The sequence below is a fragment of the Streptomyces sp. NPDC051183 genome (assembly GCF_040682455.1).
Lineage (GTDB): Bacteria > Actinomycetota > Actinomycetes > Streptomycetales > Streptomycetaceae > Streptomyces.
Genome location: NZ_JBFBBA010000033.1, coordinates 1 through 99,756, shown reverse-complemented (window position 1 = coordinate 99,756; position 99,756 = coordinate 1). Strand labels below are relative to the sequence as shown.

At 71.4% G+C, this 99,756-nt stretch carries 83 protein-coding genes, 3 tRNA genes and 3 pseudogenes; 40 read left to right on the top strand and 49 right to left on the bottom strand.

Features of this window, described 5'->3' with window-relative positions; all coding sequences use genetic code 11:
- Positions 1–395: 395 nt before the first annotated feature.
- Both AB0M99_RS26890 and AB0M99_RS26885 read right to left on the bottom strand, forming a co-directional pair.
- Positions 396–836: a DUF4240 domain-containing protein gene (locus AB0M99_RS26890; RefSeq protein ID WP_365924703.1), complete on the bottom strand. Its 441-nt coding sequence runs from the start codon at positions 834–836 to the stop codon at positions 396–398.
- Positions 837–871: 35 nt separating this feature from the next.
- The gene (locus AB0M99_RS26885; RefSeq protein WP_365924701.1) at positions 872–8,701 is read right to left on the bottom strand and encodes a ricin-type beta-trefoil lectin domain protein; all 7,830 of its coding nucleotides are present in this window, start codon (positions 8,699–8,701) and stop codon (positions 872–874) included.
- 280 nt (positions 8,702–8,981) lie between these two features.
- Between AB0M99_RS26885 and AB0M99_RS26880 the strand changes: the two genes are divergently transcribed.
- The 4 genes from AB0M99_RS26880 (at position 8,982) to AB0M99_RS26865 (ending at position 12,562) form a co-directional block, all read left to right on the top strand.
- Positions 8,982–9,335 (top strand): hypothetical protein, encoded by a 354-nt coding sequence (locus AB0M99_RS26880; protein ID WP_365924699.1) that lies wholly within the window; start codon positions 8,982–8,984, stop codon positions 9,333–9,335.
- Positions 9,336–9,804: 469 nt separating this feature from the next.
- On the top strand, positions 9,805–10,116 hold the full coding sequence (locus tag AB0M99_RS26875) for a winged helix-turn-helix domain-containing protein (protein ID WP_365924697.1): 312 nt from the start codon (positions 9,805–9,807) through the stop codon (positions 10,114–10,116).
- Positions 10,117–10,182: 66 nt separating this feature from the next.
- Positions 10,183–10,731 (top strand): transposase, encoded by a 549-nt coding sequence (locus tag AB0M99_RS26870; RefSeq protein WP_365924713.1) that lies wholly within the window; start codon positions 10,183–10,185, stop codon positions 10,729–10,731.
- A 778-nt stretch (positions 10,732–11,509) separates the two neighbouring features.
- On the top strand, positions 11,510–12,562 hold the full coding sequence (locus tag AB0M99_RS26865; protein WP_365924695.1) for a hypothetical protein: 1,053 nt from the start codon (positions 11,510–11,512) through the stop codon (positions 12,560–12,562).
- Positions 12,563–12,836: 274 nt separating this feature from the next.
- Here AB0M99_RS26865 and AB0M99_RS26860 read toward each other — a convergent pair whose 3' ends face one another.
- Positions 12,837–13,958 (bottom strand): endonuclease domain-containing protein, encoded by a 1,122-nt coding sequence (locus AB0M99_RS26860; protein WP_365924693.1) that lies wholly within the window; start codon positions 13,956–13,958, stop codon positions 12,837–12,839.
- Positions 13,959–14,485: 527 nt separating this feature from the next.
- Between AB0M99_RS26860 and AB0M99_RS26855 the strand changes: the two genes are divergently transcribed.
- Complete coding sequence (locus AB0M99_RS26855) at positions 14,486–14,767, top strand: DUF6233 domain-containing protein (RefSeq protein ID WP_365924691.1); 282 nt, start codon at positions 14,486–14,488, stop codon at positions 14,765–14,767.
- A 473-nt stretch (positions 14,768–15,240) separates the two neighbouring features.
- Here AB0M99_RS26855 and AB0M99_RS26850 read toward each other — a convergent pair whose 3' ends face one another.
- The 6 genes from AB0M99_RS26850 to AB0M99_RS26825 all read right to left on the bottom strand — a co-directional run bounded on the left by AB0M99_RS26850 (position 15,241) and on the right by AB0M99_RS26825 (position 17,693).
- Entirely contained in the window at positions 15,241–15,990 is a 750-nt protein-coding gene (locus tag AB0M99_RS26850; RefSeq protein ID WP_365924689.1) for a hypothetical protein, read from the bottom strand.
- A 307-nt stretch (positions 15,991–16,297) separates the two neighbouring features.
- Positions 16,298–16,705, bottom strand: coding sequence for a PIN domain nuclease (locus AB0M99_RS26845; protein ID WP_365924687.1), 408 nt, complete (start codon positions 16,703–16,705; stop codon positions 16,298–16,300).
- Positions 16,702–16,935: a type II toxin-antitoxin system VapB family antitoxin gene (locus AB0M99_RS26840; protein WP_185301024.1), complete on the bottom strand. Its 234-nt coding sequence runs from the start codon at positions 16,933–16,935 to the stop codon at positions 16,702–16,704. Before AB0M99_RS26840 ends, AB0M99_RS26845 begins: the two co-directional genes overlap by 4 nt.
- A gap of 348 nt (positions 16,936–17,283) precedes the next feature.
- Positions 17,284–17,357 (bottom strand) — tRNA-Ile (locus AB0M99_RS26835).
- A 185-nt stretch (positions 17,358–17,542) separates the two neighbouring features.
- Positions 17,543–17,615: transfer RNA gene (locus AB0M99_RS26830), tRNA-Asn, on the bottom strand.
- 5 nt (positions 17,616–17,620) lie between these two features.
- A tRNA-Asn gene (locus AB0M99_RS26825) sits at positions 17,621–17,693 on the bottom strand.
- Positions 17,694–17,839: 146 nt separating this feature from the next.
- Here AB0M99_RS26825 and AB0M99_RS26820 point away from each other — a divergent pair.
- From AB0M99_RS26820 to AB0M99_RS26805, 4 genes are all read left to right on the top strand, one after another.
- Entirely contained in the window at positions 17,840–18,145 is a 306-nt protein-coding gene (locus AB0M99_RS26820) for a YtxH domain-containing protein (RefSeq protein ID WP_365924685.1), read from the top strand.
- A gap of 61 nt (positions 18,146–18,206) precedes the next feature.
- Positions 18,207–19,646 carry an FGGY family carbohydrate kinase gene (locus tag AB0M99_RS26815; protein ID WP_365924683.1) on the top strand — a complete coding sequence of 480 codons (1,440 nt, stop codon included), beginning with the start codon at positions 18,207–18,209 and terminating at the stop codon, positions 19,644–19,646.
- 186 nt (positions 19,647–19,832) lie between these two features.
- Positions 19,833–21,566: an ABC transporter ATP-binding protein gene (locus AB0M99_RS26810; protein ID WP_365924681.1), complete on the top strand. Its 1,734-nt coding sequence runs from the start codon at positions 19,833–19,835 to the stop codon at positions 21,564–21,566.
- Positions 21,563–23,485 (top strand): ABC transporter ATP-binding protein, encoded by a 1,923-nt coding sequence (locus tag AB0M99_RS26805; RefSeq protein ID WP_365924679.1) that lies wholly within the window; start codon positions 21,563–21,565, stop codon positions 23,483–23,485. The genes AB0M99_RS26810 and AB0M99_RS26805 overlap by 4 nt, the downstream gene beginning before the upstream one ends.
- Before the next feature lie 82 nt (positions 23,486–23,567).
- On the opposite strand, the gene AB0M99_RS26800 is transcribed toward AB0M99_RS26805, so the two are convergent.
- A complete protein-coding gene (locus tag AB0M99_RS26800; RefSeq protein WP_365924677.1) occupies positions 23,568–24,710 on the bottom strand; it encodes an RNA polymerase sigma factor in 1,143 nt (380 codons plus the stop codon).
- Positions 24,711–24,803: 93 nt separating this feature from the next.
- Between AB0M99_RS26800 and AB0M99_RS26795 the strand changes: the two genes are divergently transcribed.
- A complete protein-coding gene (locus AB0M99_RS26795; protein ID WP_365924675.1) occupies positions 24,804–25,406 on the top strand; it encodes a hypothetical protein in 603 nt (200 codons plus the stop codon).
- A complete protein-coding gene (locus tag AB0M99_RS26790; protein ID WP_365924673.1) occupies positions 25,403–26,401 on the top strand; it encodes a nucleotidyl transferase AbiEii/AbiGii toxin family protein in 999 nt (332 codons plus the stop codon). The genes AB0M99_RS26795 and AB0M99_RS26790 overlap by 4 nt, the downstream gene beginning before the upstream one ends.
- On the opposite strand, the gene AB0M99_RS26785 is transcribed toward AB0M99_RS26790, so the two are convergent.
- The 3 genes from AB0M99_RS26785 to AB0M99_RS26775 all read right to left on the bottom strand — a co-directional run bounded on the left by AB0M99_RS26785 (position 26,398) and on the right by AB0M99_RS26775 (position 30,022).
- Positions 26,398–28,473 (bottom strand): molybdopterin oxidoreductase family protein, encoded by a 2,076-nt coding sequence (locus AB0M99_RS26785; RefSeq protein WP_365924671.1) that lies wholly within the window; start codon positions 28,471–28,473, stop codon positions 26,398–26,400. The two genes, AB0M99_RS26790 and AB0M99_RS26785, sit on opposite strands and share 4 nt — an antisense overlap.
- A gap of 113 nt (positions 28,474–28,586) precedes the next feature.
- The gene (locus AB0M99_RS26780) at positions 28,587–29,357 is read right to left on the bottom strand and encodes a glucose 1-dehydrogenase (RefSeq protein ID WP_365924669.1); all 771 of its coding nucleotides are present in this window, start codon (positions 29,355–29,357) and stop codon (positions 28,587–28,589) included.
- 50 nt (positions 29,358–29,407) lie between these two features.
- Positions 29,408–30,022 carry an ElyC/SanA/YdcF family protein gene (locus tag AB0M99_RS26775; RefSeq protein ID WP_365924711.1) on the bottom strand — a complete coding sequence of 205 codons (615 nt, stop codon included), beginning with the start codon at positions 30,020–30,022 and terminating at the stop codon, positions 29,408–29,410.
- 371 nt (positions 30,023–30,393) lie between these two features.
- Here AB0M99_RS26775 and AB0M99_RS26770 point away from each other — a divergent pair.
- The 4 genes and pseudogenes from AB0M99_RS26770 (at position 30,394) to dnaG (ending at position 35,969) form a co-directional block, all read left to right on the top strand.
- Positions 30,394–31,268, top strand: a pseudogene (locus tag AB0M99_RS26770) (sirohydrochlorin chelatase).
- Between the two features lie 56 nt (positions 31,269–31,324).
- The gene (locus AB0M99_RS26765) at positions 31,325–32,653 is read left to right on the top strand and encodes a deoxyguanosinetriphosphate triphosphohydrolase (protein WP_365924667.1); all 1,329 of its coding nucleotides are present in this window, start codon (positions 31,325–31,327) and stop codon (positions 32,651–32,653) included.
- A 93-nt stretch (positions 32,654–32,746) separates the two neighbouring features.
- Positions 32,747–34,021: an FAD-dependent oxidoreductase gene (locus tag AB0M99_RS26760; RefSeq protein ID WP_365924664.1), complete on the top strand. Its 1,275-nt coding sequence runs from the start codon at positions 32,747–32,749 to the stop codon at positions 34,019–34,021.
- Between the two features lie 34 nt (positions 34,022–34,055).
- Positions 34,056–35,969, top strand: a complete 1,914-nt coding sequence (gene dnaG, locus AB0M99_RS26755; RefSeq protein ID WP_365924662.1) for a DNA primase — start codon at positions 34,056–34,058, stop codon at positions 35,967–35,969.
- Here dnaG and AB0M99_RS26750 read toward each other — a convergent pair.
- Positions 35,966–36,439: a gamma-glutamylcyclotransferase family protein gene (locus AB0M99_RS26750; RefSeq protein ID WP_365924660.1), complete on the bottom strand. Its 474-nt coding sequence runs from the start codon at positions 36,437–36,439 to the stop codon at positions 35,966–35,968. The two genes, dnaG and AB0M99_RS26750, sit on opposite strands and share 4 nt — an antisense overlap.
- A gap of 167 nt (positions 36,440–36,606) precedes the next feature.
- Between AB0M99_RS26750 and AB0M99_RS26745 the strand changes: the two genes are divergently transcribed.
- From AB0M99_RS26745 to AB0M99_RS26730, 4 genes are all read left to right on the top strand, one after another.
- Positions 36,607–37,296: a hypothetical protein gene (locus AB0M99_RS26745; RefSeq protein ID WP_365924658.1), complete on the top strand. Its 690-nt coding sequence runs from the start codon at positions 36,607–36,609 to the stop codon at positions 37,294–37,296.
- A complete protein-coding gene (locus AB0M99_RS26740) occupies positions 37,293–38,567 on the top strand; it encodes a HAMP domain-containing sensor histidine kinase (protein ID WP_365924656.1) in 1,275 nt (424 codons plus the stop codon). The genes AB0M99_RS26745 and AB0M99_RS26740 overlap by 4 nt, the downstream gene beginning before the upstream one ends.
- A gap of 176 nt (positions 38,568–38,743) precedes the next feature.
- The gene (locus AB0M99_RS26735) at positions 38,744–39,286 is read left to right on the top strand and encodes a hypothetical protein (protein WP_365924654.1); all 543 of its coding nucleotides are present in this window, start codon (positions 38,744–38,746) and stop codon (positions 39,284–39,286) included.
- A gap of 132 nt (positions 39,287–39,418) precedes the next feature.
- Positions 39,419–40,066, top strand: a complete 648-nt coding sequence (locus tag AB0M99_RS26730) for a class F sortase (RefSeq protein ID WP_365924652.1) — start codon at positions 39,419–39,421, stop codon at positions 40,064–40,066.
- A 22-nt stretch (positions 40,067–40,088) separates the two neighbouring features.
- Here the strand turns inward: AB0M99_RS26730 and AB0M99_RS26725 are convergent, their stop codons facing one another.
- From AB0M99_RS26725 to AB0M99_RS26715, 3 genes are all read right to left on the bottom strand, one after another.
- Positions 40,089–40,865, bottom strand: coding sequence for a TSUP family transporter (locus AB0M99_RS26725; protein ID WP_365924650.1), 777 nt, complete (start codon positions 40,863–40,865; stop codon positions 40,089–40,091).
- 37 nt (positions 40,866–40,902) lie between these two features.
- Entirely contained in the window at positions 40,903–41,169 is a 267-nt protein-coding gene (locus tag AB0M99_RS26720; RefSeq protein ID WP_365924648.1) for a hypothetical protein, read from the bottom strand.
- 84 nt (positions 41,170–41,253) lie between these two features.
- The gene (locus tag AB0M99_RS26715) at positions 41,254–42,576 is read right to left on the bottom strand and encodes a ferredoxin reductase family protein (RefSeq protein ID WP_365924646.1); all 1,323 of its coding nucleotides are present in this window, start codon (positions 42,574–42,576) and stop codon (positions 41,254–41,256) included.
- 157 nt (positions 42,577–42,733) lie between these two features.
- Between AB0M99_RS26715 and AB0M99_RS26710 the strand changes: the two genes are divergently transcribed.
- From AB0M99_RS26710 to nirD, 3 genes are read left to right on the top strand one after another with little or no spacing between them, the layout of a single operon-like run.
- Positions 42,734–43,981 (top strand): FAD-dependent oxidoreductase, encoded by a 1,248-nt coding sequence (locus AB0M99_RS26710; RefSeq protein ID WP_365924644.1) that lies wholly within the window; start codon positions 42,734–42,736, stop codon positions 43,979–43,981.
- Between the two features lie 2 nt (positions 43,982–43,983).
- On the top strand, positions 43,984–46,521 hold the full coding sequence (gene nirB / locus AB0M99_RS26705) for a nitrite reductase large subunit NirB (RefSeq protein ID WP_365924642.1): 2,538 nt from the start codon (positions 43,984–43,986) through the stop codon (positions 46,519–46,521).
- Positions 46,518–46,853 carry a nitrite reductase small subunit NirD gene (gene nirD / locus AB0M99_RS26700; protein ID WP_365924640.1) on the top strand — a complete coding sequence of 112 codons (336 nt, stop codon included), beginning with the start codon at positions 46,518–46,520 and terminating at the stop codon, positions 46,851–46,853. Before nirB ends, nirD begins: the two co-directional genes overlap by 4 nt.
- Here the strand turns inward: nirD and AB0M99_RS26695 are convergent, their stop codons facing one another.
- Both AB0M99_RS26695 and AB0M99_RS26690 read right to left on the bottom strand, forming a co-directional pair.
- Positions 46,854–47,261, bottom strand: coding sequence for a VOC family protein (locus AB0M99_RS26695; RefSeq protein ID WP_365924638.1), 408 nt, complete (start codon positions 47,259–47,261; stop codon positions 46,854–46,856).
- Positions 47,262–47,371: 110 nt separating this feature from the next.
- Complete coding sequence (locus AB0M99_RS26690; protein ID WP_365924636.1) at positions 47,372–47,833, bottom strand: group III truncated hemoglobin; 462 nt, start codon at positions 47,831–47,833, stop codon at positions 47,372–47,374.
- Between the two features lie 208 nt (positions 47,834–48,041).
- Between AB0M99_RS26690 and AB0M99_RS26685 the strand changes: the two genes are divergently transcribed.
- Positions 48,042–49,202, top strand: coding sequence for an alkaline phosphatase PhoX (locus AB0M99_RS26685; protein WP_365924634.1), 1,161 nt, complete (start codon positions 48,042–48,044; stop codon positions 49,200–49,202).
- Positions 49,203–49,266: 64 nt separating this feature from the next.
- On the opposite strand, the gene AB0M99_RS26680 is transcribed toward AB0M99_RS26685, so the two are convergent.
- The 3 genes from AB0M99_RS26680 to dusB form a co-directional block, all read right to left on the bottom strand.
- Positions 49,267–50,313, bottom strand: a complete 1,047-nt coding sequence (locus AB0M99_RS26680; RefSeq protein ID WP_365924632.1) for a helix-turn-helix domain-containing protein — start codon at positions 50,311–50,313, stop codon at positions 49,267–49,269.
- A 396-nt stretch (positions 50,314–50,709) separates the two neighbouring features.
- Positions 50,710–53,430, bottom strand: coding sequence for a pyruvate, phosphate dikinase (ppdK, locus tag AB0M99_RS26675; protein ID WP_365924630.1), 2,721 nt, complete (start codon positions 53,428–53,430; stop codon positions 50,710–50,712).
- A 375-nt stretch (positions 53,431–53,805) separates the two neighbouring features.
- Positions 53,806–54,948: a tRNA dihydrouridine synthase DusB gene (dusB, locus tag AB0M99_RS26670; RefSeq protein WP_365924628.1), complete on the bottom strand. Its 1,143-nt coding sequence runs from the start codon at positions 54,946–54,948 to the stop codon at positions 53,806–53,808.
- A 64-nt stretch (positions 54,949–55,012) separates the two neighbouring features.
- Here dusB and AB0M99_RS26665 point away from each other — a divergent pair, with 64 nt between their 5' ends.
- Positions 55,013–56,467, top strand: coding sequence for an MFS transporter (locus tag AB0M99_RS26665; RefSeq protein ID WP_365924626.1), 1,455 nt, complete (start codon positions 55,013–55,015; stop codon positions 56,465–56,467).
- Here the strand turns inward: AB0M99_RS26665 and AB0M99_RS26660 are convergent.
- Positions 56,430–56,720 carry a hypothetical protein gene (locus AB0M99_RS26660; RefSeq protein ID WP_365924624.1) on the bottom strand — a complete coding sequence of 97 codons (291 nt, stop codon included), beginning with the start codon at positions 56,718–56,720 and terminating at the stop codon, positions 56,430–56,432. The two genes, AB0M99_RS26665 and AB0M99_RS26660, sit on opposite strands and share 38 nt — an antisense overlap.
- A 99-nt stretch (positions 56,721–56,819) precedes the next feature.
- On the bottom strand, positions 56,820–57,176 hold the full coding sequence (locus AB0M99_RS26655; protein WP_365924709.1) for a MarR family winged helix-turn-helix transcriptional regulator: 357 nt from the start codon (positions 57,174–57,176) through the stop codon (positions 56,820–56,822).
- A 34-nt stretch (positions 57,177–57,210) separates the two neighbouring features.
- Here AB0M99_RS26655 and AB0M99_RS26650 point away from each other — a divergent pair, with 34 nt between their 5' ends.
- The 3 genes from AB0M99_RS26650 (at position 57,211) to AB0M99_RS26640 (ending at position 59,082) form a co-directional block, all read left to right on the top strand.
- Positions 57,211–58,239 carry an aldo/keto reductase gene (locus tag AB0M99_RS26650; RefSeq protein WP_365924622.1) on the top strand — a complete coding sequence of 343 codons (1,029 nt, stop codon included), beginning with the start codon at positions 57,211–57,213 and terminating at the stop codon, positions 58,237–58,239.
- Between the two features lie 21 nt (positions 58,240–58,260).
- Positions 58,261–58,854 carry a TetR family transcriptional regulator gene (locus AB0M99_RS26645; RefSeq protein WP_365924620.1) on the top strand — a complete coding sequence of 198 codons (594 nt, stop codon included), beginning with the start codon at positions 58,261–58,263 and terminating at the stop codon, positions 58,852–58,854.
- A gap of 99 nt (positions 58,855–58,953) precedes the next feature.
- Positions 58,954–59,082, top strand: coding sequence for a hypothetical protein (locus AB0M99_RS26640; protein WP_365924618.1), 129 nt, complete (start codon positions 58,954–58,956; stop codon positions 59,080–59,082).
- Positions 59,083–59,286: 204 nt separating this feature from the next.
- Here AB0M99_RS26640 and AB0M99_RS26635 read toward each other — a convergent pair whose 3' ends face one another.
- On the bottom strand, positions 59,287–60,669 hold the full coding sequence (locus AB0M99_RS26635) for a glycine--tRNA ligase (RefSeq protein WP_365924616.1): 1,383 nt from the start codon (positions 60,667–60,669) through the stop codon (positions 59,287–59,289).
- Between the two features lie 166 nt (positions 60,670–60,835).
- Here AB0M99_RS26635 and AB0M99_RS26630 point away from each other — a divergent pair, with 166 nt between their 5' ends.
- The 4 genes from AB0M99_RS26630 to AB0M99_RS26615 are packed head-to-tail and all read left to right on the top strand — an operon-like array spanning position 60,836 to position 63,971.
- Entirely contained in the window at positions 60,836–61,813 is a 978-nt protein-coding gene (locus AB0M99_RS26630; protein ID WP_365924614.1) for a metal ABC transporter substrate-binding protein, read from the top strand.
- A 29-nt stretch (positions 61,814–61,842) separates the two neighbouring features.
- Positions 61,843–62,634, top strand: coding sequence for a metal ABC transporter ATP-binding protein (locus AB0M99_RS26625; RefSeq protein ID WP_365924612.1), 792 nt, complete (start codon positions 61,843–61,845; stop codon positions 62,632–62,634).
- Positions 62,634–63,500, top strand: coding sequence for a metal ABC transporter permease (locus tag AB0M99_RS26620; RefSeq protein WP_365924610.1), 867 nt, complete (start codon positions 62,634–62,636; stop codon positions 63,498–63,500). Before AB0M99_RS26625 ends, AB0M99_RS26620 begins: the two co-directional genes overlap by 1 nt.
- A gap of 42 nt (positions 63,501–63,542) precedes the next feature.
- Complete coding sequence (locus tag AB0M99_RS26615; protein ID WP_150519707.1) at positions 63,543–63,971, top strand: transcriptional repressor; 429 nt, start codon at positions 63,543–63,545, stop codon at positions 63,969–63,971.
- Here the strand turns inward: AB0M99_RS26615 and AB0M99_RS26610 are convergent.
- From AB0M99_RS26610 to leuA, 6 genes are all read right to left on the bottom strand, one after another.
- A complete protein-coding gene (locus AB0M99_RS26610; RefSeq protein ID WP_365924608.1) occupies positions 63,968–64,495 on the bottom strand; it encodes a YcxB family protein in 528 nt (175 codons plus the stop codon). The genes AB0M99_RS26615 and AB0M99_RS26610 overlap by 4 nt on opposite strands.
- Positions 64,496–64,518: 23 nt before the next feature.
- Positions 64,519–65,340, bottom strand: coding sequence for an isoprenyl transferase (locus tag AB0M99_RS26605; RefSeq protein WP_365924606.1), 822 nt, complete (start codon positions 65,338–65,340; stop codon positions 64,519–64,521).
- An 11-nt stretch (positions 65,341–65,351) separates the two neighbouring features.
- Positions 65,352–66,098, bottom strand: a complete 747-nt coding sequence (gene recO / locus AB0M99_RS26600) for a DNA repair protein RecO (RefSeq protein ID WP_365924604.1) — start codon at positions 66,096–66,098, stop codon at positions 65,352–65,354.
- Positions 66,099–66,183: 85 nt separating this feature from the next.
- The gene (locus AB0M99_RS26595; RefSeq protein WP_365924602.1) at positions 66,184–67,704 is read right to left on the bottom strand and encodes a nucleobase:cation symporter-2 family protein; all 1,521 of its coding nucleotides are present in this window, start codon (positions 67,702–67,704) and stop codon (positions 66,184–66,186) included.
- Positions 67,705–68,247: 543 nt separating this feature from the next.
- A complete protein-coding gene (locus AB0M99_RS26590) occupies positions 68,248–68,943 on the bottom strand; it encodes a TerB family tellurite resistance protein (RefSeq protein WP_365924600.1) in 696 nt (231 codons plus the stop codon).
- 235 nt (positions 68,944–69,178) lie between these two features.
- Positions 69,179–70,942, bottom strand: coding sequence for a 2-isopropylmalate synthase (gene leuA, locus AB0M99_RS26585; protein WP_365924598.1), 1,764 nt, complete (start codon positions 70,940–70,942; stop codon positions 69,179–69,181).
- Between the two features lie 377 nt (positions 70,943–71,319).
- Between leuA and AB0M99_RS26580 the strand changes: the two genes are divergently transcribed.
- From AB0M99_RS26580 to AB0M99_RS26565, 4 genes are all read left to right on the top strand, one after another.
- A complete protein-coding gene (locus AB0M99_RS26580; protein WP_365924596.1) occupies positions 71,320–72,381 on the top strand; it encodes a M4 family metallopeptidase in 1,062 nt (353 codons plus the stop codon).
- A gap of 10 nt (positions 72,382–72,391) precedes the next feature.
- Positions 72,392–72,661 (top strand): protealysin inhibitor emfourin, encoded by a 270-nt coding sequence (locus AB0M99_RS26575; protein WP_365924594.1) that lies wholly within the window; start codon positions 72,392–72,394, stop codon positions 72,659–72,661.
- A gap of 54 nt (positions 72,662–72,715) precedes the next feature.
- Complete coding sequence (locus AB0M99_RS26570) at positions 72,716–73,543, top strand: GNAT family N-acetyltransferase (protein WP_365924592.1); 828 nt, start codon at positions 72,716–72,718, stop codon at positions 73,541–73,543.
- A 108-nt stretch (positions 73,544–73,651) separates the two neighbouring features.
- The gene (locus tag AB0M99_RS26565; protein WP_365924590.1) at positions 73,652–74,311 is read left to right on the top strand and encodes a class I SAM-dependent methyltransferase; all 660 of its coding nucleotides are present in this window, start codon (positions 73,652–73,654) and stop codon (positions 74,309–74,311) included.
- Here the strand turns inward: AB0M99_RS26565 and era are convergent.
- The 3 genes and pseudogenes from era to AB0M99_RS26550 all read right to left on the bottom strand — a co-directional run.
- The gene (era, locus tag AB0M99_RS26560) at positions 74,308–75,258 is read right to left on the bottom strand and encodes a GTPase Era (protein WP_365924707.1); all 951 of its coding nucleotides are present in this window, start codon (positions 75,256–75,258) and stop codon (positions 74,308–74,310) included. The genes AB0M99_RS26565 and era overlap by 4 nt on opposite strands.
- 941 nt (positions 75,259–76,199) lie before the next feature.
- The gene (locus tag AB0M99_RS26555; RefSeq protein ID WP_365924588.1) at positions 76,200–77,501 is read right to left on the bottom strand and encodes a beta-xylosidase; all 1,302 of its coding nucleotides are present in this window, start codon (positions 77,499–77,501) and stop codon (positions 76,200–76,202) included.
- A gap of 141 nt (positions 77,502–77,642) precedes the next feature.
- Positions 77,643–78,314: pseudogene (locus AB0M99_RS26550) on the bottom strand (helix-turn-helix domain-containing protein); the annotation flags it as partial.
- Here AB0M99_RS26550 and AB0M99_RS26545 point away from each other — a divergent pair.
- Positions 78,312–78,506: pseudogene (locus AB0M99_RS26545) on the top strand (MFS transporter); the annotation flags it as partial. The pseudogenes AB0M99_RS26550 and AB0M99_RS26545 overlap by 3 nt on opposite strands.
- A 16-nt stretch (positions 78,507–78,522) precedes the next feature.
- Here AB0M99_RS26545 and AB0M99_RS26540 read toward each other — a convergent pair.
- The 6 genes from AB0M99_RS26540 to AB0M99_RS26515 all read right to left on the bottom strand — a co-directional run bounded on the left by AB0M99_RS26540 (position 78,523) and on the right by AB0M99_RS26515 (position 84,544).
- Entirely contained in the window at positions 78,523–78,876 is a 354-nt protein-coding gene (locus AB0M99_RS26540; RefSeq protein WP_365924586.1) for a cytidine deaminase, read from the bottom strand.
- Positions 78,877–79,058: 182 nt separating this feature from the next.
- Entirely contained in the window at positions 79,059–79,421 is a 363-nt protein-coding gene (locus tag AB0M99_RS26535) for an MmcQ/YjbR family DNA-binding protein (RefSeq protein WP_365924584.1), read from the bottom strand.
- Positions 79,418–80,722: a hemolysin family protein gene (locus AB0M99_RS26530; protein ID WP_365924582.1), complete on the bottom strand. Its 1,305-nt coding sequence runs from the start codon at positions 80,720–80,722 to the stop codon at positions 79,418–79,420. Before AB0M99_RS26530 ends, AB0M99_RS26535 begins: the two co-directional genes overlap by 4 nt.
- Positions 80,719–81,216, bottom strand: a complete 498-nt coding sequence (ybeY, locus tag AB0M99_RS26525) for an rRNA maturation RNase YbeY (protein ID WP_365924580.1) — start codon at positions 81,214–81,216, stop codon at positions 80,719–80,721. Before ybeY ends, AB0M99_RS26530 begins: the two co-directional genes overlap by 4 nt.
- A gap of 13 nt (positions 81,217–81,229) precedes the next feature.
- Complete coding sequence (locus tag AB0M99_RS26520; RefSeq protein WP_365924577.1) at positions 81,230–83,344, bottom strand: PhoH family protein; 2,115 nt, start codon at positions 83,342–83,344, stop codon at positions 81,230–81,232.
- A 129-nt stretch (positions 83,345–83,473) separates the two neighbouring features.
- Positions 83,474–84,544 (bottom strand): PfkB family carbohydrate kinase, encoded by a 1,071-nt coding sequence (locus AB0M99_RS26515; RefSeq protein ID WP_365924705.1) that lies wholly within the window; start codon positions 84,542–84,544, stop codon positions 83,474–83,476.
- A 293-nt stretch (positions 84,545–84,837) separates the two neighbouring features.
- On the opposite strand from AB0M99_RS26515, the gene AB0M99_RS26510 reads away from it, so the two are divergent.
- A complete protein-coding gene (locus AB0M99_RS26510; protein ID WP_365924575.1) occupies positions 84,838–86,325 on the top strand; it encodes an MFS transporter in 1,488 nt (495 codons plus the stop codon).
- A 53-nt stretch (positions 86,326–86,378) separates the two neighbouring features.
- Here the strand turns inward: AB0M99_RS26510 and AB0M99_RS26505 are convergent, their stop codons facing one another.
- The 6 genes from AB0M99_RS26505 to hrcA all read right to left on the bottom strand — a co-directional run bounded on the left by AB0M99_RS26505 (position 86,379) and on the right by hrcA (position 91,925).
- Positions 86,379–87,284 carry a ribonuclease Z gene (locus AB0M99_RS26505; protein ID WP_365924573.1) on the bottom strand — a complete coding sequence of 302 codons (906 nt, stop codon included), beginning with the start codon at positions 87,282–87,284 and terminating at the stop codon, positions 86,379–86,381.
- Between the two features lie 3 nt (positions 87,285–87,287).
- Positions 87,288–87,647 carry a histidine triad nucleotide-binding protein gene (locus tag AB0M99_RS26500; RefSeq protein ID WP_365924570.1) on the bottom strand — a complete coding sequence of 120 codons (360 nt, stop codon included), beginning with the start codon at positions 87,645–87,647 and terminating at the stop codon, positions 87,288–87,290.
- A gap of 126 nt (positions 87,648–87,773) precedes the next feature.
- Positions 87,774–88,517 (bottom strand): 16S rRNA (uracil(1498)-N(3))-methyltransferase, encoded by a 744-nt coding sequence (locus AB0M99_RS26495; RefSeq protein WP_365924568.1) that lies wholly within the window; start codon positions 88,515–88,517, stop codon positions 87,774–87,776.
- Positions 88,514–89,605, bottom strand: a complete 1,092-nt coding sequence (locus AB0M99_RS26490) for a nitronate monooxygenase (protein WP_365924566.1) — start codon at positions 89,603–89,605, stop codon at positions 88,514–88,516. The genes AB0M99_RS26495 and AB0M99_RS26490 overlap by 4 nt, the downstream gene beginning before the upstream one ends.
- A gap of 166 nt (positions 89,606–89,771) precedes the next feature.
- Positions 89,772–90,908, bottom strand: coding sequence for a molecular chaperone DnaJ (gene dnaJ, locus AB0M99_RS26485; RefSeq protein ID WP_365924564.1), 1,137 nt, complete (start codon positions 90,906–90,908; stop codon positions 89,772–89,774).
- On the bottom strand, positions 90,909–91,925 hold the full coding sequence (gene hrcA / locus AB0M99_RS26480) for a heat-inducible transcriptional repressor HrcA (RefSeq protein WP_365924562.1): 1,017 nt from the start codon (positions 91,923–91,925) through the stop codon (positions 90,909–90,911).
- Between the two features lie 147 nt (positions 91,926–92,072).
- On the opposite strand from hrcA, the gene AB0M99_RS26475 reads away from it, so the two are divergent.
- Both AB0M99_RS26475 and AB0M99_RS26470 read left to right on the top strand, forming a co-directional pair.
- Positions 92,073–92,804: an MBL fold metallo-hydrolase gene (locus AB0M99_RS26475; protein WP_365924560.1), complete on the top strand. Its 732-nt coding sequence runs from the start codon at positions 92,073–92,075 to the stop codon at positions 92,802–92,804.
- A 28-nt stretch (positions 92,805–92,832) separates the two neighbouring features.
- Positions 92,833–93,642, top strand: a complete 810-nt coding sequence (locus AB0M99_RS26470; RefSeq protein WP_365924558.1) for a DUF3097 domain-containing protein — start codon at positions 92,833–92,835, stop codon at positions 93,640–93,642.
- Between the two features lie 46 nt (positions 93,643–93,688).
- Here the strand turns inward: AB0M99_RS26470 and hemW are convergent, their stop codons facing one another.
- From hemW to lepA, 3 genes are all read right to left on the bottom strand, one after another.
- Positions 93,689–94,921: a radical SAM family heme chaperone HemW gene (hemW, locus tag AB0M99_RS26465; protein ID WP_365924556.1), complete on the bottom strand. Its 1,233-nt coding sequence runs from the start codon at positions 94,919–94,921 to the stop codon at positions 93,689–93,691.
- Positions 94,922–95,027: 106 nt separating this feature from the next.
- Entirely contained in the window at positions 95,028–96,917 is a 1,890-nt protein-coding gene (locus AB0M99_RS26460) for an AMP-binding protein (protein ID WP_365924553.1), read from the bottom strand.
- A 221-nt stretch (positions 96,918–97,138) separates the two neighbouring features.
- The gene (gene lepA / locus AB0M99_RS26455; protein ID WP_365924551.1) at positions 97,139–99,004 is read right to left on the bottom strand and encodes a translation elongation factor 4; all 1,866 of its coding nucleotides are present in this window, start codon (positions 99,002–99,004) and stop codon (positions 97,139–97,141) included.
- Positions 99,005–99,200: 196 nt separating this feature from the next.
- On the opposite strand from lepA, the gene rpsT reads away from it, so the two are divergent.
- A complete protein-coding gene (rpsT, locus tag AB0M99_RS26450) occupies positions 99,201–99,467 on the top strand; it encodes a 30S ribosomal protein S20 (protein ID WP_266788134.1) in 267 nt (88 codons plus the stop codon).
- Positions 99,468–99,756: the final 289 nt, after the last annotated feature.

Genomic DNA, 99,756 nt, shown 5'->3' with positions numbered 1-99,756 from the left:
CGCCGGACTCCGAGAAGTCTCCTACACGCCCTTCACCCGCCCGCTCGACCTCCTCGGACTATCCCTGACCTGCGACGCAGCATGATCAACACGACCATGAATCAGCCCTGGTTGAGATACGGCTTCTCACGAACCAGATCCGTCACGCACGGATCAATGACAGTGGCTCCCACCTCGATCCCGGGGTGGGAGCCACTGTTGTTACCTGGCGGTTCTGCGGCAGAAGCCGCCAAGGACCGCCTGTGATAGCTCAGTCGGACGCAGTCATGCTGGACGAGATTTCCGTCGCAGCGACCTAGCGGATGGCGCCAAACCGTCCCGTTTTGCTTGACGACTTCCGGCCGCAGCGGGCGCTGCGGGAGGACCCACCCTAGACTCCGGAGAATAGCTTCTGACTACCAGGCTTTGGCGTTGGAGCCTGTCTCGTAGTTCACAGGGGACTCGTACTCCCACACCTCGTCCGTCACTTCTTCGTATGCCTCCTCGATGACATTCAGAAGGTCCTGGCCGCACCAGTCCCAAGCCTTGGCGAACGCGCTGGGGTCAGCCATGACTCCGTTGTACTCGGCGGACCCGGAGGCGACGACAGCGCAGCGGGCGAAGAGAAAGTCATCGGGGGACTCGCCCGCCGCCTCGTACGCTCCGAAGAAGCGGTACTCGACGTCGTTGAGGTCCTTCCGATCCAACGCGAACAGAACCTCGCTGAGCCGGTCGTGGAATGACGTGATCTCTGCGCCCGAGAGCGACTCTAGTGCCTCCTCGATCGCGGTGATCGTCTCGTGCATCTCAGGATTGAGCGACGAGTCGATGATCTTCCAGAATTCGTTACGATCCATGATGTTCCTTCTTTGCCGTAATGCTGGACGCGCCGCTAGTGGTCCACCGGATTCCCCGGCGCCCGTCGACCGAAACGCCGGGTATGCTTCTTGATCTTCGCCGCTTCAATCTTCTTTGCGGCGCGAACAGTATTGGTTCGCCGAATCACCTTCGACTCGTACTTCTCATAACCCGCAGCCCTGTTGAGCTTTCGGACCTGGCTCTCAGCTCGCCGGGACTTACCATCCAGCCGAAGACCGTTTCGGACCCTTCCGGTGCCTGTCCCGTACTTGTGGAGGTTTTTGGTTCCCTTCTCGTAGATCTTGTAGACGTGGCTGCCGCATGAGCAGTTCAGGTTGTTGGCGTTGAGCCCACATGCGGAATTGTGGACGAGGACATCCTCGCCAGAGGGTTCCCGAACGATGTAGGTGTGAGTGTTGCCGACGGTCAGGTTGAAGACGAGCTGCTCCGGTAGGTCACCCTCGTCCCACATGCTCGTGACGATGGGCATGCTGCCGTCCGTCGCGAGCAGCCTGTCTCCCAGATGAAGGTCCGCCGCGTCGGTCCAGCCGCGATCCTCCACCCAGAACGGATGGTAGGCGGTGGCCCGTATACCGGGCGTGCTCGGATCGAGATCGGTTTCCACCTCAACCATGTGCTTGGTGGTGTAGGCCACCAGCACGGCCAATACCGGTTCCGCGGTGCTCTCGCCAGTTTCGGGGTCCATGGCGGTGACGTAGTCGCCCATGGCGATCTCGCTAATCGGCAAGTAGCTGCCGTCGGCCATGAGGACCAGGGTGTCCGGATCAAAGGAGTTGCAGGCACGGCGGAAGACTGCCCTTGCCCGCGACGCGACGCGCTGTACGCGGCCGGCCGACCGAACTGTCTTCACCGTGGTGATGGCCGCCTTGACGGCAGTGTTGGCGCCGACGAGGCTGGCGGCTGCGGTAACAGCCATCTCGGCGGCCTTGCCCCAGTTGCCAGTCGCCGCATACGACACCGAGGACACCGCGGCCGCGATACCGCCGATCGGGCCCGGGATGTAGGAGGCGACTTCTGCGACCTTGGCGACGACGTTGAGGACCTTCTTGAAGGAGAAGCCCCAGTTGCCGTCGAGGTCGGTGCAGTTGATCGGGTCGCCGGTGCAGTAGTCGTACGGGCTGGCGTTGCCGCCCGGGACCGGGTCGACTTGCAGGAAGCGGCCGAGTGCCGGGCTGTAGAGGCGGGCGCCCATGAGGATGTCGCCGTCGAGTGCTTCGGCGGAGCGTTGCTTGCCGCCGAGCCAGCCGTAGCGGACCGTGGCCTGGCCGTCCTGGGGGATGCCGAACTCGTCGAAGTCCAGCACCACCGGCGTGGTCAGCGCGGTGTCGGTGGTGACGACCACGGTGCCCTGCAGGTTGGTCAGCTGGAGCTGGATGTCACCGGTCTTGCTGGTCGTCGCCGACAGGTCGGCGTCCGGGCCGGACACGTTGCGGGTCAGGGTGCCCTGGGTGGTGTCCTCGATGGTCCACCGGACCTCGTCGCTGTCGTCACCGTAGTGGTTGAGCTTGGAGGTGGCGTTGGCCCAGGTGCCGTCCGCCTGCTTCTTCGACGTGGTGAAGGCGGTCAGGCGGTGGGCTGCGTCAACGGCCCACTGCTGCTTGTCGTCTCCCTTCTCCTGGGCGGCGACCTTGTCGTTCGCCCAGTAGGTGTTGGTTGAACCCGATCCGGTTTTGGTGGTGCGGCCGAACGCGTCGTAGGCGTAGCCCGTGTCGATCAGCCGGTCGGCGCTGTCGTAGGAGTGGTTCTCTGCGACCGCGTTGTCCGTTGAGCACCCGCCGGTGCCGGCCTGTGAGGTGAGCTTGGCCAGCCGGTTGGAGTGTGCGTCGAAGGAGTACTGGCGGGTCACGCAGCCGACCGCGACGGTGGTCTGCTCCGCCTTGGTCAGGCGGCCCAGCCGGTCGTAGGTGTATGCGCGGGTAGCCGTGGACGAGGTGTCCTTGGCAATGGCGCCCTGGGTGGAGACGTCGATGGTCTGCGACCAGACCGTCGACGAGTCCGACGTGCGGGTGTAGGTACGGCCCGTGGCTGCCCCGACGGCGTTGAAGGAGTCCTTGCGGACGATCCCGCCCGGGTAGGTCTGCTCGACGAGCTGGCCGTCCGGGCCGTACTTCGCGGTGAAGGCTCCCGCCACGCTGTCGGTGATGGAGGTGACCATGCCGCGCGGCTCTGTCGCGCGGTCGTAGGCGTAGGTGGTGGAACCGGTCGGGTCGGTGACCTTGGTGGGCTTGCCGTAGCCGTCGAACTCCGTGGTGGTGGTGCCGCCGTCGGCGTCCGTGTACGAGATCAGCCTGCCCAGCGCATCCATCACGCGCGTCAGGGACTTCTCGCCGGCCGTGCCCGCACCGGAGGTCGTCTTGACGCTGTCACCGGTCGCCGGGTCGTACTCGGTGGTGATCTTCGGCAGTGCCAGGCCCTCGTCCGAGGTGATCTCGGTGGAGACGATCCGGTCCGCCCCGTCGTACACGGTGACGTTCTTACGGGACTTGCCCGCGTTGGTCTCCGTGACCTCCTCTGTGTCACCGAACCGCGAGTAGCGGGTGACCCGCTTGACCGGCAGCGTCGTCGGCATCCGCGCCGCATCGGCACCGGTGATCGTCCCGCCGGGGCCGGTCGTGCACGGGCTGCCCGCCCATTCCGGACGGTTGCCGCACGCCGCGTCGTCCGCGTTCGCACCGGCGGTGTAGAACACGGTCTTCACCGTGGTCGCATCCGTACCGGTGGCACCGGGCTTGCGGGACTCCAGCGCCCGCCCCGACGAGTCGTACTTGATCGTCGCGGTCAGTGCCTGACCCGCCGCGTCGGTGGTCACCGACGTCGGTGTCTTGAGCACCCAGCCGGACGTGCCGCCGATCGGTGTGCCGTAGCCGTTCTTCGTGACCCGAAGCTCGACGTCGGTCGCGTACCCGTCGATCCGGGCGCCGTCCGTGGCGGTGGTGACCAGGTGGTAGGCCTGGCCGTCCGGCTTGCCCTCGTCGTAGGTGTTGGCGTTGTGGTCCCGCACCAGCACCGAAGTGCCGGCCGGCAGGGTTGGGTTGACCGTCGTCTTGGTCAACGTGACGGTGTCGATTCCGGCCAGGAAGTACGGCGACACCGCGGCGGGGTTGGTGCCGGTGACGACCAGGTCGAGCTGGTGGTCACCGCGGGCCAGGGTGACCGGCTGTCCGGCGGACCACGGCGAGGTGGTGACGCCGTTGTTGAAGCCGTCGAAGCTGCCCGTGACGTCGGTGCCGTCGATGACGAACTTGACGGTGCCGTAGTCGATCGCCTTGGTCATCTTGGCGGAGAGCAGGTACGGGCCCTCCTCCGGCACGGTGATGCGGAAGGAGGCGCTGTCACCGACCTTCTTGCCGCCCAGGATCACCTGGGCGTTGCCGGACCAGCCGCCACCGCCGACCCACTCGGGGCCGCCGTTCTGGGTGGAGACCTCTGCGGTCGACCCCAGGCGGGGAAGCGTCTCGCCTTCCGCGGTGACCTGGACCGGAGCCGTGCCGCCCGTGACCGTCTCGGAGAGCGTGGCCCGGTAGACCGGGCCGAGCGTCTCGGTGACGTCGAGACCGTCGGCCGTGTACGTGGTCCGCGAGTCGAGCAGCCGCGCCCGGTCCGCGGAGGCGGCCGGCAGGCCGAGTTCGGCCACGAACCGAGCCGTGTCGGGGTGGGATCCCAATGCGATCGCACGGTTGGTCGCCTCAAGCGTGCGCACCACGTGACCGAAGCGGTCGTACTCGCTGGTGTCGATGTCGCCCTTGTCCGTCACAGACGGCGTGGCGGTGTTCACCTCGTTGCCCGACGCGTTCAGGTAGTGCACCGTCGCCGGCTTGTACCCGTCCTTGCCCGGGGCGGTGGACGTGGCCGTGTGTGTGCCCGGCTCGTCCTCCGGCCCGAAGACGGCCGTCGCGTCCGTCGGCGCATCGATCTGCGCCCACTGCGCGACGTCCGCACCCGACATGTCGTACGGACCGCCGGCGCCGCGGGTCAGCGGAACGCCGTAGACCACCTTGGTCGCGATCTCGCCGTTGACCTGGTCCTTGCTGCCCGCCACCAGCGTCCCGCGGCGGACCTTCAGCAGCCGGCCCGCATCCGGGTCACCGACCGTCTGACCGTAGTCGAAGTCCCACGGCAGCTCGCCCGCAGGGGCGATCCGAGTGACCCGGCCCGCCGCGTCGTACGTGTAGGTGGTCTTCAGCGGAGCCGCCAGGCGCGGATCCCACACCTGGACCAGTCGGCCCTGCTCGTCATACAGGTACCGCGTGACCTCCACGGCCTCCTGCTTGGACGCCGCCGGGTTCCACGACCACGCCTTCACCGACCGCACCCGGTCCACGAAGTCACCGGGCGTACCGGCCACCGCTGTCGTGGCCGTGGCGTAGTCGTAGTCCATGACCTCGCAGCCGCGCGGCAGCGGGTCCACCGAACATCCGTTGGCATCGTCCACGCCAGGCTCGACCGGTGCCACAACACGCTTGGCCAGCGAACGCCCGTCGGTGACGTCGAAGACGTACCGCGTGGTGGAAGCGGCCTCCGGGCCGGTCTCGCTCTGCACCAGGAAGACGTCCGAGCCCAGGCCCCGGGCGAAGAGGGTGGAGGAGCCGTCCAGGTCGGTCAGCTTGTAGGCGGTGCCGGAGTTGGCCGGGGTCCACTTCTGGTTCAGACCGCCGTGGCACCAGTGCAGAGTGACCTGGGTGCCCAGCTGGCCGGAGTCCGGGGCGTCGAGGCACTTGCCGGAATTGGCGTTCAGCAGGCTGCCGTCCGGTCGGACCTCCCACTGCTGGGCGCCGGTGCCGTTGCAGTCCCAGATCTGCAGCTTGGTGTAGTCCGCCGTGGACGCGTTCGGCACGTCCAGGCACTTGCCGAGCGCCGAGACAGAGCCGTTTTCACCGAGCACCCACTGCTGCGGGCCGGAACCGTTGCAGTCCCAGGTCTGCACGGCAGTGCCGCTGGCATTGTTGCCGTTGCTGATGTCCAGGCAGCGGCCGGTGGTCGGTGTGGTGATCTTTCCTGCCGCACCGGGCTGTGCGGTCAGCGTCAGCGACTCCGCGCCCGGCTCCGGGAAGAACGCGCCGTTGCTGCCCTTGGCGAAGGTCAGGACCGAGTCGTCGGTGTGCTTGATCTCCACCAGGTCGGACTCGGGGAAGGACAGCGACCGGTACTCCGATCCCGTCCCCGCGTCCGGACCGCCGGCCCACTGCGGGCCGAACGGCGCGACGATCTCCTTCATCGACAGGTCGTCGAAGAAGACCTCCTTGCCGCTCGCGGAGAAGCCGTTGTACAGGCGGAAGAACGCCTCGGTGGCTCCCTGCGGGACGGTCATGTCGACCGACAGCTGCTGCCAGCCGTCGGTGAACCCCGCCTTGGCCGAGGTCACCTTGGAGTAGCCGGCCGCCGTCTTGACGAAGCCGGCCAGGCGCAGGCCGCGGTCGGTGTAATCCGGGCTGAGGCCCGTCGCGGACGGAACGTAGATCCAGCCGGTGAGCCGGTAGGTCTTGCCGGGCTTCATGCCCAGCGCCATGGTGTTGTCACCGCCGACGGCCGCGTACGAGTCGGTGCCGGTCGGCACGATCCGCAGGGAATCGGTCGAGGCGTCGTGACCGCGGGCCGTCGAGCGCTCGATCGTCGCCGGCTGGCCGGCGGTGAAGCCGGTGGTACCGAAGCCCACCTGGCGCTGGTTGGCCGTCAGACGCTCGCCCTGCGGCTCCCAGCCACGGCCCAGGCCGCGCGAGGAGAAAGTGCGCTTGACGGACATGCCGTACTCGTGGGCATCGGTGACGTCGGTCGAGTAGTCACCGGTGAGCAGGTTGACCGAGCCCGGACCGATGTCCGTAGCGGCCGCACCGTCCGCGTTGCGGTCCACCGTCATGGTGTTCCAGGCGGTCGCGTAACCGCTGCCCGAGCCGTCCTCGGGGAACAGCAGCGCCCGGACCTGCACCACGCCGCCGACATCGCCGAGCGTGTCGACCACCGTCCAGTTGGCGTGCGTGCCCAGGTCCGCGAGCCGCGGCTTCGGATCGGTGACCAGGGTGTTGTCTGCCTTGGCCAGGTTCACCGTCGGCACGTTGTACTCGGCGGCACCCGGCCCGCGGCGGTACTGGTACACGACCCGCTTGTACTGGGTCTGGGCATCCACCGACAGCTTCACGCGCTTGGCGCTCTGGGTGCCGTCGACCGGGGAGCTCAGCCCGGCCGTGCCCACCGAGAACGCGTACGAGGTCGGGTCGGAGAGGTTGCCCGCACGGTCCTTGGACTGCACCTTCAGCACGCGGTGGCCATCAGCGCTCGGGGTGATGTTCGCGTTGGTCGGACCTGTGCCGTCCACATTCACCGAGGCTCCGCCGTCGATGCTGTAGACGTATCCGACCTGGTCGGTGACGCCGGTGGCCGGGGTGAAGCTGAACGTACCCGCCTGCCCCGCGCCGCCGTGCCACAGGCCGTCGGACGGGTAGGAGGACGAGGTCACGAACGGCGCGCCGGGCTTGGCCGTGTCGGCGATCACCGTGACGCTGGGCGTCCAGCCGGAGTTGACCCGGCCGTCCCACAGCCGCGAGCCGATCGAGTACGACACGCCCTCGTCCAGCCGGGCGAGCCCGAAGTCGGACGGGCGGGCCTGCAGGTAGGCGCCGTTCGGTCCCTGCTTGTAGACCCGCCTGACGAACGTGCCGTCGCGGTACAGGTCAAAGTCCGCACCGACGTCACCGCCGTCGGGGTCATTCGCCAACACCTGGAAGACCGGGGTGGCGGACGAGGTGTAGCGCGGGTTGCCCTGCTGGGACGGGAGCACATCGACCGTCGACGGCGTCGGCGGAACGGTGTTGTACGTGATCGACAGGAACGGCGAGTGGGCGCCCTCGGACGACTCGAACCGCTTCCACGAGTAGGAGTCGCTCTCGCTCGCGGCCTTGAGACCGAGCGCGTAGGTGCCCGCCCCCATCGTGGACCAGTCCCGCACCAGGTTGCCGACGTCCGCCTTCACCCAGTAGGTGCCGCCCTCGCCGAGACAGTCATGGCTGTCGTTGTCGCCCGGAACGTCCCGCGTCTCGTTCGAGACCGCATATCGGGAGATCAGGCCGGGCTGGTTGCCCCACCGGCTGCCGGTGTTCGCGTACTGAGCCGACCAGACCTCCCAGTCCCGCGCCGTGCAGGAGTAGGAGTGGAAGTTGGCCAGGTACAGCTTCGCGTCGAGGATCTGCTTCCCGTTGAACCCCCCACCGGGGAAGTGCAGGAAGGAGCGGGCCTTGACCGCCCCACCGTTGTACGTACCCAGCTTCAGCTCGGTGGACGAGGACTGGTCCGTCGAGTAGTCACTCTGTACGAAGGTGTCGAAGCTGGTGCCGACGTCGACCACCGGGTCGATCGTCACCGGGAACTGCGTCTTCGCGTCCGCCAGGAACGCGGCGTCCGCAGTGAACACCAGCTCCGCGTCCGCACCCTCACCGCGCAGCTCCATCGCGACCGGAGCCCGGTGCAGGTGCTCACCCGAGCGCTCGTCGACCGCAGCGTCCCACATCACGGGAGCGGGGATCCGGACGGTCGGCTTGCCACCGGCGGCATCCGTCAGGTGGATCGAACCGTCCGCCTGCCGCTCGACCTTGTAGCCGGTCGTGTCCACCGGCAGGGTCATCGTGCCGGCCTGGGAGACGGCAGTACGGTCCTTGACCACCAGGTACTGCTCAAAACCCGTACGGGTGGCCTCCAGCACCAGGTCCACGCCCGGGCGGGCATCCACGTAGGTCGCGGTCGAGCCGGACAGCTTCGGCTTGGGCAGCCTGCCCAGCCAGCCAAGCTCGACCTGCCGGTCCCCGGAACCGACCTTCACCAGGTCACGCTCGGCGGGCACACCCGGAGCAGCCATCGGCAGCGACGTCCGACCAACGGACCTGGCAGCCCGCGCGGACTCCGAAGCCGACACAGACGGCGAGGCAGAAGGCGAGGCGGACGGCGCAGGAGCGGCACCGGGCGTCGACTTCGGCGAAGTCGAGGCAGACGTCGAAGGAGACGGAGACGCCGAGCCGGCCGGTGCGGCACCAGTAAGCGCATCACCAACCTTCACCGCCGCGTCGCCGCCGGCGAACACCAGACCCTCAGGGTGGGCCTTCGGGGCGACCTTCCCGTCAGCGGTCTCCACGAGGGTCGTGTCCACCGGAACCCAGGCCTCGCCGACCCTCATCCGGATCGGACCGGAGGACATGTCCTGGGTCAGCGACCCGTCCGGATTCGCCCACAGCGTCGTGTGCTCGCTCCGCGCGCCGGTCACCTCGATCCGCCGCTTGTTCAGGCGGGCGGCCAGCAGCGCCGACGCCTCGTCAGAAGCCTCCGTCACCGGAGCAGCCGCCGCCGGAGCCTGCGGGGCCGCCGCGGCCGGAGCCGCGGTCAGCACATCGAGCGCCACCCCCGTCTCCACCAGCAGCCCGAGCGCAGCAAGCACGGCTATTCGCCGCACCCTGCGCATAGTGAAGGCCCCACCCGCAAACGCGGGCGAGGCCTAGGACTTTCGTGGCAAAGCTACCCCTAAGCACTCATAAAAGCTTGACCATGAACCGGATCACCGGTCCCCGGCCAACCTCTCACGCGATGGGGGCCGAGAAGCTTGTGGGCATATCAATCGAGCAACGAACCCGTCCTGGTAAGTGTGCATTTGGCAACTAACCGGAGTCTTTCGTGCTCAGATATCACGCACTGTATATATTGGAACTATTAACCCGTACTGCTTTCGGCTCGAGCTCGTTGACGGTGTGTGAGCGATCTGGTGAGGGATCCGCGGCCTGGTCGCCGGATGCATAGGAGGCCGCGCGGTTGCTGGCGGTGTCCGCGCCGGGGGAGGGTCGGGACCGGGCGAAGGTTGCCGCCCTTTTCAAGGTGTCGGGTGAAGGCCGTGTGCAACTGTCAGCTGTGGACACGCGGGCAGATAGGCGAGCTGATCCTCAAGCTGTATGGGGTCCGCTTCACCGAGCCCGGGTGGGCAAGTATCTCAAGCGTTGGGGGCTGACCTTCCAGCATCCGGACAAGCGGGCGGTCGAGCAGGACACGGAAGCGGTCCGGATCTGGCACGGGGAGACCTGGCCGACGATCCGGGCCAGAGCGAAGGTGGAGAACGGCGAAGCCCTCTTCGCTGATCAGGTCGGGATCCTCTCGGACCAGGTCACCGGCCGAACCTGCGGCGCCACGGGTACGACTCCCATCGTCCGCCGGACCGGGACCCGGTTCTCCGTGAACGCGATGTCCGCGATCGGATGCACTTCACGGTCTTCACCGAGCCGTTCGACGTGAAGGTCATGTGCCGCTTCCGCGCCCGGCTCTTCGGGCACTTCGGGCACTTCGACCGGAAGGTCCACCCTGATCATCGACCGGCACTCGGCCCACCGCTCGAAGACTGTCCAGGCCTGGCTCGCCGGCCGCCAGGACGAGATCGAGCTGCACTTCCTGCCCTCGTGCTCACCCGAGCCGAACCCCGACGAGCTGGTCAACGCCGACCTCAAACGCAGCCTGCCCTACACGCACCGGGCCAGGAACCAGGCCGAACTCCGCGTACTCCTAACACCGCCATCAGCGACGTACGCATCTACAACGACCGCACTGCCCCTTGGGGTATCCGAAGGACCCGCCCCGGTACCCAGCCGGGGAAGGCCCACCCCAAAAGGTTCACTCGATGCCCACGGGGTCGAAACATTCCCGAGGAATGGGGGTGCCTGCGGATGTAACGTCGTCCGGGCGACGGGCGTGGGACCAACCAGCACCCATCCCACCGATGAGCAGGCAAAACCCCAGGTCAAAGGCTTCCGGGGCTCACGCGATGCAGCCTTCGCCTCACATTCGCCACACCGGCGCAGGGCTCCCACGGCCACAAAAAAACTGCGTTTCCGCAGGTCAGAAGGTTTCTTCTGACCTGCGGCGGTGGGGCGGGTGGGACTCGAACCCAATCCAGTGACGCGTCTCACCTGCGAAGATGCCGGAGGAACGGACATATCCACCTGTTTCCATTCGGCTGCATCCTCCTCGATCCGGCTCAAGCAGGGACCGTTAGGCGTTCGCCACACCACTCCCCCCTACACCCCGTGTCCCGCCGCACCTGCTGAGCTCAGGAAGAACCCGCCCGCCAGCATCCCCGAATCACCGCATAGGTCGTTTTGGGGCGGCTCCCCACGCCCGGACCACGTTCACCCGCTACGCGCGGTAACGTTGCAGGATCTGGAGGTCGGCTGGTTGGCGCCAGTCGGCGCGACCCACCAGCCATGTATCCGCAGGCGGAAGTCCGCCTTGCTCCGCTTGTCCGAGAGGCACCCGCCGCGCGGCGATGACAGCGGCTCGTCCAGGATTGCCGAGCCCTACCCGGAGCCGCCGAGCAGGGTGTCGGAGGTGGGAGACCGAAATTGGAGTGGGCCTACCGTGGCTCACTTTTGATCCGCCGCCCGTGGCCCTCATTTCACCCGTCGCCGAGAGACGGTCCTGGCCCGTGCTGGCACCGCGGGGAGCACTACGAGGCCGTTGACACGTGCGGCGGCTGTCACTGCGGCGCTGTTGTCCGTCGCGTCGCGCGGGATCGAAACGCGCTGTCTCCTGCCGGGCTCCGGCAGCGTCGTCGGCACGCGTGCTGCCGGGATCTCTTCTCGCACCTTCCCGCGTGACGGGGGACGCTGGCATGCCACTGGGGGAGGGGGACGGGATGAGGCATGTGCCGCTTTTCCGTTGGGTGTTGACCTTGGGTTTCGTGTTCTTCACGTGTTCGGTGGGGTTGTACGCCGCCGGGTCGGAGATGTCCGCATCGCGTCAGATCGATCTGACGGTGCTGGAAGAGGAGCCCGACGGGTCGTGCAGGGTCCGATGGATCGATCCGTACCAGAAGCGGGCGCGGGAAGCTGCCTATGACTGTGACGCCGACCGGGCGGACAGCCTCAAAGCGCCCCAGTATCCCGATAGCCGTGGCTACGGCTGGGCGACCGGATTCATGTTCACCGAGGGGCCTGACCGGGGGGAACTGGAGGATCTCGGCGGCGAGTCGGATCTTGGGGCCTCCGATGTCTTCCTGCTGCTGGGGGCGCCGCTCATCACCCTTGGGCTGATCGGCGGGAACCTTCGCGCCCTCCCCCGGGTTCTCGGAGCCGAGCCGCGGCTCGTTCGTCGTGCGGCTCGGCTCTCCGGGGCGGCGCGGTGCGTGGTCGAGGACTATGAGCGGGCTGTCGAGGCGGTACGTGAAGCGGGGCATCGCGGTGCCTTGGCCGAGACTTCCGGAGGTGGCTCCGATGCTCGGCTGGTGACGGCGCTCTGGCTACTGCGGGAGGCGGGTCCGCAGGCGCGGGAGACTGCGGCTCTCGGACGAGGGCTCGTGGAGCGGATGGCCGGGCCGTTGCGCGATGCGGCGCCCGCCTCCGGAGTACGGAGCATGCTGCGGGCCGGCCCGGGGGCGCGGCGGAGTGCTGTCCGGGCGACTGGTGAGCTACGACTCCTGCTGGCCGACGCGGAGCGGGAGGGGCTGCCCGAGCGGTTCGCGCAGGCCTCGGTCGACCTGCTCCGTGGGCAGGACGCCGACCTGGCCGCCCTCGCGGCCGGCACGGACTTCGAGCGGGAACCCGCCGCCTACCGGGAACTGCTGGCGCAGCTGACCGGGGCCGAGATCCTGCTCCCTGCACAGGCCAGGTCTTCGCGGCGGGGGCGCCGCCGACACGGAGGCCGCCGGCACCGTCGACCGTTCCGCCTCCCATTCGGGATCTTCCGTTGAGGGAGCTGGCTGGGGCTGGTGGTTCTGTCCGGCGGGACTTCCCGGCTGCTGCGGCGTTGTGCCGTGGCTCGTGGGCGGCTTGGAACTGCCGAGCCGGGAGTCGGGGACGCTGCCGACCAGGGCGGTGGGAAACGATCCACCTCAGCGTGGGAAGCGACCGCTGTCGGTGCTCGGGTACGCGCTGAACAGCGCGGTTTCGTCGGTGCGCCTGCCGGGGACTGCCGCAAGGCGAATCTCCAGGTCACCAGCTCCCTCAAGTCGAACCACACGCAACTCAGAAGAGCAGCAGGCCCTCACTGCTGGTGTCCGCGATGACTGGCCGGGACCGGGCGGGGAGGCCGTCAAGGGAGTCGGGGCCGGCCGCGGCGGCCACGGCAGGGGCGGTCTCGGCCAGCCAGGTGCGAAACCGCTCGGTGGCTTCGCGGTAGGGGACTCGTGCCAGGACACGGTGCTCGCCAAAGGGGCAGAAGTCGACGGAGACAGTGAGCAGGCAGGAACGGGGCGCGTTCTGGCTGCCCGTCCAGGACGCGCGCAGCACACCGCAAGGTGTGCGCCCTCGGGGGGCGCGGTGGGTCGGGCGCAGTGAACGGCAGGCTGTGTGGGCGGTCCATGCGGCGAGGTGGGGCAGCGGCAGGGTGGTGCGGGTGCGGCAGCCGGGGCAGCGGTGCCAGTGCTGGAGCCAGTCGGCGGTGTGGGTGTCGAAGAGGTGTGTGTAGTGGCCGGCTACGCGGATGTCGTTGCTGTACAGGTGGTCGGGGCGTTCTTGTGTGTTGCAGGATTGGCAGACGGGGGCGCGGACGTAGCCGTGTTCGTGGCAGTGGTCGAGTACGGCGGCGGGGGCGGTGCGGCAGACTGCGCACGTCCACCCGGCCACTTTGCGGGAGATCCCGGGTTTCCTGCTGAGTGCCGAGTACAGGTGGCCTGCCAGTTCCCCGTTGTACGGGCGCAGTGGCGCGGTTGGGAGGTCGGGGTTCGTCGGTTGCCGGCCGTCGGCGGCTGAGATCTTGCGGGGGCGGGAGGGCGGCTCGGTGACGGTCTTACTTGTCTGGCGGGTCTGTTCTGCTTGCAGCCACCGGGTTTCGGCGTGCCCGGCCGCGTCCAGCAGCCTCACCACGGCACGTGGCAGCCACCATGTCCGCGCCGTCCCGTCGCGGGTTTGCTCTACGAGTGTCCGCCGCCAGTCAATTCCCGCCAGATGGAACGGCCGGCCGTCTTCACGTCGTGCTGCCTGCCCGGGGTCGCCCGGCTCCTGCAGTTCCCGGGTGATGCGCCGGCGCCAATGCAGCGGCGCGTTCTCGTTGTGTTTCTGCTGCGGCGTGCCGCGGAACGGACCGATGCGGACCAGGTCCCGGTGGTCCATCTCGACCGCGTTCAGTTCCGCTGCCGCCTGGCGCACCTCACACTCCGGAACACTCCACTCGCCGCCTCCGGTGTTCACCGTCGTCACCACACGGCCGCCGAGAAGGACGTACCCCGCCCGGGCATGGGCAGGAGAGCAGGTGAACGCCGCAGAAGCCGTCGGTACAGCGCTGCCGGCCGTCAAGCCGACCCACAGCGCGTCCGCAGGACCAAGAGCGATCAGGCTGCCCGTGCGGCCCGGGATGACATGCTCTGGCATCCCAGCAGGCTAACGAACAACACCGACATACTGATAACCGGTACACCCGGCCCGGAACTCACCTGGCGGGTATTGAGCGGGGCCGCGCTTCGGGGCGCTCCGCTTCCTGAGGACGTGTGAGGAACGGGGAGACCGCAGGTGTCGGAAGCCGCAGCTCGGGTGGTGGTAGTCCTGCCTGACGGGCAGGAACTTCGAGGCGCACTGTACGAGCGCCGGAACGCCACCGCGGGCTGGCAGTACCGGGTCGGAATATCGGTCTGGGGAACCGGCGCCAACGGCAGGCTGGAGCCCGTGGAGCAGCGCGTATGGCTGGACGCCGGCCAGGTCCGCCCGATCCCGGGCGGCGACTACAGCACAGTGCCGACCCGGACGGTCGCACCCGCTGGTCTCCCCGCCGGCCAGGAGGCGTGGCCGTGCAACAGCTCCCCCACCGCCCCGGCTATCCAGGGGCAAGCCTGCTCCACGTCATCGGATGCCAGCCCGGCACACCACTCGACCTCGACCAGGCCCTCGACGCACTCCGTCAACCCCGCACCGCCGCCTGCCGGGAATGCGACGCGGCCTCCTCACTCCCAGCAACCAACTAACCTCGGGGCCACCTTCCGCAGGCAGTGTGAGGGACGGACACGGATTTACCTGGATGGTGTCCCGCCGAGTCGCGTAGCCGATCAACGGACCGGGATCCGCACGTCTGGACGGGTACGGTCACGGTCGACAACGCGCTCGCCATCCCCACCGTGTGCCTTCGTGGGCCGAGCCGACCATGAAGATCACCGGCGCCGTCGAACCGGATCCCAAACCGCTTGATCGCCTACACCACATGGCGGGACGTGACCGGGGCCTTGGACAGCATCGCTGCGGCGACCCTGGTCTTCACGGGGCTCCTGGCAGATTTCTGCCCCAAGCGCGGCTCGCGGCACCGCAAACGCCCGCACCCCAGCCACGTCATTCCCAGTCCCGGACGGCTGCGGGACAGCCGACCGCCCACGATACGGGGCGCGGTCTCAAGCCCGTCACCCGCCCGGGTGGAGAACACTGTTCGGCCCCAGTGCGCCGACCGCTACCAGCGCGGCCCGAACAAGCCACGTCGCCGCGACGGCTGCTCGGGGAAGGCGACCTCGAAGTGGAAACCGTCGTCACCAACCGCGCGCCGCAGCGTCCGCAGCACTGTCTCAGGATCATCGTAAGGGCCGTTGACGAAGAAGGGCTTGCCCTCCCGGCCAAAGCCGATCTGGCTGGGGCCGGCAGGCTCTCCGAGCACCACGGCGGCCTCCGTGAACTCCCCCGCGAGCTCCCCCTCGGGTTCGAACCCCAAGCCGCGCGCGTAGGCGGCAGCCCCGAACACCAGGCCACGGGCAAGGTCGGCCGGAACCTGCACATGCCCATCGAAGGCACTGAAGTAGAGCCCCCTATGCCCGGCCAGCCGACTCTCACTCATCGACTCCGGGGCGAGTGCGTTCTTCACCCCCAGACACCACACGTCCAGCAGGAACCCCGCGACCTGCGCCTTCGTGGAGCGCGTACTGTCCGCGGCGACGAGCACCGCGACCAGACCGCGTACCTCTTCCGCATCGGAAGCCCCGGGATCAAGGCCCGCCCACTGCGGCGCACCCTCAAGATCCACACTGCGGCTCCAGCCGGCGTTCACCCAGCAACGCGGCTCGCCGCGACCCAATCCCGAGACCGCCGCCGCGTCATTCAGCACCCCGACAACGTCTCCGGCGCTCATCCCCGTCGCCCTGGCGATCGTCTTCACCGACCGACCCTGCTGATCAAGCAAGCGCACCCGCGCAACAAGAAGCTCATCCACAGCCGCAGCCTACGGCCAACACCAAGCACCCAGACACCGAACGCCGGCAGTCACACCCACCCGAGCGACCCTGCGAGAACCGCGAAAGTCGAGGGCAGAATGGGACGTTCCGATTGCGAGCCTGCACCTCTGCGGTAGCTGCCACATGGCAGACTGCGACATCAGGGCGGGCGTGCAGCACTCCTCTTCCCGCAGCGCCCGGCGAATGCGGCCCCGGCCGTACTGCCTCCCGCTATGGACACCTACGCCCTGCTTGGTCGAGTCGGCCACCTGAGTTGATCGAGTACCGCTCGAACTCAACAAAGAGTCAGGCGCGTACGTCTCGCTGCTGCACTTCCTTGAGGACCGCCGCCACCGTGGCGAAGTCGTTGTCCACGTGAAGCACCGTGTGCCCGTGATGGACCGCTGTCGCACATACCAAGAGGTCAATGGCTCCGGCGGCGCGGTGCTGTGCTCGCTGGGTGAGCTTGTACTGCGCGGTTTCGACCCAGCGCCATGCGCTCTTGGGAACCGGCGAGAGATGGCAGAGATCATCCAGCTCTTCGGCCAACTCGTCCCGGTGGACCGGGCTTGTAGCCGAGTAGAGGAACTCCGCCCTCGTGGGCTCGCAGATATGGAACACGCCGGCAGCGATGTGCCCTTCCCACGACCGCAACGCACCCGGCGTACGGAAGAGATGCCACAGGGCGGACGTGTCGAGGAGGTACGTGATCACTCGAAGGCTGCCCGCCGGGCGCGCTTGGCAGCTGCATGCGCCGCAGCCGCGGCCTCGAACTCGCCCCGCTCGCCCCGCGCGGCCAGTTTCTCGGCAGCCTCCAGCCGCTTGATGCGCGCCACGTAGTCCCGCAGAGCCCCGTTGACCGTCTCTTTCTTCGTCGACGCGCCCATGAGCCGCATCGCCTCGGCCAGCGCCTCGTCATCGAGATCGACCTGGGTCACAGACATACCAGCCAGCCCCTCACCACAAGTCCATGATGTACATAACCATGATACGTCACCAACATTCGCGGTGCCAGCTCATGGCTCGATGCGGACCAGGTGCGGAGGGGGCGATGTCGCGCCGATGTGGCGAGTCGGGTGGAGTGCGACGTCCCCCTCAACGGCCGTGGGGCCGTCCCACGACGCCCTTACGGAGGCTTCGCCACAAAACCCCAGGTCAAAGCCATTCAGGGTTCGTCTTCGATATGCAAAGGCCGGCGTGCGCCACACCTCCACGAGGCGTCCGCCACACGCAAAACGCCCCCACAAAACGCGTTTCCCCAGGTCAGAACGATTCTGCCTGGGGACGCTCGGTGGGGCGGGTGGGACTCGAACCCACGGCCGACGGATTATGAGTCCGCTGCTCTAACCGGCTGAGCTACCGCCCCTTCACGGCGTGGCGCGTACATGTGTGCGCGCCGTCTGCCGCAGCATAGCCGCTCATACGATCTCCTGCTCCGGATGCCTCGCATGATCGGCTTCGCCTGCTCAGAGAGACCGCGCTGAGTGCTGCCCGGTTCCCGGAGCAGGGCAAAAAAGAAAAGGACCCACCTGGGGTCCTCGTTCTTTCTTGCTCCCCCGACTGGACTCGAACCAGTAACCTGCCGATTAACAGTCGGCTGCTCTGCCAATTGAGCTACAGGGGACCGAGCTCCCCCGACTGGACTCGAACCAGTAACCTGCCGATTAACAGTCGGCTGCTCTGCCAATTGAGCTACAGGGGATTGCTGCGGTGCGCCGAACAGCCCACCTCCGGCCTGTGCCGGGGGGCGAGTGCCCGTTGCGAGTCATAGATTAGCGCAAGCAGGGGGGTGCTCCGCCAATCGGTATCGACAGCAGGCCGGGCACCACACGACGAGAGGTGACAGGCATGCGGTACAAGGTCACGTTCGCGGTCGGACTGGCCCTCGGGTACGTGCTCGGGACCCGGGCCGGGCGTGAGCGGTACGAGCAGCTGAAGAAGTCCGCCCGGGAGCTCGCGCAGAACCCCGCGGTGCGCAACGCCGCCGAGACGGCCGGGCAGAGCGGGCGCGAGTTCGCGGGCAAGGCCTTCGCCGCCGTGAGCGACCGGGTCGGCGACGCGGTGCCGGCCTCCCTCGCCGGGCGCGTACGGGGACTGCGCGAGCGGGTCGGCGGCGGCGCGGGCGAGGACGACTGGGGTACGAGCAACACCTGACGGGCGCTTCCGCCGCCTCTGGGCGGCGGAAGTCCGCCGGGCGTGCGGCAGAATTCTCCGCATGGGGATAGTCGCCGGGCTGGACAGCTCTTCCGCCTTCACTCGCATAGTCGTCTGTGACGCCGACACGGGCGCCGTGCTGCGCCAGGGGTACGCACCCCATCCGCAGCCCACCGGCGAGGCCGTCCCCCACGAAACCGATCCACAGGCGTGGCTGCTCTCGCTCGGCGAGGCCGCCGGCGGCGGGCTCCTCGAAGGGGTCCAGGCCATCGGGGTCTCCGCGCAGCAGCACGGCGTGATCCCGCTGGACGCGCAGGGCGGGCTGGTCCGCCCGGCCCTGGTCGGCAACGACAAGCGCGGGCAGGTCGCCGCCGCCGACCTCATCGAGCGGCTCGGCGGCCGCCAGGCCTGGGCCGAGGCCGTGGGCTCCGTCCCGCACTCCGCGCAGCCCGTCGCGAAGCTGGCCTGGCTGGCCCGCGCCGAGCCGGAGTCGGCCCGGCGGGTGGCCGTGGTGATGTCCCCGCACGACTGGCTGGTGTGGCAGCTGCTGGGACGCCCGGCCCGGCGCACCACCGACCGGGGCGGCGCCTCCGGGACGGGGTACTGGTCGACCGCCACCGGCACCTGGCGCCCCGACCTGGTCGAGCTGGCGCTCGGGCACCAGGCGCTGCTGCCCGAGGTGCTCGGCCCGGCCGACGCCGCCGGGACCACGCCCGAGGGGCTGCTGATCTCCGCGGGCACCGGCGAGACCATGGCCGCCGCCCTCGGGCTCGGGCTGGGCCGCGGCGACGCGGTGGTCTCGCTGGGGGCCTCCGGGTCGGTGATGGCCGTGCACCACGAGGCGCTGTCGGAGCCGGGCGGTCTGATCACCTCCCTCGCCGACGCCGGTGGCATGCACCTGCCGGTGGTGAACACCTCCAACGCGGTACGGGCCCTGCGCGGCACCGCCGAGCTGCTGGGGACCGACCTGGAGGGGCTGAGCGCGCTCGCGCTGAAGTCGACGCCGGGCGCGCACGGACTCGTACTCCTGCCGTACCTGGAGGGCGAGCGGACGCCGAACCTGCCGCACACCGCCGGGACCCTGTCCGGGCTGCGGCGGGACTCGATGAAGCCGGAGCACCTGGCCCGGGCGTCCTTCGAGGGCATGCTGTGCGGGCTGGTGGACGCGCTCGACGTGCTGCGCAGCCGCGGGGTGGAGATCCGGCGGGTGTTCCTGCTGGGCGCGGCGGCCGAACTGCCCGCCGTACAGGCCTTCGCGCCGGGGCTGTTCGGCACGCAGGTCGTCGTACCGGCGCCGGCCGACTACGCGGCGCTGGGCGCGGCGCGCCAGGCGGCGTGGGCGCTGGGCGTGGCCCGGGGCACGCTCGCCCCGCACACCCCGCCGGTGTGGCCTGCCCCGGCGGCGCAGGTCTTCGAGCCGGACGAGGAGTTCCCGGCGTGGCAGGGCGTGCGCCAGCAGTACGTCGCGACGCGGGAGCAGATCCACCCGGGCGCGTTCTAGTACCGCGTCGGGCCCCGGCGCCGGGGCGCGTTCTCGGCCCCGGCACCAGGGTCGGCGGAGGCGCCCTAGGGACCGGGCGGGGCGACTACTCCTTTTGACCGGCCTTTGCGAAAAGCGCTGGGGTTCGGGGCTCCTGTTGGCTGAAGATGGGTTGAACCCCTCGATCTTGCCGACCGGAGCCTACGCGTGCTCATACGACTTCTGCGGACCCATCTGGGCCCGTACCGGAAACCCATCGCCGTGCTGGTCCTGCTTCAGCTGCTGCAGACCAGCGCGAGCCTCTACCTGCCCACGCTGAACGCGGACATCATTGACAACGGTGTCGTCAACGGCGACACCGGCTACATCCTGCGCTTCGGCACCCTGATGCTCGGCGTCTCGCTCGTCCAGCTCGTCTGCAACGTCGGCGCCGTCTACTTCGGCGCCCGCACCTCGGCCGCCGTCGGCCGGGACGTCCGGGCCGCCGTCTTCGACCGCGTGCAGAGCTTCTCGGCGCGCGAGCTCGGCCACTTCGGCGCCCCGTCGCTGATCACCCGTACGACGAACGACGTCCAGCAGATCCAGATGCTGGTGCTGATGACCTTCACGCTGATGGTCTCGGCGCCGATCATGTGCGTCGGCGGCATCTTCATGGCGCTCTCGCTCGACGTGAAGCTGTCGAGCGTGCTCCTCGCCGTCGTCCCCGTCCTCGGTGTGTCGGTCGGCGCGATCGTCTTCCGTACGCGGCCGCTGTTCCGGCAGATGCAGGAGCGCCTGGACACCGTGAACCGGGTGCTGCGCGAGCAGATCACCGGCAACCGCGTGATCCGCGCCTTCATCCGCGACGGATACGAGAAGGATCGGTTCCGCGACGCGAACGCCGACCTCACCGGCGTCTCGCTGGCGGCCGGCAAGCTCCTCGCCCTGATGTTCCCCACGGTCATCGTGGTCGTGAACATCTCCAGCGTCGCCGTCATCTGGTTCGGCGCGATGCGCGTCGACAGCGGCGGCATGGAGATCGGCCAGCTGACGGCCTTCCTCGCCTACCTGCTGCAGATCGTCATGTCCGTGATGATGGCCACCTTCATGTTCATGATGGTGCCGCGCGCCGAGGTCTGCGCCGAGCGCGTCCAGGAGGTCCTGGACACCGAGTCGAGCGTGGTCCCGCCCGCCGATCCGGTGCGCGAGCTCTCCCGGCGCGGGCAGCTGGAGCTGCGCGGCGCCGACTTCCGCTATCCGGGCGCCGAGGCCCCGGTGCTGCGCGGGGTGGACCTGGTGGCCCGCCCCGGCGAGACGACCGCGGTGATCGGCTCCACCGGCAGCGGCAAGTCCACGCTGCTGGGCCTGGTCCCCCGGCTGTTCGACGCGACCGGCGGCGAAGTCCTGGTCGACGGGGTCGACGTACGCGGCCTCGACCCGGAGCTGCTCGCGCGGACGGTCGGCATGGTCCCGCAGAAGCCGTACCTCTTCTCCGGGACCGTCGCCTCGAACCTGCGCTACGGGCGCCCCGAGGCCACCGACGAGGAGCTGTGGCACGCCCTGGAGGTGGCCCAGGCCAAGGGCTTCGTCTCCGAGCTGGAGGGCGGGCTCGACGCGCCCGTCTCCCAGGGCGGAACCAATGTCTCCGGCGGACAGCGCCAGCGTCTGGCCATCGCCCGCACGCTCGTGCAGCGCCCGGAGATCTACCTCTTCGACGACTCCTTCTCGGCCCTGGACTACGCGACGGACGCGGCGCTGCGCTCGGCGCTGGCCCGCGAGACCGAGGACGCGACGGTGGTCATCGTGGCCCAGCGGGTGTCGACCATCCGCGACGCCGACCGGATCATCGTCCTCGACGAGGGCCAGGTCGTGGGCGAGGGACGCCACCACGAGCTGATGGCCGGCAATGAGACCTACCGGGAGATCGTGCTCTCCCAGCTGACGGAGGCGGAGGCCGCATGAGCGGGCCCGGAGGACGGATGATGATGGGGCCGGGCCAGCGGTCGCTGGACTTCAAGGGCTCGGGGAAGCGGCTGCTGGGCCAGATCGCCCAGGACCGGGTCAAGATCTGGGGCATGGTCGCCGCCGTCGTCGGCAGCGTCGCCTTCACGGTGATCGGGCCGAAGATCCTCGGCAAGGCCACCGACCTCGTCTTCGCGGGGATCGTGGGCCGCCAGATGCAGGCGGGGACCACGAAGGAGCAGGCGCTCCAGGGGCTGCGTGACCGGGGCGAGGGCGGGATGGCGGACATGCTGTCCGGCACCGACTTCACCCCCGGCAAGGGCATCGACTTCGGTGCCGTCGGGATCGTGGCGATCTGGGCGCTCGTCGTCTTCACCCTGGCGGGCCTGCTGATGCTGGTCGCGACGCGGCTGTCGAACCACGTCATGAACGGCACCGTGTACCGGATGCGCGAGGAGCTGCAGGCGAAGCTTTCGCGGCTGCCGCTGTCCTACTTCGACGGGCAGAAGCGCGGCGAGGTGCTCAGCCGGGCCACGAACGACATCGACAACATCGGGCAGACGCTCCAGCAGACGATGGGCCAGCTGCTCAACTCGCTGCTGACGATCGTCGGCGTGCTGGCGATGATGTTCTGGATCTCGCCGCTGCTGGCGCTGGTCGCGCTGGTGTCCGTACCGGTCTCGATCTACGTCGCGGCGAAGATCGGCAAGAAGTCGCAGCCGCAGTTCGTGGCGCAGTGGAAGTCCACGGGCGCGCTCAACGCGCACGTGGAGGAGATGTACTCGGGCCACACGCTGGTCAAGGTCTTCGGGCGGCAGAAGGAGTCCGCGGCCCTCTTCGCCGAGCAGAACGAGGCGCTGTTCCGGGCCTCGTTCAAGGCGCAGCTGGTCAGCGGCATCATGCAGCCGGTGATGCTGTTCATCTCGAACATCAACTACGTGCTGATCGCGGTCGTCGGCGGGCTCCGGGTCGCCTCGGGCACCCTGTCGATCGGTGACGTGCAGGCCTTCATCCAGTACTCGCGCCAGTTCTCGATGCCGCTGACGCAGGTCGCGTCGATGGCGAACCTGGTGCAGTCGGGCGTCGCCTCGGCCGAGCGGGTCTACGAGCTGCTGGACGCGGAGGAGCAGCAGCCGGACGCCGAGGTTCCGGAGCGTCCGCAGGAGCTGCTCGGGCAGGTCACCTTCGAGAAGGTCGCGTTCCGCTACGAGCCGGACAAGCGGCTGATCGAGGACCTCTCGCTCACCGTCAAGCCCGGCAACACGGTCGCGATCGTCGGCCCCACGGGCGCCGGCAAGACCACGCTGGTCAACCTCCTCATGCGGTTCTACGAGGTCACGGGCGGCCGCATCGCCCTCGACGGGGTGGACATCGCGAAGATGACCCGCGAGGAGCTGCGCGGCAGCATCGGCATGGTCCTCCAGGACACCTGGCTGTTCGGCGGCACGATCGCCGAGAACATCGCCTACGGTGCCTCGCGGGAGGTCACGCGCGCCGAGATCGAGGGGGCGGCGCGGGCCGCGCACGCGGACCGCTTCATCCGCACCCTGCCGGACGGCTACGACACCGTGCTGGACGACGAGGGCGCGGGCGTCAGCGCCGGCGAGAAGCAGCTGATCACCATCGCCCGGGCGTTCCTGTCGGACCCGGTGATCCTGGTGCTCGACGAGGCGACGAGCTCGGTGGACACCCGTACCGAGGTGCTGATCCAGAAGGCGATGGCGCGCCTCGCGCACGGCCGTACGTCCTTCGTGATCGCGCACCGGCTGTCCACGATCCGCGACGCGGACCTGATCCTGGTGATGGAGAACGGTTCGATCGTGGAGCAGGGCACGCACGAGGGGCTGCTGGACTCGGACGGCGCGTACGCGCGGCTGTACGCGGCGCAGTTCGCGCAGGCGGTCGCCGAGGTCGACTGACCGGTCGGGTCGCGTCGGGTCGCGTCAGGTCGCGTCAATGCGGGGGTGCCCTCAGGCGGGGGCACCCCTTCCCGTTTCCGTCTCAGTCGAGATAGCCCCGCAGCTGGTCGGCGAAGGCGTGGTCGCGCAGCTTGTTGAGGGTCTTGGACTCGATCTGGCGGATCCGTTCGCGGGTCACGCCGAAGATCCGCCCGATCTCCTCCAGGGTGCGCGGCCGCCCGTCTGCGAGCCCGTACCGCAGCTGGACGACCTTGCGCTCGCGCTCGCCGAGGGTGGACAGGACGGCTTCCAGGTGCTCGCGCAGCAGGAAGAACGCGGCCGACTCCACGGGTGAGGCGGCGTCCCCGTCCTCGATCAGGTCCCCGAGCGCCACGTCGTCCTCCTCGCCGACCGGCGCGTGGAGCGAGACCGGTTCCTGGGCGAGGCGCAGCACTTCGAGGACCCGCTCGGGGGTCAGTTCCAGGTGGACCGCGACTTCCTCGGCGGTGGGCTCGTACCCGCGCTCCTGGAGCATGCGGCGCTGGACGCGGACGACGCGGTTGATCAGTTCGACGACATGGACCGGCACGCGGATGGTCCGGGCCTGGTCGGCGAGGGCCCGGGACATGGCCTGGCGGATCCACCAGGTGGCGTAGGTGGAGAACTTGTAGCCGCGGGCGTAGTCGAACTTCTCAACGGCCCGGATGAGGCCGAGGTTCCCCTCCTGGACGAGGTCCAGCATGGTGAGTCCGCGGCCGACGTAGCGCTTCGCGACGGAGACGACGAGCCTCAGGTTCGACTCGATGAGGCGGCGCTTGGCCATCCGGCCCATGACGACGAGCTTGTCGAGGTCGAGGGTGAGCTGGAGGTCGAGGGCGGCGCCGCTGCCGAGCTTCTCCTCGGCGAACAGGCCGGCTTCCACGCGCCGCGCGAGCTCGACCTCCTCGACGGCGGTGAGGAGCGGGATCCTGCCTATCTCGCGCAGGTACTGCCGGAACAGGTCGGCGGAGGGTCCCGCGCCGCCCGTCCCCTCGGTACCGCGTTTTCGCTGCGGCGGCACCTGCTGCTCGATCAACTCCAGGACCTCGGGCTCCTCGTCCACGGCATCGGCCTCTGCCTCGGGCTCTTCGGCCGTGGCGGCGTCGGCGGGCGGGCTCGCGTTGACGGTCAGGATCTGGGTCTGCACGGGGGCGACCTCCAGGGCTCCGAGGACGGGGGCACCGCACCTCAGTGTGGGGTACGACACATCGCTGCCACGAGGGGCGTGCGAGCACTTTCTGAGTCCGCAGTGTGACCGGATGGTTACCCCCCGGCGAGAACCCCGATGCGGATCGGACGCATGTCCGAGAAGATCAATGCCATGTCCGACTACGAAACCCACGTCACGGTGCGCTGCCCCGACCCCGCTGAGCTGGCGCGGCTCGAAGCGTGGGCCGGCGGGCGGGAGTTGAAGGTCACGCACATCGTGCTGGCCCGGGGCCGGATGGTGTCGCAGCCGATGCTGACCCTGCCGGACCGCACGGGGCACGAGGCACTGGTGCCGTCGCTGCGGGCGGCGGGCTTCGACCCGGTCCGGGTCAAGGTGGAGACCGTGCCCTGGACGACGGTGCCGCCGGGCCCGGGCGGCGGCTACTTCGAGCACCACCTCAAGCTGCGGCTCCCGGCCGCCTGGGACCGCCCGGCGCTGGAGTCCCTGGTCGCCCCGCACGGGGCGCACCTGTCGTGGAACGCCCGCCGCGTCCTGCCCGGGGCCCGGCACGAGCGCTTCGTCACCCAGCGCTGCCGCGGCACGGCCGCGCGGGCGGCGGCCGCGTGCGACGCGCTGGTCGCGGCGCTGGCGGGAGACGGGTACGAAATCCGCTCGGAGGAGCGGGAGTTCGTGCTGTACGACAGTGACCTGTCGGTGGACGACGGGTGGATCGAGGAGGAGAGGGGCGGATGAGCAACGCCAACGAGCCGTGGAAGCCGTCGATCCCGGGCGGACCGGACGACATCGGCGAGCCGTCGGATGAGCGGCGCCGCCGGGAGACGGGGCTGCCGTACACGCTCACGGCGGGGGTGGGTGAAGCGGCCGTCCGGCACCGGGTGTTCGATCCCGCCCTCAAACACTTCAACGATGCCTACCGGCCCACGGACGGCGTCGTCGCCGACCCGGCGGTGCGCGCCCGCTGGCAGGCGATGCGGCGTACCGCCCTGGAGCTGGCCCTGGCGGGGGTGGCTTCTTCCGGCTGGGCCGAGTCGCTGGTGCTGCGCGGCAGCATGCTGATGGCGAGCTGGTACGGGGCGGTGGCCCGCGAGCCGCACGACCTGGACTTCGTTGTCGTGCCGCAGGACTGGCGGATCGAGGAGCCCAGGACCCGCAGCATGCTGGACGCGGTCGCGGTCGCCGCGGAACGGGCCGCCGCGGAGCATGGCGGGCTGGTGATGCCGGCCTCGGAGGTGGTCTCGGAGTACATCTGGACCTACGAGCGGGTTCCGGGCCACCGGCTGGTGATCCCGTGGTCCGCACCGGGGCTGCCCGGTGGCCAGGTGCAGATGGACTTCGTCTTCCACGAAGGTCTGCCGGCCGCGCCGGAAAGGACCCGGGTCGCCGGGGCAGAACTGCACGGCGCGACGAAGGAGCTCTCCCTGGCGTGGAAGCTGCTGTGGCTGGCGACCGATTTGTACCCCCAGGGCAAGGACCTGTACGACGCCGTGCTGCTCGCCGAGGACTGTGTCCTGCCGTACCCGCTACTGGAGACGGTGTTCCGCCTCTCCGGCGAATGGGACGGCGGCGGGGGTCTCGACCCGATCACCCTGGACACCTTCGGATCGATCGAGAGGGTGGACTGGGCGAACTTCGCGAAGGAGTACCCGGCCGTCGACCCCGACGGCGCCTACACGCGGCGCCTGGTCGCGGCGCTGGGGCCCACCTTCGCCGGGCCGGGGCAGGCCTAGGCCGGTTCCACTCGGACCGCGCAGACCTTGAACTCCGGCATCCGCGAGACGGGGTCCAGGGCCGGGTTGGTGAGGGAGTTGGCGCGGCCCTCGCCCGGCCAGTGGAACGGCATGAAGACCGTGTCCGCGCGGATCGTGTCCGTGATGCGGGCCGGGGCGACGGCGCGGCCGCGGCGGGAGGTCACCGCGAGCGGCTCGCCCTCGACCGCGCCGATACGGGCCGCGAGGCGCGGGTGGAGCTCCACGAACGGGCCGGGCGCGGCCTCGTTGAGCTCCTCGACGCGCCTGGTCTGCGCGCCCGACTGGTACTGGGCGACGACCCGGCCGGTGGTGAGCAGGAGCGGGTACTGCGCGTCCGGGACCTCGGCGGCGTCGCGGTGGCAGGCGGCGCTGAAACGGGCCCGGCCGTCCTCCGTGGCGAAGGCTTCGAGGAAGAGCCGCCGGGTGCCCGAGGAGCCCTCCGGGCAGGGCCAGAAGACGCCCTGCTCGGCCTCGATGCGGGCGTAGGAGATCCCGGAGTAGTCCGCCGGGCCGCCGGCCGAGGCGCGCCGCAGTTCCTCGAAGACCTCCTCGGGGGCGGTCGGGAAGCCCTTCTCGACGCCCAGCCGCGCCGCGAGGCCGTGCAGGACGTCCAGGTCGCTGCGCACCCCCGGCGGCGGGGACAGGGCCCGGCGGCGCAGCAGGACGCGTCCCTCCAGGTTGGTGGTGGTGCCGGTCTCCTCCGCCCACTGGGTGACCGGCAGGACCACGTCGGCGAGGGCCGCCGTCTCCGAGAGGACCACGTCGGCGACCGCGAGGAAGTCCAGCGAGCGGATGCGGTCCTCGATGTGCCCGGCGCGCGGGGCGGAGACCACCGGGTTGGAGCCCATCAGGAGCAGGGCCTTCACGTCGGTGCCGAGCGCGTCGAGGAGTTCGTACGCGCTGCGGCCCGGGCCGGGGAGGGTGTCGGGGTCGACGCCCCAGACCCCGGCGACGTGGGCCCGCGCCGCCGGGTCGGTGAGTTTGCGGTAGCCGGGGAGCTGGTCGGCCTTCTGGCCGTGTTCGCGTCCGCCCTGGCCGTTGCCCTGGCCGGTGAGGCACCCGTATCCGGAGAACGGCCGGCCGGCGCGGCCGGTGGCGAGGCAGAGGTTGATCCAGGCTCCGACGGTGTCGGTGCCTTTGGACTGCTGCTCGGGGCCGCGGGCGGTGAGGACCATCGCGGAGGAGGGCGCGCAGAACATCTCCACCGCCTCGCGGAGCTTGGGCACGGGGATTCCGGTGATCCGCTCCACCAGCTCCGGCCAGTGCGTCATGGCGGCCGCCCGGGCCTCCTCCCAGCCGGTGGTGCGCTCGGCGATGAACTCCTCGTCCGTGTGCCCCTGGGCCACCACCAGGTGCAGCAGGCCCAGGGCAAGCGCGAGGTCGGTGCCCGGGCGGGGGGCGAGGTGCAGGTCAGCCTGCTCGGCGGTCCGCGTGCGGCGCGGGTCCACCACGATCAACGTTCCGCCGTTCTCGCGGAGTTCCCGGAAGAAGCGCAGGGCGGGAGGCATGGTCTCGGCGAGGTTGGAGCCGACGAGGATCACGCAGCCGGTCCGGGGGATGTCCTCCAGCGGGAAGGGGAGCCCCCGGTCGAGCCCGAAGGCCCGCTGGTGCGCGGCGGCCGCCGATGACATGCAGAAGCGGCCGTTGTAGTCGATCTGCGAGGTCCGCAGGGCGACCCGGGCGAACTTTCCGAGGGCGTACGCCTTCTCGTTGGTCAGCCCTCCCCCGCCGAACACCCCGACCGCGTCCGGTCCGTGCGACCGCCGCGTACGGGTGAGCCCCTCGGCGACGGCGTCGAGCGCCTCCTCCCAGGTGGCCGGCTCCAGCCGCCCTGCGTGGGTGCGGACGAGCGGCTCGGTCAGGCGTACCCGGGAGGAGAGCACGGCGGGGGCGGTGCGGCCCTTACCGCACAGCGCGCCCCGGTTCACGGGGAAGTCCCGCTCCTCCACCGTCACTCCCCGGCCGCCCGGCTCTGGGCGGAGGTTCATGCCGCACTGCAGCGCGCAGTACGGGCAGTGCGTGGCGGTGGTGGCAGATTCCGGGGTGTGCATGACGCCAGCGTGCGTCGCCGGTGTTACGACGGCCGCCGCCCCGCGTTACGACTCGGGGTTCTCGACCTCAGCGCGCCCCGCCGCCCCCGGTGAGGCGGCCGGGCGGGCACGGGCTACTGGCCTGTGAGGTGCGCGGCCGTCAGGCCGGCGGTCCAGCCGCCGTCCACCGCGAGCTCGGCGCCCGTCATGTATGCGGCGGCGTCGGAGAGGAGGAAGGCGACCGCCGCCGCGACCTCCTCGGGCAGGCCCACGCGGCCCATCGGGGCGCCGGGGTAGTTGCCCTCGCCGGCCCGGATGCCGATCGGGGCGGTCATCGGGGTGAGCGTCATGCCGGGGTGGACGGAATTGACGCGGATCCGGGCCTCGGCGAGTTCGACCGCGCCGATCTTGGACAGGCCGCGCACGCCCCACTTGGAGGCGCCGTATCCGGCGGTGAGCGCGAAGCCGGTCAGCCCGGCGGCGGAGGAGATGTTGACGATGGAGCCGCCGCCGTTCGCGCGCAGCAGCGGGATCGCGGTCTTGATGCCGATGAACACGCCGACGAGGTTCGTCTCGACGACCCGGCGGAAGTACTCGACGCTCTCGTGCTCCAGGAGCTGACCGGTGGCGATGCCGGCGTTGTTGACCAGGCCGTCGATCCGGCCGAACTCGGCGACGGCGTGGTCGAGGGCGGCCTGCCAGTCGGCCTCGCTGGTCACGTCGTGCCGCAGGAAGCGGGCCGCGCCGCCCAGCTTCGCGGCGGTCTCGGCGCCCTCCGCCTCCAGCACGTCGGTGATCAGCACCCGGCCGCCGCCGTCGACCACGGCCCGCGCGGCCGCGGCGCCCAGGCCGCGGGCGCCGCCGGTGATGACGACGGTCTTGCCGCTCAGGTCCACAACGGCCACGGTTCACACCCCATCGGTATATGACTGATCGGCATAGGCTGAACGCGGCGTCAGTCTGCCAGAGCGGCCAGCGCCCGCGACACCCCTTCCTCCTTGGGCCCGAGGAACCGCGGCTGCGGCTTGAAGGCCGCGTCCAGCGCCGCCTTGCCGGACGCGAAGACCTCGCGGGCGCCGCCGTAGTACCAGGTCGCGTCGTGTACGTCGGCCACCCCGACCCCGTAGGAGTCCAGGCCCGCGGACTGGCACAGGGCGACGGCCCGGCGGATGTGGAAGCCCTGGCTGATCAGCACCGCGCGCCGCACCCCGAAGATCTCCCGGGCCCGGACGCAGGAGTCCCAGGTGTCGAAGCCGGCGAAGTCGCTGACGATCCGCCCGTCCGGCACCCCGTGCTCCGTCAGGTACGCGCGCATCGCGTCGGGCTCGTCGTACTCGGTACGGCTGTTGTCACCGGTGACCAGCACCACCTTGACCTTGCCGGCGCGGTACAGCTCGACGGCGGCGTCGAGCCGGTCGGCCAGGTAGGGCGTGGGCCGGCCGTTCCACAGGCCCGCGCCGAAGACCACGGCCACCTCGGCGGCGGGCGCGTCGGCCGTGGTGCGCAGTCGCGGGGCGGCCGCCGCGTGCGTCCACGCCGAGGGGAGCAGCGCCAGCACGCAGCACGCCATCACGGCCTGCACGGCGCGGCGCCGGGCCCGGACGGTGCCCGGGAACGAGAGCCGTAGCGGCACCGGCAGTCGCAGTCGCAGCAGGGCCCGTGCCCCGCTCGCGGTCCCGTTCGGGCGCGCTCCGAAGCTCGGTCTGCGCATGGCGGTTCCCCCTGGTCGTACGTGCGGTGCCGGGCGCCGCGTCCCGGCCAGCGCCCCGCAGGTCAGGACGCCGACCGGGCGCACGCGGTTTCAGCCGCCGGTCGCGCGCCGGTCGCGCGCCCGTCACCGCGGCCGCGCGCACCCCCGGCGCCCCGCTCCGGTGAGGAGGTGGAAAACACCCGTCACCCCGGCGCAACGCCCACGCAACCTGCGCCCCGCAGGATCGGTTCATGACGGAGCCGGTGCACCCTCCCGAGTCCCTGCCCCTCCCGCTTCCCCCCGCCACCACCGCGGAGCTGCTGTCGCGGATCACCGCCCAACTCGGCACGCAGCTCAGCGGTCTGCGCCCGCCCCGGTCACGGCCCCGAGAGCACGGAGTCCCCGCATGCAGCCCACCCTCGTCGCCGTGGCCCACGGCAGCCGCGACCCCCGCGCACTCGACACCGCCCTCGCGCTCCTGGAGAGGGTCCGCGAGCTCCGCCCGCGCCTCGACGTCCGGCTCGGGCACATAGAGCTGAACCGGCCGCTGCTCGGCGACACCCTGCGGGAAACCACCGGCTCGGCCGTCCTCGTACCGCTGCTCCTGGGGCGCGGCACCCACGTCAAGCGCGACCTCCCGGCCGCCGCCGCCCGCGCACGGCACCTGCGCACCCGCATCGCCGCCCCGCTCGGGCCGCACCCGCTGCTCGTCGAGGCCCTGTACGAGCGGCTCCTGGCGGCCGGCTGGACCCCGGGCACGGCTGTCGTACTGGCCGCCGCCGGGTCCCGCGACCCCGACTCCGCCGCCGACACCGGCCGCACCGCCGCCCAGCTCGGCGAGCGCCTCGGCGGGGTGCCCGTCGTACCGGCCTACGCCTCCGCGGCCCCCGCCGTGCCCGAGGCCCTGCGCGCGCTCGCCGCCCGGGGCCACCACCGGATCGCGGTCGCCTCGTACTTCACCGCGCCGGGCCGGTTCGCCGCCCAGTGCGCGGCCGCCGCGCCCGGCCCGGCCGCCGCGCCGCTGGGCGCCCACCCGGCGCTGGCCCGGCTGCTCGTACAGCGCTACGAAGAGGCGCTCGCCCACCCGGGCCACCCGCTGGAACTGGCCACCGCCTCCCTCGCGTAAAGACCGCGTTGGTTCGGATTGCTCGGATTGTCGGTGTCTCCGGTTAACGTCTGAGCATGGAAGGCACAGCGCACGCCCCCGCATCCGACCACGCACCCGAGGCCTACGCCCCGGCCGACACCGAGCGCTGGGCCGCGGAGCCCGACAAACGGCCCGGCCGCACCGCCTTCCAGCGCGACCGCGCCCGCGTGCTGCACTCCGCCTCGCTGCGCAGGCTCGCCGGGAAGACCCAGGTCGTCACCCCCGGCACCCGGTCGTACGACTGGGACGCGAGCCCGCGTACGCGGCTCACGCACTCCCTGGAGTGCGCGCAGGTCGGCCGCGAGCTCGGCGCCGCCCTCGGCTGCGACCCCGACCTGGTCGAGGCCGCCTGCCTCTCGCACGACATGGGCCACCCACCGTTCGGGCACAACGGCGAGGAAGCGCTCAACGAATTCGCCAAGGACTGCGGGGGCTTCGAGGGCAACGCCCAGTCGCTGCGGCTGCTGACCCGGCTGGAGCCCAAGCGGTTCGTGCCGGACCCGGCGAGCGGCACCCTCGTCAGCGTCGGCCTGAACCTGACCCGGGCCAGTCTGGACGCGGCCACCAAGTACCCCTGGGCCCGCGGCGACCACCCCACCGACCCCGGTTCGGTGAAGTTCGGCGCGTACGACGACGACCTGCCGGTCTTCGAGTGGCTGCGCCGCGGCGCACCGGCGGACCGCAAGTGCTTCGAGGCCCAGGTCATGGACTGGGCCGACGACGTCGCGTACTCCGTCCACGACTTCGAGGACGGCCTGCACGCGGGCCACCTCGACCCGAACCTGCTCTTCGCCGAGCCCGAGCGCACCGCCATCTGGCAGGTCGCCATCGGCCGCTACGTGCCCGCCGACACCGAGCCCGAGGAGCTCCGCGAGGCACTGGACCGGCTGATGGAGCAGGAGTGGTGGCCGCACGGGTACGACGGTTCGGCCGTGGCCCAGGCCCGGCTGAAGGACGCCACGAGCCAGCTGATCGGCCACTTCTGCCTGGCCGCCGAGGGCGCCACCCGCGAGGCGTACGGCTCCGGCCGCCTCACCCGGTACGCGGCCGAGCTGGTGGTCCCGCGCGAGGCGCGCAACGAGTGCGCGGTCCTCAAGGCGGTCGCCGACCTGTACGTCATGCAGCGCGACGAGCAGGAGCGGCTGCGCGCCGACCAGCGCATCGTCCTGGCCGAACTCGCGGAGGCGCTCCTGGCCCGCGCCCCCGAGGGCCTGGACCCGCAGTTCCGGGCGATCTTCGATGCCGCGCCGGACGACAAGGCCCGCAAACGCGCGGTCATCGACCAGATCGCGGCCCTCACCGACGCCTCCGCGCGCTCCTTGCACGCACGCCTCATGCTGCGCACGCGACGCGCCGAAGGGTGAGCTGATCGGGCCACTCCCCCTTCACGCGGCAGGCTCAGTGCGGGACGCTCGCATGTGGTCGCATGTGGCGGAGAGGTTATGAGGAGGCATCAGGTGGTCGACGCACACCGGACATTCGTCATCGTCGGCGCAGGGCTCGCCGGGGCAAAGGCGGCCGAAACGCTGAGGTCGGAGGGGTTCACGGGGCGGGTGATCCTGATCGGCGACGAGCGCGACCATCCCTACGAGCGGCCCCCGCTGTCCAAGGGCTACCTGACGGGGAAGGAGGAGCGCGACAGCGTCTTCGTGCACGAGGCGTCCTGGTACGCGCGCTCCGACATCGAGCTGCACCTCGGCCAGCCTGCGGTCCAGCTGGACCGGGAGGCCAAGAAGGTGGTCCTCGGCGACGGCACGGCGCTGCACTACGACAAGCTGCTGCTGGCCACCGGCGCCGAGCCGCGGCGTCTCGACATCCCCGGCACGGACCTGGTCGGGGTGCACCACCTGCGCCGCCTCGCGCACGCCGAGCGGCTGCGCAAGGCGCTGGCGGGCCTGGGCCGGGACAACGGCCACCTGCTGATCGCGGGCGCCGGCTGGATCGGCCTGGAGGTCGCCGCGGCGGCCCGCGGGTACGGGGCCGAGGTCACCGTGGTCGAGCCGGAGGCCACTCCGCTGCACGCGGTGCTGGGTCCGGAGGTCGGCCGGCTGTTCGGGGACCTGCACACCGAGCACGGGGTGCGCTTCCACTTCGGGTCCCGGCTCACCGAGATCGTCGGGCACGACGGCATGGTGCTGGCCGCCCGTACCGACGACGGCGAGGAGCACCCGGCGCACGCCGTCCTCGCGGCGATCGGCGCCGCGCCGCGGACCGCGCTCGCCGAGACCTCCGGGCTCGCCCTGGTGGACCGGCAGCACGGCGGCGGCATCGCCGTGGACGAGTCGCTGCGCACCTCCGACCCGGACGTGTTCGCCGTCGGGGACGTGGCCGCCGCCCACCACCCGATGCTCGGGACGCGGCTGCGGGTCGAGCACTGGGCCAACGCGCTCAACGGCGGCCCGGCCGCGGCGCGGGCGATGCTGGGCCAGGGGGTCAGCTACGACCGGGTGCCGTACTTCTTCTCCGACCAGTACGACGTGGGCCTGGAGTACTCGGGGTACGCCCCGCCGGGCGGCTACGACCAGGTCCTGATCCGCGGCGACGTGGCCAAGCGGGAGTTCATCGCCTTCTGGCTCTCGGACGGGAGGGTGCTGGCCGGGATGAACGTCAATGTGTGGGACGTCACCGAACACATCCAGGCCTTGATCAGGTCGAAGGCGGCGGTCAACCGCGAGGCGCTGGCGGACCCGTCGGTTCCGCTGGCCTCGCTGGTTCCGGCGGAGGGGGCCTGACAGGTTTGTCGGTGTCCGGCCGTAGACTTCACGGGTGGCAGGACGGATCAACGAAGACGACGTGAAGGCGGTACGGGACGCGGTCCCGATCGACGCCGTGGTCTCCGACTACCTCCAGCTGCGCAATGCGGGCGGCGGCAACCTCAAGGGCCTGTGCCCCTTCCATGACGAGAAGTCCCCGTCCTTCCAGGTCAGCCCCAGCAAGGGTCTCTACCACTGCTTCGGCTGCCAGGCGGGCGGGGACACCCTCGACTTCATCATGAAGATCGACCACCTCTCCTTCTCGGAGGCGGTGGAGCGCCTGGCGGGCCAGGCCGGCATCACCCTGCGGTACGAGGAGGGCGGCTACACCGCCGGCACCAGCGGCCGCGGCGAGCGCATCCGGCTGGTCGAGGCGCACAAGGCCGCCGCCCAGTTCTACGTGGACCAGCTCGACGGCCCCGAGGCCGAGATCGGCCGCAAGTTCCTGGCCGAGCGCGGCTTCGACCAGGCCGCGGCCGCCCACTTCAGCGTCGGTTACAGCCCGGCCGGCTGGGACCACCTGACCCGCTTCCTGCGCGGCAAGGGCTTCAGCGACAAGGAGCTGATCACCTCCGGGCTCGCCCAGGACAGCCGCAGCGGCAAGCCCATCGACCGCTTCCGCGGCCGGCTGATGTGGCCGATCCGCGACATCAGCGGCGAGGTGGTCGGCTTCGGCGCGCGCAAGCTGCGCGACGACGACAACGGCCCCAAGTACCTGAACACGCCCGAGACGGCGATCTACAAGAAGTCCCAGGTGCTGTACGGCATCGACCTGGCGAAGAAGGAGATCGCGAAGACCTCGCGGGCGGTCGTGGTCGAGGGCTACACCGACGTGATGGCCTGCCACATGGCCGGGGTCACCACCGCGATCGCCACCTGTGGCACCGCCTTCGGCGGGGACCACATCAAGATCCTGCGCCGGCTGCTGATGGACAACGCCACCGCCGAGGTGATCTTCACCTTCGACGGGGACGCCGCCGGGCAGAAGGCGGCGCTGCGCGCCTTCGAGGACGACCAGAAGTTCGCCGCCGAGACCTCCATCACCATCGCGCCCGGCGGCATGGACCCGTGCGATCTGCGCCTGGCGCAGGGGGACGCGGCCGTCGCCGGACTGGTGGAGGCCCGCACCCCGCTGTTCGAGTTCGCCCTGCGGCACATCGTGGCCCGGCACAACCTGGAGAACCCGGCGGGGCGGGCGGCCGCGCTCGACGAGGCGGCCCCGGTCGTCGCCAACATCAAGAACATCGCGATCCAGCACGAGTCGGCGGTCCAGCTGGCGGGCATGCTCGGCATCCGCGACGAGCAGTTCGTCGTCAAGCGGGTGGCGCAGCTGGCGCGCTGGGCCCGCGAGCGCGGCGGCCAGCCGCAGCAGCAGGGCAGGGGCGGCGGGGCCGGCGGCCGGTCCTACGAGGCCGCCGCCGCGCCCGCCGCGCAGCCCGCCGGCGGCCCCGCGCTGAATCTGCGCAGCCCGGCCCACCGCACGGAGCGCGAGCTGCTGAAGCTGGCCCTCCAGCGCCCGGCCCTGGTCTCCCCCGCCTTCGACGCGTACGGGGCGGACGAGTTCACCGCCCCGCCGTACGCCGCCGTGCGCCAGGCCGTCCAGGACGCGGGCGGCGCCTCGCTCGGCACCGAGGACTATCTGGCGCGCGTCCGTGAGGCCGCCCCGAACGACACCGTCCGCGCGCTCGTCACGGAGCTGGCGGTCGAGGCCATCCACGCGAAGACGGTGGACGAGATCTATGCGGGGGTCCAGCTGGTCCAGGTCCGCCTGCGCGCCGTCGACCGCCGGGTCCACGAGATCCAGGGCACCATGTCCCGGCTGGGCCCGCAGGCCCCTCCGGAGCAGCTGGCCGCGGTCCAGGAGGAGCTGTGGGTCCTCCAGCAGTACGGGCAGCGCCTGCGCAACCGCGGGGCCGAGGGGCTCTAGAGCCGGTCGGACCGGTCGACCCGGCCGAGCCGCTTGTGCCAGTCGCCGCCCGGTATCTCGGTGCCCGACTCCGCCAGCCGGCGGGCCAGCGGCGCCGCCGCCAGGTAGACCCAGGCCCGCACGGCCGTGCCGTCGGGCCGCAGCGCCTCGCGGGCGGTCCGGTCGTAGACGTTGCCCGGGCGGCCCGGGCCCCGGTACTCCTCCAGCAGGTCGAGCGCGGCCAGCAGCTCCCCGTAGGCCTCCGGCGCCGCGGTGATCAGCTCCCCGACGACGGCCGAGCCGGGCCGGTCCACCGCGTACGGGTATCCGGGTCCGTCGTAGAGCACCGCGTCAGGGAGGCGGGCGGGCTCCTCCGAGGCGGTACGGCCGCGCAGGAACAGGTCGTGGTTGACCTCGCCCGGGCGCAGCGTCCCGTAGACGAAGAACGGCAGCGGCGCGGACGGATCGTACGGCCGGACGACCGATGTCATGGGGCCCTCCCTCGGATAGGGCGAAGCAGTCGGCGGACCCGGCCGAAAGTACCGAATCCGCCTTCGATCTCCACCGTACGCACCCCTGTTACACAACCTCCCGGTACCCGTGACCCGGGGCGTCTACCGTCGGTCGTCTCTGCTCCCGGCCCCTCGGTTCTGTCTCCATGACGCATTCGTCCCGCCGTTTCACCGCCGCCCTGCTGTGCGCCTGCGCGCTCGCCGCCGGCGGCTGCGCCGCACCCGGCGGGCTGGTCAAGGGCACCCGGGTCGCCCCGGTGTCGGTCCAGCCGCACCCCGAGTCGCTGTGGCCCGCCTGGACCGATACGCCCGGCGCCGCGGTGGGGGGCCGGGCGGCTCCGCCCAAGCCCCTCAAGGGCGCACCCGAGGTGGGGCCGGACGGTCTCAAGGTGGTCGACGCGATGGAGGTGCTGCGGGCCGACCCGCAGATGGCGCAGCTCGCGAAGAAGGGCCCGATCACCGGTCCGGGGCGGGCCGGCATCCGGCCGTTCGTCTACCGGGACCTGACCGGGGACGGGAAGCCGGAGCTGATCGTCGCCGTCGACGCGGCGACCGGCCGCACCGCGCTGAGCGTCTACTCCGTGGTCAACGGCAAGATCGTCGCCATCCTCTTCACGATCGGCCGGCAGATGGCCATCGAGGCCGTCGGCACGGACCTGCTGGTGCGCACCGCCTCCGACGACGGCGCCGAGCAGGCCGTGCGCTACCACTGGGGCGGCGACCGCATGACGGTGGTCAACGACGAGAAGCGGTTCCTCGCCTCCGGTCCCGGCTGCGACGCCAAGGGGAGCCCGGCTCACCGCTGCTCTCCCGGGGAAGGGCCGAACTCGCCGTGAGGTCCGTCCTGATCCGCTGCCGGGACCTCCTGCGGACCCTCGGCCTGCGCTGGAAGATCTCCATCCTGCTCGCCCTCGGCTGCTCGCTCGTCGCGGTCGCCATCGGCCTGCTGATCCACGAGGCACGCGCCCGTCAGATCGGGGAGGCCGCGCGCGAGAGCGCCACGAGCCAGCTGACCCGGGTGCGCCAGGTGTACGAGCTGACCGGCCGGCTCGACCCCGACAAGGTCGGTGAGGCTGACGCCCGGATCGACTCCAAGGAACTGCCCGACTCGCTACGGGCGGCGGCCCTCGACGGGAGGCGCACGACCTTTCTGGACATGAACGGCCCGGAGCCGATGGTCTGGGCCGCCCGGCCGCTCGGCGGCGACCACGTGTTGTCCGTACGGCATTCCCTGGCGGCCCAGCGTGACGAGCTCGCCGAGCTGGACCGGCAGCTGGTGGCGTACGGGGCCCTGATCGTGGCGCTCGCGGCGGCGGGCGGGGCGGTGCTGGCCAGCCGGCTGAGCAGGGAACTGCGCACGGCGGCCGAGACGGCCCGCCGGATCAGCGCGGGCGAACTGGACGCACGGATCGGGCCGTCGGGGGTGGCGGGGACCCGGGACGAGGTCGCCGAGCTGTCCTCGGCCGTCGACACCATGGCGGCCAGCCTCCAGCGGCGGCTGGAGGCGGAGCAGCGGTTCACCGCGGACGTGGCGCACGAGCTGCGCACGCCGCTGACGGGGCTGCACACGGCCGCCGAGCTGCTGCCTCCGGGACGGCCGACGGAGCTGGTACGGGACCGGGTCTCGGCGCTGCGGGCGCTGACCGAGGACCTGCTGGAGGTGGCCCGGCTGGACGCGAACCGGGAGCAGCCGCAGCTGGAGGCGCACGCGCTGGGGCCGCTGGTGGAGTCGATCACGCGGCGCTCCGGGGTGGCGGCCGAGGTCGCGGGCGCGCAGGAGTCGGCGCAGGTCAGCACCGATGCGCGGCGGTTCGAGCGGATCCTGACGAACCTGCTGGTCAACGCCCGGCGGCACGGCCGGGGCCCGGTCACGGTGACGGTGTCGGGCACGACCGTGGCGGTCCGGGACCAGGGGCCCGGCTTCCCGGAGGAGCTGTTGCGCGAGGGCCCGCAGCGGTTCCTGACGGGCACCCCCGAACGCGGCCAGGGCACGGGGCTGGGCCTGACCATCGCACTCGGCCAGGCCCAGGTCATCGGCGCCCGGGTGGCCCTGGCCAACCCCCGCCCCACCGGCGCGTGCGCGACGGTGGTCCTGCCGCCGGCCTGACCCCGTCACCCGGACGGGGCGGGGGTACCCGGATGGCCGTACCACCCCTGCTGACCTGCGGGAACGGCTCCCTCACTGCGGGGGCGCAGGGGGACCTGACGGGGCATCAGCAGGCGCGTGCCCGGCGGTCCGGGTTACCTCGGAGACACGACCCCGTGTCCCCAGGAGAGCCCCCCATGCGCCGAAGCACCGCTCACGCGCTCACCGCCACCGCGCTGACCGCCGCCGCGTTCGCCGGCCCGGTCGCCGGTGCGGTCGCCGCCGTGGATCTCGGCATGGTGAGCTTCGCGCCCGGCGACTTCGCCCGGCTGGAGGTGTGGCCCAAGTCGGCCGCCCCCGGCGCGACCGTCACCGTGAACACCACGGCCTGCGGCCGCGCGAGCCACGCCGAGGGCGATGCCACGACGGTCGGCGCAGGCCGCTTCAAGCTGGTTCCGGGCACCCACAAGGAGGTGGTCGTGGGGCAGTTCCAGGTCGCCCGCGACACCCGCCCCGGCACCTACGGCATCGGCGCGACCTGCGCGAACGGCAAGTTCGCCACCGGCGACCTGGTCGTCACCGAGCGCGGCCCGCAGGGCCACGTCCGGACCGGGGTGGGCGGTGGCACGACCACCACCACCGACCCCGCCAAGATCGCGGCGGGAGCGGCAGTGCTGGCCGCCACCGCCGTCGGCGGTACCTGGCTCCTGCGTCGCCGGGCGAGCGGCACGCGGAGCTGACGGACGCCCACCGCGGCTCCGGCCCCGGTCCGACCGGTACCGTCCCCCGTCGCCCGCCCCGCGAGGTCCCCCCCGTTCGCGGGGCCGGGCGACGGCCAGTTCACCCCGCACCGAGGAGCCGAGGGGGTACCCATGGGTCGCGCATTCCGGGGCGGCCGGAGCCCCACCGCCCGTCACGCGGGACTCGTCGCACTCGCCGCCTGCGTCGGCATCTGGCTCGTGAGCAGCGGTTCCCGGGAGCCCGTAGGGCCGCCGCTGCCCTCCCCCGCCGAGGCGCTGAGCGCCCTGGCCCCCCGGGCCGCCGGCCCCGGCCCGGCCCCGCTCCCCGGCTCACCGCCGACCCGGATCCGGATCCCGTCCATCAGGGTCGACGCGCCGCTGACCGGGCTCGGGCTGGAGCGCGACGGCAGCCTCCAGGTGCCGCCGCCCGCCCGCGGCGACCTGGCCGGCTGGTACCGCGAGGGCACCACCCCCGGCTCCGCCGGCACCGCCGTCATCGCCGGGCACGTGGACAGCGCCACCGGCCCGGCGGTCTTCTACCACCTGGGCGCGCTGCGCCGCGGGGCGGCCATCGAGGTCCCGCGCGCGGACGGCCGTACCGCCGTGTTCACCGTGCACGCGGTCGAGGTGTACGACGCCAAGGCCTTCCCCGACTCCCGGGTGTACGGCCCGTCGGCGGGCGCCGAGCTGCGGGTGATCACCTGCGGGGGCGGCTTCTCGCCGCGCAGCGGCTACAAGGGGAACGTCGTCGTCTTCGCGCACCTGACGGGCACCCACTAGCGCCGACGGCGCGTCGCGGCCGTCATCCCCACTGCTCGATCCCCAGCTTGATCACCAGCGCACCCACGACCGTCAGCAGCACCCCGCGGACGAAGCCGCTTCCCTTCTTGAGTGCCATCCGGGCCCCGACCATGCCTCCGGCCAGGTTGAACACCGCCATCAGCGCGGCCAGCTGCCACAGCACCATGCCCTGGTAGGCGAACATCGCGAGCGCCCCGCCGTTGGTGCAGCAGTTGACGATCTTGGCTGTGGCGGAGGCGGTGACCAGGTCGAGGTGGAGCACGGCCGTGAGCGCCAGTACCAGGAAGGTGCCGGTGCCGGGTCCGATGAGGCCGTCGTAGAAGCCGATGCCGAGACCGGCCAGGCCGATGGCGAGAAGCACCCGCTGACGGCCGGCGGGCGCGGCGGAGGGGGCGGTGCCGAACCCCGGCTTGAAGATCACGACACCCGCCACGATCACGAGCACGACCATGATCAGCGGGCGCAGCGCGTCCTTGCTGATGCCGCCCGCCAGCGCGGCCCCGCCCATCGACCCGGCGAGTGCGGCCAGGCCGATGCGGACGGCGGTCTTCACGTCCACCGGGGCCTTGCGCGCGTACGTCACCGCCGCGCCCGCGGTGCCGACGATGGCCACCGCCTTGTTGGTGCCGAGCACGGTGGCGGGGTGGGCGTGGGGCAGGCCGAGCAGCAGGGCGGGCAGGAGCAGGAGGCCGCCGCCGCCCACCACCGCGTCGATCCAGCCGGCCGCCGCGGCGGCCACGCACAGCACGATGACCATGGTCGTTGATATGTCAGGCACGGCCACGACCCTATGGAGCAGTTGGGTGCAGTGGCCATCAATCGCCGGAAACTTGCGCAAAGGTTGAGCTTCGCCCGGCCGGAGCCCGGTCCGGGGCGGCCGGAGCCGCCGGGTCCACGGCCGCCGTCAGCGCGCTCGCGGCCAGCACGCTGGCCAGCCCCAGCCCGGCCGCGAGCCGCCACGCGGGCGGTACGCGGGCCGGCGCGGCCCGCCAGGAGGGCGGCTTGCGGTGCCGGGCGGGTGCGGGGGCCGCGGCCGCCACTGCGTCCGGAGCGGACAGGGCGATGTGCAGCGGGTGGCGCATGGCGGGAAGGCCTCTCGGACGGAACGGGGCGCAGAAGCGGGGGCTCAGAAGCGGGGGCGCAGCAGCGGGGCACAGCAGCGGGACTCAGAAGCTGAAGGACTCGGAATGGATGCGTCCGGCCGGCACCCCGGCCCGAAGCAGCGAGGTCTGCGCCGCCTCGGCCATCCCCGGCGGCCCGCACAGGTACACGTCGTGCTCGGCCAGGTCCGGCACCAGCGCGGCCAGCGCCTGCGGAGCCAGCGGATCTCCCCCAGCTACCGCTGGGAGGTGCCCCCGGGCAGCCCCGGACGGCCCGAGCAGGTAGTGCAGCCCGGCCTGCCGCTCGGCGGCGATCGCCTCCAGCTCGGAGCGCAGGACCAGGTGCTCCTCGGCCCCGGCCCGGTAGAGCAGGGTGATCTCCCCCGGCCCGCCGGGCAGCGTCTCGAACAGGGCCCGCATCGGGGTGATCCCGACACCGCCGGCGATCAGCAGCACCTTCGCGCGGGTGCGCCGGGCCGCGGTGAGCGCCCCGAACGGCCCGGTGGCCAGCACCCGCGTCCCGGGGCGCAGCCGGCGGATCCGGCGGGAGTGGCCGCCGAGCCCCTTCACGGTGATCCGGAGGGTGTTCCCGCGGACCGGCGCGGACAGCGAGAACGGCAGGGCCGTGTGCCACAGCCGCCGCTGCAGGAACCGCCAGCGCAGGAACTGCCCCGGTTCCGCGCGCAGCTCCGCGAGGTGCCGCCCGTACATGACGACGGAGACCACCCCGGGCCCCTCGGACCGGACCTCCAGGACCCGCAGCGCGTGCCGCAGGGCCTGCCGTACGGGGACCACGGCCCGGTACCAGACCAGCAGGACGGCGACGGCGGTGTGCGCGAGCGCCCAGAACCAGGCGACCGGGGCGAGATCCGGCCCGGCGAGCTGGTGGCCGAAGGCGAGCGCGGCGGCGAGGTATACGAGGAGGTGCACCCCGCGCCAGGTTTCGTGGGAGACGCGGCGGCGTACGGACCCGGCCGAGGTGACGCCGACGGCGACGAGCAGCAGGGTCCCGGCGAAGGCGGCCGCCAGCGCCGGGTACCGGAGCAGCGCGCGGACGGCGGAGACGACGTCGACCCCCTCGTGCACGGCGTACCCGCACAGGGCGAAGAGCCCGTGCCCGAAGCAGAGCAGCAGCACGTGGCGGCCGCCCAGGGCGTGCCAGCGGGCGAGGCGGTCCGCGCCGACCCCGTGCTCGACGGCGGGCACCCGCGCCATCAGGAACAGCAGCACCAGCACCCCGTACCCGGCGAGCAGCCCGGTGAGGTGGGCGGCGGTGGCGAACAGCGCGTCGAGCCGGGCCGAGGGCCGTACCTGCGCCGCCCACAGCAGGGTGACCACCCCCGCCCCGCCGAGCATCCCGCCCTTGACCCGCACCACCGCATCTCGCATGCGGCCCACGCTAGGCGGCCCCCGGGGCCCCCGGATGATCCTTAAGGCGGCCTTGAGGAACGCCTCACTGACGCTTAACCCCGGCACTGAGGTCCGTGTTCCGTCCGGGTAACAAGGCGGATGCTGCGGGGAAACAGCGGCCGCGCACTCTCGTGCCATGACCTCGAAACAGCGTGTGGTGGTGATCGGCGGCGGCCTCGCGGGCCTTCGGCTCGCACAGCGGCTCGCCGGAGCCGCGGCGGTGACCGTGCTGGGCGAGGAGACGCACGCCCCGTACAACCGCGTCCTGCTCGCCGAGGTCCTGGCGGGCCGGTACGCGCCGGAGGTGAACGCTCTCCCCGACCCGGGCCCGGCGCTGCGCCGGGGAGTGCGGGCGGTCCGCATCGACCGGGCCGACCGCACGGTCCACTGCGACGACGGCAGCACGGAGCAGTACGACGTGCTGGTGCTGGCCACCGGCTCCAACCCGGTCCTGCCTCCGCTGCGGGGACTCTTCGAACCCGAGGGGCGGGAGCTCCCGGACGGCGTGCACGCGTTCCGCACGATGGACGACTGCCTGGCCCTGTCGGCTGCGGTCGTACGGCCCGGCGTGCGCGCGGTGGTGATCGGCGGCGGGCTCCTCGGCGTGTCCGCGTCCCGCGCGCTGGCGGAGCGGGGCGCACAGGTGGTCCTGGCCCAGCAGGGCGAGCGCCTGATGGAACGCCAGCTGGACGCGGACGCCTCCGCCCTGCTGCGCGAGCACCTGACCACCCTCGGCGTGGAGATCCACACCGAGTGCCGCGCCCGCGGCCTGACCACCTCGCCCGCGGCCCCGCAGCCGGGCCGGCGCCCCGGACCCCGCACGGTCACCGGGGTCGAGCTCGCCGACGGCTACCGGCTCGACGCCGACGTCGTCGTGCTCGCCTGCGGGGTGCGGCCGCGCACCGGCCTGGCGCAGGCCGCCGGCCTCGACGTGCGCACGGGGATCGTGGTCGACGACCAGCTGCGCACCAGCGACCCCCGCATCCACGCCATCGGCGACTGCGCCGAGCACGGGGGCCGGGTGTACGGCCTGGCCGGCCCGGCCCTGGAGCAGGCCGACGCCCTCGCCGCGGTCCTCGGCGGACCCGCCCCCGGCTACACCGGGACCCGCGCCCTGACCCGGCTCACCCTCGGCGGGGCCGACCAGCCCCCCCTCGACCTCGCCGCATTCGGTGAGACCACCCCGCTCCCGGGCGACGACGTGGTGCGCCTCGCGGACGCCACCCGCCGCACCTACCGCAAGGTCGTCGTCCGCGGCGACCGGCTCGTCGGCGGGGTCCTGCTCGGCGAACTCTCCAGCGTGGGCGCCCTCGCCCGCAGCTGGGAGGACGGCGAGCCCCTGACCGACCTGTTCCACCTGCTCACCGACGACGGAGGCTCCTGATCATGGCCGCATCCACGCCCTCTCCCGCCATCGTGCTCATCGGCCACGGCATGGTCGGCCAGCGCTACTTGGAAGCACTCGCCGAGCGCGGCGCCACCGCCACGCACCGGATCACCGTGCTCTGCGAGGAGCCCCGGCCCGCCTACGACCGCGTGCACCTGACCTCCTACTTCTCCGGCAGCACCCCCGAGGACCTCTCGCTCACCCCGGCCGGGTTCATGGCCGAGCACGGGATCCGGCTGCACCTCGACGACCCCGCCGAGAGCGTCGACCGCCAGGCCCGTACCGTCACCTCCCGCTCGGGGCAGGTGTTCCCGTACGACGTCCTGGTGCTGGCGACCGGCAGCTACCCCTTCGTGCCGCCCGTCCCCGGCAAGGACGCCCCGGGCTGCTTCGTCTACCGCACCATCGAGGACCTCCTCGCGATCGAGGAGTACGCCAAGACCCGGACCCGCGGCGCCGTCGTCGGCGGCGGGCTCCTCGGCCTGGAGGCGGCCGGCGCCCTGCAGGGGCTGGGCCTGAGCACCCGCATCGTGGAGTTCGCGCCGCGCCTGATGCCGGTCCAGGTCGACGAGGGCGGCGGCGCGGCCCTGCTGCGCACGATCGAGTCCATGGGCCTGACCGTCCACACCGGCGTCGGCACCCAGGAGGTGCTGACGGGCGACGACGGCTCGGTCAGCGGGATGCGGCTCTCCGACGGCTCCACCGTCGAGAGCGACCTCGTCGTCTTCTCCGCCGGCGTCCGCCCCCGCGACCAGCTCGCCCGCGACAGCGGCCTGACCGTCGGGGAGCGCGGCGGCATCACGGTCGACTCCCGCTGCCGCACCTCCGACCCGCAGATCTACGCCATCGGCGAGTGCGCACTCGCCTCCGACGGCCGCGTCTACGGCCTGGTCGCCCCCGGCTACGAGATGGCCGAGACGGCCGCCGACGACCTGCTGGGCCGGGAGAAGGAGTTCACCGGCGCCGACCTGTCGACCAAGCTGAAGCTGCTCGGCGTGGACGTGGCCTCCTTCGGCGACGCGCACGGAGCCGCCGCCGACAGCCTCGACGTCGTCTACTCCGACTCCCGCTCCGGGGTCTACAAGAAGGTCGTCGTCTCCGCCGACGGTGTCCTCCTCGGCGGGGTCCTGGTCGGCGACGCGGACTCGTACGGACTGCTGCGCCCGCTCACCGGCTCCGTCCCGCCCGTCGCCCCCGAGCAGCTGGTCCTGCCCGCGGGGATCGGCGCGCCCGCGGCCCTCGGGCCGGCCTCGCTGCCCGACACCGCGGTCATCTGCTCCTGCCACAACGTCACCAAGAAGGCCATCACCGCCTACGGGACGCTGCCCGAGGTCAAGAAGTGCACCAAGGCGGGCACCGGCTGCGGCAGCTGCCTGAAGGTGATCGGCCAGCTGCTGCCGGCCGCCGCCGACAAAGGGCTGTGCGGCTGCTTCCCGTACACCCGCGCCGAGCTCTACGAGATCGTCCGTACCCGTCGGCTGACCTCCTACCGGCAGATCCTCGACGGCCACGGCCGCCCGGAGGCCCGCGGCGGCGACGGCTGCGAGGTCTGCAAGCCCACCGTCGGCTCGATCATCGCTTCGCTCGCCCCCACCCTGGGCGCGAGCGGCTACGTCCTGGACGGCGAGCAGGCCGCCCTCCAGGACACCAACGACCACTTCCTCGCGAACCTCCAGCGCAACGGCTCCTATTCGGTCGTCCCGCGCATCCCCGGCGGTGAGATCACCCCGGACAAGCTCATCGTGATCGGCGAGGTGGCCCGCGACTTCGGCCTCTACACGAAGATCACCGGCGGGCAGCGCATCGACCTCTTCGGCGCGAGCGTCGACCAGCTCCCGCGGATCTGGGCCCGGCTGGTCGAGGCCGGCTTCGAGTCCGGGCACGCGTACGGGAAGGCCCTGCGGACGGTGAAGTCCTGCGTCGGCCAGACCTGGTGCCGCTACGGGGTCCAGGACAGCGTGCGGATGGCCATCGACCTGGAGCTGCGCTACCGGGGGCTGCGCGCCCCGCACAAGCTCAAGTCGGCGGTCTCCGGCTGCGCCCGCGAGTGCGCCGAGGCCCAGAGCAAGGACTTCGGCGTGATCGCCACGGCGAGCGGCTGGAACCTCTACGTCGGCGGCAACGGCGGGGCCACCCCGCGCCACGCCGACCTGCTCGCCCAGGACCTGTCGGACGCGGAGCTGATCCGGCTCATCGACCGGTTCCTGATGTTCTACATCCGCACGGCCGACCGGCTGGAGCGCACCTCGGCCTGGCTGGAGCGGCTGGAGGGGGGCCTGGCCCACCTGCGGGACGTGGTCGTCCACGATTCGCTCGGGCTGTGCGCGGAGCTGGAGTCGCTGATGTCCGACCACGTGTCGCACTACCGCGACGAATGGGCCGAGACCCTCCAGGACCCGGAGCGGCTGCGCCGGTTCGTGTCCTTCGTCAACGCGCCCGGCGCCCCCGACCCGACCGTCAAGTTCGTCCCCGAGCGCGACCAGGTCAAGCCCGACCTGGCCGTCCTCACCCTGGAGCCCGTGGGAGGCACCCGATGACCGTGGAACTTCAGGTGGACGAGGGATGGCTCACCGTGTGCGAGCTGTCCGCGCTGATCCCCGGGCGCGGGGTGGCCGCGCTGCTGCCCGACGGGAGTCAGGCCGCGGTGTTCGTGGACCGCGCGGGGCGTCCGTACGCCATCGGCAACCGGGACCCCTTCACCGGGGCGCAGGTGCTCTCGCGCGGGCTGGTCGGCTCGGCCGGCGGGCGGCCGTTCGTGGCCTCGCCGCTGCTCAAGCAGCGCTTCGACCTGGAGTCGGGGAGCTGCCTGGACGACGAGGAGGTGGCGGTCCGGACGTATCCGGTGCGGACCGCCGCGACCTCGTCCTGATCAGCCCTGGACCATCGCCGGGTCCATCCACATGATCTCCCAGGTGTGGCCGTCGAGGTCGTCGAAGGCCCGGCCGTACATGACGCCGTGGTCCTGGGCGGGGCGGGGCTCGGTGGCTCCGGCCGCCAGGGCCCCGTCGACGAGCTCGTCGACCGCGGCGCGGCTCTCGGCGCTCAGACAGAGCAGCACCTCGGAGGTCGTCCTCGCGTCCGCGATGGCCTTGTGGGTGAAGTCCTTGTAGCGGGCCTCGGTGAGGAACATGGCGACGATGGCGTCGCTGATGGGCATGGAGGCGCAGTTCTCGTCGGTGAACTGGGCGTTGAAGGAGTAGCCCAGCTTCGCCCAGAAGGCCTTGGTGGCGTCCAGGTCCTTGACGGGCAGGTTCACGAAGATCATGGTGGCGGACATCCCGGTCCCTCTTCTCTCGGCGCGTTGTCGCTTTCGAGAGATAGACCGGGGAGTCGCGGGAAACTCATCGCTCCCGGTGCACTTTTTTTGAGGTTCCTCGAAACCGCAGGTCAGGCCACTGTACGGAGTTCCAGTGCGGCCAGCGGGACGAAGCCGAGGTTGTCCTCGCCCTCCAGCGGGGCGTCCGGGCCGGCGAGGCGCTTGTGCAGGGTCAGGGCGATCCGCTCGCCCTGCGCCTTGGCCCGCTCGGCGTTCGGCCCCCGGTGCAGGCCGTCGATCGTGGCGCGCCACAGCTGCACCCAGCGCCCGAAGTCCTCGGCGGTCATCGCCCGCGCGGAGTTCACCGCGGCGTGCGGGGCGAAGGCGTTGCGGCGGTAGTCGGCGCTGCGGAAGAGGGCCCGCTCCCAGAAGTCGGTGATCCGCGGGAGGTGCACCTCCAGGTCGGTACCGGCGATCTCGGTGAAGAAGGGCCCGATCCGCGGGTCCGCGAAGGCGGCCGTGTAGAAGCGGCGCAGCACGACGTCGAGGTCGGCGCGGCCGGAGATATCGGCTTCGGCGGCGAAGTGGTTCATCGATCCACCATCCTTCCCCACCCGGGGCCTCCCCAGGGGAGAAAGTCCCGCAGTAGGTCACATGTGCGGCTCGGCCCATTGACCCCGAGCCGGTCGCTCCCGCGTCATGAGGAGTTGGAGTCACGTCAACTCAAGCCTCCTAGGTTCCTCGACGCGTGCGACTCCGCGTCCGACCGGACGCGGAGCCCTCCCCTCCCCAGGAGTGACCGTGGAACGTCGTACCTTCCTGCGCGGCGCAGTGATCGGTTCGTCGGCCGCCGCCTTCGGCGGAACCCTGATGCACGGGGCCGCCTACGCCGCCCCCGCCCAGCCCGGAGCCGGACCCTACGGGGCGCTCGGCGCCGCGGACGCGAACGGCATCATGCTGCCCTCCGGCTTCACCAGCCGGGTGATCGCCCGGTCGAGCCAGACCGTCAGCGGCACCTCCTACACCTGGCACAGCGCTCCCGACGGCGGTGCGTGTTTCGCCGACGGCACCGGCTGGATCTACGTGTCGAACTCCGAGATAAACCCCTCCGGCGGCGCGAGCGCGGTGAAATTCAATTCCTCGGGCACCATCACCGGCGCGTACCGGATCCTCTCCAACACCCGCCAGAACTGCGCCGGCGGCAAGACCCCCTGGAACACCTGGCTGTCCTGCGAGGAGGTCAGCCTGGGCTACGTCTACGAGACCGACCCGTACGGCGTGAACGCGGCCGTGCAGCGCCCGGCGATGGGCCGCTTCAAGCACGAGGCGGCTGCCGCCGACCCGGTGCGCCAGGTGGTCTACCTCACCGAGGACGAGACCAACGGCTGCTTCTACCGGTTCATCCCCACCACCTGGGGCAACCTCTCCTCCGGCACCCTCCAGGTCCTGAAGGCCGGAACGGGCACCTCCGGCTCCTTCACCTGGCAGAACGTCCCGGACCCGGACGGCTCCCCGACCGCGACCCGCAGCCAGGTCTCCGGCTCGAAGAAGTTCAACGGCGGCGAGGGCTGCCACTACGCCAACGACACGGTCTGGTTCACCACCAAGGGCGACAACCGGGTCTGGCAGCTGAACCTCGCGAACGGCACGTACGAGCTGGCCTACGACGACTCGCTCGTGCCCGGCGGCGGAGCCCCGCTGACCGGCGTGGACAACGTCACCGGGTCCTCGTACGGGGACCTGTACGTCGCCGAGGACGGCGGCAACATGGAGATCTGCGTGATCACCCCGGACGACGTGGTCGCCCCGTTTCTGCGGATCACCGGCCAGTCCTCCTCCGAGATCACCGGCCCGGCCTTCTCGCCGGCCGGCAACCGGCTCTACTTCTCCAGCCAGCGCGGTACGAGCGGCAGCTCGTCGGCGGGCATCACCTACGAGGTGACGGGCCCGTTCCGCACCTGACGGGCGCCCCCGAGCAGCCCCCGACCCGACCAGGGCCGGGGGCTGCTCGCGTCCTGCCCGCCTCCTACGAAGCCACGGCGCCGCCCTTGAGCAGCGCGGCCCCCAGCGGGGTCACCGTGTGCAGCACGGCGTTGCCCCGGCGCAGGGTGGTGACCAGGCCCGCCTCGCGCATCACGCAGGCGTGCTGGCTCGCGGAGGCCAGCGAGACCCCCGCGCGGCGGGCCAGTTCGCTGGTGGTGGCGCCGTCGCCGATGGCCCGCAGCACCACCGAGCGGGTGTGCCCGACGAGTTTGCCCAGGGTGCGCTGGCGCTGTTCCTCCGCGGGCCGGGCCGCCTCGCCGCCGGCGGAGCCCGGCGCCGAGGCCAGCTGGGCGGCGGCCGGGTAGACCAGTACCGGCGGCAGGTCCGGGTCGTGCAGGGTCACCGCGGTGCGCCGGCAGAAGAACGACGGCTGGAGGAGCAGCCCGCGCCCCCGCAGCCGTACGTCACGGTCCACGGGGTAGTCGCACTCCAGCACCGGGGCCCGCCAGCGCAGCATCGGCGGCAGCGAGGCCAGCAGCTCGTCCGCTCCCCCGTCGAGCAGGGCGCGGCCGCGCGCGGCGCGCTCGGCCTCGATCTGGGCCTGGATGTGGGTCCAGTACGGCTCCACGGCCGCCCGGTGGTAGCCGCGCAGCTCGCTCAGCAGCCGGGGCAGGTGTTTGGTGCCGCCGTCCATGAACTCGCGCAGCCTGCTCGGCGGCGGGGTCCCGAAGGCCGCCTCGAAGCCGACTCCGGTGCCGGGCCCGGCGCCCGCGCCGACGAGCGCGAGCTCGCGGCGCATCCGCTCGGGACGGATCCCGCGCAGCGCGTCGAGGCCCACGTCCCATCCGTACTGACCCTCCACGGGGGTCAGGAAATCGGGGAAATAGCCGCGACTCGGTATGAGCGTACCGAGCAGACGTGTTTCACCATTCAACCTGCTCCGGGTTTCCGTACGCCATTCACCGAACAGCCGGGCATCACGCCGGTCTCTTAAACGGTGAAAACTAAGAATCGTTTCCCACAACGCATCGGGACGCCCTGCCATCCGTACGCGTGCCAGGTCCACTCCAGTGAAATGGATACGCAGCACCGAACCCCCACCTGTGCAACCGCAATCCCCCCGCCCCATGAGTATGCATGCCGTCACACGACGTCACCACGCCCTTTCGGCCACAGTTGAAACCCCTTTCGGCGAGGGCGTGACAACCGAAATCCTGTACTCCGCCGGGCACACTCCGGTGCGACCGAAACGCTCCGTGAAGGCCGTGGGGGGCTTTGCGGGGCCTGGCGGTCGGTCGCACCGGGAAGCGCCGACGTGCCCGGTGGATTGGCGGCAGGCGGTGGACGGGTGGGGATCCGTCCACCGCCTGCCGCCGTAAAGGTTTCGTTGAACGAAAAAGAAATAGGCGCGGCTGCCCTCGGGGGTCAGGGAACCCGGGGGCAGCCGCGGTCTACTGGGCCCGTCGAACGGGGCCGGGGATCGGGGTCAGCGGCTGTCGCTGCCCTTCGCATCGGCGGCCGCGCGGCCCGCCTCCAGGCGCGCTACCGGAATCCGGAAGGGCGAGCAGGAGACGTAGTCGAGGCCCACTTCGTGGAAGAAGTGGACGGACTCGGGGTCGCCACCGTGCTCGCCGCAGACGCCGAGCTTGAGGTCGGGGCGGGTGGCCCGGCCGGCCTGGACCGCGGAGCGGACCAGGGAGCCGACGCCGTCCCTGTCGATGGTCTCGAAGGGCGAGACCCCGAAGATGCCCTTCTCCAGGTACGCGGTGAAGAAGCTGGCCTCGACGTCGTCGCGGGAGAAGCCCCACACCGTCTGGGTCAGGTCGTTCGTGCCGAAGGAGAAGAACTGCGCGGCCTCGGCGATCTGGCCGGCGGTCAGCGCGGCGCGCGGCAGCTCGATCATCGTGCCGATCGTCAGCTTGAGGCTGGTGGCCGTGGCGGCCTCGACCTCGGCGATGATCGCGTCGGCCTCCTCGCGGACGATCTCCAGCTCCTGGACGGTGCCCACGAGCGGGACCATGATCTCGACGCGCGGGTCGCCCTTGGCGTTCTTGCGCTCGGCCGCGGCCTCGGCGATCGCCCGTACCTGCATGGCGAACAGGCCGGGGATGACCAGACCGAGGCGGACACCGCGCAGACCCAGCATCGGGTTCTGCTCGTGCAGCTTGTGCACGGCCTGGAGCAGGCGCAGGTCGTTCTCGTTGGCGTCCTTGCGGGACTCGGCGAGGGCGACGCGCACCGACAGCTCGGTGATGTCGGGCAGGAACTCGTGCAGCGGCGGGTCGAGCAGGCGGACGGTGACGGGCAGGCCGTCCATCGCCTCGAACAGCTCGACGAAGTCCTTCTTCTGGAGCGGCAGCAGGGCACTCAGTGCCTCCTGGCGCTCGCCGTCGGTGTCCGCGAGGATCAGGCGCTCGACCATCTCGCGGCGCTCACCGAGGAACATGTGCTCGGTGCGGCACAGGCCGATGCCCTGGGCGCCGAAGCGGCGGGCGCGCAGCGCGTCCTCGGCGTTGTCGGCGTTGGCGCGCACCCGCAGGCGGCGGACCCGGTCCGCGTACGCCATGATCCGGTGCACGGCGGCGACGAGCTCGTCGGCGTCGTCGGCGCCGGCGTGCATGCGGCCCTCGAAGTACTCGACGACCGGGGACGGTACGACGGGTACCTCACCGAGGTAGACCTTGCCGGTGGAGCCGTCGATGGAGACGACGTCGCCCTCTTCGATGACCGTCCCGCCGACCGTCATCCGGCGGCGCTTGGTGTCGACGTCGAGCTCCTCGGCGCCGCAGACACAGGTCTTGCCCATGCCGCGGGCGACGACGGCGGCGTGCGAGGTCTTGCCGCCGCGCGAGGTCAGGATGCCCTCGGAGGCGATCATGCCGTCCAGGTCGTCCGGGTTGGTCTCACGGCGGATCAGGATGACCTTCTCGCCGGAGCGGGACCACTTGACGGCCGTGTAGGAGTCGAAGACGGCCTTGCCGACCGCCGCACCCGGGGAGGCGGCGATGCCGCGGCCCAGCAGCTCGGTCCCCTTCTTGCCGGCGGCACCCTCGTCGAAGCGCGGGAACATCAGCTGCGCCAGCTGGTGGCCGCTGACGCGCTGGAGCGCCTCGGCCTCGTCGATCAGGCCCTGGTCCACGAGCTGGGTGGCGATGCGGAAGGCGGCGCCGGCGGTGCGCTTGCCGACGCGGGTCTGGAGCATCCACAGCTGGCCGCGCTCGATCGTGAACTCGATGTCGCAGAGATCCTTGTAGTGGGTCTCCAGCGTCGTCATGATCGTCATGAGCTGGTCGTACGAGGCCTTGTCGATGGCCTCCAGGTCCGCGAGCGGGACGGTGTTGCGGATGCCCGCGACGACGTCCTCGCCCTGGGCGTTCTGGAGGTAGTCGCCGTAGACGCCCGCGTGGCCGCTGGCGGGGTCGCGGGTGAAGGCGACACCGGTGCCGGAGTCGGGGCCGAGGTTGCCGAAGACCATGGAGCAGATGTTGACGGCGGTGCCCAGGTCGCTCGGGATGCGCTCCTGGCGGCGGTAGAGCTTGGCGCGGTCGGTGTTCCACGAGTTGAAGACCGCCTCGACGGCGAGGTCCATCTGCTCGCGGGCGTCCTGCGGGAACTCGCGGCCGGCTTCCTTCGCCACGATCTTCTTGAAGTGCTTGACCAGCTTCTTCAGGTCCGCGGCGTCGAGGTCGGTGTCGACGGTGACCTTCTTGGCGGCCTTGGCCTCGTCGAGGGCTTCCTCGAAGAGCTCGCCCTCGACGCCGAGGACGGTCTTGCCGAACATCTGGATGAGGCGGCGGTAGGAGTCCCACGCGAAGCGCTCGTCACCGGCCTGGGAGGCGAGGCCGGTCACGGACTCGTCGGAGAGGCCGATGTTGAGGACGGTGTCCATCATGCCGGGCATCGAGAACTTGGCGCCGGAACGGACCGAGACCAGCAGCGGGTCGTCCGACTGGCCGAGCTTCTTGCCCATCTTGGCCTCGAGGGCGGCAAGGTGCGCGCTGACCTCTTCGCGGAGCTCGGCGGGGGCCGTGCCGCTCTCGAGGTAGACCTTGCAGGCCTCGGTGGTGATGGTGAAGCCGGGAGGGACCGGCAGACCCAGGTTGGTCATCTCGGCGAGGTTGGCTCCCTTGCCGCCGAGAAGGTCCTTGAGGTCGCGGTTGCCCTCGGTGAAGTCGTAGACGAACTTCTGATCTTTGTTTTCCGACACGGGTCTCGACTCCTCGAGGCTCGGTGGCTGCCCTGACGGCCAGGAACATACCCAGATCAAAGGCTTATGGGTACGTCCACTTGGTCGTCATGCGGCTGTAACCACTCGTGCGCCACCAGATCGAAAGTAACCGATGAGTAGCCAGAACATACGAAGAGCCTTCAGGTTCCGAAGGATGAGGGGGCTCCTGAGGCTTGAATCCGCTCGGATGAGCGATCATCGATACATTTGCGTTCAAGTCTTGAACACAGAAAGGGTGGCACTGGGTGCCACCCTTTGAAAGTCTTACCCGTGATTTTCGCGCTCATCTGAGCGCAACCCCACCCATGCGTGGCGTATGTCACGCCGCCGATGGCACGTTTTGCCGCCGAATTCTCAGCCGCCCGACGTGTCGAGTTCGGCATCCTCACTCACGCCCGCACAGTCGTAGGGGTCCTTCAACCAGCCCTCAGGCAGGACGACCCGGTTGTTTCCGGACGTCCGGCCGCGCGGGCCGTCCGCGCTCTCGGGCCACGGCTGGTCCAGGTCGAGCTCGCTCAAATGAGCGTCCAACTCGGCCAGGGAGGAGGTGACGGCCAGCTTCTGGCGCATCTCCGAACCCACCGCGAAACCCTTGAGGTACCAGGCCACGTGCTTACGGAAGTCGATCACCCCGCGCGCCTCGTCGCCGATCCACTGGCCCAGCAGCTCGGCGTGCCGGTGCATGGACGCCGCGACCTCGCGCAGCGTCGGCTTGTGGAAGTCCTCGGGGCGCCCCTCGAAGGCCGCCACCAGGTCGTTGAACAGCCACGGACGCCCCAGGCAGCCGCGCCCCACGACCACGCCGTCGCAGCCGGTCTCGCGGACCATGCGCAGCGCGTCCTCCGCGCACCAGATGTCGCCGTTGCCGAGCACCGGGATCTCCGGCACGTGCTCCTTGAGCCGCGCGATGGCGTCCCAGTCGGCCGTGCCGCCGTAGTGCTGGGCGGTGGTGCGCCCGTGCAGGGCTATGGCAGTGACACCCTCCTCGACGGCGATCCGGCCGGCGTCGAGGTAGGTGAGGTGATCGTCGTTGATGCCCTTGCGCATCTTCATCGTCACCGGCAGGTCGCCGGCCCCGGCGACGGCCTCGCGCAGGATCGCGCGCAGCAGGTTGCGCTTGTAAGGGAGCGCGGAGCCGCCGCCCTTGCGCGTGACCTTGGGGACCGGGCAGCCGAAGTTGAGGTCGATGTGGTCGGCGCGGTCCTCGTCGACGATCATGCGGACCGCCTTGCCGACCGTCGCGGGGTCGACTCCGTACAGCTGGATCGAGCGGGGCTTCTCGGTCTCGTCGAAGTGGATCAGCTGCATGGTCTTCTCGTTGCGCTCGACCAGGGCGCGGGTCGTGATCATCTCGCTCACGAACAGCCCCTTGCCGCCCGAGAACTCGCGGCACAGGGTACGGAACGGGGCATTGGTGATGCCGGCCATGGGCGCGAGCACCACCGGGGGCTGCACGGTGTGCGGCCCGATCGCGAGAGGCGGGGGGAGCGTGGTCATTCCACCATTGTGGCTCAGCCGCACCCCTCCACGTATTTCTTTAGTTAGGCGTACTATCGGCATCATGCACGACTTGATCCATCGGCGGCGCATGCTCGTACTGGCGATCTGCTGCATGAGCCTGCTCATCGTCAGCCTCGACAACACCGTCCTGAACGTCGCCCTCCCCTCGATGCGCCGCGAGCTGAACGCCTCCGTCGCCGGGATGCAGTGGACGATCGACGCGTACACGCTGGTCCTGGCCTCGCTGCTGATGCTGGCGGGTTCCACGGCGGACCGGATCGGGCGCCGCAAGGTCTTCGGCGTGGGCCTCGTGCTCTTCACCGCCGGCTCGCTGCTCTGCTCGCTCGCCCCGAGCCTGGAGTGGCTGATCGCCTTCCGGATGCTCCAGGCGGTGGGCGGCTCGATGCTCAACCCCGTCGCCATGTCGATCATCACCAACACCTTCACCGACCCCCGCGAGCGCGCCCGCGCCATCGGGGTGTGGGGTGCGGTGGTCGGCATCTCCATGGCCGCCGGCCCGCTGATCGGCGGGCTGCTGGTGGACTCGGTGGGCTGGCGGTCGATCTTCTGGGTCAACCTCCCCGTCGGCCTCGCCGCCCTCGTGCTGACCCTGCGCTACGTCCCCGAGTCCCGGGCCGACCGCCCCCGCCGGCCGGATCCGGTGGGACAGCTGCTGGTCATGGTGCTGCTCGGCTCGGTGACGTACGGGATCATCGAGGCCCCGGCGGCCGGCTGGACCTCCCCGCTGATCCTGGGGTGCGCCGTGGCCGCCGCGGCCTCACTGGCCGGGCTGCTCGCCTACGAGCCGCGGCGGGCGCAGCCCCTGATCGACCCGCGGTTCTTCCGGAGCGCCCCCTTCAGCGGGGCCACGGTGATCGCGGTGAGCGGCTTCGCCGCGCTGTCCGGGTTCCTGTTCCTGAACACCCTGTACCTCCAGGACGTACGGGGGCTGAGTGCCCTGCACGCCGGGCTCTACATGCTGCCGATGGCGGCACTGACCGGCCTGTGCGCCCCGCTGTCGGGGCGCCTGGTGGGGACCCGGGGGCCGATGCTGCCGCTGCTGGTCGCGGGGGCGGCCATGGCGGCGAGCGGGCTGCTGTTCGCGGCGTTCTCGGCGGAGACCTCCACACCCCTGATGTTCGCGGGGTACGTGCTCTTCGGCCTGGGCTTCGGGATGGTCAACGCCCCCATCACCAACACCGCGGTCTCCGGGATGCCCCGCTCCCAGGCGGGGGTCGCGGCGGCCGTGGCCTCCACCAGCCGCCAGACCGGGGGGACGCTGGGCGTCGCGGTGATCGGCGCCGTTCTGGCGGCCGGCACCGCGGGCGGCGGCGACTTCGTGGAGGCGACCCGGCCCGCCTGGTGGATCATCACCGCCTGCGGGCTGCTCGTCCTGGTGGTGGGCGCCGTCACCAGTGGCCGGTGGGCGCGCGGGACGGCCCTGCGCACGGCCGCCGCCCTGGAGCCGGAGCCGGCCCTCAGCCCTTCGACGGCCGCCGCTCCCCCGCGCGTTTGACGATCCGGTCCCCGACGCCGAAGGCGGCCCAGGTGCGGCCGTCCACCTGGTGCGAGGTCTTCGCGCCGGAGTCCTCGCGGACGTGGAGCCACAGGTCGGTGCGGCTGCCGACGGTGAGCGGGACGGTCGTCGAACCGCGGCCGATGACGACGCCCTCGTAGGTCTCGGCGGACTCCCGCCGGGCGATCCCCACCAAGGTCGCGCACAGCGCGAGCACCATCCACGCGCACAGCACCCAGACCAGGATCCACATGGCCCCACCCACCCCCTGGGGTCGATTCTCCGGCCGCGGGGCCGGGAGCGGTATCCCCCTGACGGGGCCTGCTCCCCGGCTGCTCCTGACTACCCCTGGCTACTCCTGGCAGTCGAAGTCGTCGGCGTGCGTGTCGATGCGGGCCAGCAGCCCGCGCAGTACGCCCTGCTCCTGGTCCGAGAGCCCGGAGAACAGCCCGAGCTCCACCGCGTCCAGCGCCGCGTTGGTCTTGCCGAGGGCCGCGGACCCGGCTTCGGTGATGGCCACGTTGTGCCGGCGGCGGTCGGCGGGGTCCCGGCGGCGGTCGGCCAGGCCGTCGCGCTCCAGGTCGTTGAGGATCCCGACGAGCACGCTCGGGTCCACCTCCAGCCGCTCGGCGAGCGCCCGCTGGCCGATGGGGCCGCCCTGGTGCTGCGCGCGGCGGCGTGACGACTCACACTGACGAGTGACAGATATTGAAATCTGTCACTCGTCATGCCATTCTCTTTCCATGACGACGAACCAGAGCACCTACGCCACCACCCGCCGCCTCGGCCTCACCGGCCCCTCCGTCTTCCCGCTGGGGCTGGGCTGCATGGGCATGTCCGCGCTGTACGGCGAGGCCGACCGGGCCGAGTCCCTCGCGACCATCCACGCCGCCCTGGACGCCGGGGTCACGCTCCTCGACACCGGCGACTTCTACGGCATGGGTCACAACGAGCTGCTGATCAACGAAGCACTGCGCACCGCGCCCGCCGCGGCCCGCGACAAGGCGCTGACCAGCGTGAAGTTCGGCGCGCTGCGCACGGTCGAGGGCGGCTTCACCGGGTATGACGGCCGGCCCGAGGCCGTCAGGAACTTCCTGGCCTACTCGCTCCAGCGGCTCGGCCGGGACCACATCGACATCTACCGCATCGCCCGCGTCGACCCGGACGTCCCGATCGAGGAGACCGTCGGCGCCATCGCCGAGGCCGTCCAGGCCGGGCACGTGCGGCACATCGGCCTCTCCGAGGTCGGCGCGGACACCTTGCGCCGGGCCGCCGCGGTTACCCCGATCTCGGACCTCCAGATCGAGTACTCGCTGATCTCGCGCGGCATCGAGGCGGAGATCCTGCCGACCGCCCGCGAGCTGGGCATAGGCGTCACGGCGTACGGGGTGCTCTCCCGCGGCCTGATCAGCGGCCACTTCACCCGCGAGCGGACGCTGGCGCCGGGCGACTTCCGCGGGATGAGCCCGCGCTTCCAGGGGGAGAACCTCAGCCGGAACCTCGACCTGGTCGAGGCGCTGCGCAAGGTCGCCGAGGGCAAGGGCGTGAGCGTCGCCCAGACCGCCATCGCCTGGGTGCTCTCGCGCGGCGAGGACATCGTCCCGCTGGTCGGTGCCCGCCGCCGTGACCGGCTCACCGAGGCACTGGGTGCCATGGACATAGAGCTGACGGCGGCCGACCTCGCCGCCATCGAGGCCGCGGTCCCCGCGGGAGCGGCGGCCGGCGAGCGGTACCCGGCGGCGCAGATGGCCCACCTCGACAGCGAGCACTGAGCTGGCGGTACGGTCATCCACATGGCCCCCGCTGCTGCCGAACCCCTGACCCCCGAGCGCATCCTCGAAACCACGGAGGAGGTGCTGCGCCGCTTCGGCCCCACCAAGGCGACCGTGGTGGACGTGGCGCGCGCGCTGGGCGTCAGCCACGGCAGCGTGTACCGGCACTTCCCGTCGAAGGCGGCGCTGCGCGAGGCCGTCACCGACCGGTGGCTCGCCAAGAGCGTCGTCATGCTGGAGGAGATCGCCTCGGCTCCCGCCGGGACGGCCCCCTCCAAGCTGGAGGCGTGGCTGGAGGCGCTCTTCGAGGCCAAGCGCTACAAGGCGGGCGACGACCCCGAGCTTTTCGCGACGTACACGGTGCTGCTCGCCGAGAACAGCGGCGTGGTGGACCGCCACCTGACCGAGCTGATCGACCAGCTGGCCCGGATCATCGCCGAGGGGGTCGCGGCGGGCTCCCTCAGCGCGGCCGACGTGCCGGCCGCCGCCCGGGCAGTCTTCGATGCCACCGGCCGCTTCCACGACCCGCAGTACGCGGCCGACTGGGTCTCGCCGACCATCACCGCGGAGTTCGAGGCGGTCACCTCCCTGGTGATCCGCGGCCTGCGCGCCTGACAGCCTTGTCAGCCCAGGCAGCACGGCCCGCGCCTCCCGCCCGTTCCGGGGCCGCCACCGCCCTCGGCTGGATCCGGACCATGGGGCTGCGCCTGGCCGGTGCTCGACAGCGCCATCAGCCTGGCCTGGCGGCGCAAGCTCGACGAATTCGCCGCGGTGACCCTCGTGTTCATCGTGATCACGGCCGTCGTCCCGCTCGTCGGCGCCCACTCGGCCGGGCCCCTTTGATCAAGGACTCCGCCGTGACGGGGCTGTTCGGGCTGCTCTGCCTGGCCACGCCGGCCGCGGCTCGCCCCAGGCCGAGGGCGAGCGCCGCGCCGCCGGCCGCCGCCTCGGCCGAGGCGGCGGCCGCCTGATCCGGCCCGGCTCGTGACAGACCGGTGGCCCGGTGCGCAGTGCGCACCGGGCCACCGGTCTTTCGTGCGGGACCGCCTAGCAGCCGAGCAGGCGGCTGCCGAGGTAGCTCTGGATCTGGTCCAGGGAGACGCGCTCCTGCTTCATGGTGTCGCGCTCGCGCACGGTCACCGCGTTGTCGTCGAGGGTGTCGAAGTCGACGGTGACGCAGAACGGCGTACCGATCTCGTCCTGGCGGCGGTAGCGGCGGCCGATGGCGCCCGCGTCGTCGAACTCGATGTTCCAGTTCTTGCGCAGGTCGGCGGCCAGGCCCTTGGCCTTCGGCGACAGCTGCGCGTTGCGGGACAGCGGCAGGACGGCGACCTTGATCGGGGCCAGGCGCGGGTCGAGACGCATCACGGCGCGCTTCTCCATGACGCCCTTGGCGTTCGGAGCCTCGTCCTCGTTGTACGCGTCGAGCATGAAGGCGAGCATGGCGCGGTTGACACCGGCCGCCGGCTCGATGACGAACGGGGTGTAGCGCTCGCCCGACTCCTGGTCGTGGTAGGTCAGGTTCGCGCCCGAGGCGGCGGAGTGGGCCTTCAGGTCGTAGTCGGTGCGGTTGGCGACACCCTCGAGCTCCGAGAACTCGTTGCCACCGAAGTTGAAGCGGTACTCGATGTCGGCGGTGCGCTTCGAGTAGTGGGACAGCTTCTCCTTCGGGTGCTCGTACCAGCGGATGTTCTCCTCGCGGATGCCGAGGTCGCGGTACCAGTTCCAGCGCTCCGCCATCCAGTACTCCTGCCACTGCTCGTCCTCGCCCGGCTTGACGAAGAACTCCATCTCCATCTGCTCGAACTCGCGGGTGCGGAAGATGAAGTTGCCGGGCGTGATCTCGTTGCGGAAGGACTTGCCCATCTGCGCGATGCCGAACGGCGGCTTCTTGCGCGAGGTGGTCTGCACCACGGCGAAGTTGGTGAAGATGCCCTGGGCGGTCTCGGGGCGCAGGTACGCCTTGGAGCCGGTGTCCTGGGTCGGGCCGAGGTGGGTCTCCAGCATGCCGGAGAACTGCTTGGGCTCGGTGAACTGGCCCTTCACGCCGCAGTTGGGGCAGTTGATGTCGGCCAGGCCGTTGGCGGGCACGCGGCCGTGCTTGGCCTCGTACGCCTCTTCCAGGTGGTCGGCGCGGTGGCGCTTGTGACAGGAGGTGCACTCCGTCAGCGGGTCCGAGAAGGTCGCGACGTGGCCGGAGGCCACCCAGACCTCGGGGGCCAGGATCACGGAGGAGTCGAGGCCGACGATGTCCTCGCGCCCGGTGACCATCGCCTTCCACCACTGGCGCTTGATGTTCTCCTTGAGCTCGACACCGAGCGGGCCGTAGTCCCAGGCGGCCTTGGAGCCGCCGTAGATCTCACTGCACGGGAAAACGAAGCCACGGCGCTTGCTCAGGCTGACGATGGTGTCGATCTTGTCGGCGGCCACGGTGCTCTCTTCATTACGAGGACGAACGGCGAATGCCTCAGGTTACCGGCGCCCGCACCCCCCCTTTCAAATCGGTTCCCCTTCCGCCGCCCTCCCCCGGTCCTCATCGCGGACCGCTCACCAGGGTTTTTGACAATCGTTTCCATTTTTGATGAAAATGGATGTCATGAACGTACGACGCCTCATACCCACCGCCGCCCTCGCCGCAGCCGTCGCTCTCGGCGCCACCGCCCTCACCGCCTGCTCCGGCGCAGCCGGCGCCTCCGGTGACAAGGGGGGCAAGCTCGACGTGATGGCGTCGTTCTACCCGATGCAGTTCCTCGCCGAGCAGATCGGCAAGGACCACGTGAAGGTCGACACCCTGACCAAGCCGGGCGTGGAACCGCACGACCTGGAGATCACCCCCAAGCAGACCGCGCAGCTCGGCGAGGCCGATGTCGTCCTCTACCTCAAGAGCCTGCAGCCCGCCGTCGACAAGGCCGTCGCCCAGTCCGGCGTGAAGAACATCGTGGACGCCGCCACCCTCACCAAGCTGGAGGTGCACGGCGCTTCCGGCCACGACGACCACGACCACGCGGCCGAGGGCGAGGACCACGACCACGGTCACAGCCACGGCGAGTCCGGCGAGGACCCGCACGTCTGGCTCGACCCCACCAAGTACGCGGAGATCGCCAAGGGCGTCGGCGCGGCCCTGGAGAAGGCCGACCCCGACCACGCGGCGGACTACAAGAAGAACACCGACGACCTGGTCTCCAAGCTGGGCACGCTGGACACCGAGTTCAAGAGCGGTCTGGCGAACACCGCGTCCAAGACGTTCATCACCACCCACTCCGCCTTCGGCTACCTCGCCGAGCGCTACGGCCTCGACCAGGAGGGCATCTCCGGCGTCGACCCCGAGTCCGAGCCGAGCCCGGCCCGGATGAAGGAGCTCCAGGCCGTCGCGAAGAAGGACAATGTCTCCACCGTGTTCTTCGAGACGCTGGCCAGCGACAAGACGGCCAAGACCCTCGCGCAGGACACCGGCCTGAAGACCGACGTCCTCGACCCGCTCGAGGGAATCACCGACAAGTCCCAGGGCGCTGACTACTTCGAGGTCATGCGGTCCAACCTGAAGAACCTCCAGAAGGCACTCGGAGCCAAGTAATGACAGCAGCAGCAACGGAGGCGCGAGCCATGCAGTCCACGCCCCGACAGGCATCGGACCAGCCCGTCATATCCCTGCGCGGGGCCACGGCCTCGCTCGGCTCGCGCCCCGTGCTGCGCGGGATCGACCTCACCGTCCGCCGCGGTGAGGTCGTCGCCCTGCTCGGCGCCAACGGCTCCGGCAAGTCCACGGCCGTCCGCGCCGTCGTCGGCCAGGTCCCGCTGACCGACGGCGCCCTGTCCCTCTTCGGCACCGACTTCAAGCGCTTCCGCGACTGGTCGCGCATCGGGTACGTCCCGCAGCGCACCACCGCCGCCAGCGGTGTCCCCGCCACCGTCCGGGAGGTCGTCTCCTCCGGCCGGCTGGGCCGCACCCGCTTCGGCGTCCTGCGCAAGGCCGACAAGGCCGCCGTCGAGCGCGCCCTGGCCCTGGTCGACATGGACACGTACGCCGACGCCTCGGTCAACGCCCTCTCCGGCGGCCAGCACCAGCGCGTGCTCATAGCCCGGGCGCTCGCCGTGGAGCCGGATCTGCTGATCATGGACGAGCCGATGGCCGGCGTGGACCTCGCCAACCAGGAGGTCCTCGCGAAGGCCCTGCGCGAGCAGGTCTCCGCCGGTTCCACCGTTCTGCTCGTCCTGCACGAGCTGGGACCGCTGGAGCCCCTCATCGACCGCGCCGTCGTCCTGCGCGACGGCTGCGTCGTCCACGACGGACCGCCCCCGGAGGCCGTGGGCCAGCACGCCCTGCCCGGCCACGACCACGTACACCCCCACGCGGCGCACGACGCCGAGCCCCTGCGGACGGGACTGCTGAGCTGATGGACCTCCTGAACTACGCCTTCATGCAGCGGGCGCTGATCGCGGCCGCACTGGTCGGCATCACGGCGCCCGCGATCGGCACGTACCTCGTCCAGCGCCGTCAGGCCGTCATGGGCGACGGCCTCGGACACGTGGCCATGACCGGTGTCGCGCTCGGCTTCCTGCTCAACACGAGCCCTGTGTGGATGGCCACCCTGGTCGCCGTCATCGGTGCGGTCGGCATGGAGCTGATCCGCTCCCGCGGCAAGACCAGTGGCGACGTCGCGCTCGCCATGCTCTTCTACGGCGGCCTGGCCGGCGGCGTCATGATCATCAACATGGCTCCGGGCGGTTCCACGACCAACCTGGTCAGTGCCATGTTCGGCTCGATCACCACGGTCGCCCCCGAGGACGTCACCGCGATGGCGGTCCTCGCCGCCTTCGTCCTCGCCGTCACCATCGGCCTTCGCCGCCAGCTCTTCTCCGTCTGCCAGGACGAGGAGTTCGCCCGCGTCACCGGACTGCCGGTGCGCTTCCTCAACCTGCTGATCGCGGTCACCGCCGCCGTCACCGTCACCGTGGCGATGCGCATCGTGGGCCTGCTGCTGGTCAGCGCCATGATGGTGATCCCGGTCGCGGCCGCCCAACGGGTCACCCGCGGGTTCACCGCGACGCTGTCGCTGGCCATGGCGATCGCCCTGGTGGTCTCCCTGGCCGGCACGGCCACCACGTATTACATGGACGCTCCCTCCGGCGCGACGATCGTGCTCCTCGCCATCGCCGTCTTCATGGTGATGACGGCCCTGTCGACCCCACTGGCCCGGCGCCGCGCCAGAGCCGCACGTGCGACCGAAGAGGTCTGCACGCGGGACGATGTGAAGGTCTAGCGGGCTGGCACAATGGCCGCAGGCCGATACGAGGAGGAACCGGTGGCGACTGCGCCTGGCGAGACGAATACCGCGCCAGTACGAGGGCGATCCACCCGGCAGCGGGCGGCCGTGGCGGCGGCGCTGGACGAGGTGGACGAGTTCCGCAGCGCCCAGGAGCTGCACGACATGCTCAAGCACCGCGGTGACTCCGTGGGCCTGACCACCGTCTACCGCACCCTCCAGTCGCTCGCGGACGCCGGCGAGGTCGACGTGCTGCGCACCAGCGACGGCGAATCCGTCTACCGTCGCTGCTCCACGGGCGACCACCACCACCACCTGGTCTGCCGCAAGTGCGGCAAGGCGGTCGAGGTGGAGGGCCCGGCGGTGGAGAAGTGGGCGGAGTCCATCGCGGCCGAGCACGGCTACGTGAACGTCGCCCACACGGTGGAGATCTTCGGCACCTGCGCCGACTGCGCGGCCGCCGGCTAGCCGATCCGGGTCAGGTTCCGGCCGAAGACCGCACGGATCCGGCCGATGTCGGCGGGATCCGATGCCGCCCGTTTGGGCAGCCAGCCCAGTTCCCCGTCGTAGAACACGAAGAGGAACAGGTTCGGGGTCTCGGTCCAGCCCCTGTACTGCCCCCACCGGTAGGCCACCGCCGTCCCGTCGGGCCGGTGGCTGCGCATCCCCGCCTCCGTGACCACGCACCGGTACTCGGGATGCGCCGCCGCCCAGGCGTACATCGGGCGCGCCGCCCGCCACCGGTCGTACAGCAGGCCGAGGGCGCCGCAGAGGACCCCGGCCCCGGCCGCGAGGGCCAGTCCCGCCGGGTATGTCTGCCGGCCGTGCTGGGCCACGATGATCACGGGCGCCACCAGCGGCACCAGCAGCAGCCGGATCAGCAGCCGCACGCGGCTGAACGGAGCACCGAAGGCGCGCCAGCGCAGCACCTCCCGTACGTCCCTGCGCTCAGCGGCGCAGTACAGCTCCACCGCCCGGCCCGTCGTGTCCATGGCGGCAGAGCGTACCCGCAGGCTCAGCCCGTGGAGCCCTCAGCCTGGTTCGGGACGGCCCCGCCGAAGCGGCGGTCGCGCTGGGCGTACTCCAGGCAGGCCGCCCAGAGGTTGCGGCGGTCGAAGTCCGGCCACAGCACGTCCTGGAAGACCATCTCCGCGTACGCGCTCTGCCAGAGCAGGTAGTTGGAGGTCCGCTGCTCGCCGCTCGGCCGCAGGAACAGGTCCACGTCCGGCATGTCCGGGTAGTACATGTACTTCGCGAAGGTCTTCTCGTTGACCTTCGACGGGTCCAGCCGGCCCGCCGCCACGTCCCGGGCGATCGCCTGTGCCGCGTCCGCGATCTCCGCGCGGCCGCCGTAGTTGACGCAGAAGTACAGGGTCATCGCGTCGTTGTCGACGGTCTGCTCCTGCGCGACCTGGAGCTCCTGGACGACCGACTTCCACATCTTCGGCATGCGGCCGACCCAGCGGATGCGGATGCCCAGCTCGTTCATCTCGTCGCGGCGGCGCCGGATGACGTCGCGGTTGAAGTTCATGAGGAAGCGGACCTCGTCGGGCGAGCGCTTCCAGTTCTCCGTCGAGAAGGCGTACAGGGAGAGGTTCTTGACGCCCATCTCCAGGCAGCCCTTGAGCACGTCGAGCACGACGCCCTCGCCCACCTTGTGACCCTCGGTGCGCGGCAGACCGCGTTCCTTGGCCCAGCGGCCGTTGCCGTCCATGACGACCGCGACGTGGTTCGGGACCAGCTCACCGGGGATCTTCGGCGGGCGCTCACCGGACGGGTGCGGCTCGGGAACCTTGTACTCGCGGCGAGAGCGTCCCAGAATCCCGCGTCGTGCCATGTGCCCAGCTCCTATTTCTCGACGTAACGCAGGGAGCGTAGCCCGCGTTCCAGATGCCAGTGCAAATAGGCCGAGACCAGCCCGCTGCCCTCCCGCACGTGACGCGCCTCGCACGCGTCGGCATGCGCCCAGTCGCCCGTCAGCAGGGCGCTCAGCAGGGCGATGGCCTCCGACGAGGGTACGACGGCTCCGGGGACGCGGCAGTCGCCGCATATCACCCCGCCCGCGGCGACGGAGAAGTGCCGGTTGGGGCCGTGGATCCCGCACTTCGCGCAGTCCTCGAAGCTGGGCGCGTAGCCGTTGACGGCGAGGGAGCGCAGCAGGAAGGCGTCGAGGATGAGGTGCGGTTCGTGTTCGCCGCGCGAGAGGGTGCGCAGGGCGCCGACGAGCAGCAGGTACTGCTGTACGGCGGGCTCGCCCTCGTTCTCGGCGAAGCGCTCGGCGGTCTCCAGCATCGCGGTGCCGGCGGTGTAGCGGGCGTAGTCGGTGACGATGCCGTTGCCGTACGGGGCGATGATCTCGGTCTGCGTGCAGAGCGGCAGGCTGCGCCCGACCAGTTCGCTGCCGCGGGCGAAGAACTGCACGTCGGCGTGGGAGAAAGGTTCCAGCCGGGCGCCGAACTTGGACTTGGTGCGCCGGACCCCGCGGGCGACGGCCCGCACCCGGCCGTGGCCCCGGGTCAGCAGCGTGATGATGCGGTCCGCCTCACCCAGCTTCTGGGTGCGCAGCACGATGCCGTCGTCGCGGAACAGACTCATGCGCCCATTGTCGCCTGTGCGGGCACGGCGACGGCCCTCCGTCCGGACACGGGTCCGGACGGAGGGCAGTCGCCCCTTGGGAGGGTCAGGTGGCGGGCGTCGCGGGCGCGGCCGCGCCGTCCGCCTTCTCACCGTCGGGGCCGGCTTCGGAGCCGGCCGTGGCGCCGGCCTCGGCAGCGCTGTCGGCAGCGGCCTCCGCCGGGGCTGCCGCCTGGGCGGGCAGCTCGACCGGGACCGCGGTGTGCGGGTCGCCCTTGCCCAGTCCGTTGAAGATCAGGTTCAGGACGATCGCGGCCGTGGCGCCGAGCGTCACACCGCTGTTGAGGAGCGAGGAGAGGTCCGCGTCCATGTGGTCCTTGAAGAGGACCGGGACGGTGGCCGGGAGCAGCGCGAAGGCCAGGGAGATGCCCACGACCAGCGCGTTCTTCTCCTCCTTGAGGTCGACCTTGGCCAGGGTCTGGATGCCGGCCAGGGCCACCATCGCGAACATCACGGTGGCGGCGCCGCCGAGGACCCCGTGCGGGACGGCGGCGACGATCGCGGCGGCCTTCGGGATCATGCCGAGGACGATCATGAAGACGCCCGCGGCGACGACCACGAAGCGGCTCTTCACCTTGGTCATGCGGACCAGGCCGACGTTCTCGGCGAAGGCGACGTACGGGAAGGAGTTCAGGACGCCGCCGAGGGCGGTCGCGGCGCCGTCGGCACGCAGGGCGCGGGCCACGGTCTCGCTGTCGATCTCCTTGCCGACGATGTCGCCGACGGCGTACGTGTCACCGGTCGTCTCGACCATGGTGATCAGCATGACGATGAGCATCAGCAGGATCGGGAACCAGGCGAACTTCGGTGCTCCGTAGTGGAACGGGGTGGTGATGCCGATCCAGTCCGAGTTGCTCACGTCGCCGAACTTGGCGTCGCCGAGCAGGAAGGCGACGGCGGTGCCGCCGACCAGGCCGATCAGGATGGAGATGCTGGAGAGGAAGGGCTTGCCGAGCTTCATCAGGACGAGGATGAAGAGCATCGTGCCGCCCGCGTAGGCGAAGTGCTTCGGGTCGCCGAAGTCGGGGCTCCCGAGGCCGCCCGCGGCGTCGTTGAGGCCGACGGGGATCAGCACGATGCCGAGGACGGTGATCACCGTACCGGTGACGACCGGCGGGAAGAGCTTCATGACCGCCCGGAACGCCTTGGGGGGCAGCCAGGCGAAGGCGAAGGTGGCGATGCCGGCCGTGATGACCGCGCCGTAGATGACGAGCAGGCCCGCCGTCCCGCCGCCCGCTCCGAGCCCGATGGCGATCATCGGGGACACCGCGGTGAAGGTGACGCCCTGGATCAGGGGCAGGCGCGCACCGATCCGGCCGATGCCCCACGCCTGGAGGATCGAGGCGATGCCGCAGGTGAACAGGTCCGCGTTGATCAGGTACACCAGCTCCTGGGGGCTGAGCCCGAGGGCCCCGCCCACGATGATCGGAACGATCACCGCACCGGCGTAGAACGCGAGTACGTGCTGGAAGCCGTAGAGCGCGAGCTTGGGGAGGGGGAGCACCTCGTCGACCGGGTGCGTGCTCTGCTCTCCGTTGGCGGAAAGCCGGGCGGCGACACGTGCCATCTCTGCCTTGCCCTTCAATGAGGTAGGTAATCGAGAGGAATCTGGTTATCCCTGGCCGGAGTGGGTCGCTAACCCGTTGGTCCGCCAGGGTTGACAGTGCGTTCACGTGAATCGAAGCCCCGCTGTGTTACTGGCGGCGTCTCGTCGTGTGACCGGAATTGAACGCCTGTGGGAGGCCTCACAGATATCGTCGACTTCTACAAAGTGTTGACGTTTGGCGATGCCAGATCTGTAGGTTTCTCCAGTGGCAGGGACCCCGGCCATGGAGTACGCGCCAGGCACGCAGAAGCACCCGTTCCCGCCACGCGAACGCGAAGCGGAAACGGGGTGACGTGCAGGTAAAGGGTTTGCGGAGGTTCTGCCGAGCAAAGTAGAACGCGTCTCTCCGGGTGTCCGACAGGTGGATACCCGCAGCCCGGAGCGATCAGCTCCGCCGTGCCCGCGGCGTACGTGGGGCTCGAATCCGGGGGTGCGAGGCCGGATCGTTACGTCCTACCGGCCGGTTTCCGGCCCAATTCCATCCCCTTCGGGCCCGCACGCACCTTACGGAGCCCGGACCGCCGAGAGCAGCCGCGCGACCTCGTCCGCGTCGATCCGCAGCGCCGCGCCCACCGTGGCCAGCACCTCCCGTTCTGCAGGGATGTACGGCCCGTCCGCGAGCGCGATGCGAGCGCCCTGCAGAAGGATCGACTCCCGTCCCGCGGCGGCCAGGTGCGGGGCGAGCGGCTCCAGCGCCTCGTGCAGCTCGATCGACAGCGCGGCCCCGCAGCACTCGGGGCCGTCGTACAGCCCCAGCCGGCCCTCGTCGGTGGCCAGAGCCTCCACGAGGGACTCCAGCTGCGCCTCGGTGCAGTCCTGGAACCCGGCGGACCGTACGGCTCCCACGGCGGCCTCCAGAGCGCTGCGCGAGGCCGTACCGCCGGCCGCCAGCACGGCCAGGGCCACGGTGTGCACGGCGTCGCGCAGCAGCGCGGAGAAGCGGGTGGTGGTGAGGTGGTCCAGCGCGTCGGTGCCGAAGCGCTGCCGGCAGCCCTGGCACTCGACCACGGGTCCGGCGTGCCCGCGCGGCAGCAGCGGGACCCCGAGGACGGTGAACCGGCGGCGCCCGGTGCGCCGGCGGTAGTTCCGGTCGCCACCGCAGTCGGGGCAGAAGAACTCCCCGTCCCCCACGGTGCTCCAGGTGGTACGGATGCCCCAGGCCGTCAGCTTCCGGCCGTCCCCACCCCGAACTGGCAGCACGTCGCACCTCCGTAACCTTCCGGCAGCATCGCCGGGTTGGCGTGATGTTAGCCACATCGGTGAGCATGCGTCAGCCGTGTGACAAGACAACATCCGACGGCCCCCGTACTTGGCCGATCTGCGCCCCCGCCCCGAGAGCCCCCGACCCGCCGTCCGGGCCCGCCCGGAGACGGCGGAGCCCCGCCCCTCCGGAGGGAGGGGCGGGGCCGCCGATTTCCGGTCGCCGATCCGCGGATCAGCGGCCCGCGCGGTTGACGGCGGAGATGACCGCCTTCAGGGAGGCGCGGGTGGTGTTGGCGTCGATGCCGATGCCCCACAGGACCCGGCCGTCGATCGCGCACTCGATGTACGAGGCGGCCACGGCGGACGCGCCCTCGCTCATCGTGTGCTCGGTGTAGTCCAGCAGGCGGGCGTCGACCCCGATGCCGGCCAGCGCGTCGAAGAAGGCCGAGATCGGGCCGTTGCCGGTGCCGTCCAGCACGGTGTCCACGCCGTCCACGACCGCCTCGACGGTCAGCGTGTCCGTGCCGTCCTTGTCGGTGGTGGTCTGGCCGGAGCGCAGCTGGATGCGTCCCCACGGGTTCTCGGGGTTGGGCAGGTACTCGTCCGAGAAGACGTCCCAGATCGCCTTCGGCGTGACCTCGCCGCCCTCGGCGTCGGTCTTGGCCTGGATGATCCGCGAGAACTCGATCTGCATGCGGCGCGGCAGGTCCAGCTTGTGGTCGTTCTTCAGGACGTAGGCGATGCCGCCCTTGCCGGACTGCGAGTTGACCCGGATGACCGCCTCGTAGGAGCGGCCGACGTCCTTGGGGTCGATGGGCAGGTACGGGACCGCCCACTCGATGTCGTCGACGGTGACGCCCTTGGCGGCCGCGTCGGCCTCCATGGCGTCGAAGCCCTTCTTGATGGCGTCCTGGTGGGAGCCGGAGAAGGCGGTGTAGACCAGGTCGCCCGCGTAGGGGTGGCGCGGGTGGACCTCCATCTGGTTGCAGTACTCGCTGGTGCGACGGATCTCGTCGATCTGCGAGAAGTCGATCTGCGGGTCGATGCCCTGGGAGAACAGGTTCATGCCCAGCGTGATCAGGTCGACGTTGCCGGTGCGCTCGCCCTGCCCGAACAGGCAGCCCTCGATGCGGTCGGCGCCGGCCATCAGGGCCAGCTCGGCGGCGGCGACGGCGGTGCCTCGGTCGTTGTGCGGGTGCACGGAGATGCAGACGTGCTCGCGACGGGTCAGGTTGCGGGCCATCCACTCGAAGCGGTCCGCGTGGGTGGAGGGCGTCGAACGCTCCACGGTGGCGGGCAGGTTCAGGATGATCTCGCGGCCCTCGGCGGGCTGCCAGACGTCACAGACGGCCTCGCAGACCTCCAGGGCGAAGTCCAGCTCGGTGTCGGTGAAGATCTCCGGGCTGTACTGGTAGCCGAAGGTGGTCTCGGGACCCAGCAGCTTGTCCGCGTACTCCATGACCAGGCGGGTGCCGTCGACGGCGATCTGCTTGATCTGCTCCTTGGAGCCGCGGAAGACGACCCGGCGGAAGGTCGGGGCGGTCGCGTTGTACAGGTGCACGGTGGCGCGCTTGGCGCCGACCAGCGACTCCACGGTGCGCTCGATCAGGTCCTCGCGGGCCTGGGTCAGTACGGAGATGGTGACGTCGTCCGGTACCGCGCCCTCTTCGATGATCGAGCGCACGAAGGCGAAGTCGGTCTCGCCGGAGGACGGGAAGCCGACCTCGATCTCCTTGTAGCCCATGCGCACCAGCAGGTCGAACATCTCGCGCTTGCGGGCGGGGGTCATCGGGTCGATCAGCGACTGGTTGCCGTCGCGCAGGTCGGTCGACAGCCAGCGGGGAGCCTTGGTGACGCGGGCGTCCGGCCAGGTGCGGTCCGGGATGTCCACCTGCTCGTACTGGCCGTACTTGTGGATCGGCATCCCGGAGGACTTCTGGGAGTGGGTCGCGTTGGTGATGGGCGTGGGGCGACCGACAAAAGGCTGCTGGCTCATGGCGTTGGGCTCCTCGCGTGTCCGCGTGTAGTTCGCTGGGACGGCCGACGGGCGGTCGTAAAAACCGCAACACCAAACTCCGCGGGGAGGGGGCCGGCCTACGACTACAGACCCTCGCCGCGGCAGCTAAGGAGAAGCAGCCCGAAACGCATGATGGGCCGAGCCTAACCGAGCCGCGCCGTATCGCGAGGACCTGTTTCAGTATGCAAGACCCCGGGGTCCGATTTGCACCCTTTGTGAGCTAAGCCTCGTTCTCGCCGCCGAGTCCGGGCCGATGTCCGGGCGATCCGTCAATGAAGCGCAGCCGCTTTCAGACAAGCGAATGAATCATGGTCGCCGCTAGTGACACGGAAGTGACTCACTGCCACATTGCCGGGATGGATGCCTCCCGCGCTCACCACCGCCACCCCGCCATCTGCGGAGTCGTGCCGCCGCACGTCCTCGACCGGATCGCCCGCTCCGAGGACCCCGACCGGGCCGCCGCCGCACGCCACACCCTTGAGCTCGACGCCTCCCACCGCGACCGGCGGCAGCTCAGCCCCCTGCTCGCCGCTCCGAGGGCCACGCCGCCCGACACCCCGCAGCGGACGATCTACGACGCCCAGCACCGCACCCGGCTGCCCGGCAAGAAGGTGCGGGCCGAGGGCGCGGACGCGAGCAAGGACGCCAGCGTCAACCGCGCCTACGCCGGGCTCGGCGCGACCTTCGACCTGTACCTCAAGGCCTTCGGACTCCACTCGATCGACGACGCCGGCCTGCCGCTGGACGCCACCGTCCACTACGGCCGGCTGTACAACAACGCCTTCTGGGACGGCAGCCAGATGGTCTTCGGCGACGGCGACGGGGACCTCTTCCTCGACTTCACCGTGTCGGTGGACGTCATCGGCCACGAGCTGACGCACGGGGTCACCCAGTACACGGCGAACCTGGAGTACCGCGGCCAGTCCGGCGCGCTCAACGAGTCCATGTCGGACGTCTTCGGCTCCCTCATCAAGCAGTACTCGCTCGACCAGGCCGCCGCCGACGCGGACTGGCTGATCGGCGCCGGACTCCTCGGACCGGGCGTCGACAGCGGCCAGGCCCTGCGGTCGATGAAGGCGCCCGGCACGGCATACGAGGACGACGTGCTCGGGAAGGACCCGCAGCCGTCGACGATGGACGGCTACGTCCGGACGTCCAGCGACAACGGCGGGGTCCACATCAACTCCGGCATCCCCAACCACGCCTTCTACCTGGTGGCGAGCGAGCTGGGCGGCAAGGCCTGGGAGCGGGCCGGGCAGATCTGGTACGACACCCTGACGGGCGGCGAGCTGGCCGCGGACGCGCAGTTCACGGACTTCGCCCGGCTCACGGTCGCGGCGGCCGTGGCGCGGTACGGCGAGGGCGGCTCCGAGCACCAGGCCCTGCAGAAGGCTTGGTCGGCGGTCGGCCTGGGGTAGGAGGCCGGGCATGCGGATTTCTGTGGTGCGGACGGGCGGTTTCGCGGGGATCGAGCGCCGGGCCGAGGTGGACACCTCGGGCCGGCCCGACGAGGACGAGTGGCGGGCCCTGGCCCAGCTCGCCCTGCGGCCCGCCGCGCCGGACCGTCCCGCGGACGGGGTGCGGGACGGGTTCTCGTACCGGATCACCGTGGACGGGCGGACGGTGCTCTGCCAGGACCCGCACCTGTCGGAGGCCCAGCGGACGCTGATATCGCGGCTGCTGAAGGAGGGCGCGTAGGCCCGCCGGTTCAAGGAGGTGCCCTCGGCGCTCCCGCTTGCTTGGATGGCTCGAATGACTGACAAGACACTGCTGTCCGAGCTGGAGCGGTACTACGACGCGGCCCCGCGGGCCGGCGGGGCGCGGGCCGAGGACATCGGCCCGCTGACCCTGTTCGTACAAGAGGGTGCGGGCTGGCCGTACTACGCGCGGCCCCTGCTGGGCGCCCCCGACGGCCCGGCCGCCGCCGAGGTCTCGGCGGCCGACGTGGAGCGGGTGCTGGCGCGGCAGCGGGAGCTGAAGGTCCCCGAGTCCTTCGAGTGGGTGGCCGAAACCACACCCTCCCTGCGGGCCGCGGTGGAAGCGGCCGGGCTGCACGTCCACGCGCACCCGCTGATGGTGCTGGACCCCGCCGCGGTACCCCCGCCCGCGCATCCGGACGTACGGGTGCTCGGCGCGGACGACGCCCTCCTGGGCCCGGCGGTGACGGTCCCGATGCTGGCCTTCTCCGCGCCGGGCACTGCCGTGGGCGAGGCCGGCCCCGCGGAACTGGCGGTGGCGGCGCAGGACCCCGCGGTGGAGCCGCGCCGGGAGCGCGTCTCCGGGATGATCGCCTCGGGCCGGACCGTCATGGCGGCGGCCGAGCGGGACGGCGTCGTGCTGTGCGCGGGCCAGTACATCCCGGTCGGCGAGGTCGCCGAGGTCGTCGGCGTCGGCACCCTGCCCGCGGCGCGCCGCCAGGGCCTGGCACTCGCGGTGACGGCGGCCCTGGTGGCGGACGCCCTCGCGCACGGGGCCCGGACCGTGTTCCTCTCGGCGGGTGACGAGGACGTGGCCCGGATCTACGGCCGCCTCGGCTTCCGGCACGTCGGTACGGCCCTGATCGCGGAACCGCCGCTGTAGCGCTGGCGGTAGCGCTGGCGGTTTGCCGGAACGGCAACGAAGTTTGCCTGTGGGGCCGGGGCGGGCGGAGCATCGGGAGTACCGGACCCGTACAGGAAGAAGGCCCCCATGCACCAGCACGAACACGCCCAGGCCCCCGCCTCCGAGCCCGCCGGCGACGAGGCGTTCTGGGACGGCCGCTACAGCGAGAGCACCCGGATCTGGAGCGGCAAGCCCAACGCGCTCCTGGTCCGGGAGGCCTCGGACCAGGCCCCCGGCCGGGCCCTGGACCTGGGCTGCGGCGAGGGCGCCGACGCCGTCTGGCTGGCCCGCCGCGGCTGGCACGTCACCGGGACCGACATCTCGAAGGTCGCCCTCGGGCGGGCGGCCGAGCACGCCGCCGAGGCGGGCGTCGGCGACCGCGTCGACCTGCAGCGGCACGACTTCGCCGAGTCCTTCCCCGAGGGGGAGTTCGACCTCGTCTCGGCGTGCTTCCTGCACAACTACGGGGACTTCCCGCGCGCCCGGATCCTGCGTACGGCCACCGGCGCCGTGGCCCCGGGCGGGGTCCTGCTGGTGGTCGGCCACGCGGGCGGGCCGTCCTGGAACCCCGACGCGCACTCGGAGATCGGCTTCCCGACGCCGGAGGAGGTCCTGCGGCAGCTGGAGCTGCCGGAGGGCGCCTGGGAGGTGCTGGTCACGGGAGAGCACGTACAGGCCCTGACCGACCCCGACGGCCGGCCCGGGACCCGTACCGACAACGTGCTGAAAGTGCGGCGACTTGCCTAGAAACCGAGCTTGCGCAGCTGCTTGGGGTCGCGCTGCCAGTCCTTGGCGACCTTCACGTGCAGGTCGAGGAAGACCGGCGTCCCCAGCAGCGCCTCGATGTGCTTGCGCGACTTCATGCCGACCTCCTTCAGGCGGGAGCCCTTCGGGCCGATGATGATGCCCTTCTGGCTCGGCCGCTCGATGTAGACGTTGGCGTGGATGTCGAGCAGCGGCCGGTCCGCCGGGCGGTTCTCCCGGGGGATCATCTCCTCCACCACGACCGCGATGGAGTGCGGGAGCTCGTCCCGTACGCCTTCGAGGGCGGCCTCGCGGATCAGCTCCGCGACCATCACCATCTCGGGCTCGTCGGTGAGGTCGCCCTCCGGGTACAGCGGCGGGCTCTCCGGCAGCAGCGGCGCGATCAGGTCGGCCAGCAGCTGGACCTGGCTGTCGCCGACCGCCGACACCGGGACGATCTCGGCCCATTCGAAGCCGAGCTCCGCGCCGAGCTGGTGGACGGCGAGGAGCTGTTCGGCCAGGGCCTTGGACTCGACCAGGTCGGTCTTGGTGATGATGGCGATCTTGGGGGTCTTCTTGATCCCCGCGAGCTCCTTGGCGATGAACTTGTCGCCGGGGCCGAGCTTCTGGTCGGCCGGCAGGCAGAAGCCGATGACGTCGACCTCGGCCCAGGTGGTCCGGACGACGTCGTTCAGGCGCTCGCCGAGGAGCGTGCGCGGCTTGTGCAGACCGGGCGTGTCGACCAGGACGAGCTGGGCGTCGGGGCGGTGCACGATGCCGCGGACGGTGTGGCGGGTGGTCTGCGGCCGGTTGGAGGTGATCGCGACCTTGGTGCCCACGAGTGCGTTGGTCAGGGTCGACTTCCCCGCGTTGGGGCGGCCGACGAAGCAGGCGAAGCCCGCACGGTGCGGGCCGGTGGTCTCGGGGGAACGATCGCTCATACGGGCCATTCTCCCCGATGCGGCTCCCAGCGCCGACCAGGCCGCGGCCACGAGGGCCAGGAGGCCCGCCAGCCGGCCCGTCAGGGAGGGATGGCGAGCGTAGTCGGCGCTCGCCCGGGCGGTTGCCCCCGCGGCCCCCGCGTCCACCGTGACCTGGGCCCATTCCACCTCGGGCGGGTCCTCCCAGCGGGTGCTGAGCCGCACTTCCTGGCCGGGCAGCAGTTCGGCCGGAAGCCCGGTGAGGGTCCGCGTGAGGAGCCTGCGGCCGAAGGTTCCGGAGGCGGTGAGGGCTGCGCGGGGGCGCAGGGTGACGTTGCCGAGGTTGTGGAGGGTGTACGAGACCTCCGCGCCGGTCCCGCGCGACGCGACCCGGAGGTCCTCGACGGCCAGGGCGGGGGCGGTCGGCCCGGTCACCCGGAGGTAGAGCCGGGCGGCGACGGCCTGCTGCACGCCGATCCCCTGCGCGGTGGCGACGGCCGGCCGGTCCTCCACGGCCACGATGGCGCCGGGGTGGTCCCCCGGCTCGGCCCGGTCGGGGACGGTGAGCGTGAAGCCGACGCCGACCGCCGCGCGGGCGGGCACGGTGACCCGCTCCAGGTCGAGCCTGACCCACGCGGCGGTGGCGCGGCGGGGCTCGTCGGGGCCGCGCAGGGCGAAGCCGCCGTCGCGGGCGGTGTTGTGGGCGTCGGCGGCGTAGAGGCGGAAGGTGCGGGGCCGGTCGGTGCGGTTGGCGACGGTCACCGAGTCGCCGACGGCGGTGCCGGGGGCGGCGGAGAGGTAGAAGTACGGCCGCTGCCCGACGGCGTTGGCGGCGGGGAGCACCGACCACTGCCCGTTGTCGGCCGCGGCCGCCGGCCCGGCGGACCCGGGCAGTACGAGGGCCGCGGCCACCGCGAGCAGCACGGCGGCGACCGCGGTCGGGCGGCGGCCCGGGCGGCGCCGGAGCGGGGTCACGACAGGGTCAGGGTCAGCACCGCGGTGTAGGCGCCCGGCGCGGTGTACGGGGGGATCTGGAGGGCGACGGTCGCGTCGACCGTGAAGGTGCCGCCGACCAGCGGGGCGTCGGGCGTCGACGCGAGGACGGCGCCGTCCGGGCCGACCGTGCCCGCGCTGCCCGGCGCGCACGCGCTCGGGCTGCCGGCGGCGGCCGTACAGGACGGGGTCCAGCTCAGGGAGGCGCCGGGGATGCGGACTCCGCCGGGCCCGGTGAAGTCCGTGACCTTGCCGATCAGGGACCACCCGGCCGGGCCGCCGCGCGCGTCCTTGACGGTCACGGTCCCGATCCGCCCGGGGGCCGCGCCGCCGTCGCCGTACGGGACCGCGCCCAGGGTCACCGCCTCGCCGGTCTGGGTCATGCCCAGCGCGCCCGGCTCCACCACCGCGGTCACCTTCTGCGTGCCCGGCGGCATCGGGGCGGGGCCGATGACCGTGTACGCGGCGGGCCCCGACCCCTGCCCCGGCGACCAGGCCGAGCCCTCGTACGCCACCACACCGGTGGTCGCCCTGTCGTTGACCGGCAGCTCCGCCAGGACCACGCCCAGCTCGTCGGCGGTGGCCGTGACCCGGTCTGCGGTCTCGGCCGCACCCGCCCGGCCCGCCACCGTCACGGCCGCGCCGGGGGCGAAGCCGGAGCCGGTGACCTTGACCCTGGCGCCCGGTGTCCCGGAGGCGGCGCCGAGCGAGACGCCCCGCAGGTTGGCCGTGGGCAGCGGGGTCGCGGTGATCCGCTGCGCGACGGGCGGCGCGCCCTCGGCCCCGGCGGCGCAGGTGGTGTCCAGGTCGAGCAGGTGGCCGGTGTGCAGGGTGTAGCCGCCGGGGGCGAGCGTGATCCCGCCCGGCGCGGTGACGGTGAAGGTACCGGTCATGGTGACGGCGGGCAGCACCGCGCCCGCCCCGACGGGGTCGTTCCGCTTGGCCCCGACGACGGTGACCGTGCCGTTCTGCGCTCCCCCGAGCACGACCAGCCCGGTCGGGGTCAGCACGTCGGCGGGAAGCTCGCCGCCCACCGGGTTCACGGCGGGGGTCCTGGTCACCTGGTACGTCACGGTGACGGTGTCCCCGACGCGCGGCGCCGGGTCGTCGACCGTGATCCGGGCCGTGGTGGGCCCGTCGGCGGGCGGCAGGCCGGCCTCCTGCGGCGGCAGGCAGTGCGTCGGGAAGTCCACCTGGCCCGGCACCTGCCCCGGCGGCTCCTCCTCGGCGGCGGCGGGCGGACCCAGCGCGCCCCCGGTCGCGGCCGCGAGCACGGCCATGCCGACGGCCGCCGACCATCTCCTGTTCCGCGTCCCTGCTCGCACTGCCCGCCCCCTGGGTTCCGCGCCCCGCCAGGGGGACATTCACGAGCGGGCGGCGGGATAAGTCAATGCACGGACCCGGCACCGACTGATGTCCCATCAGGAGATGGGAGGATCCCCCGGGCCCGCGCGGAAGGTGCGCCGGTAGGCCGTCGGGCTCACCCCCAGCGCCGCCTGCACGTGCTTGCGCAGCGACTGCGCCGTCCCGAAGCCCGTCTCCCGCGCCACCTGCTCCATCGGCAGGTCCGTCCGCTCCAGCAGCCGCCGGGCCCGCTCCACGCGCTGCCCGACGATCCACTCGCCGGGGCTGACCCCCGACTCCTCACGGAACCGGCGCGTGAAGGTCCGTACCGACACGGCTTCCTGACGGGCCAGGTCGGTGAGGCGCAGCGGCTCGTGCAGCCGGTCCAGCACCCAGGCCCGGGCCGCCGTGGTGCTGGCCAGCTGCGGCTTCGGCACCGGACGGTCGACGAACTGCGCCTGGCCGCCCTCCCGGTGGGGCGGAACGACGGTGCGCCGGGCGACGTCGTTCGCGACGGCCGCGCCGTGGTCGCGGCGCACGATGTGCAGGCACAGGTCGATGCCGGCGGCGACACCCGCGGAGGTCAGCACGTCCCCGTCGTCGGTGTAGAGCACGCCCGCGTCCACCCGTACGGCGGGGAACGTCCGCTGGAAGTGCTCGGCGGAGGCCCAGTGGGTCGTGGCCCGGCGACCGTCCAGGTACCCGGCGGCGGCCAGCACGTACCCGCCCGTGCAGATGGAGACGAGGCGGCGCTGGTGGCCTTCCTCGGCGGCCTGGCGCGGGACGTGACCGGCTCGTACGACCTGGTCTGGTACGCGTCTGGGGCGCTGTGCGCGATGGCCGCCCTGATGGCGATGGTGATCCGGCGGCGGCCGGTTCCGGCCCCGCCGTCGCCCTCGCCGTCGTCGACCTCGCCCTCGCCCTCGCCCTCGGCCGCCTGAGGAAGGCCCCGGGGCGTCAGCCCGCCGGGGTGGTGGACTTCAGGGTGCCGTCCGGCGCCGCGAGCAGCACCGGCGTGGCCGGGCCGCCGAGGTCCCGGACCGCCGCGCGGTCGGCTTCCGAGGGGGCGTCGGCCGCGCTGACGACGGCGGCGGCCTCCAGGGACCGGGCGCCGCTGGCCACGGCCATCGCGACCGCCGTCTGCAGGGCGCTCAGCTTCAGCGAGTCCAGCTCGACGGTCCCGGCGACGTAGGTACGGCCCGTCTCGTCGCGGACCGCCGCCCCCTCTGGCACGCCGTTGCGGGCCCGGGCGCTGCGCGCCAGCGTGATGATCTTGCTGTCTTCGGGGTCGATCCCGGTGCTGTCGGTCATGGACCGAAGCATATGGAGCGCGTCGGGGGGCCGTGATACGGCCCCGCCGACGCGCTCTCCCCTCCGTCCGCCAGTCCCCCCGGATCTTGGCGGTGCAGGCATAAACATAAGCGCTGGATAAGCGTAACCTGCGATCCGAAGGTCACTTGGATCAGTGACATTGGACCCATAGGCATTTCATCTCAGGCGCGGTCGAGTCTCAGCCGCTCCGCCCGCGGCAGGCCCTCGACGACCAGGTCGTACGAGTCCTCCACCAGCTCCCGCACCAGCTCGTCCGGCAGCCCGCCGGGCCCGCCCACGGTCACCGTGTTCCAGTGCCGCTTGTTCATGTGCCAGCCCGGCACGACCGCCTCGTGCTCCTCGCGCAGCCGCACCGCCTGCTCCGGATCGCACTTGAGGTTGACCTTCAGCGGCTCCGCGTCCAGCGCCGACAGCGCGAACATCTTCCCCAGCACCTTGAACACCGAGGTCTCGGGCGTGAAGGGGAACTCCTCCACCGCCGCGTTGAAGTCCAGGCACAGCGCCCGCAGCTGCTCGGGAGTCACTCGCCCTCCTCGCCTTCGCCCACCGCCGTGACCACCGGCTCCACCAGCACGGTCACGATCTTGTTCCGCCGCCCCGCCGGGGACTCGGCCGTCAGCCGCAGCGGACGCCCGTCCGGCAGGTCCACCACCGCCGAGGCGCCCGCGATCGGCACCCGGCCCAGCGCCTTCGCCAGCAGCCCGCCGACCGTCTCGACGTCCTCGTCGTCGAAGGCCTCGACCTTGAACAGCTCGCCGAGGTCGGTGATGTCCAGCCGCGCCGTGACCCGGTAGCGGTCGGCCCCGAGGTCCTCCACCGGCGGCAGCTCCCGGTCGTACTCGTCGGTGATCTCGCCGACGATCTCCTCCAGGATGTCCTCGATGGTGACGATGCCCGCCGTACCGCCGTATTCGTCGATGACGACGGCCACGTGGTTGCGCACCGACTGCATCTCCCGCAGCAGGTCGCCCGCGTTCTTCGTGTCCGGCACGAACACCGCGGGCCGCATCGCCGTGGACACCAGGTCGGCCTCCGCCTCCCGGCTGATGTGCGTCTTGCGGACCAGGTCCTTCAGGTACACGATGCCGACGATGTCGTCCTCGTTCTCCCCGGTCACCGGGATCCGCGAGAAGCCCGACCGCAGCGCGAGCGTGGTCGCCTGACGGACCGTCTTGTACCGCTCGATGCAGATCAGGTCCGTGCGCGGCACCATCACCTCGCGCACCAGGGTGTCGCCCAGCTCGAAGACCTGGTGCACCATCCGGCGCTCGTCGTCCTCGATCAGCGATTCCTTCTCCGCCAGGTCCACCATCGCGCGCAGCTCGGCCTCGGAGGCGAACGGCCCCTTGCGGAAGCCCTTCCCGGGCGTGAGCGCGTTGCCGATGAGGATCAGCAGCTGCGGGATCGGCCCCATGACCCGGGCCAGCGGCACGAGTACGTACGCGGCCGCCGTCGCGGTGTTGAGGGGGTGCTGGCGGCCGATCGTGCGCGGGGACACGCCCACGGCGACGAAGGAGACCAGCACCATCACGGCGATGGCCACGAGCAGCGCGGTCCAGTTCTCGCCGAGCGCGTCGAGGCACACGTAGGTGACGAGCACGCCCGCCGCCATCTCGCAGGTGACCCGGACCAGCAGCGCGACGTTGAGGTAGCGCGTCGGGTCACCGGCGACCTGGAGCAGCTTGGCGCTGCCGCGCCGCCCGTCCCGTACGGCCTGCTCGGCGCGGAAGCCGGAGATCCGTGCGATCCCGGACTCGGCGCACGCGGCGAACCAGGCCACCACCACCAGCAGGACCGCGCCGGCGATCAGTTGGGGGGCGGTCACGAGACGGTCGGGGCGGGCGAGGCGCCGGTCATCCCCCGCTCACCGCGCCAGCCGTCGACGATGGCCGCCTGCAGGCCGAACATCTCGGCCTTCTCGTCCGGCTCCTCGTGGTCGTACCCGAGCAGGTGCAGCACCCCGTGGACGGTCAGGAGTTGGAGCTCCTCGTCCATGGAGTGCTGCGTCGGGGCCTCTTCGCCCTGCTTCTTGGCGACCTCGGGGCAGAGCACGATGTCACCGAGGAGCCCCTGCGGGGGCTCCTCGTCGTCCTTCGTCGGCGGACGGAGCTCGTCCATCGGGAACGACATGACGTCGGTGGGTCCGGGCAGGTCCATCCACTGGATGTGGAGCTGCTCCATCGCCGCCTCGTCGACGACGATGACGGAGAGCTCGGAGAGCGGGTGGATCCGCATCCGGGTGAGCGCGTAGCGGGCGATGTCGAGGATCGCCTGCTCGTCGACCTCGGTTCCGGACTCGTTGTTGACGTCGATCGACATGGTGCGCTGACTTCTACTTCCGCTGGTAGCCGTTCCGGGACGGGTTGGCGTCCTGGCTGTCGTCGTACTTCTCGTACGCATCGACGATACGGCCGACGAGCTTGTGCCGGACGACATCCTCGGACGTGAGCCGCGAGAAGTGGATGTCCGGCACCCCTTCGAGGATCTCCTGGACCTGGCGCAGCCCGCTCTTGGCGCCGCCCGGCAGGTCGACCTGCGTGACGTCACCGGTGACGACGATCTTCGAGTCGAAGCCGAGCCGGGTCAGGAACATCTTCATCTGCTCGGCGGTCGTGTTCTGCGCCTCGTCGAGCACGACAAATGCCTCATTGAGGGTGTTGTGCGTCAGGAGGTAGTCCTGCGTGACGTACAGCGAGTCCGCGGCTGCCACCTGGATGCACACCGCCTCCTCGCGGCCCGCGGGCTCGATGGAGTCGATGAAGCGCATCGGGCGCCCGCCCCCGGTCGCGTGGTACGCGTCCCGCTTGCGGGCGAGACGGAAGGGCTCGATGCCCTCGGGAAGACGGATGTCAACGACGTGCGCGTCGAACCGGTGGGCGGCCAGGGCGGTGCCCTGAACGCGTTCCTCCGCCCTGCGGCGCCGCGTGTACGCCACGCCGCCGAGGGACTGGACGAGGGCGATCACGTCGTCCCGCAGGATGATCGAGGTCGTGGAGTACTGGATCCTGCAGGTACGGCCCTGCTGGGTGACCGGTCCGCCGTCGGAGTCGAGCAGGCCCTGGAGCACGGCGAGACGGACGTCCGGCGTGTTGAACCGGTAGTCGTCCGGCACGAACTTGGAGTGCGAACGGCTTCCGATCAGGTCCAGCTCGCGCAGTGCCGCCGTAACGGGGTTCTCCAGAGTGACCACGTCGCCAGGCGACTTCACCTTGTTCAGTACGTAGTCCACACCGCCCTTGTGCCGCGCCAGGACTCCGGGGAGCGCCGCCTCCAGGGCCCGTACGAGTTCGCCGTCCTCCGTCGAGAAGGACGGCGTGGTGGAACCGGTGATGCATCCGTCGCCGAGCAGCAGACCGAGCGCGTACGGGTCCATGGGGACCTCGCGGGCGGGGAACTCGACGGGAGCGGTCAGCATCGGCAGCTCGTAGCGGCGCGCGTGCGCCGCACGAAGGTTGCCGATCATCTCCTTGGTCTCAAGGACCCGCCACGGCTTGTCGCGCCGCTTGTCGGCGCGCGTCCTGACGGTCCAGAGGTGCTCGCCGCAGCACAGGGTCCAGGAGCCGTCCTGGGCGGTGACTCGGTAGATGTCCTTTTCGCCCTGCGGGTAGACGCCCAGGACCGGGGTCGGCTCGCCGTTCGATCCGACGACCAGGTCACCCACCTGAAGGTCGCCGATGGGACGCCATCCGTCGGGCGTCAGCACCTTCGTGAAGATCGGCTGGGCCCGGCCGCGCATGTAAGCCAGCGGCGCCACCTCGATCGTGCCCGCCGCCATCAGGCGCGGGATCGAGTCCGGGTCGATCATGTCGTGCAGGGCGTCGTAGAGCGGGCGCAGGTACGGGTCGATCTTGTCGAAGAGCGTGCCCGGCAGGAAGCCGAGGCGCTCGCCGGCCTCGACGGCGGGGCGGGTCAGGATGATCCGGCTGACCTGCTTGGACTGCAGGGCCTGGACCGCCTTGGCCATGGCGAGGTAGGTCTTGCCGGTACCGGCGGGGCCGATGCCGAACACGATCGTGTTCTTGTCGATCGCGTCGACGTACCGCTTCTGGTTGAGGGTCTTGGGGCGGATGGTGCGCCCGCGGCTGGAGAGGATGTTCTGGGTGAGCACTTCGGCGGGGGTCTCGTCCGGGCCCTGGCCGTTGCCGCTCGACTTGAGCATGGCGATCGAGCGTTCCACTGCGTCCTCCGTCATCGGCTGCCCGGTGCGGAGCACCAGCATCATCTCGTCGAACAGGCGCTGGATCAGGGCGACTTCCGCCGCTTCGCCGATCGCGCTGACCTGATTGCCCCGAACATGGATGTCGGCCTTCGGGAAGGCCTTCTCGATCACGCGCAACAGGGCGTCGCCCGAGCCGAGGACCGTGACCATCGGGTGCGTGGCCGGAACGGTGAAGTGGGCTCGCGCCTGCCCCGGCGCGGGGATGTGGGCTGTCGGTGTCTGAGTCATGGGCCGGCACTGTGGCCTGCACATACCTCCCGCTGAGGGGCCGCGCCGATCGTCGACCTCCGGAATACCAAGCCTACGTCGCCGCCGGGCCTTCCCCGAGGGGTTTTCCGGGTGCCTGCGGGGCGCCCGCTACGCCGGGTGCCGGAAGCCGATCGTCGGGACCGCCCGGCGGCGCTCCGCGGGTCCGGTGCCCGCGGGGACCAGTGCGTCCAGGAAGGCGTAGCGGCCGTGCAGGTCCTCCGGAGCGGCCCGCCACCAGTGGGACACCTCCGGCCAGCCGGGGGCCGACAGGGAACCGCCGAACTCCTGCACCGACAGGGCCGCGGTCAGGCCCGCGAAGGCCAGCCGGTCCGCCAGCGGCCACCCCGCCAGGGTGCCGGTGACGAACCCCGCCACGTACACGTCGCCGGCGCCGGTCGGGTCCAGGGCGTCGACCGCGATCGCCGGTACCTCCGCCGTCTCGCCGGTGCGCCCGTCCACCGCGTACGAGCCCTCCGCGCCCATGGTCACCACCGCGATCGGCACCTTCTCGGCCAGCGCCCGGGCCGCCGCCCGCGGGCAGTCGGTCCGCGTGTACCGCATCGCCTCCCCCGCGTTCGGCAGGAAGGCCTCGCAGTGCTCCAGGTCGGCCAGCGCCGCGAGGTCCCAGCGTCCGCTCTCGTCCCACCCCACGTCGGCGAAGACCCGCGAGCCGCGCCGGGCGGCCTGCGCGACCCACTCCTCCCCGCCGCCCGGCCCCAGCGAGGCCACAGCGGCGCGGGCCGCCGGGGGGCACTGCGGGAAGGGGCCCGCGGGGGGCGGTGCCTCGTGGCCGTGCGAGACCATCGTGCGCTCGCCCTCGTACGCCATGGAGACCGTGACGGGGCTGTGCCAGCCGGGGACGGTCCGCGACATCGACAGGTCGATGCCCTCGCCCTGTTCGAGCGCGTCCCAGCAGTACTCGCCGTAGTGGTCGTCCCCGAAGGCCGCGGCCAGCGAGGTGCGCAGGCCGAGCCTGGCCAGTGCGGTGGCCATGTTGGCGACGCCGCCGGGGCTGGAGCCCATGCCGCGCGCCCAGGACTCCGTACCGCGCACGGGGGCCGAGTCGAGGCCCGTGAAGATGATGTCGAGGAAGACCGTGCCCGTCAGGAAGACGTCGCAGCCCGGCTCCCGGGGATCGCGCAGCGGGCCGAGCGGGTCCACGTCGGCCGCGCTGTCCACGGCATCCCCGGCGGCGGAGCGGCTGTTGCGGTCGTTCCGACTGGTCACGGTGTACTCCCCGTTTGGTGCGTGTGCGGATTGAAGTGGCGGAGGGTCGTTTCTGCAAGGGGGTGCGCGCTGCGGAGTTCGGACGGAAAGCTCGGAGCTCTCCCCGCCTGAGCACGGATCAAAACCTAGTGTGACGCAGATCACCACCGGAATGCTCTTCTGCGCAACTCCGGCCGCTTGATAGACATGGGCCCCGCTCTCTTCGCGGCGTCCCCTGCACCACCCTCGCACCACCTGGAACGCCCGTGTCCAAGTACACCCCCGCGCCGCCCGCCGCCTGGCCGCTCGTCGCCCTCTTCACCGCCGGTTACGTCGCTCCGTACCTGCTCCCGACCGTCGTCGGCCGCCTCGACGCGCACCTTCCGCTGAGCCCCGCGCAGGCCGGACTGATCGGCTCGGTCCTGCTGCTCGGCTCCGCCGCCGCCGGGTTCACCCTCGCCTCGCGGATCCCCCGCCACGGGCCCCGCCCGCTGGCCCGGCTCGGACTGCTGCTCGCCGTCGCGGGCTACGGCACGGCCGCCGCTACCAGCCTGCTCCCGCTCGTCGTCGCGGGCGCGGTCGTCGGGGGCTTCGGCTCCGGCACCGCCACCGCCGTGGCCGCGTCCGGGATCGCCGCGCAGCGGGACCCGCACCGCACCTCCGCGCTCGGCCTGCTCTCGGTGTCGGCCACGGCCGGGGCGCTGTACCTGACCCTGCCGCGGCTCGGCGGCGGGCACTGGCTGCCGTTCGCGGCCATCGCCCTGGTCGCCGCGCTGGTGTGGCCGGCGACGGGCCGGCTCGGCGGGCCCGCCGACCGGGGTCCCGCCGTACGGGCCTCCCGGCGGCTGCCGTACCCGCGCGCCGGGGCGGTGCTGGCCGGCGCGCTGATGCTGTGGTCGCTGGCCCAGAACGCCCTGTGGGGGGTCAGCGGCCGCATCGGCGCCCAGCAGGCGGGCCTCTCCGAGGTCACCCTGGGCATCGTCTTCGCCGCGGCCCTCGGCGCGGGCCTGCTCGGGGTCACGGCCGCCTCCGCGCTCGGCGCCCGGCTCGGCCGGGCGGTGCCCATCGGGGCGGGTACGGCGCTCATCGCGTGCTGCGTGGTGCTGTCGTCCAACGCCCGCGACCTCGGCAGCTTCGCCGCGGGGGAGATCCTGTGGAACGCGATCTACCCGGTCGTGCTCTCGTACGCCATCGGCCTCGCGGCCGCGCTGGACCCGCGCGGGCGGTGGGCGGTGCTGGCCGGCTCCGCGTCCTCGCTCGGGGTGGCGTGCGGGCCCGTCACCGGGAGCCTGCTCGCCGAGGGCGCGGGGTTCCCGGTCATGGGCCTGGTGCTGGGCGGGCTGCTGCTGGCGGTGGCCGGCCCGATGGCGGCCGTCGCGCTGCACGTCCCCTCTCCTGACGCGCCGGACTCCGTCCGCCGGGTGCCGGTCGGGGGCGCCGGTGCCGCTGCACGGGGCCGTTCCCTCCCCGCCCTTCCACCGTTCCCCGGGCCCTGCCCGTACCCCGGCCCTCAAGCGCCGGACGGACTGGGCGGCGTAGCGGGCTCCGCCCGGACCAGCGGCTCAAACGCCGACGGGGCTGAGATTGCCCTGCGGGCGACATCGGCCAAAACCCAGCCCCGCCGGCGTTTGAGGCGCGGGGCGCGGGGCGCAGCCCCGGTCTTTCAGCCCCGCCGGCGTATGAGGCGCGGGGGTCCGGGGGCCGGCCCCCGGCAGCGCCGCCGCAGACGCATACCCAGCCCCGCCGGCGACTGAGGCGCGGGGGGGGTCCGGTGGGCGGAGCCCCGGCGGCGGCGCCGTAGACGCGCTCAGGGCCGCTTCGGAAGCGCGACGCGAGTCAGATCCGCCGCGATCGTCAGCTCGCCCTCGAACCCGGCGGCCCGAGCCTCGCGTTCGAACTCCGACGCGTCGGTGTACCGCTGCGAGAAGTGCGTCAGCACGAGGTGCCGGACACCCGCCTCGCGCGCGACCCCGGCCGCCTGGCCCGCCGTGAGGTGCCCGTGGTCCGTCGCCAGCCGGACATCCGCGTCGAGGAACGTCGACTCGATCACCAGCATGTCGCAGCCCTCCGCGAGCTCGTCCACGCCCGCGCAGAGCCGGGTGTCCATGACGAAGGCGAACCGCTGCCCCGGCTTCGGCTCGCTGACGTCCTCCAGCGTGACCCCGTCCAGGCGCCCCTCGCGCTGGATCCGGCCCACGTCCGGCCCCTTGATGCCGTGCCGCGCGAGCAGCTCCGGCAGTATCCTGCGCCCGTCGGGCTCGGTGATCCGGTAGCCGAAGGACTCCACCGGGTGGGAGAGCCTGCGGGCCTCCAGGACGTACGAGTCCCCGCGCGCCAGCACCCCGCCCTCGGCCACCGGCGCCTCGGCCAGTTCCACCGTCTCGCGGTAGGCCGTGGCGTACCGCAGCCGGTCGAAGAACCGCTGCCCGGAAGCCGGGTAGTGCGCGGTGACCGGGTGCGGGACCCGGTCGAGGTTGATGCGCTGGATCACCCCGGCGAGGCCGAGGCTGTGGTCACCGTGGAAGTGGGTGACGCAGATCCGGTTGATGTCGTGCGCGGCCACCCCGGCCCTGAGCATCTGGCGCTGGGTGCCCTCGCCGGGGTCGAAGAGGATGCCCTCGCCGTCCCAGCGCAGCAGGTAGCCGTTGTGGTTGCGGTGGCGGGTGGGCACCTGGCTGGCGGTGCCCAGCACCACGAACTCGCGTACGGACACGGCTTATCCGGGGGGCCACTGGAGGCCGCGGCCGCCGAGGACGTGCGCGTGGGCGTGGAAGACGGTCTGGCCGGCGCCGGCGCCGGTGTTGAACACGACCCGGTAGCCGTGGTCGTCGACCTTCTCGTCGGCGGCGACCTGCCCGGCCTCGCGCAGCAGGTCCGCGGCGATGGCCGGCTCGGCGGCGGCGAGGGTGGCCGCGTCGCGGTAGTGCACCTTCGGGATGACGAGCACGTGGGACGGCGCCTGTGGGTTGATGTCCCGGAAGGCGACGGTCGTCTCGGTCTCCCGGACGACGGTCGCCGGGATGTCCCCTGTGACGATCTTGCAGAACAGGCAGTCGGACTGCGGTTCCCCGGCCATGGCTGAGCCTTCCGATGACGTTGGCGTGGACGTTGGCGTGACGTTGATCAGCCCGGGCATCGTATCCGGCAACCCGTCAGGACCGGCCGCCCATCAGACCGGTCGCCCGCCCGGACCGGCCTCCCGTCAGGACCAGCGCCCCGTCCGCGCCAGCAGGACCGCCGCCGCCGCCGTGCCGGCCGTGGAGGTGCGCAGGACCGAGCGGCCCAGGCGGTACGGATGCGCCCCGGCCGCCGCGAAGGCCGCGAGCTCGTCCGGGGAGACCCCGCCCTCGGGGCCCACGACCAGCACGATGGAGCCCGTGGCGGGCAGTTCCGCCGTGGCCAGGGCGCCCGAGGGGGCGTCGCGGTCCTCGTGCAGCACCACCGCCAGGTCGGCCTCCGCGAGCAGCGCCGCCACCTGCTTCGTGGACAGCGCCTCCGCCACCTCCGGGAAGCGCACCCGGCGGGACTGCTTGCCCGCCTCCCGGGCCGTGGCCCGCCACTTGGCCAGGGACTTGGCGCCCCGGTCGCCGCGCCACTGGGTGATGCAGCGCGAGGCCTGCCAGGGGACGATCGCGTCCACGCCGGTCTCGGTCATCGTCTCGACGGCGACCTCCCCGCGGTCCCCCTTGGGAAGGGCCTGGACGACGGTGATCCGGACGGTCGGCTCCGCCTCCTCGAAGACCCCGGACACCGACACGACCAGCCGGTCCTTGCCCTCCGCCGACTTCACCACGGCCTCGGCCCACCGGCCGCGGCCGTCCGCGAGGACCACCTCCTCACCGGGGTTCAGCCGCTTCACGGACACCGCGTGCCGGCCCTCGGGACCGTCCAGGACGAACTCCGGTCCCCCCGGGACCTCTTCGACCACGAACACGGGGGCGGTCATGACGCACTCCTCATCTGCCTTGCCTTCAACGCACTCTGGGCCTGCGCGACTTCCGCCGCCAGGACCTCCACCAGCTCCCCCGCGGGCAGCGCCCGCGCCAGCCGGTGGCCCTGTCCCGCCCACAGGGCCATGCCCTGCGGGTCCCCTGCCGCCGCTGCTGCCTTGCGCAGCGGCGAGGTCAGGTGGTGGATCTGCGGGTACGCGGCCGGGGCGTAGGGCCCGTGCTCGCGCATGAACCGGTTCACGAGCCCGCGGGCCGGCCGTCCGGAGAAGGCCCGGGTCAGCTCGGTACGGACGAACAGCGGGTCGGTCAGCGCCTTCTTGTGCAGCGGGTCCGCACCGGACTCCGGGCACGCCAGGAACGCGGTGCCGAGCTGCGCCGCCTCGGCGCCCGCCGCGAGCAGCGCGGCGATCTGCGAGCCGCGCATCAGTCCGCCCGCGGCGATGAGCGGGAGGCCCACGGCTTCCCGTACCTGGGCCACCAGCGCGAGCAGGCCGACGCTCGCCGTGCCGTCGGCCTGCGGATCGTCGCGGTGGGTCCCCTGGTGGCCGCCGGCTTCGGCGCCCTGGACGCAGAGCGCGTCGGCTCCGGCCGCCTGCGCGGCGCGGGCCTCCTCGACCGAGGTCACGGTGACGACCGTGTACGTACCGACCTTGCGCAGGCAGTCGAAGGCCGTGGGCGGGGGGCAGCCGAAGGTGAACGAGACCACCGGGACGGGGTCCTCGACGAGGATGGCGAGCTTGGCGTCGTATCCGTCGTCGCTGGTGCCGAGGATCTCCTCCTCGGCGAGGGAGATCGAGTACCAGCTGGCCTCTCCGGCGAGTTGCCCGCGGTACGCCTCCACGGCGGCCGGGTCGACGTAACCGGTCTGCGGCATGAAGAGGTTGACGCCGAACGGGCGCCGGGTGAGCGCGCGCAGCTGTTTGATCTCCTGGTACATGCCGTCGGCGGTCTTGTAGCCGCCGGCGAGGAAGCCCAGCCCGCCCGCCTCGCACACGGCGGCGGCGAGCGGAGGGCAGGAGGCGCCGCCTGCCATGGGAGCCTGCACGATCGGGTACGGGGAGAGACCGTTCGGTGCGGAGGACATGGTCTGCATCGTGCCATGTCCCGCTCACGGGACCGAATCACGGCATTCGCCTGGCATAGTCCGCTTACCTCCGGCCTTGAGGGAAGCCCGAGGGAGACCCGGAGGAAGCACGAAGCCCGGTCCGGGGCATCCCCGGACCGGGCTCGTACGTGTTCTCGCGGGCCGGTCAGCGGCCGTTGAACGCGTCCTTCAGACGGCTGAACAGACCCTGCTGGCCCGGCGCGAACTGACCCGTCGGCCGCTCCTCGCCGCGCAGCTTCGCGAGCTGGCGCAGCAGGTCCTCCTGCTGGGGGTCCAGCTTGCCGGGGGTGGTGACCTCGACGTGGACGATCAGGTCGCCCCGGCCGCCGCCGCGCAGGTGCGTGACGCCGCGCCCGTGCAGCGGGATCGCCTGCCCGGACTGGGTCCCGGGCCGGATGTCGATCTCCTCCATGCCGTCCAGCGTCTCCAGCGGGCACTTGGTGCCCAGGGCCGCGGCCGTCATGGGGATGGTGACGGTGCAGTGCAGGTCGTCCCCGCGCCGCTGGAAGGTCGGGTGCGGCAGCTCGTGGATCTCGACGTAGAGGTCTCCGGCGGGGCCGCCGCCGGGGCCGACCTCGCCCTCGCCCGCGAGCTGGATGCGGGTGCCGTTCTCGACGCCCGCGGGGATCTTGACGGTCAGGCTGCGGCGGGAGCGGACCCGGCCGTCGCCCGCGCACTCGGGGCACGGGGTCGGGACCACGGTGCCGAAGCCCTGGCACTGGGGGCAGGGGCGCGAGGTCATGACCTGGCCCAGGAAGGACCGGGTGACCTGCGAGACCTCACCGCGGCCGCGGCACATGTCACACGTCTGCGCCGAGGTGCCGGGGGCGGCACCCTCGCCGGAGCAGGTGGTGCAGACGACGGCCGTGTCGACCTGGATGTCCTTGGTGGTGCCGAAGGCCGCCTCGTCCAGTTCCAGGTCGAGGCGGATCATGGCGTCCTGGCCGCGGCGGGTGCGCGAACGCGGTCCGCGCTGCGAGGCCTGGCCGAAGAAGGCGTCCATGATGTCGGAGAAGTTGCCGAAGCCACCCGCGCCGAAGCCGCCCGCGCCGCCGCCGCCCGAGGAGGACAGCGGGTCGCCGCCGAGGTCGTAGACCTGCTTCTTCTGCGGGTCCGAGAGCACCTCGTACGCCGCGTTGATCTCCTTGAAGCGCTCCTGCGTCTTCGGGTCCGGATTCACATCCGGGTGGAGTTCACGCGCGAGGCGCCGGAAGGCCTTCTTGATCTCGTCCTGCGATGCGTCGCGGCGCACGCCGAGTACGGCGTAGTAGTCCGTGGCCACTTACGACTCCGCCAGGATCTGTCCGACGTAACGTGCCACTGCGCGTACCGCTCCCATCGTTCCGGGGTAGTCCATGCGGGTCGGTCCGACCACGCCGAGTTTGGCGACTGCTTCGCCGCCCGAACCGTAGCCGACCGAGACGACCGACGTGGAGTTCAGTCCCTCATAGGCATTCTCATGCCCGATCCGTACGGCCATTCCCGACTCGTTGGCCTCGCCCAGCAGCTTGAGGAGCACGACCTGCTCCTCCAGCGCTTCGAGCACCGGCCTGATCGTCAGGGGAAAATCGTGTCCGAAGCGGGTGAGATTGGCGGTTCCGCCGATCATCAGCCGTTCTTCGGCTTCCTCCACGAGCGTTTCGAGGAGGGTGGCGAGGACGGCCTTGACCGTCGCCCGGTCCTCCGCCTCGAAGGACTCCGGGAGGTCCTGCACGAGCGGCGGCACGTCCGTGAACCGCCGGCCGACGACCCGGCTGTTGAGCCGCGCCCGCAGATCTGCGAGCGACTGCTCGCCGAAGGGGGTCTGGCAGTCGACCAGCCGCTGCTCGACCCGGCCGGTGTCCGTGATCAGCACGAGCATCAGGCGCGCGGGTGCGAGCGAGAGCAGCTCGACGTGCCGGACCGTGGAGCGGGTCAGGCTCGGGTACTGGACGACGGCGGCCTGCCGGGTCAGCTGCGCGAGCAGCCGTACGGTGCGGCCGACCACGTCGTCGAGGTCGACGGCGCCGTCGAGGAAGTTCTGGATGGCGCGGCGCTCGGGCGACGACAGGGGCTTGACCCCCGCCAGCTTGTCGACGAAGAGCCGGTAGCCCTTGTCGGTGGGGATCCGGCCGGCGCTGGTGTGGGGCTGGGCGATGTAGCCCTCTTCTTCCAGCACGGCCATGTCGTTGCGCACGGTCGCGGGCGACACGCCGAGCCGGTGGCGCTCGGTGAGCGCTTTGGAGCCGACCGGCTCCTCCGTCCCGACGTAGTCCTGGACGATGGCGCGCAGCACTTCGAGTCTGCGTTCGCTGAGCATCGCGCGCACACCTCCAGCTGTGGTCCGTTGCCGTGTGAAGCTCGGTCGTTGGCACTCTGGGCGTTCGAGTGCCAGAGATCCCCCGCTCAGTGTACGGCCGGGTGGTCAGGCCCTGGCAAGGGTGGCCCGTCACGGTAGCGTCGCGGCATGGACGTGCATTGGGAAGAGGCGGGCTGGGAACGGCTGACCGGGCGGGCCGGGCGGCGGCGCCTCCCGGTGTGGGACTGCACGGTGGGGCTGGTGGTGGGGGACGAGTCGGTACTCCTGATCGACCCCGGATCGTCCGTGCGGGAGGGCTCGCAGGTGCGGGCCGAGGCGGAGCTGCTGGCCGGTCGGCGCGTGACCCATATCGCATTCACCCACGGACATTTCGACCACGTGATGGGCGGGGCCGCCTTCGCGGGGGCCGAGTTCTACGGGCCGGTCGGCTTGGACGCCCTGCTGTCGAGCGGCCGCGGCCGGGACGAGCTGCGGGCGGACGCGGTGCGGCACGGGCTGGCGCCGGACCTGGCCGCCGGGGCCGCTGACCTGCTGGTGGCGCCGGGGCACCTGGTCTCGGGCGAGTGGACGCTGGACCTCGGCGGGGTGCAGGTGCTGCTCGCGAACGTGGGGCCCGGCCACACCCGGCACGATCTCGCGGTGTTCGTTCCGGGCTCCCGCGAGGTGGTGTTCTGCGGGGACCTGGTCGAGGAGTCGGGCGAGCCGTCGGCGGGCCCCGACGCGGTGCCCGGGCAGTGGCCCGCGGCCCTGGACCGGCTGCTGTCGCTGGGCGGGGACGACGCGCTGTACGTGCCGGGTCACGGAGCGGTGGTCACCGCGGCTTTTGTCCGTGCGCAACGCGACACACTGGCACAGCGGTTCGGCGTGTCGGAGGCGTGAGCGCGCCGCCTCTCCTACCCTCGGCCGGATGCGCGAGTACTCCCCCGACCTGACCCCGCAGTGGAAGCGCCCGAAGGCCGTGCCCGAGGTGGCGGCCGAGCCCGACCTGGTGGTCGAGGTGGCGGGTACGGACTTCTGCGGCGCGGTGGTGGCGTGCGAGGCCGGCACGGTGACCCTGGAGGACCGCTTCGGCAAGCGGCGGGTGTTCCCGCTGGAGCCGCGGGGCTTCCTGCTGGACGGCGCGGTGGTGACGCTGACCCGCCCGCCGCGGGGGCCGGCCGCCCCGGCCCGTACGGCCTCGGGGTCGATCGCCGTCCCGGGGGCGCGGGCCACGGTGGCGCGGGCGGGCCGGATCTACGTCGAGGGCCGCCACGACGCCGAGCTGGTGGAGCGGGTCTGGGGCGACGACCTGCGGATCGAGGGCGTGGTGGTGGAGTACCTGGAGGGCATCGACGACCTCCCGGCCATCGTGGCCGACTTCGCCCCGGCCGCGGACGCCCGGCTGGGCATCCTGGTGGACCACCTGGTGCCCGGCTCGAAGGAATCGCGCATCGCGGCCTCGGTGACCTCGCCGCACGTGCTGGTGGTGGGCCACCCGTACGTGGACGTCTGGCAGGCGGTGAAGCCGTCCGCGCTGGGCATCGGGGCCTGGCCGGTGGTCCCCCGCGGCCAGGACTGGAAGACGGGCATCTGCCGCGCCCTGGGCTGGCCGGAGAACACGGGCGCCGCGTGGCAGCACATCCTGTCCCGCGTGACGTCCTACAAGGACCTGGAACCGACCCTCCTGGGCCGTGTGGAGGAGCTGATCGACTTCGTCACGGTCGACGGCCCCGCCTGATCGCGGCCCCGGGCCCGGAGCCCTTGGCAGCCCGCCCCGGCGGGGGTCAGTCCACCAGGTCCCGGACCACCGCGTCGGCCAGCAGCCGCCCGCGCAGGGTCAGCACGGCGCGTCCCGCCTCGTACGGACCCGTCTCCAGCAGGCCGTCCGCCAGGGCCCGGCGGGACGCCGCCAGGCCGGCCGGGGCCAGCAGGGACAGCGGTACGCCGTCCACCAGCCGCAGCTCCAGCAGGATCCGCTCCACCCGCCGGTCCTCCTGCGACAGCAGCTCCCGCCCCGCACCGGGGGACCGCCCCTCCGCGAGCGCGGCGGCGTACGCGCCGGGGTGCTTCACGTTCCACCAGCGCACCCCGCCGACGTGCGAGTGCGCTCCCGGGCCCGCGCCCCACCAGTCGGCGCCGCGCCAGTACAGCTCGTTGTGCAGGCAGCGCCCGGCCTCGCTCGTGGCCCAGTTCGACACCTCGTACCAGGAGTACCCGGCCTCGGCCATCACCGAGTCCGCGATCAGGTACCGGTCCGCGTGCACGTCGTCGTCCGTCATCGGGACCTCGCCCCGGCGGATCCGCCGGGCCAGCTGGGTGCCCTCCTCGACGATCAGGGCGTACGCGCTGATGTGGTCGGGCCCCGCGCCCAGCGCGGCGGACAGCGACGCGCGCCAGTCCTCGTCCGACTCCCCCGGCGTCCCGTAGATCAGGTCCAGGTTCACGTGCTCGAAGCCCGCCGCCCGCGCCTCCGCGACGCACGCCTCGGGCCGCCCGGGCGTGTGCGTGCGGTCCAGCACCTTCAGGACGTGCTGCTTCGCGCTCTGCATGCCGAAGGAGATCCGGTTGAAGCCGCCGGCCCGCAGCTCGGCCAGGTACTGCGGGTTCACGGACTCCGGGTTGGCCTCGGTGGTGACCTCGGCGTCCTCCGCGAGACCGAACTCGTCCCGGATGGCCGCGAGCATGCGTACGAGGTCCCCGGCCGGCAGCAGCGTCGGCGTACCGCCGCCCACGAACACCGTCCGTACGGCCCGTGAGTCGTCGCCGAGCACCTTGCGGGCCAGGCGGACCTCGTCGATCAGGGTGTCGGCGTAGTTCTCCCGCGAGGCGAGCACGCCGCCGGTGCCGCGCAGCTCAGTCGCCGTGTAGGTGTTGAAGTCGCAGTACCCGCAGCGCGTGGCGCAGTACGGGACGTGCAGGTAGAAGCCGAGCGGCCGGTCCCCGGCCCCCGCCAGGGCGTGCGACGGCAGCGAGCCGTCTTCGGGCATGGGTTCACCGTCGGGCAGTGCGGAAGGCATGGGCCCATTGTCCCGCACTGCCCCATGGTCGTTTACGCCCTCGGCCGGGCCCCGGGCTAGGGGGTGCCAGACGACCCGGGCCCGGCCATGATCCGCCAGACACCCCCTAGGCCTCCCGCGAGCCCTCGTACATCTCCTCGATGAGGTGCTTGAACTCACGCTCGACGACCGGGCGCTTCAGCTTCAGGCTCGGGGTGAGGTCCCCGTGCTCGACGTCGAGGTCGCGCGGGAGCAGCCGGAACTTCTTGACCGTCTGCCACTTCTGCAGGCCCTCGTTCAGGGTCTGGACGTACGTCTCGATCATGCGGTTGGTCTCCGGCGCGGCCAGCACCTGGGCGTACGTCTTGCCCTCCAGCCCGACCTCGGCGGCCCAGGTGAGGATGGACGGCTCGTCGAGGGCGATCAGGGCCGAGCAAAAGTTCCGGTCGGCGCCGTGCACGACGATGGTCGACACGTACGGGCAGATCGCCTTGAACTGGCCCTCGATCTCCGCCGGGGCGACGTACTTGCCGTTCGAGGTCTTGATCAGGTCCTTCTTGCGGTCGGTGATGCGCAGGTAGCCGTCGGGCGACAGCTCGCCGATGTCACCGGTGTGCAGCCAGCCGTCGGACTCCAGGACCTCGGCGGTCTTCTCCGGCTGCTGGTGGTAGCCCTGCATGATGCCGGGGCCGCGCAGCAGGACCTCGCCGTCGTCGGCGATGCGGACCTCGGTGCCGGGGAGCGGCTTGCCGACGGTGCCGGTGCGGTAGGCCTCGCCCGGGTTGACGAAGGAGGCCGCGCTGGACTCCGTCAGGCCGTAGCCCTCCAGGATGTGGATGCCGGCTCCGGAGAAGAAGTAGCCGATCTCGGGCGCCAGGGCGGAGGCGCCGGAGACGGCGGCGCGCAGGTTGCCGCCGAAGGCCTCGCGGAGCTTGGAGTAGACCAGCGTGTCGGCGATCTTGTGCTTGGTGGCGAGGCCGAAGGGGGCGGTCGCCCGGCCGGTGCGGCGGAAGTTGTCCTGGGTGACCTTGGCGTACTCGCGGGCGACGCCGACCGACCACTGGAAGATCTTGTACTTGGCGCCGCCGCCGGCGCGGGCCTTGGCCGCGACTCCGTTGTAGACCTTCTCGAAGATGCGCGGAACGGCCGCCATGTACGTCGGCTGGACGACCGGCAGGTTCTCGATGATCTTGTCGATCCGGCCATCTACGGCCGTGACGTGCCCGACCTCGATCTGCCCGGAGGTCAGCACCTTGCCGAAGACGTGGGCAAGCGGCAGCCACAGGTACTGGACGTCGTCCTTGGTGATCAGGCCGGTGGCCACGGTGGCCTTGGCCATGTACGACCAGTTGTCGTGCGGAAGGCGGACGCCCTTGGGGCGGCCGGTGGTGCCGGAGGTGTAGATGAGGGTGGCGAGCTGGTCGGCGGTGATGGCCGCGATCCGCTCCTTGACCGCCTCGGGGTGCTTGGCGAGGTACTCCTTGCCGCGCGCCTCCAGGTCGGCGAGCGAGAGCACCCAGCCCTCCGGGTCGCCCTCGGCGGCGACCGCGTCGGCGGCCTCCACGACGACCACGTGGGCGAGGTTCGGCAGCTCGGCCCGGCGCTCGCGGGCCTTCGCCAGCTGGGCGCCGTCCTCGGCGATGAGCACCCGGCTCTCGGAGTCCGCGAGGATGAACGCCGACTCCTCGGCATTGGTGCTCGGGTAGATGGTGGTGACGGCGCCGCCCGCGCACATCACGCCGAGGTCGGCGAGGATCCACTCGACCCGGGTGTTGGAGGCGAGCGCCACCCGCTCCTCGGGGCGCAGGCCGAGGTCGATCAGCCCGGCCGCGGCGGCGAAGACGCGCTCGGCGGCCTGTCCCCAGCTGAGCGACTTCCAGTCGTCGGGGCCCTGGCCGCCGGCGGCGGGCACCGGGAAGCGGTAGGCCTCGCCGTTGGGCGTGGCGGCGACACGCTCCAGGAAGAGGGTCGCCACAGTGGGCGGGCGGTTCTCGATCAAGGTCTGTGTGTCGCTCACGGACGTCCTCCGGACCACGCGGCAGGGCCTGTCAATGCAGGGGGCTGACTGGCTGGGGTGGCTGAGTCAGGGCTTGTAACTGGCGAGTAACCAACGAGCAGTGATCAGACTAGGGGCCCTCCGCCTGGTGCGTAAGGGCCCACGTGCGGCCGATTCATAACGAAACAAGCCCCCGCGCCGGAGCACGGGGGCTTGTTCGTATGCAGCGGGGCCCGGCGGGCCTACTTCTTCTTGCCGCCGGAGTCGTCGCTGGAGAGGACGGCGATGAAGGCCTCCTGCGGGACCTCCACGGAGCCGACCATCTTCATCCGCTTCTTGCCTTCCTTCTGCTTCTCCAGCAGCTTCCGCTTACGGGAGATGTCACCGCCGTAGCACTTGGCGAGGACGTCCTTGCGGATGGCGCGGATGGTCTCGCGGGCGATGACGCGCGAGCCGATCGCAGCCTGGATCGGCACCTCGAAGGCCTGCCGCGGGATGAGCTCGCGGAGCTTGGCGACCAGGCGCACGCCGTAGGCGTAGGCGGCGTCCTTGTGCGTGACGGCGGAGAAGGCGTCGACCTTGTCGCCGTGCAGCAGGATGTCGACCTTGACCAGGCTCGCGGACTGCTCGCCGGTGGGCTCGTAGTCGAGCGAGGCGTAGCCGCGCGTCTTGGACTTCAGCTGGTCGAAGAAGTCGAAGACGATCTCCGCGAGGGGGAGGGTGTAACGGATCTCGACCCGGTCCTCGGAGAGGTAGTCCATGCCCAGCAGGGTGCCGCGGCGCTGCTGGCAGAGCTCCATGATCGCGCCGATGAACTCGGTCGGGGCGAGCACGGTGGCCCGTACGACCGGCTCGAACACGTCCGAGATCTTGCCCTCGGGGAACTCGCTCGGGTTGGTGACCGTGACTTCCTTGCCGTCCTCCAGGACGACGCGGTAGACCACGTTCGGCGCGGTGGCGATCAGGTCGAGGCCGAACTCGCGCTCCAGGCGCTCGCGCACCACGTCCAGGTGGAGCAGGCCGAGGAAGCCGACGCGGAAGCCGAAGCCGAGCGCCGCGGAGGTCTCCGGCTCGTAGACGAGCGCGGCGTCGTTGAGCTGGAGCTTGTCCAGCGCCTCGCGCAGGTCCGGGTACTCCGAGCCGTCGAGCGGGTAGAGGCCCGAGAAGACCATGGGCTTCGGGTCCTTGTAGCCGCCGAGGGCCTCGGTCGCACCGTTGTGCAGGCTGGTGATGGTGTCACCGACCTTGGACTGCCGGACGTCCTTCACGCCGGTGATGATGTAGCCCACCTCGCCGACGCCGATGCCGTCGGAGGGGGTCATCTCCGGGGAGGAGACACCGATCTCCAGCAGCTCGTGGGTGGCGCCGGTGGACATCATCCGGATGCGCTCGCGCTTGTTGAGCTGGCCGTCGACCACACGGACGTAGGTCACGACGCCGCGGTACGAGTCGTAGACCGAGTCGAAGATCATCGCGCGGGCCGGGGCGTCCTTGACGCCGACCGGGGCCGGAACGGTGGCGACGACCTTGTCGAGCAGCGCGTCCACGCCGAGACCGGTCTTCGCCGAGACGCGCAGGACGTCCTCGGGCTGGCATCCGACCAGGTTCGCCAGCTCCTCGGCGAACTTCTCCGGCTGGGCGGCCGGCAGGTCGATCTTGTTCAGGACCGGGACGATCGCGAGGTCGTTCTCCATCGCCAGGTACAGGTTGGCGAGGGTTTGCGCCTCGATGCCCTGGGCGGCGTCCACCAGGAGGACGGTGCCCTCGCACGCGGCGAGGGAGCGCGAGACCTCGTAGGTGAAGTCGACGTGCCCGGGGGTGTCGATCATGTTGAGGATGTGGGTCTTGCCCTGGCCCTCGCCCGCGGTCGGCGACCACGGCAGTCGGACGGCCTGGGACTTGATCGTGATGCCGCGCTCACGCTCGATGTCCATGCGGTCGAGGTACTGGGCACGCATCTGCCGCTGGTCGACCACACCGGTGAGCTGGAGCATCCGGTCGGCAAGGGTCGACTTGCCGTGGTCGATGTGCGCGATGATGCAGAAATTGCGGATCAGCGCCGGGTCGGTACGGCTCGGCTCGGGCACGTGGCTGGGGATCGCGGGCACGCAGTGTCCTGATTCTCGGTCGCAGTCGGAGCTCGGAACGGAGTCTGAGCACTCCCATCGTCCCATGGACGGGGCAGTGAGGTCGGTTTGGGCCGGTCGGAGCGCGCCTGGTAGCCTGAGCAGCTGTGCCTCGTATGCCCTCTAGCTTCCGGGGCACAATCCGAAGATCAACCTCTGAACCTGAAAAGGCTCTTTCGTGGCGAACATCAAGTCCCAGATCAAGCGGAACAAGACGAACGAGAAGGCGCGCCTGCGCAACAAGGCCGTCAAGTCCTCGCTCAAGACCGCGATCCGCAAGGCCCGTGAGGCTGTCCTCGCCGGTGACGTCGAGAAGGCCACCGTGGCTTCCCGCGCCGCCGCGCGTGCGCTCGACAAGGCTGTCTCGAAGGGTGTCATCCACAAGAACGCCGCCGCCAACAAGAAGTCGGCGCTGGCCTCCAAGGTTGCCACCCTCCAGGGCTGAGCTCCCTGATGTGATCGCCGGAAGGGACCCAGCGGGCCCTCTCTCCCGCTCCTGACCGGCACCCCGCTCCGCACACGAAGCGTTCGCCACGCGGGTGCGGCGCAACCAGAAGTAACCGAAGGCCCCGGCCACCACCCTTCCCCAGGGCGGAGGCCGGGGCCTTCGCGCGCCCCCGCTCCGCGGGATCAGGGTCGGGTAGCCCGGGTCGTCTGGTGCCGTGGATTGCAAGGCGGAGGAGGGAGCCACTGCGGAGCATTGGCGACCGACGACAACGCGGCCACCCACGGCC

Coding starts and splice junctions, on each gene's coding strand:
- AB0M99_RS26720 (WP_365924648.1), bottom strand. CDS start 41,169: ATGCGCCACCCGCTGCACATCGCCCTGTCCGCTCCGGACGCAGTGGCG.
- AB0M99_RS26500 (WP_365924570.1), bottom strand. CDS start 87,647: ATGGCCGGGGAACCGCAGTCCGACTGCCTGTTCTGCAAGATCGTCACA.
- recO (WP_365924604.1), bottom strand. CDS start 66,098: ATGAGTCTGTTCCGCGACGACGGCATCGTGCTGCGCACCCAGAAGCTG.
- AB0M99_RS26775 (WP_365924711.1), bottom strand. CDS start 30,022: ATGGCGTGCTGCGTGCTGGCGCTGCTCCCCTCGGCGTGGACGCACGCG.
- AB0M99_RS26490 (WP_365924566.1), bottom strand. CDS start 89,605: ATGTCCTCCGCACCGAACGGTCTCTCCCCGTACCCGATCGTGCAGGCT.
- AB0M99_RS26625 (WP_365924612.1), top strand. CDS start 61,843: ATGCAGTCCACGCCCCGACAGGCATCGGACCAGCCCGTCATATCCCTG.
- AB0M99_RS26885 (WP_365924701.1), bottom strand. CDS start 8,701: ATGGCTGCTCCGGGTGTGCCCGCCGAGCGTGACCTGGTGAAGGTCGGT.
- leuA (WP_365924598.1), bottom strand. CDS start 70,942: ATGAGCCAGCAGCCTTTTGTCGGTCGCCCCACGCCCATCACCAACGCG.
- AB0M99_RS26665 (WP_365924626.1), top strand. CDS start 55,013: ATGCACGACTTGATCCATCGGCGGCGCATGCTCGTACTGGCGATCTGC.
- AB0M99_RS26730 (WP_365924652.1), top strand. CDS start 39,419: ATGGGTCGCGCATTCCGGGGCGGCCGGAGCCCCACCGCCCGTCACGCG.
- AB0M99_RS26620 (WP_365924610.1), top strand. CDS start 62,634: ATGGACCTCCTGAACTACGCCTTCATGCAGCGGGCGCTGATCGCGGCC.
- hemW (WP_365924556.1), bottom strand. CDS start 94,921: ATGCCTTCCGCACTGCCCGACGGTGAACCCATGCCCGAAGACGGCTCG.
- AB0M99_RS26690 (WP_365924636.1), bottom strand. CDS start 47,833: ATGAACCACTTCGCCGCCGAAGCCGATATCTCCGGCCGCGCCGACCTC.
- AB0M99_RS26840 (WP_185301024.1), bottom strand. CDS start 16,935: ATGTCTGTGACCCAGGTCGATCTCGATGACGAGGCGCTGGCCGAGGCG.
- AB0M99_RS26595 (WP_365924602.1), bottom strand. CDS start 67,704: ATGGCACGTGTCGCCGCCCGGCTTTCCGCCAACGGAGAGCAGAGCACG.
- AB0M99_RS26820 (WP_365924685.1), top strand. CDS start 17,840: ATGCGGTACAAGGTCACGTTCGCGGTCGGACTGGCCCTCGGGTACGTG.
- era (WP_365924707.1), bottom strand. CDS start 75,258: ATGGCCCGTATGAGCGATCGTTCCCCCGAGACCACCGGCCCGCACCGT.
- AB0M99_RS26715 (WP_365924646.1), bottom strand. CDS start 42,576: ATGCGAGATGCGGTGGTGCGGGTCAAGGGCGGGATGCTCGGCGGGGCG.
- AB0M99_RS26570 (WP_365924592.1), top strand. CDS start 72,716: ATGACTGACAAGACACTGCTGTCCGAGCTGGAGCGGTACTACGACGCG.
- AB0M99_RS26575 (WP_365924594.1), top strand. CDS start 72,392: ATGCGGATTTCTGTGGTGCGGACGGGCGGTTTCGCGGGGATCGAGCGC.
- AB0M99_RS26855 (WP_365924691.1), top strand. CDS start 14,486: ATGGCTGGACGCCGGCCAGGTCCGCCCGATCCCGGGCGGCGACTACAG.
- AB0M99_RS26520 (WP_365924577.1), bottom strand. CDS start 83,344: ATGACTCAGACACCGACAGCCCACATCCCCGCGCCGGGGCAGGCGCGA.
- AB0M99_RS26610 (WP_365924608.1), bottom strand. CDS start 64,495: ATGGACACGACGGGCCGGGCGGTGGAGCTGTACTGCGCCGCTGAGCGC.
- AB0M99_RS26790 (WP_365924673.1), top strand. CDS start 25,403: ATGAGCAACGCCAACGAGCCGTGGAAGCCGTCGATCCCGGGCGGACCG.
- AB0M99_RS26645 (WP_365924620.1), top strand. CDS start 58,261: ATGGCCCCCGCTGCTGCCGAACCCCTGACCCCCGAGCGCATCCTCGAA.
- AB0M99_RS26540 (WP_365924586.1), bottom strand. CDS start 78,876: ATGACCGACAGCACCGGGATCGACCCCGAAGACAGCAAGATCATCACG.
- AB0M99_RS26815 (WP_365924683.1), top strand. CDS start 18,207: ATGGGGATAGTCGCCGGGCTGGACAGCTCTTCCGCCTTCACTCGCATA.
- AB0M99_RS26805 (WP_365924679.1), top strand. CDS start 21,563: ATGAGCGGGCCCGGAGGACGGATGATGATGGGGCCGGGCCAGCGGTCG.
- AB0M99_RS26750 (WP_365924660.1), bottom strand. CDS start 36,439: ATGACATCGGTCGTCCGGCCGTACGATCCGTCCGCGCCGCTGCCGTTC.
- AB0M99_RS26630 (WP_365924614.1), top strand. CDS start 60,836: ATGAACGTACGACGCCTCATACCCACCGCCGCCCTCGCCGCAGCCGTC.
- AB0M99_RS26555 (WP_365924588.1), bottom strand. CDS start 77,501: ATGGCCGTGCTCGCGGCCGCGACCGGGGGCGCGCTGGGTCCGCCCGCC.
- AB0M99_RS26765 (WP_365924667.1), top strand. CDS start 31,325: ATGGAAGGCACAGCGCACGCCCCCGCATCCGACCACGCACCCGAGGCC.
- AB0M99_RS26795 (WP_365924675.1), top strand. CDS start 24,804: ATGTCCGAGAAGATCAATGCCATGTCCGACTACGAAACCCACGTCACG.
- AB0M99_RS26785 (WP_365924671.1), bottom strand. CDS start 28,473: ATGCACACCCCGGAATCTGCCACCACCGCCACGCACTGCCCGTACTGC.
- AB0M99_RS26605 (WP_365924606.1), bottom strand. CDS start 65,340: ATGGCACGACGCGGGATTCTGGGACGCTCTCGCCGCGAGTACAAGGTT.
- dusB (WP_365924628.1), bottom strand. CDS start 54,948: ATGACCACGCTCCCCCCGCCTCTCGCGATCGGGCCGCACACCGTGCAG.
- AB0M99_RS26710 (WP_365924644.1), top strand. CDS start 42,734: ATGACCTCGAAACAGCGTGTGGTGGTGATCGGCGGCGGCCTCGCGGGC.
- AB0M99_RS26695 (WP_365924638.1), bottom strand. CDS start 47,261: ATGTCCGCCACCATGATCTTCGTGAACCTGCCCGTCAAGGACCTGGAC.
- hrcA (WP_365924562.1), bottom strand. CDS start 91,925: ATGCTCAGCGAACGCAGACTCGAAGTGCTGCGCGCCATCGTCCAGGAC.
- AB0M99_RS26745 (WP_365924658.1), top strand. CDS start 36,607: ATGACGCATTCGTCCCGCCGTTTCACCGCCGCCCTGCTGTGCGCCTGC.
- AB0M99_RS26890 (WP_365924703.1), bottom strand. CDS start 836: ATGGATCGTAACGAATTCTGGAAGATCATCGACTCGTCGCTCAATCCT.
- AB0M99_RS26865 (WP_365924695.1), top strand. CDS start 11,510: ATGAGGCATGTGCCGCTTTTCCGTTGGGTGTTGACCTTGGGTTTCGTG.
- ybeY (WP_365924580.1), bottom strand. CDS start 81,216: ATGTCGATCGACGTCAACAACGAGTCCGGAACCGAGGTCGACGAGCAG.
- AB0M99_RS26580 (WP_365924596.1), top strand. CDS start 71,320: ATGGATGCCTCCCGCGCTCACCACCGCCACCCCGCCATCTGCGGAGTC.
- AB0M99_RS26565 (WP_365924590.1), top strand. CDS start 73,652: ATGCACCAGCACGAACACGCCCAGGCCCCCGCCTCCGAGCCCGCCGGC.
- AB0M99_RS26470 (WP_365924558.1), top strand. CDS start 92,833: ATGCGCGAGTACTCCCCCGACCTGACCCCGCAGTGGAAGCGCCCGAAG.
- AB0M99_RS26495 (WP_365924568.1), bottom strand. CDS start 88,517: ATGACCGCCCCCGTGTTCGTGGTCGAAGAGGTCCCGGGGGGACCGGAG.
- AB0M99_RS26660 (WP_365924624.1), bottom strand. CDS start 56,720: ATGTGGATCCTGGTCTGGGTGCTGTGCGCGTGGATGGTGCTCGCGCTG.
- AB0M99_RS26650 (WP_365924622.1), top strand. CDS start 57,211: ATGACGACGAACCAGAGCACCTACGCCACCACCCGCCGCCTCGGCCTC.
- nirB (WP_365924642.1), top strand. CDS start 43,984: ATGGCCGCATCCACGCCCTCTCCCGCCATCGTGCTCATCGGCCACGGC.
- AB0M99_RS26475 (WP_365924560.1), top strand. CDS start 92,073: ATGGACGTGCATTGGGAAGAGGCGGGCTGGGAACGGCTGACCGGGCGG.
- AB0M99_RS26735 (WP_365924654.1), top strand. CDS start 38,744: ATGCGCCGAAGCACCGCTCACGCGCTCACCGCCACCGCGCTGACCGCC.
- nirD (WP_365924640.1), top strand. CDS start 46,518: ATGACCGTGGAACTTCAGGTGGACGAGGGATGGCTCACCGTGTGCGAG.